This window comes from Paenarthrobacter sp. (genome assembly GCF_031180005.1).
In the GTDB taxonomy this organism is placed as follows: domain Bacteria; phylum Actinomycetota; class Actinomycetes; order Actinomycetales; family Micrococcaceae; genus Arthrobacter.
In genome coordinates, this window is record NZ_JAPSHI010000010.1 from 1 (window position 1) to 114,345 (window position 114,345).

General features: G+C 62.7%; 110 protein-coding genes and 1 tRNA gene (1 of these 111 only partly in view). 43 read left to right on the forward strand and 68 right to left on the reverse strand.

Annotation, left to right across the window (positions count from 1 at the left end; all coding sequences use genetic code 11):
- The 3 genes from RIF72_RS09205 to RIF72_RS09215 all read left to right on the forward strand — a co-directional run.
- Positions 1 to 500: lyase family protein (locus RIF72_RS09205; RefSeq protein WP_309074517.1), on the forward strand; the 500-nt coding region annotated here is incomplete at its 5' end.
- Positions 501 to 630: 130 nt separating this feature from the next.
- Positions 631 to 1,317, forward strand: coding sequence for a TetR/AcrR family transcriptional regulator (locus RIF72_RS09210; RefSeq protein WP_309074518.1), 687 nt, complete (start codon positions 631 to 633; stop codon positions 1,315 to 1,317).
- The gene (locus RIF72_RS09215) at positions 1,314 to 2,990 is read left to right on the forward strand and encodes an MDR family MFS transporter (RefSeq protein ID WP_309074519.1); all 1,677 of its coding nucleotides are present in this window, start codon (positions 1,314 to 1,316) and stop codon (positions 2,988 to 2,990) included. Before RIF72_RS09210 ends, RIF72_RS09215 begins: the two co-directional genes overlap by 4 nt.
- Before the next feature lie 2 nt (positions 2,991 to 2,992).
- Here RIF72_RS09215 and RIF72_RS09220 read toward each other — a convergent pair whose 3' ends face one another.
- From RIF72_RS09220 to RIF72_RS09230, 3 genes are all read right to left on the reverse strand, one after another.
- Positions 2,993 to 3,469 (reverse strand): NUDIX domain-containing protein, encoded by a 477-nt coding sequence (locus tag RIF72_RS09220; protein ID WP_178997886.1) that lies wholly within the window; start codon positions 3,467 to 3,469, stop codon positions 2,993 to 2,995.
- Positions 3,470 to 3,473: 4 nt separating this feature from the next.
- Positions 3,474 to 4,031 carry an META domain-containing protein gene (locus tag RIF72_RS09225; protein ID WP_309074520.1) on the reverse strand — a complete coding sequence of 186 codons (558 nt, stop codon included), beginning with the start codon at positions 4,029 to 4,031 and terminating at the stop codon, positions 3,474 to 3,476.
- Between the two features lie 133 nt (positions 4,032 to 4,164).
- On the reverse strand, positions 4,165 to 4,716 hold the full coding sequence (locus tag RIF72_RS09230) for an A24 family peptidase (RefSeq protein ID WP_309074521.1): 552 nt from the start codon (positions 4,714 to 4,716) through the stop codon (positions 4,165 to 4,167).
- A gap of 59 nt (positions 4,717 to 4,775) precedes the next feature.
- On the opposite strand from RIF72_RS09230, the gene RIF72_RS09235 reads away from it, so the two are divergent.
- Together RIF72_RS09235 and RIF72_RS09240 are read left to right on the forward strand one after the other, a co-directional pair.
- On the forward strand, positions 4,776 to 5,537 hold the full coding sequence (locus RIF72_RS09235) for a hypothetical protein (RefSeq protein WP_309074522.1): 762 nt from the start codon (positions 4,776 to 4,778) through the stop codon (positions 5,535 to 5,537).
- 32 nt (positions 5,538 to 5,569) lie between these two features.
- Positions 5,570 to 6,214: a GNAT family protein gene (locus tag RIF72_RS09240; protein ID WP_309074523.1), complete on the forward strand. Its 645-nt coding sequence runs from the start codon at positions 5,570 to 5,572 to the stop codon at positions 6,212 to 6,214.
- A gap of 161 nt (positions 6,215 to 6,375) precedes the next feature.
- On the opposite strand, the gene RIF72_RS09245 is transcribed toward RIF72_RS09240, so the two are convergent.
- Positions 6,376 to 7,770, reverse strand: coding sequence for a PhoH family protein (locus RIF72_RS09245; protein ID WP_375164210.1), 1,395 nt, complete (start codon positions 7,768 to 7,770; stop codon positions 6,376 to 6,378).
- 237 nt (positions 7,771 to 8,007) lie between these two features.
- Entirely contained in the window at positions 8,008 to 8,814 is an 807-nt protein-coding gene (locus tag RIF72_RS09250; RefSeq protein ID WP_309074525.1) for an isoprenyl transferase, read from the reverse strand.
- 107 nt (positions 8,815 to 8,921) lie between these two features.
- Here RIF72_RS09250 and RIF72_RS09255 point away from each other — a divergent pair, with 107 nt between their 5' ends.
- Positions 8,922 to 9,563 carry a hemolysin III family protein gene (locus RIF72_RS09255; RefSeq protein WP_309074526.1) on the forward strand — a complete coding sequence of 214 codons (642 nt, stop codon included), beginning with the start codon at positions 8,922 to 8,924 and terminating at the stop codon, positions 9,561 to 9,563.
- A 16-nt stretch (positions 9,564 to 9,579) separates the two neighbouring features.
- On the opposite strand, the gene RIF72_RS09260 is transcribed toward RIF72_RS09255, so the two are convergent.
- The 3 genes from RIF72_RS09260 to mca form a co-directional block, all read right to left on the reverse strand.
- Positions 9,580 to 11,796, reverse strand: coding sequence for a thioredoxin domain-containing protein (locus RIF72_RS09260; protein ID WP_309074527.1), 2,217 nt, complete (start codon positions 11,794 to 11,796; stop codon positions 9,580 to 9,582).
- Entirely contained in the window at positions 11,768 to 12,079 is a 312-nt protein-coding gene (locus tag RIF72_RS09265) for a hypothetical protein (protein ID WP_309074528.1), read from the reverse strand. Before RIF72_RS09265 ends, RIF72_RS09260 begins: the two co-directional genes overlap by 29 nt.
- 106 nt (positions 12,080 to 12,185) lie before the next feature.
- Positions 12,186 to 13,091, reverse strand: a complete 906-nt coding sequence (gene mca / locus RIF72_RS09270; RefSeq protein WP_309074529.1) for a mycothiol conjugate amidase Mca — start codon at positions 13,089 to 13,091, stop codon at positions 12,186 to 12,188.
- A gap of 76 nt (positions 13,092 to 13,167) precedes the next feature.
- On the opposite strand from mca, the gene RIF72_RS09275 reads away from it, so the two are divergent.
- Together RIF72_RS09275 and greA are read left to right on the forward strand one after the other, a co-directional pair.
- The gene (locus RIF72_RS09275; RefSeq protein WP_309074530.1) at positions 13,168 to 13,626 is read left to right on the forward strand and encodes a DUF4307 domain-containing protein; all 459 of its coding nucleotides are present in this window, start codon (positions 13,168 to 13,170) and stop codon (positions 13,624 to 13,626) included.
- A 152-nt stretch (positions 13,627 to 13,778) separates the two neighbouring features.
- On the forward strand, positions 13,779 to 14,273 hold the full coding sequence (greA, locus tag RIF72_RS09280; RefSeq protein ID WP_309074531.1) for a transcription elongation factor GreA: 495 nt from the start codon (positions 13,779 to 13,781) through the stop codon (positions 14,271 to 14,273).
- A gap of 143 nt (positions 14,274 to 14,416) precedes the next feature.
- Here the strand turns inward: greA and RIF72_RS09285 are convergent, their stop codons facing one another.
- From RIF72_RS09285 to RIF72_RS09300, 4 genes are all read right to left on the reverse strand, one after another.
- Positions 14,417 to 15,031, reverse strand: a complete 615-nt coding sequence (locus RIF72_RS09285; protein ID WP_309074532.1) for a rhomboid family intramembrane serine protease — start codon at positions 15,029 to 15,031, stop codon at positions 14,417 to 14,419.
- Positions 15,032 to 15,045: 14 nt separating this feature from the next.
- Positions 15,046 to 16,284, reverse strand: a complete 1,239-nt coding sequence (ilvA, locus tag RIF72_RS09290) for a threonine ammonia-lyase (protein WP_089594164.1) — start codon at positions 16,282 to 16,284, stop codon at positions 15,046 to 15,048.
- Positions 16,285 to 16,287: 3 nt separating this feature from the next.
- Positions 16,288 to 17,568: an AI-2E family transporter gene (locus tag RIF72_RS09295; protein WP_309074533.1), complete on the reverse strand. Its 1,281-nt coding sequence runs from the start codon at positions 17,566 to 17,568 to the stop codon at positions 16,288 to 16,290.
- 116 nt (positions 17,569 to 17,684) lie between these two features.
- Positions 17,685 to 18,653, reverse strand: a complete 969-nt coding sequence (locus RIF72_RS09300) for an aldose 1-epimerase family protein (RefSeq protein ID WP_309074534.1) — start codon at positions 18,651 to 18,653, stop codon at positions 17,685 to 17,687.
- A gap of 80 nt (positions 18,654 to 18,733) precedes the next feature.
- On the opposite strand from RIF72_RS09300, the gene galT reads away from it, so the two are divergent.
- From galT to RIF72_RS09315, 3 genes are all read left to right on the forward strand, one after another.
- Positions 18,734 to 19,882 carry a galactose-1-phosphate uridylyltransferase gene (galT, locus tag RIF72_RS09305; protein WP_309074535.1) on the forward strand — a complete coding sequence of 383 codons (1,149 nt, stop codon included), beginning with the start codon at positions 18,734 to 18,736 and terminating at the stop codon, positions 19,880 to 19,882.
- Positions 19,879 to 21,039 (forward strand): galactokinase, encoded by a 1,161-nt coding sequence (galK, locus tag RIF72_RS09310; RefSeq protein ID WP_309074536.1) that lies wholly within the window; start codon positions 19,879 to 19,881, stop codon positions 21,037 to 21,039. Before galT ends, galK begins: the two co-directional genes overlap by 4 nt.
- Positions 21,040 to 21,102: 63 nt before the next feature.
- Entirely contained in the window at positions 21,103 to 22,341 is a 1,239-nt protein-coding gene (locus RIF72_RS09315; protein ID WP_309074537.1) for an acetyl-CoA C-acetyltransferase, read from the forward strand.
- A gap of 79 nt (positions 22,342 to 22,420) precedes the next feature.
- Here RIF72_RS09315 and RIF72_RS09320 read toward each other — a convergent pair whose 3' ends face one another.
- The gene (locus tag RIF72_RS09320) at positions 22,421 to 23,332 is read right to left on the reverse strand and encodes a Bax inhibitor-1/YccA family protein (protein ID WP_309074538.1); all 912 of its coding nucleotides are present in this window, start codon (positions 23,330 to 23,332) and stop codon (positions 22,421 to 22,423) included.
- Between the two features lie 462 nt (positions 23,333 to 23,794).
- Here RIF72_RS09320 and RIF72_RS09325 point away from each other — a divergent pair, with 462 nt between their 5' ends.
- Genes RIF72_RS09325 through RIF72_RS09340 form a run of 4 tightly spaced genes read left to right on the forward strand, consistent with a single transcriptional unit; the run spans position 23,795 to position 27,806 of the window.
- Positions 23,795 to 25,072 carry a branched-chain amino acid ABC transporter permease gene (locus RIF72_RS09325; protein WP_309074634.1) on the forward strand — a complete coding sequence of 426 codons (1,278 nt, stop codon included), beginning with the start codon at positions 23,795 to 23,797 and terminating at the stop codon, positions 25,070 to 25,072.
- Between the two features lie 9 nt (positions 25,073 to 25,081).
- Complete coding sequence (locus RIF72_RS09330) at positions 25,082 to 26,050, forward strand: branched-chain amino acid ABC transporter permease (protein ID WP_309074539.1); 969 nt, start codon at positions 25,082 to 25,084, stop codon at positions 26,048 to 26,050.
- Positions 26,047 to 27,039 (forward strand): ABC transporter ATP-binding protein, encoded by a 993-nt coding sequence (locus RIF72_RS09335; protein ID WP_178997853.1) that lies wholly within the window; start codon positions 26,047 to 26,049, stop codon positions 27,037 to 27,039. The genes RIF72_RS09330 and RIF72_RS09335 overlap by 4 nt, the downstream gene beginning before the upstream one ends.
- Positions 27,036 to 27,806, forward strand: a complete 771-nt coding sequence (locus RIF72_RS09340; RefSeq protein ID WP_309074540.1) for an ABC transporter ATP-binding protein — start codon at positions 27,036 to 27,038, stop codon at positions 27,804 to 27,806. The genes RIF72_RS09335 and RIF72_RS09340 overlap by 4 nt, the downstream gene beginning before the upstream one ends.
- 505 nt (positions 27,807 to 28,311) lie before the next feature.
- Here RIF72_RS09340 and RIF72_RS09345 read toward each other — a convergent pair.
- The 24 genes from RIF72_RS09345 to RIF72_RS09460 form a co-directional block, all read right to left on the reverse strand.
- A complete protein-coding gene (locus RIF72_RS09345; RefSeq protein WP_309074541.1) occupies positions 28,312 to 29,667 on the reverse strand; it encodes an ABC transporter substrate-binding protein in 1,356 nt (451 codons plus the stop codon).
- Between the two features lie 222 nt (positions 29,668 to 29,889).
- A tRNA-Leu gene (locus tag RIF72_RS09350) sits at positions 29,890 to 29,963 on the reverse strand.
- A gap of 21 nt (positions 29,964 to 29,984) precedes the next feature.
- Positions 29,985 to 30,905, reverse strand: a complete 921-nt coding sequence (locus RIF72_RS09355; RefSeq protein ID WP_309074542.1) for an N-acetyltransferase — start codon at positions 30,903 to 30,905, stop codon at positions 29,985 to 29,987.
- 101 nt (positions 30,906 to 31,006) lie between these two features.
- Positions 31,007 to 32,461 carry an FAD-dependent oxidoreductase gene (locus RIF72_RS09360; RefSeq protein WP_309074543.1) on the reverse strand — a complete coding sequence of 485 codons (1,455 nt, stop codon included), beginning with the start codon at positions 32,459 to 32,461 and terminating at the stop codon, positions 31,007 to 31,009.
- 38 nt (positions 32,462 to 32,499) lie between these two features.
- On the reverse strand, positions 32,500 to 33,912 hold the full coding sequence (locus RIF72_RS09365; RefSeq protein ID WP_309074544.1) for a S8 family serine peptidase: 1,413 nt from the start codon (positions 33,910 to 33,912) through the stop codon (positions 32,500 to 32,502).
- A complete protein-coding gene (locus RIF72_RS09370; RefSeq protein WP_309074545.1) occupies positions 33,909 to 34,871 on the reverse strand; it encodes a Ppx/GppA phosphatase family protein in 963 nt (320 codons plus the stop codon). Before RIF72_RS09370 ends, RIF72_RS09365 begins: the two co-directional genes overlap by 4 nt.
- Entirely contained in the window at positions 34,868 to 35,551 is a 684-nt protein-coding gene (locus RIF72_RS09375) for a DUF501 domain-containing protein (RefSeq protein ID WP_309074635.1), read from the reverse strand. Before RIF72_RS09375 ends, RIF72_RS09370 begins: the two co-directional genes overlap by 4 nt.
- A gap of 68 nt (positions 35,552 to 35,619) precedes the next feature.
- On the reverse strand, positions 35,620 to 36,348 hold the full coding sequence (locus RIF72_RS09380; protein ID WP_309074546.1) for a septum formation initiator family protein: 729 nt from the start codon (positions 36,346 to 36,348) through the stop codon (positions 35,620 to 35,622).
- A 148-nt stretch (positions 36,349 to 36,496) separates the two neighbouring features.
- A complete protein-coding gene (gene eno / locus RIF72_RS09385; RefSeq protein ID WP_309074547.1) occupies positions 36,497 to 37,777 on the reverse strand; it encodes a phosphopyruvate hydratase in 1,281 nt (426 codons plus the stop codon).
- Between the two features lie 116 nt (positions 37,778 to 37,893).
- On the reverse strand, positions 37,894 to 38,493 hold the full coding sequence (locus RIF72_RS09390; RefSeq protein ID WP_309074548.1) for a MazG nucleotide pyrophosphohydrolase domain-containing protein: 600 nt from the start codon (positions 38,491 to 38,493) through the stop codon (positions 37,894 to 37,896).
- 115 nt (positions 38,494 to 38,608) lie between these two features.
- Entirely contained in the window at positions 38,609 to 39,751 is a 1,143-nt protein-coding gene (locus RIF72_RS09395) for an adenosine deaminase (RefSeq protein ID WP_309074549.1), read from the reverse strand.
- 39 nt (positions 39,752 to 39,790) lie between these two features.
- The gene (locus tag RIF72_RS09400) at positions 39,791 to 40,480 is read right to left on the reverse strand and encodes a DedA family protein (protein ID WP_309074636.1); all 690 of its coding nucleotides are present in this window, start codon (positions 40,478 to 40,480) and stop codon (positions 39,791 to 39,793) included.
- 192 nt (positions 40,481 to 40,672) lie between these two features.
- Complete coding sequence (locus RIF72_RS09405; RefSeq protein ID WP_309074550.1) at positions 40,673 to 41,323, reverse strand: DedA family protein; 651 nt, start codon at positions 41,321 to 41,323, stop codon at positions 40,673 to 40,675.
- A gap of 84 nt (positions 41,324 to 41,407) precedes the next feature.
- Entirely contained in the window at positions 41,408 to 42,718 is a 1,311-nt protein-coding gene (locus tag RIF72_RS09410) for a thymidine phosphorylase (protein WP_309074551.1), read from the reverse strand.
- Complete coding sequence (locus RIF72_RS09415) at positions 42,715 to 43,119, reverse strand: cytidine deaminase (RefSeq protein WP_309074552.1); 405 nt, start codon at positions 43,117 to 43,119, stop codon at positions 42,715 to 42,717. Before RIF72_RS09415 ends, RIF72_RS09410 begins: the two co-directional genes overlap by 4 nt.
- A gap of 2 nt (positions 43,120 to 43,121) precedes the next feature.
- Positions 43,122 to 44,411: an ABC transporter permease gene (locus RIF72_RS09420; protein WP_178997834.1), complete on the reverse strand. Its 1,290-nt coding sequence runs from the start codon at positions 44,409 to 44,411 to the stop codon at positions 43,122 to 43,124.
- Entirely contained in the window at positions 44,408 to 45,754 is a 1,347-nt protein-coding gene (locus RIF72_RS09425; protein WP_309074553.1) for an ABC transporter permease, read from the reverse strand. The genes RIF72_RS09420 and RIF72_RS09425 overlap by 4 nt, the downstream gene beginning before the upstream one ends.
- Entirely contained in the window at positions 45,744 to 47,264 is a 1,521-nt protein-coding gene (locus RIF72_RS09430) for an ABC transporter ATP-binding protein (RefSeq protein WP_309074554.1), read from the reverse strand. The genes RIF72_RS09425 and RIF72_RS09430 overlap by 11 nt, the downstream gene beginning before the upstream one ends.
- Positions 47,265 to 47,399: 135 nt before the next feature.
- Complete coding sequence (locus RIF72_RS09435; RefSeq protein ID WP_309074555.1) at positions 47,400 to 48,638, reverse strand: BMP family ABC transporter substrate-binding protein; 1,239 nt, start codon at positions 48,636 to 48,638, stop codon at positions 47,400 to 47,402.
- 114 nt (positions 48,639 to 48,752) lie between these two features.
- Entirely contained in the window at positions 48,753 to 49,766 is a 1,014-nt protein-coding gene (locus RIF72_RS09440) for an NADP-dependent oxidoreductase (protein ID WP_309074556.1), read from the reverse strand.
- Positions 49,763 to 50,194, reverse strand: a complete 432-nt coding sequence (locus RIF72_RS09445; protein ID WP_309074557.1) for an organic hydroperoxide resistance protein — start codon at positions 50,192 to 50,194, stop codon at positions 49,763 to 49,765. Before RIF72_RS09445 ends, RIF72_RS09440 begins: the two co-directional genes overlap by 4 nt.
- A 51-nt stretch (positions 50,195 to 50,245) precedes the next feature.
- Positions 50,246 to 50,680, reverse strand: coding sequence for a MarR family transcriptional regulator (locus RIF72_RS09450; RefSeq protein ID WP_309074558.1), 435 nt, complete (start codon positions 50,678 to 50,680; stop codon positions 50,246 to 50,248).
- A 121-nt stretch (positions 50,681 to 50,801) separates the two neighbouring features.
- Complete coding sequence (locus RIF72_RS09455) at positions 50,802 to 52,007, reverse strand: amidohydrolase (RefSeq protein ID WP_309074559.1); 1,206 nt, start codon at positions 52,005 to 52,007, stop codon at positions 50,802 to 50,804.
- A 110-nt stretch (positions 52,008 to 52,117) separates the two neighbouring features.
- Complete coding sequence (locus RIF72_RS09460) at positions 52,118 to 53,251, reverse strand: mannose-1-phosphate guanylyltransferase (protein ID WP_309074560.1); 1,134 nt, start codon at positions 53,249 to 53,251, stop codon at positions 52,118 to 52,120.
- Between the two features lie 255 nt (positions 53,252 to 53,506).
- Between RIF72_RS09460 and sdhC the strand changes: the two genes are divergently transcribed.
- From sdhC to RIF72_RS09485, 5 genes are all read left to right on the forward strand, one after another.
- The gene (gene sdhC / locus RIF72_RS09465; protein WP_011773978.1) at positions 53,507 to 53,887 is read left to right on the forward strand and encodes a succinate dehydrogenase, cytochrome b556 subunit; all 381 of its coding nucleotides are present in this window, start codon (positions 53,507 to 53,509) and stop codon (positions 53,885 to 53,887) included.
- Between the two features lie 3 nt (positions 53,888 to 53,890).
- Positions 53,891 to 54,367, forward strand: coding sequence for a succinate dehydrogenase hydrophobic membrane anchor subunit (locus tag RIF72_RS09470; protein ID WP_309074561.1), 477 nt, complete (start codon positions 53,891 to 53,893; stop codon positions 54,365 to 54,367).
- Between the two features lie 98 nt (positions 54,368 to 54,465).
- Complete coding sequence (sdhA, locus tag RIF72_RS09475) at positions 54,466 to 56,265, forward strand: succinate dehydrogenase flavoprotein subunit (protein WP_309074562.1); 1,800 nt, start codon at positions 54,466 to 54,468, stop codon at positions 56,263 to 56,265.
- Complete coding sequence (locus tag RIF72_RS09480) at positions 56,265 to 57,047, forward strand: succinate dehydrogenase iron-sulfur subunit (RefSeq protein WP_011773975.1); 783 nt, start codon at positions 56,265 to 56,267, stop codon at positions 57,045 to 57,047. The genes sdhA and RIF72_RS09480 overlap by 1 nt, the downstream gene beginning before the upstream one ends.
- Before the next feature lie 131 nt (positions 57,048 to 57,178).
- Positions 57,179 to 57,955, forward strand: a complete 777-nt coding sequence (locus tag RIF72_RS09485; RefSeq protein WP_309074563.1) for an alpha/beta fold hydrolase — start codon at positions 57,179 to 57,181, stop codon at positions 57,953 to 57,955.
- Between the two features lie 129 nt (positions 57,956 to 58,084).
- Here the strand turns inward: RIF72_RS09485 and RIF72_RS09490 are convergent, their stop codons facing one another.
- From RIF72_RS09490 to glyA, 11 genes are all read right to left on the reverse strand, one after another.
- Positions 58,085 to 58,237 carry a hypothetical protein gene (locus RIF72_RS09490; RefSeq protein ID WP_309074564.1) on the reverse strand — a complete coding sequence of 51 codons (153 nt, stop codon included), beginning with the start codon at positions 58,235 to 58,237 and terminating at the stop codon, positions 58,085 to 58,087.
- 20 nt (positions 58,238 to 58,257) lie between these two features.
- Positions 58,258 to 59,343, reverse strand: coding sequence for a YihY/virulence factor BrkB family protein (locus RIF72_RS09495; protein ID WP_309074637.1), 1,086 nt, complete (start codon positions 59,341 to 59,343; stop codon positions 58,258 to 58,260).
- Positions 59,270 to 59,947: a 2'-5' RNA ligase family protein gene (locus RIF72_RS09500; protein ID WP_309074565.1), complete on the reverse strand. Its 678-nt coding sequence runs from the start codon at positions 59,945 to 59,947 to the stop codon at positions 59,270 to 59,272. The genes RIF72_RS09495 and RIF72_RS09500 overlap by 74 nt, the downstream gene beginning before the upstream one ends.
- 4 nt (positions 59,948 to 59,951) lie before the next feature.
- Positions 59,952 to 61,076 carry a tryptophan--tRNA ligase gene (gene trpS, locus RIF72_RS09505; RefSeq protein WP_309074566.1) on the reverse strand — a complete coding sequence of 375 codons (1,125 nt, stop codon included), beginning with the start codon at positions 61,074 to 61,076 and terminating at the stop codon, positions 59,952 to 59,954.
- A gap of 20 nt (positions 61,077 to 61,096) precedes the next feature.
- Positions 61,097 to 61,930, reverse strand: coding sequence for an exodeoxyribonuclease III (locus tag RIF72_RS09510; protein WP_309074567.1), 834 nt, complete (start codon positions 61,928 to 61,930; stop codon positions 61,097 to 61,099).
- A gap of 10 nt (positions 61,931 to 61,940) precedes the next feature.
- Positions 61,941 to 62,507: a hypothetical protein gene (locus tag RIF72_RS09515; RefSeq protein WP_309074568.1), complete on the reverse strand. Its 567-nt coding sequence runs from the start codon at positions 62,505 to 62,507 to the stop codon at positions 61,941 to 61,943.
- 63 nt (positions 62,508 to 62,570) lie between these two features.
- Entirely contained in the window at positions 62,571 to 63,404 is an 834-nt protein-coding gene (locus RIF72_RS09520; RefSeq protein ID WP_309074569.1) for an ABC transporter permease, read from the reverse strand.
- The gene (locus RIF72_RS09525; RefSeq protein ID WP_309074570.1) at positions 63,401 to 64,252 is read right to left on the reverse strand and encodes an ABC transporter permease; all 852 of its coding nucleotides are present in this window, start codon (positions 64,250 to 64,252) and stop codon (positions 63,401 to 63,403) included. The genes RIF72_RS09520 and RIF72_RS09525 overlap by 4 nt, the downstream gene beginning before the upstream one ends.
- A 4-nt stretch (positions 64,253 to 64,256) precedes the next feature.
- On the reverse strand, positions 64,257 to 65,186 hold the full coding sequence (locus RIF72_RS09530) for an ABC transporter ATP-binding protein (protein WP_309074638.1): 930 nt from the start codon (positions 65,184 to 65,186) through the stop codon (positions 64,257 to 64,259).
- 189 nt (positions 65,187 to 65,375) lie between these two features.
- A complete protein-coding gene (locus RIF72_RS09535; RefSeq protein ID WP_309074571.1) occupies positions 65,376 to 66,269 on the reverse strand; it encodes a bifunctional methylenetetrahydrofolate dehydrogenase/methenyltetrahydrofolate cyclohydrolase in 894 nt (297 codons plus the stop codon).
- 131 nt (positions 66,270 to 66,400) lie between these two features.
- Positions 66,401 to 67,696: a serine hydroxymethyltransferase gene (glyA, locus tag RIF72_RS09540; protein WP_309074572.1), complete on the reverse strand. Its 1,296-nt coding sequence runs from the start codon at positions 67,694 to 67,696 to the stop codon at positions 66,401 to 66,403.
- A 236-nt stretch (positions 67,697 to 67,932) separates the two neighbouring features.
- Between glyA and purU the strand changes: the two genes are divergently transcribed.
- From purU to RIF72_RS09555, 3 genes are all read left to right on the forward strand, one after another.
- The gene (purU, locus tag RIF72_RS09545) at positions 67,933 to 68,784 is read left to right on the forward strand and encodes a formyltetrahydrofolate deformylase (RefSeq protein WP_309074573.1); all 852 of its coding nucleotides are present in this window, start codon (positions 67,933 to 67,935) and stop codon (positions 68,782 to 68,784) included.
- A 21-nt stretch (positions 68,785 to 68,805) separates the two neighbouring features.
- Positions 68,806 to 69,471 carry a class I SAM-dependent methyltransferase gene (locus RIF72_RS09550; RefSeq protein WP_309074574.1) on the forward strand — a complete coding sequence of 222 codons (666 nt, stop codon included), beginning with the start codon at positions 68,806 to 68,808 and terminating at the stop codon, positions 69,469 to 69,471.
- 72 nt (positions 69,472 to 69,543) lie between these two features.
- On the forward strand, positions 69,544 to 70,062 hold the full coding sequence (locus tag RIF72_RS09555) for a gamma carbonic anhydrase family protein (protein ID WP_309074575.1): 519 nt from the start codon (positions 69,544 to 69,546) through the stop codon (positions 70,060 to 70,062).
- A gap of 17 nt (positions 70,063 to 70,079) precedes the next feature.
- Here RIF72_RS09555 and RIF72_RS09560 read toward each other — a convergent pair whose 3' ends face one another.
- A complete protein-coding gene (locus RIF72_RS09560; RefSeq protein WP_309074576.1) occupies positions 70,080 to 71,786 on the reverse strand; it encodes an FAD-dependent oxidoreductase in 1,707 nt (568 codons plus the stop codon).
- Positions 71,783 to 73,213, reverse strand: coding sequence for an amino acid permease (locus tag RIF72_RS09565; protein WP_309074639.1), 1,431 nt, complete (start codon positions 73,211 to 73,213; stop codon positions 71,783 to 71,785). Before RIF72_RS09565 ends, RIF72_RS09560 begins: the two co-directional genes overlap by 4 nt.
- 194 nt (positions 73,214 to 73,407) lie before the next feature.
- On the opposite strand from RIF72_RS09565, the gene alr reads away from it, so the two are divergent.
- A complete protein-coding gene (alr, locus tag RIF72_RS09570; protein ID WP_309074577.1) occupies positions 73,408 to 74,655 on the forward strand; it encodes an alanine racemase in 1,248 nt (415 codons plus the stop codon).
- The gene (locus tag RIF72_RS09575; protein ID WP_309074578.1) at positions 74,645 to 76,258 is read left to right on the forward strand and encodes a PucR family transcriptional regulator ligand-binding domain-containing protein; all 1,614 of its coding nucleotides are present in this window, start codon (positions 74,645 to 74,647) and stop codon (positions 76,256 to 76,258) included. The genes alr and RIF72_RS09575 overlap by 11 nt, the downstream gene beginning before the upstream one ends.
- Here the strand turns inward: RIF72_RS09575 and RIF72_RS09580 are convergent.
- Positions 76,255 to 77,058 (reverse strand): carbon-nitrogen hydrolase family protein, encoded by an 804-nt coding sequence (locus RIF72_RS09580; protein WP_309074579.1) that lies wholly within the window; start codon positions 77,056 to 77,058, stop codon positions 76,255 to 76,257. The genes RIF72_RS09575 and RIF72_RS09580 overlap by 4 nt on opposite strands.
- Before the next feature lie 310 nt (positions 77,059 to 77,368).
- On the opposite strand from RIF72_RS09580, the gene RIF72_RS09585 reads away from it, so the two are divergent.
- From RIF72_RS09585 to RIF72_RS09610, 6 genes are all read left to right on the forward strand, one after another.
- The gene (locus tag RIF72_RS09585; RefSeq protein ID WP_309074580.1) at positions 77,369 to 78,559 is read left to right on the forward strand and encodes an ROK family transcriptional regulator; all 1,191 of its coding nucleotides are present in this window, start codon (positions 77,369 to 77,371) and stop codon (positions 78,557 to 78,559) included.
- Positions 78,560 to 78,689: 130 nt separating this feature from the next.
- The gene (gene mmsA / locus RIF72_RS09590) at positions 78,690 to 80,246 is read left to right on the forward strand and encodes a multiple monosaccharide ABC transporter ATP-binding protein (protein ID WP_309074581.1); all 1,557 of its coding nucleotides are present in this window, start codon (positions 78,690 to 78,692) and stop codon (positions 80,244 to 80,246) included.
- Between the two features lie 45 nt (positions 80,247 to 80,291).
- Positions 80,292 to 81,560, forward strand: a complete 1,269-nt coding sequence (gene mmsB, locus RIF72_RS09595) for a multiple monosaccharide ABC transporter permease (protein ID WP_309074582.1) — start codon at positions 80,292 to 80,294, stop codon at positions 81,558 to 81,560.
- A 53-nt stretch (positions 81,561 to 81,613) separates the two neighbouring features.
- Positions 81,614 to 82,711, forward strand: coding sequence for a substrate-binding domain-containing protein (locus RIF72_RS09600; protein WP_309074583.1), 1,098 nt, complete (start codon positions 81,614 to 81,616; stop codon positions 82,709 to 82,711).
- A gap of 176 nt (positions 82,712 to 82,887) precedes the next feature.
- Entirely contained in the window at positions 82,888 to 84,354 is a 1,467-nt protein-coding gene (locus tag RIF72_RS09605; protein WP_309074584.1) for an FtsX-like permease family protein, read from the forward strand.
- Positions 84,355 to 84,356: 2 nt separating this feature from the next.
- On the forward strand, positions 84,357 to 85,049 hold the full coding sequence (locus tag RIF72_RS09610) for an ABC transporter ATP-binding protein (protein ID WP_309074585.1): 693 nt from the start codon (positions 84,357 to 84,359) through the stop codon (positions 85,047 to 85,049).
- Here RIF72_RS09610 and RIF72_RS09615 read toward each other — a convergent pair.
- From RIF72_RS09615 to RIF72_RS09625, 3 genes are read right to left on the reverse strand one after another with little or no spacing between them, the layout of a single operon-like run.
- Positions 85,027 to 86,208, reverse strand: coding sequence for an FtsX-like permease family protein (locus RIF72_RS09615; protein WP_309074586.1), 1,182 nt, complete (start codon positions 86,206 to 86,208; stop codon positions 85,027 to 85,029). The two genes, RIF72_RS09610 and RIF72_RS09615, sit on opposite strands and share 23 nt — an antisense overlap.
- A complete protein-coding gene (locus tag RIF72_RS09620) occupies positions 86,205 to 86,933 on the reverse strand; it encodes an ABC transporter ATP-binding protein (RefSeq protein WP_309074587.1) in 729 nt (242 codons plus the stop codon). The genes RIF72_RS09615 and RIF72_RS09620 overlap by 4 nt, the downstream gene beginning before the upstream one ends.
- 14 nt (positions 86,934 to 86,947) lie before the next feature.
- On the reverse strand, positions 86,948 to 88,042 hold the full coding sequence (locus tag RIF72_RS09625; RefSeq protein ID WP_309074588.1) for an efflux RND transporter periplasmic adaptor subunit: 1,095 nt from the start codon (positions 88,040 to 88,042) through the stop codon (positions 86,948 to 86,950).
- Between the two features lie 201 nt (positions 88,043 to 88,243).
- Here RIF72_RS09625 and RIF72_RS09630 point away from each other — a divergent pair, with 201 nt between their 5' ends.
- On the forward strand, positions 88,244 to 89,239 hold the full coding sequence (locus RIF72_RS09630) for a hypothetical protein (RefSeq protein ID WP_309074589.1): 996 nt from the start codon (positions 88,244 to 88,246) through the stop codon (positions 89,237 to 89,239).
- 45 nt (positions 89,240 to 89,284) lie between these two features.
- On the forward strand, positions 89,285 to 90,355 hold the full coding sequence (locus RIF72_RS09635) for a Gfo/Idh/MocA family oxidoreductase (RefSeq protein WP_309074590.1): 1,071 nt from the start codon (positions 89,285 to 89,287) through the stop codon (positions 90,353 to 90,355).
- Positions 90,356 to 90,402: 47 nt separating this feature from the next.
- On the opposite strand, the gene RIF72_RS09640 is transcribed toward RIF72_RS09635, so the two are convergent.
- The 3 genes from RIF72_RS09640 to RIF72_RS09650 all read right to left on the reverse strand — a co-directional run bounded on the left by RIF72_RS09640 (position 90,403) and on the right by RIF72_RS09650 (position 92,342).
- Positions 90,403 to 90,843: a DoxX family protein gene (locus tag RIF72_RS09640; RefSeq protein ID WP_309074591.1), complete on the reverse strand. Its 441-nt coding sequence runs from the start codon at positions 90,841 to 90,843 to the stop codon at positions 90,403 to 90,405.
- Positions 90,844 to 90,906: 63 nt separating this feature from the next.
- Entirely contained in the window at positions 90,907 to 91,578 is a 672-nt protein-coding gene (locus tag RIF72_RS09645) for a phosphonatase-like hydrolase (RefSeq protein ID WP_309074592.1), read from the reverse strand.
- On the reverse strand, positions 91,575 to 92,342 hold the full coding sequence (locus RIF72_RS09650) for a GntR family transcriptional regulator (protein ID WP_309074593.1): 768 nt from the start codon (positions 92,340 to 92,342) through the stop codon (positions 91,575 to 91,577). Before RIF72_RS09650 ends, RIF72_RS09645 begins: the two co-directional genes overlap by 4 nt.
- Positions 92,343 to 92,469: 127 nt before the next feature.
- On the opposite strand from RIF72_RS09650, the gene RIF72_RS09655 reads away from it, so the two are divergent.
- From RIF72_RS09655 to RIF72_RS09675, 5 genes are all read left to right on the forward strand, one after another.
- Entirely contained in the window at positions 92,470 to 93,723 is a 1,254-nt protein-coding gene (locus tag RIF72_RS09655) for a TIGR03364 family FAD-dependent oxidoreductase (protein WP_375164211.1), read from the forward strand.
- A 53-nt stretch (positions 93,724 to 93,776) separates the two neighbouring features.
- Positions 93,777 to 94,691 carry a phosphate/phosphite/phosphonate ABC transporter substrate-binding protein gene (locus RIF72_RS09660; RefSeq protein WP_309074594.1) on the forward strand — a complete coding sequence of 305 codons (915 nt, stop codon included), beginning with the start codon at positions 93,777 to 93,779 and terminating at the stop codon, positions 94,689 to 94,691.
- The gene (locus RIF72_RS09665) at positions 94,691 to 95,464 is read left to right on the forward strand and encodes a phosphonate ABC transporter ATP-binding protein (RefSeq protein ID WP_309074595.1); all 774 of its coding nucleotides are present in this window, start codon (positions 94,691 to 94,693) and stop codon (positions 95,462 to 95,464) included. Before RIF72_RS09660 ends, RIF72_RS09665 begins: the two co-directional genes overlap by 1 nt.
- Positions 95,461 to 96,315: a phosphonate ABC transporter, permease protein PhnE gene (gene phnE / locus RIF72_RS09670; RefSeq protein ID WP_309074596.1), complete on the forward strand. Its 855-nt coding sequence runs from the start codon at positions 95,461 to 95,463 to the stop codon at positions 96,313 to 96,315. Before RIF72_RS09665 ends, phnE begins: the two co-directional genes overlap by 4 nt.
- A 155-nt stretch (positions 96,316 to 96,470) precedes the next feature.
- Positions 96,471 to 97,580 carry an FAD-dependent oxidoreductase gene (locus RIF72_RS09675; RefSeq protein ID WP_309074597.1) on the forward strand — a complete coding sequence of 370 codons (1,110 nt, stop codon included), beginning with the start codon at positions 96,471 to 96,473 and terminating at the stop codon, positions 97,578 to 97,580.
- A 63-nt stretch (positions 97,581 to 97,643) separates the two neighbouring features.
- Here the strand turns inward: RIF72_RS09675 and RIF72_RS09680 are convergent, their stop codons facing one another.
- The 3 genes from RIF72_RS09680 to RIF72_RS09690 form a co-directional block, all read right to left on the reverse strand.
- Positions 97,644 to 99,863 (reverse strand): NADP-dependent isocitrate dehydrogenase, encoded by a 2,220-nt coding sequence (locus RIF72_RS09680; RefSeq protein WP_309074598.1) that lies wholly within the window; start codon positions 99,861 to 99,863, stop codon positions 97,644 to 97,646.
- A gap of 114 nt (positions 99,864 to 99,977) precedes the next feature.
- Positions 99,978 to 100,817 carry a cytochrome c oxidase assembly protein gene (locus tag RIF72_RS09685; protein ID WP_309074599.1) on the reverse strand — a complete coding sequence of 280 codons (840 nt, stop codon included), beginning with the start codon at positions 100,815 to 100,817 and terminating at the stop codon, positions 99,978 to 99,980.
- 3 nt (positions 100,818 to 100,820) lie between these two features.
- The gene (locus RIF72_RS09690; RefSeq protein ID WP_309074600.1) at positions 100,821 to 101,387 is read right to left on the reverse strand and encodes a DUF2243 domain-containing protein; all 567 of its coding nucleotides are present in this window, start codon (positions 101,385 to 101,387) and stop codon (positions 100,821 to 100,823) included.
- A gap of 129 nt (positions 101,388 to 101,516) precedes the next feature.
- Here RIF72_RS09690 and RIF72_RS09695 point away from each other — a divergent pair, with 129 nt between their 5' ends.
- Positions 101,517 to 102,626 (forward strand): trypsin-like serine peptidase, encoded by a 1,110-nt coding sequence (locus RIF72_RS09695; protein ID WP_375164212.1) that lies wholly within the window; start codon positions 101,517 to 101,519, stop codon positions 102,624 to 102,626.
- Between the two features lie 141 nt (positions 102,627 to 102,767).
- On the opposite strand, the gene purH is transcribed toward RIF72_RS09695, so the two are convergent.
- Both purH and RIF72_RS09705 read right to left on the reverse strand, forming a co-directional pair.
- Positions 102,768 to 104,438, reverse strand: coding sequence for a bifunctional phosphoribosylaminoimidazolecarboxamide formyltransferase/IMP cyclohydrolase (gene purH, locus RIF72_RS09700; RefSeq protein WP_309074602.1), 1,671 nt, complete (start codon positions 104,436 to 104,438; stop codon positions 102,768 to 102,770).
- Between the two features lie 402 nt (positions 104,439 to 104,840).
- Positions 104,841 to 105,770, reverse strand: a complete 930-nt coding sequence (locus RIF72_RS09705; protein WP_309074603.1) for a hypothetical protein — start codon at positions 105,768 to 105,770, stop codon at positions 104,841 to 104,843.
- A gap of 236 nt (positions 105,771 to 106,006) precedes the next feature.
- On the opposite strand from RIF72_RS09705, the gene RIF72_RS09710 reads away from it, so the two are divergent.
- From RIF72_RS09710 to RIF72_RS09720, 3 genes are read left to right on the forward strand one after another with little or no spacing between them, the layout of a single operon-like run.
- Positions 106,007 to 106,954 (forward strand): BadF/BadG/BcrA/BcrD ATPase family protein, encoded by a 948-nt coding sequence (locus RIF72_RS09710; protein ID WP_309074604.1) that lies wholly within the window; start codon positions 106,007 to 106,009, stop codon positions 106,952 to 106,954.
- Positions 106,929 to 107,879, forward strand: a complete 951-nt coding sequence (gene murQ, locus RIF72_RS09715; protein ID WP_309074605.1) for an N-acetylmuramic acid 6-phosphate etherase — start codon at positions 106,929 to 106,931, stop codon at positions 107,877 to 107,879. The genes RIF72_RS09710 and murQ overlap by 26 nt, the downstream gene beginning before the upstream one ends.
- Before the next feature lie 50 nt (positions 107,880 to 107,929).
- On the forward strand, positions 107,930 to 109,282 hold the full coding sequence (locus RIF72_RS09720; RefSeq protein WP_309074606.1) for an MFS transporter: 1,353 nt from the start codon (positions 107,930 to 107,932) through the stop codon (positions 109,280 to 109,282).
- Between the two features lie 71 nt (positions 109,283 to 109,353).
- Here the strand turns inward: RIF72_RS09720 and RIF72_RS09725 are convergent, their stop codons facing one another.
- Together RIF72_RS09725 and purN are read right to left on the reverse strand one after the other, a co-directional pair.
- Complete coding sequence (locus tag RIF72_RS09725; RefSeq protein ID WP_309074607.1) at positions 109,354 to 110,289, reverse strand: hypothetical protein; 936 nt, start codon at positions 110,287 to 110,289, stop codon at positions 109,354 to 109,356.
- Positions 110,290 to 110,408: 119 nt separating this feature from the next.
- The gene (purN, locus tag RIF72_RS09730) at positions 110,409 to 110,990 is read right to left on the reverse strand and encodes a phosphoribosylglycinamide formyltransferase (protein WP_309074608.1); all 582 of its coding nucleotides are present in this window, start codon (positions 110,988 to 110,990) and stop codon (positions 110,409 to 110,411) included.
- 11 nt (positions 110,991 to 111,001) lie between these two features.
- Here purN and RIF72_RS09735 point away from each other — a divergent pair, with 11 nt between their 5' ends.
- Positions 111,002 to 111,451, forward strand: coding sequence for a hypothetical protein (locus tag RIF72_RS09735; RefSeq protein ID WP_309074609.1), 450 nt, complete (start codon positions 111,002 to 111,004; stop codon positions 111,449 to 111,451).
- A gap of 41 nt (positions 111,452 to 111,492) precedes the next feature.
- Here the strand turns inward: RIF72_RS09735 and RIF72_RS09740 are convergent, their stop codons facing one another.
- From RIF72_RS09740 to RIF72_RS09755, 4 genes are all read right to left on the reverse strand, one after another.
- The gene (locus RIF72_RS09740; RefSeq protein ID WP_309074610.1) at positions 111,493 to 112,824 is read right to left on the reverse strand and encodes a DUF6350 family protein; all 1,332 of its coding nucleotides are present in this window, start codon (positions 112,822 to 112,824) and stop codon (positions 111,493 to 111,495) included.
- Positions 112,825 to 113,285: 461 nt separating this feature from the next.
- A complete protein-coding gene (locus RIF72_RS09745) occupies positions 113,286 to 113,663 on the reverse strand; it encodes a hypothetical protein (RefSeq protein ID WP_309074611.1) in 378 nt (125 codons plus the stop codon).
- Complete coding sequence (locus RIF72_RS09750; RefSeq protein ID WP_309074612.1) at positions 113,660 to 114,094, reverse strand: J domain-containing protein; 435 nt, start codon at positions 114,092 to 114,094, stop codon at positions 113,660 to 113,662. The genes RIF72_RS09745 and RIF72_RS09750 overlap by 4 nt, the downstream gene beginning before the upstream one ends.
- Positions 114,095 to 114,321: 227 nt before the next feature.
- Positions 114,322 to 114,345, reverse strand: the 3' portion of a protein-coding gene (locus tag RIF72_RS09755; protein WP_309074613.1) for an HSP20 family small heat-shock protein. The gene runs 399 nt beyond the window's last position; only the last 24 of its 423 coding nucleotides appear in the window; the start codon falls outside the window, past its right edge; its stop codon occupies positions 114,322 to 114,324.

The following is a 114,345-nucleotide window of genomic DNA, read 5'->3' on the forward strand; positions in this document are numbered from 1 at the left end:
AAATCGCCATTCCGGACCTTCAGCCGGGCTCCTCGATCATGCCGGGCAAGGTCAACCCGGTCATCTGCGAAGCGTCCATCATGGTCTGCGCCCAGGTCATCGGCAACGACACCGCCATCGCCTGGTCCGGCACCAACGGCGCCTTCGAACTCAACGTCGGCATCCCCGTGATGGCCGCCAACCTGCTCGAGTCCATCCGCCTGCTGGCCAACACCAGCCGCGTTATGGCCGACAAGATGATCGACGGCATCACCGCCAACGTTGAGCGTGCGCGCTTCCTTGCAGAGGCTTCCCCGTCCATCGTGACCCCGCTGAACAAGTTCATTGGTTACGAGAACGCTGCCAAGATCGCCAAGATCGCTGTGAAGGAGGGCCTGACCATCCGCCAGGCCACCGAGAAGCTTGGCTTCGTTGGCGAGGGCGAAGGCAAAGTCACCGAGGCAGAGCTCGACAAGGCCCTCGACGTCACCACCATGACGTCCCCTGCTCACAAGAACTAATACTCAAAGCACGACGACGGCCGGTACCTTTCGCACGAAAGGTACCGGCCGTCGTCGTTCCCGGACGTATGGGTAAAGCCATACCCCAAACTTTTTGCACTTTTAGTGCTTGAGTGCAAAACTTTACATTGTGATCAATAGTGCAAATACTGATGGTGGCCTCCGTGAGCGCAAGCGGGCTGCCACACGGACGGCGATCACCGCCGTCGCGCGTTCCATGACCGCATCGCGCGGCCTTAGCGGTTTTACGGTTGAGGAAGTCTGCGAGGAGGCGGGGATTTCACGGCGGACCTTCTTCAACTACTTCCACTCCAAGGAAGACGCCGTGGTCGGCTCGTTCTCGGATGAGTTGCCCGAGGACGCCTTGGAAGCGTTCAACCAGAACCCGTCCCGCACACCGGACAGCATCTCCGGGACTCTCCTGGCAGCCCTGCACGTGCTCACCGTGACCCTGATGGAGCGTTCATCCATCAGCCGTGCCGAGGTCCAACAGTTCATCGCTGCCATCACGGCCGAACCACAACTCCTGGCACGCCTCACCCTTGAAGGGGAGGCCCGCGAACGGCAATTCGCCGCGCTGGTGGCCGCCCGCGAAGGGCTGGCTCCCGAGCACCCGGAAGTCGTTACGGCAACCGCGTTGTTCGGGGCGGTGTCCAAGAAGACGGCACAGCAATTCTTCTCGGAGGAAAATTCGCGTCCCTACCGCGGGATCCTCGAACAGAACCTCAACGCCGCACGGAAACTTTTCGCCCAGCCGCTGGCTACGAACCAACAGCTGGGCCCCAACCCCCTTGAAACCTCAAAGGATCCCGCATGAGTACATTGTCCAAAGCCGCCGAACCGCTGCTGCTGACCCAGAAACGCATCTGGATCATCTTCTCGGCACTGATCGCAGGCATGCTGTTGTCCAGCCTCGACCAGACGATCGTTTCCACCGCCATGCCTACCATCGTGGGCAAGCTGGGCGGCGTGGAGCACCAAGCCTGGATCACCACCGCGTACCTCCTTGCCACCACCATCGTGATGCCCATCTACGGCAAGTTCGGTGACATCCTTGGGCGTCGCAACCTGTTCCTCGTGGCAATCGCCCTGTTTACCCTCGCATCCGTTGGCTGCGCGTTTGCCACCGACTTCTGGGGGTTCGTGATCTTCCGCGCCATTCAAGGCCTGGGCGGCGGCGGCCTCATGATCCTTTCGCAGGCGATCATCGCCGACATCGTTCCTGCCAAGGAGCGCGGCAAGTACATGGGTCCGCTGGGCGCAATCTTCGGCCTGTCCGCTGTAGCCGGACCGCTGCTGGGTGGCTTCTTCGTTGATCACCTCACCTGGGAATGGGCTTTCTACATCAACATCCCCATCGGCATCGCTGCGTTCATCACCGCCTGGTTCACTTTGACCCTGCCGAATAAGAAGGCAGAGAAGAAGATCGACATCCTGGGTGTCCTGTTCCTCTCCGCAGCCACCACCTGCCTCATCTTCTTCACCGACTTCGGCGGCAAGAAGGACGAAGGCTGGGACTCGCCGCTGACGTGGGCGTTCGGGGCCGGCATGGTCCTGGCCGCCTTTGCCTTCGTGATGGTTGAACGCCGCGCCGAGGACCCCATCATTCCGCTGAGCCTGTTCAAGAACCCCATCTTCATCAACGCCACGGCCATCGGCTTTACGTTGGGCCTGGGTATGTTCGCCGCCATCGCTTTCGTTCCCACGTTCCTGCAGATGTCCTCCGGAACGTCGGCCGCTGAGTCCGGCCTGCTGATGCTGCCCATGATGGTAGGCCTCATGGGCACCTCCATCTACTCCGGTATCCGCATTTCCAAGACCGGCAAGTACAAGATGTATCCCATCCTGGGTGCGGCGTTGACTATCGCGGCCATGTTGTGGCTGACCACGCTCACGGCAGAAACCGCCATCTGGGTCATTTGCATCCAGCTGTTCATTTTCGGTGCGGGTTTGGGCCTCATCATGCAGGTCATTGTCCTGGTGGTGCAGAACTCTGTTCCGGCTGACCAAATCGGCACGGCCACCAGCACCAACAACTATTTCCGCGAGGTAGGGGCGTCGCTGGGTGTCGCCGTCTTTGGAGCGATCTTCACCAACCGCTTGGCTGAATCCCTGACCGAGGCCTTCACCGGTGCCGGTGCATCTGCAGACCAAGCTGCGCAATCCACCAGCACCCTAGATCCGCAGGCGCTGGCCCAGATGCCTGAGCAACTCCGCGATGCGGTGGTGAACGCCTACGCAGATTCCCTGGCACCGGTGTTCTGGTACTTGGTGCCGTTCATCGCCATCGCCTTGGTGCTGGCCATCACGCTGAAGCAGATTCCACTCTCAGACACCGCCGGCATGGTGGCGCGCGGGGAGGCTGTGGGTGGCGAAGAGGCGGACCGGCTTGAGGCCGAGCGACTGGAGACTGCGCGACTGGAAGCGGAGTTGGCTGCCTCGGATGGCATCGAAAAGGATCGTCCGACGGCAGATGCGGCCAGACGGTAACGCTAGTCCTCCACTTGGTACGCCACGGGGCCTTCGGGCTCCGTGGCAAGCCTGATGGCCTCAAGGTTCCCGGCACTCATCTCCGGAAGCTCATCCAGCGCAAACCACCCGACGGCCAGAGATTCGTCGTCATTGACCCGGGCTTCTCCAGAGACGTATCGGCAGCGGAACGTGATGTCCAGGAAATCGCACACGTCGCCGTTGGGGAACGTCACAGGCCCCACAACTCCGACGCCGATGATGCGCTCCGTCTCGGCCACAACGGCTGTTTCCTCCAAGATTTCGCGGATCAAACCAGGCGCGGGGTGCTCCCCCGGTTCCAACATTCCGGTGATAAGTGTCCAGTGGCCGTTGTCGGCACGCTGGCCTAAAAGGACCCTGCCTTCGTCGTCAAACACCACTCCCCGCACGGCCGGCAGCCAGAGCGGGTCGTTGCCGATCTTTTCCCGCAGTTTGATCACGAATTCCGGTGCACCCATGGTGTCAGCTTTCCTTCAATTCGATGGTCGCATGTGAGTTCTTCAAGGTGAGGGTGTCGCCGTCGAGCTTCCACTGAACAGGCTGTTCAAAGAGCTCCTCTGTCCACGCCTGGTAGTTGTCCGTTGGCTCCACGCAGCCGTGGTCGGTGACCATCATCCAAAGCTGAGTAAAGACATCATCCTGCACTGAAACTGCCACCTGGAGATAATTGCACGGTGTGTGGACGAAGAGGGTCCACTCTCCGTTGGCATGCCTCGAGCTCACTCTCAGCGGGTCCGTTCCGAGCCATGCCACATCTCCCGTGGCGTCGGTTCCCCGCACGGACGTGAACTCGGAACAGCCCAGCGGACCACCTTCACAGGGGGTCTCCGGGCTGCGTGTGGGATCCGGCGGTTGAGTAATGCCCGGCTGCTGCGTATTCCCCGACTGAATACCAATCCCCGGCTGGATGCCGGGTCCCGTGGATACAAGAGGTTCGTTGACTGTCTGCCCGCATCCGGTCAGCAGTACTGCGCAGGCAATGGACGCGCCCAGCAGGAACCTCAACCTGATTCGCCGCACTGCAAACCTCCTGCCGCCCTCATACACGTCCGAACACTCGCTGGGCTAAGCATGACCCAGCCCGGTAAACGCCGAGAATACGGGGAGCGTTGCAATTTGGCCGCAGTTGCTATGGGACGAGTGGTTTGCGGCTTCACGCGGGCAGGACCACCATGGCGGCCGTCGCCCCGGCCAGCATGAAGGGGCCGAACGGGATGGCCGAGCGCAGCGTGCCTCGCCGGGCCACCAGGATGCCCAGGCTCCACAGCCCTCCCAAGAGGAAGGCAGCGAACGTTCCCGCAAAGATGTGGCTCCATCCCAAGTAGCCCAGATACAAGCCCAGCACCCCGGCCAGCTTGACGTCCCCAAAGCCCATTCCGGGTGGATGGACGAGCCTGAGTATGAAGTAGAACAGCCAGAGCAAGGCACCGCCGGCGATGACGCCCAGGCCGGGCACACCAAAGACGACAGCCGCCGGTGCGCCCACCGGGGTTGAATCAGCGAAGTACACCACCAGTGCCGCAGCCAGCAGCAGCACTCCAGCCACTGCGTAGGACGGAAACACGATCCGGTTTGGCAACAGGTGGCTCCGGATGTCTATCACTGTGAGTCGGACGGCCATCACCACGAAGTACAGGCATGACGCCATCACGAGCCAGAAGCCCAGCGGATTGGCATCCCAGAGGTCGGAGAGTCGTCGGATCACCTTCGGATGCTATCCCGGTGGCCGCCATTCCCGCTTGAACCCGTAGGTAAACTGTGGATATGGGGCGCTACAGTGCAGCTGGACCGGGTTTTGACTTGTCCTCCACATTCCGCAATCTTTGCCGTTCTTCGCCTTGGAGGTGGACCAGCCTCCGCTTTGAGTACCTCGAACGCCCCGCCTCCGACGCCGCCATGGTCCGGGCGTGGCTCAGGCGCCCGGGTGCCCTCCGCCTCGAGACGCCGGACGGCCTGCTTTTGCACAGCACCACGGGCATTAACGACTCCAGGGACGATCTTTACGTCAGTGCCACTCGCCGTTCGTGGCTACTTCCGGCTCACCTCGTGACCCCGGTTTACGACGACGCCGGCCTGGTCCGCCGTCGACCCGAAGCCGCGTACGGTGAGCCCTCTTTTGGCAATGGTCGCCTTGCCGCCGCTCTCGATCCCGTGGAGCTGGTCGGCAACGCGCCAGTCCCCTTGGAGTTTCCGGACACCAACCGGGTCTTCCTTGAGCAACCCCGCGAGGTGGACCATGAGGGCCGCCTCGCCTTGGAAACCTTCGTTACCCCCAGCCGGACGTATGTTCCTTCGGACCCCGCTGAACCTTTGGCGCACCCCGGCCGGACAATGATCAGGATTGACACCGGCACAGGCGTTTGCGTGGCCAGCCAGAGCATGGACGGCGACTCCGCAGGCAAGGGCCACTGGCTCAAGATCCTGGCAGTGGACGAGTACATGCTGGACGACCTCTTCATGGCAGAATCGATGAACCTCACGGACGTCCGGCGCCACATCTCGTGGGACATCGGCCCTGCCGCCTGAGCGGCAGCTCTCTTCGGGGCTAAGCTACGGCGATGACATCGCTGGCAGAAATATGGCCCCCGTTCGGGCTCACGCTCACCACTCCGAGGCTGACCATCCGTCCCGTCCTCGACGAAGACATCCCTTTCGCCGTAGCCGCGGCCCGTTCCGGTGTCCACGAGCCCGGCAAGAGCCCGTTCAGCGTGCCGTGGACCGAACTCCCTGAGGACGAACTCGCTCCCAACATGGCCCAGTGGTACTGGCGCTGCCGCGCCAACTTCACAAAGGACTCTTGGACCCTCCTCCTCGGCGTCTGGCATGACGACGAACTCCTTGGTGTCCAGGACGTCGGCGCCAAGAGCTTCAAAACCCTGAAAACAGTGAGCACCGGCTCGTGGCTCAAGCAGTCCGCGCAGGGCCAGGGTTTCGGCAAGGAGATGCGTGCCGCCGTCGTGGGCTTCGCCTTCGACCACTTGGGCGCCGAAGTAGCCGAGTCAGAAGCTGCGAGCTGGAACCAGCGATCCCTGGGCGTCTCCACCAGCCTCGGCTACGAACTAAACGGCACCTTCCGCGACGGCTGGGGCGAAAAAGTGGAGGAAGTCCAAAGAGTCCGCCTCACCCCCACCACATTCACCCGCCCCCACTGGACCCTAAAAGTCCAAGGCCACGAAGAACTAAAAACCTATCTCACGCTCTAACCGCGCTGATCGCCAGCCGAGCTGCGGTCCTTCGCAGAGGAGCGCATCGCGACCCATCGGACCCCGAAGGTCGCCCAGCGACCGTAAGGGTCCCTATGGGTCGTGTCTAAGCGACGGCGAAGGGCCGTGGCCCGGCGAACCGAACCACGGCCACACATCAGTTAGATCTCAGCCCCTTCGAGCAACTCGGTAACAAGTGCAGCGATCGGCGACCGTTCAGACCGCGTTAGCGTGATGTGTCCGAACAGCGGATGGCCCTTGAGCGTCTCCACTACGGCAGCCACCCCGTCGTGCCGCCCCACGCGGAGGTTGTCGCGCTGGGCGACGTCGTGGGTGAGGACGATTTTGGAGTTTTGTCCGATGCGGCTCATGACGGTGAGGAGCACGTTTTTCTCGAGTGACTGTGCTTCGTCCACGATCACGAAGGCGTCGTGCAGGGAGCGCCCGCGGATGTGGGTCAGTGGCAGGACTTCGAGCATGCCCCGGTCCATGACTTCTTCCACGACTTCCTGGCTGACGAGCGCCCCGAGGGTGTCGAACACTGCCTGCGCCCAGGGGTTCATTTTTTCGGATTCGGAGCCGGGGAGGTAGCCGAGCTCCTGGCCGCCCACTGCGTAGAGGGGGCGGAAGACCACTACTTTGCGGTGTTCCCGGCGTTCCAGGACGGCTTCCAGGCCCGCGCAGAGGGCGAGTGCGGATTTGCCTGTGCCTGCGCGGCCACCTATGGAGACGATCCCGACTGCGGGGTCCATGAGGAGGTCGATGGCGAGTCGTTGTTCTGCTGAGCGGCCGTGGAGTCCGAAGACGTCGCGGTCGCCTTTGACGAGCCGGACTTGTTTATCTGCTCCGACCCGGCCGAGGGCGGAGCCGCGGTTGGAGAGTAGAACGAGTCCCGTGTTGACGGGAAGTTCTGCGGCGGCCGGGATGAAGGCGGGCTCGTGGCCGTAGAGGGTGGTGATTTCTTCTTCGGTTGCGTCCACTTCGGCCATGCCGGTCCAGCCGGAGTCTTTGACCAGTTCGTTGCGGTATTCGTCGGCGTGGAGCCCCATGGCGGAGGCTTTGACGCGCATGGGGAGGTCTTTGGAGACGACTGTGACGTTGTGGCCTTCGTTGGCCAGGTTTTTGGCGACGGCAAGGATGCGGCTGTCGTTGTCGCCTCCGCGGAATCCTGCGGGCAGCACTTCCGGGGAGATGTGGTTCATTTCCACCCTGAGGAGGCCGCCGTCTTTGCCTATTGGAATGGCGTGGTCCAGTCCGCCGTGTTCGATTCGGAGGTCGTCCAGGAGCCTTAGGGCTTTTCGGGCGAAGTAGCCTAGTTCGGGATCGTGGCGTTTTCCTTCCAGTTCACTGATGACCACGATGGGGACGATGACTTCGTGTTCGGCGAAGCGCAACAGTGCGTGTGGATCGGATAGCAGGACGGACGTATCGATCACGTAGCTGCGGCCTGTGGCGGACGGCGCGGTCCGCGCTTTTTGTGAGACCCGCTTGGTGCGAGAGGTAGCTGCACTTTCCCCGTCGGAAACCATTGCGGGCAGTTGCTCAGAAATAGCCACATCGACTCCAGCCCCGGGCAGTTCGCCCGGCCTAATGGTGAAGCGGCTCGGCCGGGAGGCCGGGCGTGGCCTCCCCTGTAACTGGTGCGATAGTCCGCTCCATATACTGGCCTCCCCGATCAGCGGGCGGTTTTGCCTGCTGATGGGATTAACGTAATCCCACTCACAGAAAATTCCGAAACCTGCGTCGGCAAGTCGCATTGCCAGCTGATTAATTCCTGGTTAACCGCGGTAGGGTCAGGTTCCGAATCGCCGCTGGCGCCCGGCATAGTCCCTGAGCGCACGCAGGAAATCGACCTTGCGGAAGGCGGGCCAGAGGGCTTCGCAGAAGTAGAACTCGCTGTAGGCGCTTTGCCACATGAGGAAACCTGAGAGCCGCTGCTCACCGGAAGTGCGAATGACGAGGTCCGGGTCGGGTTGGCCGCGGGTGTAGAGGAACCTTGAGATGTCGTCCACCGAAAGTTCATCTGCGACGTCGGACATCTTGCGTCCCTTTGCGTCGGCATCGTGGAGGAGTTCCCGTACGGCGTCGACGATTTCGCGGCGCCCGCCGTAGCCCACTGCCACGTTCACGTGGATCTTTTCGTGGACCGGGGTGCGGGCGGTCAGTTTGTTGAGGCGTTCGGCCAAGTAGTCCGGGAGGAGTTCCGGTGCGCCCATTGCGTGGACGGAGACGTTTTCGTCTTCATCCAGCCGGTCCATGGTGTTCGCGATGATGCCCATGAGAAGGTCCAGTTCTTCACCGGAGCGGTTCATGTTGTCCGTGGAGAGCATGTAGAGGGTTACTACTTTGACGCCAAGTTCCTGGCACCAGCCGAGGAATTCGTGGATTTTGTCCGCGCCCGCTTGGTGCCCTTGGCTGGTGGGTGCGTTGAACTGGCGCGCCCATCGCCTGTTTCCATCCACCATCACGCCGATATGCCGCGGGATTCTGTCTTGCTTGAGGGAACGCAGCAATTTGCGCTCGTAGAAGCCATAGAGGAAACCGGGCAGCTCCACCGGACTCTCACCTGACTTCCTTGCTTGTACGACGACGGCGCACATCCAAGGCTACCGTCCCGAGCTGCCGGGCCGGTGCAGTAGCCGGTCAAATTCGCCCCGAGACTTGTTACCAGTGGGTAACTTACTGAAACGTAAGTTATTCTTGACCCATGGCTGAGCTCCTCGAAACCAAGCCCCTTTGGCGTGGGTGGATCCACGCCGTCGCCGCTCCGTTTGCACTCGCGGCAGGGATCGTCCTGGTGACCGTCGCCCCTACACCCGATCGCAAGATCACCTCCGCCATCTACGCGTTGACGGGCTTCCTGCTGTTTGGCGTCAGTGCTGTCTACCATCGCGGTAATTGGTCGCCCAAGGTCCGGATGCTGCTCAAACGTCTGGACCACACCAACATCATGCTGGTGATCGCCGGCAGCTACACGCCCCTGGCATGGTCCTTGCTGGAGCGCTCACAAGCCGTGACGTTGCTTTGGCTCGTGTGGTCCGGTGCAATAGTTGGGGTCCTCTTCCGAATTTTGTGGACGCACGCTCCACGCTGGTTGTACGTGCCGGTTTACATCGCGCTGGGCTGCGGAGCATTGTTCTACCTCCCCCAGTTCTTCACCGCCAATGCCCCGGCAGCAATACTTATCTGCGTCGGTGGAGCGCTGTATATCGCCGGAGCGATGTTCTACGCCATCAAAAAACCGAATTTCAGCGTCCAGCACTTCGGATTCCATGAACTCTTCCACGCCTTCACGGTGCTGGCGTTCGCAGCGCACTTTGCGGCCATCATCATGGCAGTGCTCAGCTAGGCCTGCTGAATTCGGCTCAGTCGCCTGACGCCATTTCTTCCAGGCGGGACTGAACCGCAGCCACACCACTCAGCGGACTGTCGCACACCATGTCGCGGCACAAGTAAACCAGCGGAGAACCATCCGCCGCAGCCGACCTGTGGAGCAGCAGGGGAACTTCTGCCTCCCCTGCCGGGGACGCGGCGTCGTAAGTTTTCGCAGCGACAACCAGCCCGGGGCTGGGAGACTTCAACAGCGCCCGGTGCAACTCCCGCAGCAGCGGCGAGTCCGGACCTACGACGGCGGCCTCTACCGGGCCGGCAACTGCAGCCTGGGCAATAGCCAGCAGCCAACCGGCAACACGCGGTGCACGCGTGGCGAGGGGTGGCAAGAGGCCTAGGATACTGCCGGCCATCAGGCGATGCTCGTGGGAACCGGAGTACGCGGCGTAAGACAACAAGGCGCCGGCAAAACCGGCGGCACCGCTGGGCGTGGCGTTGTCGAACGGGTCCAGCGCAGCTTTCTGGCCTTGGGCGTTGAAAATTTGCGAGGGCTCCCCCTCAGAGTCGGCCAATCGACCGTTCTCTACAAAACGCGAGCACGCAGCCAGGACGAGCTCCTCCGCAAAGCCATACCAGCGCCTGTTTCCCGTCACGGCGTACAGGGCCAGGAGGCCATCTGCGCAGAAGGCGTAGTCCTCAAGCAGTCCTCCAATGCCTCGCGCTTCCGAGTCATGTGAAACCCGGACCAGCACCTGTGACGCGCTGTCCCAGTGAACCTCCGCGAGGTACTCCGCCATGGCTTCGGCCGCGGCAACCAAATCAGCGCGGCCCAGGATAGCCCCTGCTTCCGCGAGAGCTCCTACGGCAAGACCATTCCACCCGGCCACCACTTTGTCGTCTCTAGCCGGCTGGCTCCTAAGGGTGCGGGAGGCCAGCAGCACCGGCCGGGCGCGCTCCCAGAGCCTGCTCTCTGCATCTGTCAACGCCCGGCCTGGGTGTAGCAGCGAACCCAGCTCAGAGACAGTCCCGTGTGTACCGACCCTCATCATGGTCGCCACGGTCTCGGCGTCACGCGGGTCAAGGGCGTCCACAAGTGATTCGGGAGTCCACAAATATGTGGCGCCCTCATGATGCACGCCGTTAACCACGGTGTCAGCGTCCAAGGAGGAGGCCAACGCGCCGCTGGGCAGCTTAAGGGAACCCAACAGCCAATCGGCGCACCTCGACGCCACGGATGCTGCTTCGGCCACCGGGAAGACCTCATTGCCCCCAAGCCGAACCCAGTGTGCGTAGACCCTCAACAGCTGCGCATTGTCGTACAGCATTTTCTCAAAGTGCGGCACGGACCAGTCCGCCGTCACCGAGTAGCGGGCGAATCCGCCGTCGAGCTGGTCGCACAACGCGGATCGTGCCATGCCGGCAAGGGCCCTGGCTGCCATGTCGCGGGCTGCCCGGGCAGTATCCGACGGTACGGCAGCGTGCCGGATGAGGAACTCAAGAACCGCCGACGGCGGGAACTTGGGAGCGCTGCCGAACCCACCGGCGTCGGGGTCTTCAGAACGGGCCAGTAGCGCTACGGCCTCCGGGAGGAGGCTTGCGTCCAACATTTCAGGTGGCTCGTCGAGCCGGACCGTCCCGGCCAACTGCGCATCCGCCATGTTCGCTGCCAGCCCCCTGGCATTCTGCTCCACGGCATCGCGTCGCTCCACCCACGCCTCATGGACCGCCTCCAGGACATTGCGGAACGAGGGACGGCCGGGTAAGGGAATAGGCGGGAAGTACGTCCCAGCGTGGAAGGCAAGCCCGTCCGGGGTGAGGAAGACGGACATCGGCCACCCACCTTCGCCACTGATGGCCTGCGTAGCCGCCATGTACACGGAGTCGACGTCGGGTCGCTCCTCCCGATCAACCTTCACCGGGACAAAATGGGCGTTCAGGTAGTCGGCAGTTACCTGGTCTTCAAAGGATTCGCGGGCCATGACGTGGCACCAGTGGCATGCCGCGTAGCCGATTGAGAGGAACACGGGGACATCACGCTCTTCAGCAAAGGCAAAAGCCTCATCACCGAACGGACGCCAGAACACGGGATTGTTCGCGTGTTGCCGCAAATAAGCGGAAGGTTCCGAACCCAGGGCATTACTTGCCCCGGGCCAGCTGGGTCCGCCGGCTTCGGCGAATCGACCCGACTCAGCGGGCCGTTCCGACTCGGCGGGCCGACCCGGTTCAGCGGGTCCTGGGGCCGCCATCGCCATTCTCGTCAGTGGAGCTACCTGCTTCAGCAGCGCTTTCGCTTCCGCCCTCCGCGTTCCCCGCCTCTGCTGCCAAGCGCGCTTCTTCCACTTGGGCTCGGTAGCGGACGCGGCGAATCCTGCGAACCATGTCCACGATCAGGAACGTCGTGAGGATCACGATGAAGGCCGTGAGGACAAAGCCCCAAGTGCCGGGCGTCACCTGATCCTCGGACAGGCCGGGCCGCAGCGTGCCCGTGGGATCGGGCGACGGAGTGACGGTCAGGGCAAGAATCAAGTGATGCACTTTCAAACCTTCTATGGGAGCTGGTGCGTGCCGGCTGGCAGCGCGCAGCCGGGAAACTGGCTGGCCATGCGGTAACTTCTACAAGCGATAGAAACTACCGGCATTCCTATCTTATCCCCGCGAAGAGGTCCTTCTCCGGCAGCTCGGAAGGGACCCTGGACTTGATCAGGGTGTAGTCCTCCCACGGCCAGGCGGTCCTTTGCAGGTCCGGGGATACCGCGAAGAAGAAGCCGACGGGATCGATCTGGGTCCGGTGGGCCCGCAGGGCGTCGTCCCTTGCCTCGAAGAAGTCGCCACAATCAACTTGCGTGGTGGTCTGATGCCCGGTCACCGGAGCAGTGTGGCCTTCCGCGTCGGCTTCCAACCATGCCGCAAGCCGCTCGGCATACGGGGATTGCAGCCCGGCTTCTTCCAAGGCGAAGTGCAGCGCGCGGAATCGTTCGGGGCTGAAGGCGCGGTCGTAGTAGAGCTTGCTGGGCGTCCATGGTTCTCCCATGCCTGGATAGCGCTCGGGATCGCCTGCGGCTTCAAAAGCTTCCACCGCAACCTTGTGGGCCATGATGTGGTCCGGGTGCGGGTAGCCACCGTTTTCGTCGTAGCTAAGAATGACGTGGGGCTTGAAGCTCCGGACCAGCCGGACCAAGGGCGCCGTGGCACGTTCCAAGGGCTGCAGGGCAAAGCAACCCGGAGGCAAGGGCGGGAGTGGATCGCCTTCGGGAAGGCCCGAGTCCACAAAGCCGAGCCAGCGCTGCTGGATTCCCAGCACCGCTGCCGCGTTGGCCATCTCAAGGCGTCGGGCGCCGGCCATGTCCCGCTTGGGATGGGGGGCGTCCTCCATGGCGGGGTTCTGAATGTCGCCGCGCGAACCGTCCGTGCACGTGGCAACCATGACGTCCACTCCAGCCGCGGCGTACATCGCCATGGTTGCTGCGCCCTTGCTGGACTCATCATCCGGATGGGCGTGGACGGCGAGCAGACGCAGAGGCTGCTCGGAACTGCTGGACGCTGTCACGTGACGGCTCCTCTTTCATGGATCGTGCTTTTTGTGGGCGGTGATGGGACGCCGGGATCGGCACTAAACTGGATGGGTGACTTCAGAGGACCTATCGGCCACCCAAGTACCGGCAAGCACCAGCCTAGCCAATCGTTACGGCGGTCAAAAGCGCGCCATGACCCGCAAAACCAAGCGGAACATTGTCATCGCCGCATTGGTCCTCGGAATTGGGTTCGCCGCCTACGTGGCAACGGGCTCGGCCCAGGCCCCGGTCACGTTCAAGGACATTGGTTACAGCACCGTGGACGACACCCAGGCTGAGGTGGACTATCAGGTGACAAAGTACCCCGGAGCCACGGCCAAATGTGCCATCAAGGCCCTGGATTCGAAGTTCGCAGTGGTCGGCTGGAAGGTCGTGGAGATCGGGCCCAACGATCCACGGGACGATCCCGACGGCGGCAGCACCACCATGCAGCGAACAGTCCTGAGGACCGAGTCCCCGGCAGTCTCCGGAATCGTGGACAACTGCTGGATCGTGGACAGCGGAAAATAACAATCGTGTGACCCACGACTCAACCGGTTTGGGTTCGTCCAGAGGATTTACTACAATGGATGAAACCTTCACCCCGTTAAGTTGGTTACTGAGATTCACGAGTGGCCAACTCGGCGGGGTCTTTTGCATTGTCAGATCTAGAGGAGAAATCCGTGTCTACCACCAATAGCGCCACTGCGGCTTGGCTCACCCAGGAAGCTTTCGACCGCTTGCAGGCTGAGCTGGACCACCTTTCCGGCGCTGGCCGGGCGGAAATCGTCCAGAAGATCGAAGCTGCACGCCAGGAAGGCGACCTCAAGGAAAACGGCGGTTACCACGCTGCCAAGGAGGAGCAGGGCAAGATCGAGGCCCGCATCCGCCAGCTCACTGCGCTCCTGCGCGATGCCCAGGTGGGCGAAGCCCCGGCAGACGACGGAATCGTCGAGCCGGGCATGCTGGTTGTTGCCCGCATCGCCGGCGACGAAGAAAAGTTCCTGCTGGGCTCCCGCGAAATCGCCGGGGACTCCGACCTTGACGTCTTCAGCGAAAAGTCGCCCTTGGGTGCCGCCATCATCGGCCACAAGGAAGGCGACAGCCTGAGCTACGTCGCCCCTAACGGCAAAGAAATCCCGGTGGAGATCGTTTCCGCCAAGCCCTACGTCGCCTAGGCAGCGGCTAAACCGTCCTGAAATACACGACGCCGGTCCACCCTTCACGGGGAGGGCCGGCGTCTTTCGTGTGCGCACCCAAGTAAGTCGCAGTTGAGGTCGTTATGAGCGCTGAGAACGACCTGATCTGCGACTTACTTGGGTCAGGAGGTGAGCTTGGCCTTGGGACGCAGCAGGATGGCCGCCACGACGCCTCCTACGGCCCCACCGAGATGCGCCTGCCAGGAGATGTAGCCCAGCACCGTGGGTAGAACGCCGAAGAGGATGCTGCCGTACGCCATGAACAGGACCACTGAGAGCAGGATCTGCCACCAGCTGCGGTTGAAGAATCCCCGCACCAGCAGGAAGGCGAAGAAGCCGAACACCAGGCCGGAAGCGCCGACTGTAACCCCTCCCCCGCCAATCAGCCACACCGCAAGCCCCGATCCGAGCCAACTGAAGGCCAACGCTGTGATGAACACCCGGATTCCGGACAGGAACACCAGAAAGCCGAAGATAATCAGCGGCAACGTGTTGGACAGCAGATGGTTCAGGTTCGCGTGCAGCAAGGGAAACGTCAGGATGTCCAGCACGCCGTCCACGGAACGGGGCCGCAAACCAAAGGTTGAGTTGAGTCCGTGGCGCATCAAGGTGTTGAGGATCTCGATGACGTAGAGCAGAATGACGAATCCGCCCATGAAGAGCAGTCCACCCTTCGCCCGACCAGCGAGCGACTCTTTGGCCGCTTCCTTTGAGCCCTCAGGCATTCCTAGCACCATGGGCGCCCCTTCTGTCAGTGCACCACGATCGGTTGGAAGCCCTCGGCCCGCAGTGCACCGAGGACCTGTTCGCCGTGTTCGTGGCCCTTGGTTTCCAGGTTGATAGTGATGGAGACGTCGCCCATGCTGATGGAACCACCCAACCGGGTGTGGTCCAGGCCGGTGACGTTGGCGTCATTTTCAGCGATGATGCGGGCGATGGTGGCCAATGAACCCGGCCGGTCGTCCAGCATCATCCGAACCGTCATGAAGCGGCCGGCGGCCGAAAGACCGCGCTGGATGACTTTGAGCATCAGCATGGGATCGATGTTGCCGCCCGAAAGCACGACGGCGGTGTTCCCCGGGTTTTCGATTTTGCCGTCCATCAGCGCGGCTACTCCAACCGCCCCGGCCGGCTCAACCACCATCTTGGCGCGCTCGAGCAGGAAGATCAGGGCTCGCGCGAGGGAGTCCTCGCTCACGGTCACGACGTCGTCCACAAGCTCACGGATGATGCTGAAAGGAAGCTGCCCGGGACGGCCAACCGCGATGCCGTCGGCCATGGTGGTGACCTTCTTCAGCGGAACCAATGCATCAGCAGCCAGTGATGGCGGGTAAGCGGCGGCGTTCTCTGCCTGCACGCCAATGACCCTGATCTCACGCCCGAGTTCTTTGGCCCTGGCCTTGATGGCCACAGCCACACCGGCCAACAGCCCACCGCCGCCGACTCCCATGAGAATGGTGTCCACGTTGGGGATCTGGTCCAGGATTTCAAGGCCGATGGTGCCCTGCCCGGCAACAACGTCCACGTTGTCGAAGGGGTGGACAAATACCGCGCCTGTTTCGTTGGCGTAACGCTGCGCTTCCGCCAGTGCTTCATCCACATTGTGGCCGTGTAGGATCACTTCGGCACCGTGGCTGCGGGTGGCTGCCAGCTTGGGCAGGGCCACGCCGAGGGGCATGTAGATGCGGGCATTGATACCCAGGCTCTTCGCAGCCACTGCCACACCTTGGGCGTGGTTGCCAGCCGAGGCCGCCACCACACCGCGCTTCTTTTCGTCCTCTGTCAGCCGGGCCATGCGCACGTAGGCGCCGCGGACCTTGAAGGAGCCTGCACGCTGCAGGTTCTCACACTTGAAAAAGACGTTGCCGCCCACGAGGCTGCCCAGCGCACGGGACGACTCCACAGGAGTCTTGGTAATAATGCCCTCGAGCAGCTCCTGCGCCTTGAGGACATCGTCCAGCGTGACGGGCAGGGTTTCGAGGGTATTCACTGACTATTCTCCTTTGTTGGTGTCGGCGTGGGGCTCCTCAACAGAGGTGCTTCCCGAAGCCTTGGTCATGCCGGTGACGCCTTTTCCGAGGCGGGATTCGGACCGTGGGAGGTGGACCTCCTTGAAGTTGGCGTCGCCGTTTGGCCCCGCCGAAGCGGCTGCCGGCTGGAGTTCCACACCGCCCAGTCCTTCATCATGTTCCCACGTCCGGCCCGCAATGTAGCGAACTGCCGTGTTTACTACGGCGAGCAACGGGACCGCGAACAGCGCCCCGGGGATGCCTGCGAGGTAGGAACCGGCGGCAACCGAGAGGATCACGGCCACTGGATGCAGCGCCACTGCCTTGCCCATGACCAGCGGCTGCAGGATATGGCTTTCCAACTGCTGTACTACGAGAACGATCGCCAGCATGATCAGCGCATTGATTGGTCCGTTGGCCACAAGGGCGAGCAGCACCGCGATGGCACCCGTAACCAAGGCACCGACTACCGGAATGAACGAGCCGATGAATACCAGGACGGCCAAGGGAAGAGCCAACGGGACCTGGATGATGGCTGCGCCAACACCAATACCCACAGCGTCTACGAACGCGACGAACATCTGGATCCGCACATAGCTGACCATTGATGTCCAGCCACGACGCCCTGCGCCGTCGGTTGCCCTCCGTGCGGTCTTGGGCAGGAGACGGACCAGGAAGGCCCAGATCCGCGGCCCCTCGAGCAGGAAGAAGATGAGGATAAACAGAGCCAGGATAAGACCTGCCGCAAAGTGTCCGGCGGTGCTGCCGAAGGACAGGGCACCACTGAGGATGCTGCTGCTGTTGTTCTGGAGCGCATCTGCGCCGTCGGAGATGTACTGGTCTATCTGGTCCGCGGTCAGGTGCAGAGGGCCATCTGCCAGCCAGGTCTGAATCTGCTGGATGCCTGCCAGTGCCTCCTGCCAGAGAGCACCGAATCCCGTAACGAGCTGCCTGCCCACCAGCGCTAGGGCACCGCCGATCACGCCGATGAAACCCAGCACGGTAATGGCGACTGCTCCCCCGTTGGGAACCTTGCGATTGCGCAACCACGCCACGACCGGATGCAGCAGGCCGGCCAGCAGCGCAGCAACCATCACCGGAATTATGAGGAAGCTGACTTTGCCCAGCAGCCAGACGAGGGCGCCGATCATGAGCAGGATCAGGCCTGCCCGCCAGGACCAAGCTGCAGCAATGCGCACCCCGTAGGGGATGTCTTCGGCAATTTGGCGGTCAGAGCGTGTTTTGGCGTCCGGTGTTGGCGTCATGAACCCATAATTCCGTAGCCCGGGCCGTTATGGGAAACCGGCTCTCACTTCCGAGGCAATCCGAGACGTTCCGGGGCATTTCCCAGACGTTCCGGGGCATTTCCCAGACGGAGGGCCTATAGGGACGCGGTGATTCCCCATCGCATGGTGAATTCCTCGCCAGGTGCCAGCCAGCGAAGCCCATCGCCGCTATTGAACGCGTTGGCCGGGCCGGTCATTGGTTCGATAGCCACTGCTTTGGAGCGGCCAGGGAACGTGTCAGTGACGAAAACGTGGACATAGCCGCAGCTCTCGTCCTGCTCGAGGCTTACGCTGCGGCCATCCGGCGCGGTGAGCGTGTGGCGTGCCGTCCCGCCGTCGAACGCCAAGTCCGTCAGCGCAACATCCACCAACAAGGTGCCCACGGCGGCGCCACCGGAGAAGTCATACTCGCCGTCCACAGGAGCGGTGCTGCGCGGGATGAGGCGCTCGTCCACCACCAGTCGGGTGCCTGCATGGACCGTCAGGATCAGATCCTCGGGGGCAACATCTCCGACGCGCAGGTAAGGGTGCGCGCCCAAGACGAAGGGCGCCGCGGCTCGGGAATCGTTGATCAGGGTCTGCGAGACCCGGAGGTCAAGGTTCTGGTCGAGCTCGTAGCGCACCCGGTGCCGCAGCAGGAACGGGTAGCCGTGTTGCGGGAAGACGGTGGCTTCGAGCGTCACGGAAAATTCGGATTCGTCCACCAGGGTGTACCCGGTGTTGCGCAGCAGACCGTGGCTGGCATTGTTGCGTGAGGCTTCGGTGATGTCTAGTTGCTGCTTCTTGCCGTCCAAGTACCAGACCCCGTCTTCTACCCGGTTGGCCCACGGCGCCAAGGTGATGCCGGTAGCACCGGGCGAAATTTCGTCGTCGCCGTAACTTTCAGTCAACTGGATTCCAGCACGGGAGTAGAGCCGAAGGCCCGCGGCGAGCTCGGTGATGACGGCGAGCGCATCGTCCCTGCGGAGCTCGAATTGACGACCCGTAGCAAAGCGGCGGGACTCGGACTGTTGGATGCTATCGGCGCGCGATGGGGAGGCAGGCATGGCAACACCGTACTGCATGAGTGGACGCCTCCCCATCCACGAATGTTTGCTTTTGTTAGAAACTATGCGTTTTTGGTTGCTTGTGGAATGATGGATATATGAGCCGCATCACCAGCACCCTCCTCGCAGACAGCCGAGAGCTGATCTACTTCGACGACCCCGGGACTCCTGAACGAACACCGGACTCGCTGGTGGACCACCGCGAACTTCCGGCCCGCGGCGAGCCGGGCGAGGTCCGCTATGACGCCTTGTCCGGTGACTGGGTGGCCGTGGCTGCCCACCGACAGACGCGTACGCACCTTCCCCCTGCTGACCAGTGCCCCATCTGCCCCACCACAGCTGCGAACCCCTCCGAAATTCCGGCGTCGGATTACGACGTCGTGGTGTTCGAGAATCGTTTCCCGTCCCTCGGCCCGGCCTTGGGCGACGTTCCCCCGATTCCTGCCCCTGGACACTCCGGCCACAACGTCAAGGGATCGGCGCACGGCCGCTGTGAGGTGGTTGCCTTCACGCCACAGCACACCGGCTCCTTCGCCGAACTGGGTGAAACGCGTGCCCGCACGGTCATTGAAGCGTGGGCCCAGCGGACCGAATCGTTGAGCGCCCTGCCCGGCATCAAGCAGGTGTTCCCGTTCGAAAACCGCGGCGCCGACATCGGGGTCACCCTGCACCACCCACACGGCCAGATCTACGCGTACCCCTATGTAACTCCCCGCGCCGCCCAGCTCGGTGCGGTGGCACGGAAGTACTACGACGACGTCGACGCGAAGGAAACGCTCGGGGCTTCACTCCTCAACGCCGAACGCGAGGACGGCAGCCGCATGGTCCTGGAAGCCAGGCATTTCAGCGCCTACGTACCTTTCGCAGCCCGCTGGCCCCTGGAAGTCCACCTCGTTCCGCACCGCAGCGTCCCCGATCTTGCGGCTCTCACAGGTGAAGAACGCGATGAACTCTCGCACGTCTACTTGGACCTGTTGAAACGGCTCGACGCCCTCTACCCCACCCCCATGCCGTACATCTCGGCGTGGCACCAGGCTCCGCTGGACCCTGTTCTTCGTCCTGCGGGCCAGTTGCACCTGCAGCTGACCTCGCCTCGCCGCGCTGCCGATAAGCTCAAGTATCTGGCCGGCTCCGAGGCCGCCATGGGGGCGTTCATCAACGACACCACCCCCGAAGCGGTGGCGGAGCGGCTTCGCAGCGTCGCTCTGACACCGTCGAACAAGACCCTGGAAGGCACACGAGCATGACCACCACCACCGAGACCGGCGTCCTCGCCGCCCGCTTCCAGGAAACGTTCGGCGCAGCGGCCGACGGCGTGTGGCAGGCACCGGGACGCGTCAACCTGATCGGCGAGCACACGGACTACAACGAGGGCTTTGTGCTTCCCTTCGCCATCGACAAGACGGCGAAGGTGGCTTTGCGCGTCCGCGACGACTCAAAAGTGCGTATGCTGTCCACTTTTGGGGGTCACGGCGTGGTGGAAGCTGACTTGGAGGACTCTGAGCCGGGATCGGGTGAAGGATGGTCCCGCTACCCGCTCGGCGTCGCCTGGGCGCTTAAGGAACGCGGCATCGAGGTTCCTGGCTTTGACCTCCTGCTTGATTCCGATGTTCCCTCCGGAGCTGGCCTCTCTTCATCACATGCGATCGAGTGCGCCGTCATTTCGGCCCTCAACGAATTGACCGGTGCAGGTTTCGCTGCCGAGGATCTGGTGCTCGCAACCCAGCGCGCCGAAAACGTGTTCGTGGGGGCACCCACCGGAATCATGGACCAGTCAGCATCCCTGCGCGGCGCCAAGGGACACGCTGTGTTCCTGGACTGCCGTGACCAGCATGTGGAGCTGGTCCCGTTCGACGCTGAGGCGTCCGGCCTGGTCCTGTTGGTGATCGACACCAAGGTGTCGCATTCGCATGCCGACGGCGGATACGCCTCCCGCCGTGCGTCCTGCGAGCTGGGTGCCGAGATTCTTGGCGTCAAAGCACTGCGCGACGTCGGCGTGGAGCGTTTGGAGGAAGCGTCAGGCCTGCTGGACGAAACTACCATTCGGCGGGTCCGCCACGTGGTCACGGAAAACGATCGGGTCCTCCAGACGGTGGAAGTCCTGGGAACCCATGGCCCTGCCGCCATCGGATCATTGCTGGATGCCAGCCACGTTTCGATGCGCGACGATTTTGAGATCTCCTGCCCGGAACTCGACCTTGCCGTGGATACTTCCCGGGCCAACGGCGCTATCGGCGCCCGCATGACGGGCGGCGGTTTTGGCGGCTCTGCCATCGCACTGACTCCGGTTGGCAAGGAGCAACAGGTGCGCGACGCCGTCGTGCGTTCCTTCGCCGAGGCGGGCTTTACCGCCCCGGACATCTTCACCGTTACCCCCGCCGCTGGAGCCCTTCGCTTGGCCTGACGCGCTCGGTTTCTTCCTGCGAGCGCCCGGCGTCCCAGCGGATGCCGGGCGTAAGCTAAGGCCATGACTGAGGCTGTCATCGTAGCAACTGCAAGAAGCCCTATAGGCAGGGCCTTCAAAGGGTCCCTCATAGACGAACGTCCGGATGACCTGGCAACCGCCATGGTGCAGGCCGCGCTGGCGAAAGTTCCGGGCTTCGATCCCGGAGCGGAGGACGGGCAGGGCTTGGACGACATCCTGCTGGGCTGCGCTGAACCCAGCGGCGAGGCCGGTTCCAACATGGCGCGGGTGGTTGCTGTCCTTGCCGGGCTGGACCGAGTACCCGCAGCCACCATCAACCGCTTTTGTGCCTCGAGCCTGCAGACCCTGCGAATGGCCTTCCACGCCATCAAATCCGGGGAGGCCCACGCGATTGTCTCCGCTGGCGTGGAGAGTGTTTCCAGATACCAGAACTGGGCAGGTGCCGGCGAAACGGATTCGTCCAACCACAACCCGCTGTTCGAGGCGGCAGCCCAACGTACGGCATCCCGCGCGGCGTCCAACATCCCTTGGACCGACCCCCGGCTCGGCGGCCGCTTGCCGGACATCTACATCTCCATGGGCCAGACGGCGGAGAACGTTGCCACCAGCTATGGCATTAGCCGGGCGGAGCAGGACGAGTGGGGCGTCCTGAGCCAGAATCGGGCCGAAGCCGCTATCGCCTCAGGGTTTTACGCCCGGGACATCACGCCCTACACGCGCAAGGACGGCTTTGTGGTGGACAGGGATGACTCTCCACGGGCAGGAGTCACCCTTGATGCGGTGTCCACGTTGCAGCCCGTCTTCCGTCCTGAGGGGACCGTTACAGCCGGCAACGCATGCCCCCTCAACGACGGCGCCGCCGCGGTAGTAGTGATGAGTGACTCACGCGCGCGCGAACTGGGCCTGCAGCCTCTCGCGCGGGTGGTTTCAACCGCCGTCAGCGCCCTCTCCCCCGAGCTCATGGGCATGGGGCCCGTGGAGTCCACGCGACGGGCCCTCGCGCTGGCCGGCCTAACGATAGACGACATTGATCTGGTGGAGCTCAACGAGGCCTTCGCCGTGCAGGTGGTGGCGAGCGCCCGTGAACTTGGGATCGACCCTGCAAAGCTCAACATCCACGGCGGGGCCATTGCCCTGGGCCATCCCTTCGGCATGACCGGCGCCCGGATGACAAGCACGCTCCTCAACGGCCTCAAGGAACGAGACGGAACCCTGGGACTTGCCACATTGTGTGTAGGTGGCGGCCAGGGCATGGCGGTTGTTTTCGAACGATTGAGCTAGCCAGCCCGCAAACTAAGCCAGGACGCAAAAATGCCCCCGAAGTCTCTTCGGGGGCATTTCGCGTTGGAGCTGTTTGTAGCTAGTCGTCGCCTCGCAGGATTGCCAGCAGGCGGATGATTTCCACGTAGAGCCAAACCAGGGTGACCGTCAGGCCGAATGCAGCAACCCAGGAGTAACGCTCCGGGGCGCCTGCGCGGACGCCTTCTTCGATGCTGGTGAAGTCCATGATCAGCGAGAACGCTGCCAGGCCGATGGCCAGGATGCCGATGAAGACACCCAACGGGATGCCGAAGATCTCAACGCTTGTGCGGAGGCCGAAGGGCTCCTGCACAGCGCCGGTCCACACCATAGCCATGTTGATCAGCGCGAAGACCGCGTAACCAATGGTGGCGATCAGGAAGAAGCGCATCATCTTCGGGGTGGCGCGGACCTTGCCGCTCTTGAAGAGCGCCAGAGTGACGCCGAAGACTGCCAGCGTACCGATGACGGCCTGGAGGCCGACGCCGGGGTACATGCCATCGAGGATGCGGGTGAGGCCACCGAGGAACAGGCCCTCAAGGCCGGCGTAGGCAAGGATCAGGGCCGGTGAAGGCTGCTTCTTGAAAGTGTTGACCAATGCCAGGACGAATCCGCCCAAGGCACCAACGATCATGAGCATGGTGGAGAGCGCGGGCGCCACGAAGAGCGTGACGCCGGCGCCGAGGATGAGAACCACGAGGCAGGCGACAGTCTTCATGATGACGTCGTCATAGGTCATGCGGCCGGTGTCGGCCGGGCCTGCAGCGGGCTGGTTGTACATCTGCTGCAGCTGCTCATTGGTCATGTTCTGCTGCTGGGCAGACCATGCTGCGTGGCCGTCCATGACCTGGCTCGGTGCACGGCCGGGCGCCTGGTTGAACTGCTGGCCGTACGGGTTCTGCGGTACAGGCGGGGCCTGCTTTGCTCCACGGAAATTCTTTCCGTTGAAGACTGGGTTTCCGCCAAGTGCCATTGCGGGTGTCCTCCTGAAAAAGGGCTAGTGATAGTTCACGGTACCAATTACTACGCGCGCGTGGCAGGGAAAGTTCCCTTGTTCACGGAGACGAAACTCAACCGTGACAAGAAATCGGCAGACTGTAACCCTCCAAACGTTTAGTAGCACCCTTAAACAACAAAGGTTTACTTAAGGGTTGCTACATCACTAGTTGCCTATAGCTTCACAGTTGTTATCCGATCGCGATCTTCCCACCCCCGAACGGGGCATTTATTATCTCCACCGGACGGTAACATAGGCCACACATGGGTGACTTAGATCACAAACGAGGCAGCTAGGCAAGAACTGTTCACAAGCCCCATGACCGTTCGCACCGGCTGCAAAGGCGCAGCCGGGACCACCCCCACTGTGGAGGTTTCCATTTTGAGAAGCACACTGCGCGACCCGTCCATGAGACGGTCCAAGGGACTGCAGAGAGTCATGGGGGCGCTGTTCGCAGCCCTCATCACTGCTCTGTTGATCGCCGCCCCTTCGGCACAGGCAACCACCCCCTCGCCTTCGCCGTCACCGACGACTTTCCAGAACAACATCAGCGGGTTCCTCCGCGATGATGCCCGGGCCCCCATACCCGGCGTCAAGATCAAAGCCACGGGCAACGGGTTTGAAGGTGAAGCCACCTCCGGAGCCAACGGAGCCTGGACCATCGGCGTTCCTGTCCAAGGCACTTACACCATCGAGCTGGACACCTCCACCTTGCCGGAGGGCATCGCCCTGGCCGAGGGCCAGGACAATCCCCGCGATGTCACGTTCAGCCAGACATCCAACCTGTCGGTGATCTTTGCCTTCGGCGAGGGCATCGTGGTCCAGCAACAGGACTTCGGCCAAAACCTCCTCAATCGCCTCGTTGCGGGTCTGAGCTTTGGCCTCCTCCTGGCACTCGCCTCAGTTGGCCTCTCCCTGATCTTCGGAACCACCGGACTGACCAACTTCGCCCACGGTGAGATGGTGACGCTGGGTGCAGTCCTGGTGTTCATGTTCAACGCCTTCGGACTCCCCTTCTGGCTGGCCATCCTGCTTGCCTTGGTCGGCGGAGGTCTCTTCGGCTACGTCCAGGACACAGGTCTGTGGCGGCCGTTGAGGAAGCGTGGCTCCGGCCTGGTCCCCATGATGATCGTCAGCATCGGTCTGGCATTGGCCATCCGCTACGTCATCCAGTTCTTCTTCGGCGGTGCAACACAGCAGCTGCCCGGCGCTCAAAGTGCTGAAATCCAAATCGGCCCTGTTTCGATCTCCCCGAACAACCTGTGGTCGCTGATCATCAGTGCAGTAGTCATCGCCCTGATCGGCATCGTCCTGCTGAAGACCCGTCTCGGCAAAGCAACCCGTGCAGTAGCCGACAACCCCGCACTGGCAGCCGCCTCCGGCATCGACGTCGACTCCGTTATCCGCATTGTGTGGATCGTTGGCGGCGTCCTCGCCTCCCTGGGTGGCATCCTTTGGGCGTACTACCGTCCGGGCGTCACCTTCGACATGGGTTCGCAGATCCTGCTGCTCATCTTCGCCGGCGTGACGCTGGGTGGTTTGGGAACCGTGTTCGGTGCCCTGATCGGTTCGATCGTCGTCGGCATCTTCGTGGAACTGACTACAGTGTTCGGCCTCCCGGCCGACCTCAAGTACGTCGGTGCCCTGTTCATCATGATTGTTGTCCTTCTGTTCCGACCGCAGGGTATCCTCGGCCGGCGTGAGCGTGTGGGTTAGGAGCGGGCCATGGACTTCGGATTCATTTTCTCCAGCGCCCTTGGCGAATTATTCAGCCCAACGACGGCGGCTTACGCACTTGCCGCTTTGGGCCTCGCGGTGCACTTCGGCTACTCAGGCCTGTTGAACTTCGGCCAGGCCGGTTTCATGGCGGTTGGTGCCTACGGTTTCGCCATCTCCACCCTGACTTTCGACGCCCCGTTCTTCCTGGCACTGATCATCTCTATTCTCTGTTCGGTGATCTTCGCTTTCATCCTGGGTATTCCTACGCTGCGGCTCCGGGCGGACTACCTGGCAATCGTCACCATCGCCGCCGCTGAAATTGTGAGGTACGTGGTCACCACCAACCAACTCACAAGCGTCACAGGCTCCGCCAACGGCTTGGCAGCGTTTGAGAACACCTTCTATGCCATGAACCCTTTCCCTGAGGGGTCCTACATGGGCATGAACAATCGGGACTTCTTTATCCGCGTCATCGGTTGGGGCCTGGTCATCGTGTGCTGCCTCCTGGTGTGGCTCCTGATGCGCAGCCCCTGGGGTCGCGTCCTGAAGGGCATCCGGGAAGACGAGAACGCTGTTCGCTCACTCGGCAAGAACGTTTACGCCTACAAGATGCAGGCCCTGATCATTGGTGGCGTGCTTGGCGCCTTGGCGGGCATGATTTTCACCCTCCCCCGCGGCGCCGTCCAGCCATCCAACTACGGCACAGAACTCACGTTCTTCCTGTGGACCTGCCTCCTTCTCGGCGGCATGGCCACGGTCCTGGGGCCGGTCATTGGCGCAATGATTTTCTGGGTGGTGCTCTCGCTGACCCAGAGCCTGCTCTACGGCCTCATCGAATCAGGGGCAGTCACCTGGCTGACCACAGTCCAGGCCGGCCAACTGCGCTACATCCTGGTGGGCGTTGCGCTGATGCTCCTGATGATCTTCCGCCCGCAAGGCGTCTTCGGCAATAAGAAGGAGCTTGCTTTCGCATGAGTGAGACCAACGAACGCAACACCGAAAATATCGACTACATGACCGATTCGCGGCCCATCGCCGTCGGGGAAAACACCCCCGGCTGCAAGAAACGCGACCCCATTGTGGTGGCAGAGGACGTCACGCGTTCCTTTGGCGGTATCAACGCAGTGGACGTGGAATACCTCGAGATCCCCCGCCATAAGATCACCGCCTTGATCGGCCCCAACGGAGCCGGCAAGACCACTTTGTTCAACCTGCTCACGGGCTTTGACACTCCCAATACGGGCAAGTGGCAGTTTGAAGGCAACAGCCTGGCTGGCGTCTCCTCTTACAAGGTTGCCCGTATGGGCATGGTTCGCACGTTCCAGCTGACCAAAGTAATGGGCAAGCTGACCGTCATGGAAAACATGCGCCTTGGTGCTGCGGACCAACCCGGAGAACGGCTGTCCAAAGCCCTGTTCAAAGGCATCTGGGGAGGTCGCGAAAAGGAAATCACGGCCCAAGCCAACGTGCTGTTGGAGAAGTTCAAGCTGGATACCAAGAAGGACGACTATGCAGCGTCACTTTCCGGTGGTCAGCGGAAGCTCCTGGAGATGGCACGCTCCTTGATGGTCAAACCCAAGCTGGTGATGCTGGATGAGCCCATGGCCGGTGTGAATCCCGCATTGACGCAGTCGCTGCTGGACCACATCAAGAACCTCAAAGCCGAGGGCATGACCGTGCTCTTCGTGGAGCACGACATGAACATGGTCCGCCACATTGCTGACTGGGTTGTGGTCATGGCCGAAGGCAAAGTTGTTGCCGAAGGACCTCCGGGCGAGGTCATGAAGAACCCCGCCGTGATTGATGCCTACCTTGGTGCCCACCACGATGTTGACCTTGGCGACGCTGAAGGCATCAAGGTGCTTGAGGCAGAACTCGAAGCTGACGAAGAGTCGGTAGTGGGAACCGAAGACGCCGGCATCCTGTCCGAGATCGAAGAAACCAAGAAGGAGGACGGGAAATGAGCAGCACCAGCGCAATGCCCGCCTCGGCGGCCGCCCCGGCCGGCGATTCCGTGGTCAAGGTCACCAACCTCGTGGCAGGCTACATTCCTGGCGTCAACATCCTTAACGGCTGCAGCATAGAGGCCCGCAAAGGTGAGTTGATTGGCATCATCGGCCCTAACGGCGCCGGTAAGTCCACGCTCCTGAAGGCCATGTTCGGCCTGGTGAAGGTCCACTCCGGCACAGTGGTGGTTCGTGGGCAGGACCTCACAGGGTTGAAGGCCAACAAGTTGGTCACCCAGGGTGTGGGCTTCGTCCCGCAGACCAACAACGTCTTCGCCACGCTGACCATTGAAGAGAATCTCCAAATGGGCATGTTCCAGCGGCCCAAGGACTTCTCCGAACGCTTCGACTTTGTCACCGGTCTCTTCCCCGAGTTGGGAAAGCGGCGTGCCCAGCGTGCAGGTTCCCTGTCCGGCGGTGAACGCCAGATGGTGGCCATGGGCAGGGCACTCATGATGGACCCGGCTGTGTTGCTGCTCGACGAGCCGTCGGCTGGCCTGTCCCCCGTCAAGCAGGACGAGACCTTCCTCCGTGTCCATGAGATCAACCGCGCCGGAGTCTCGGTGATCATGGTGGAACAGAACGCCCGCCGTTGCCTGCAGATCTGCGACCGCGGCTACGTTCTGGACCAGGGCAAGGATGCGTACACCGGCACCGGCCGTGAGCTTATGAAGGACCCCAAGGTCATCCAGCTCTACCTGGGTACTTTGGCCGACGAGGTTTAATCGCCTCACACCTAAGGTACGGGCAAAGGAGGGCTCCGGAATACCCCGGGGCCCTCCTTTCGTTTGTGACGGCTCCGGACTACCGACTCGTTGCGGGGCCCACTCTGCGCCCCAAACACACCCCCAAGCCCGCACACCAGGCCCCACAACGCACGGCCCGCGCGTTGCGAGGCCCACTCTGCGCCCCAAACACACCCCCAAACCCGCACACCAGGCCCCACAACGCACCACCAACTCGGTGCGGTTATCACCTCCTTTGAACGGCCACACATAGTGACACGCCGCGGAATGCGGCGCGTCGGACGGGCTGCAGAGTCAAAGTGGGTGGATGCCGCACGGCCCGCTCGTTGCGAGGCCTACTCTGCGCCCCAAACACACCCCTTAAGCACGCAGAGCAGGCCCCACAACACACCTGACAGGCCCAGGAGCACGGTTAAAGCGGAACGGGTCCCCTTCCTTGGAGGAAGGGGACCCGTTTCTAACTGCGGTCTAGCCGGAGTTCAGTTTAGAGCTTGCCGAATTCTTCGCGGACCGGCTTGTAGGTGTTGTCGTCCTGGTATTCGTAGATACCGATGTATGCCTCGGTGGGGTCACCAGCATCGGAGAATGTTACCGGACCGGACTGGCCGTCGTAGTCGATGTCCTTACCCTCGCGGAGCAGCGTGACGCAGGACGGGAAGTCGGTGCACTTCTCGCCACCTTCAGAGACTTCCTTGAGCTTGGCAGCAATGTCCGTGCCCTTGGTGCTCTGGGCTGCCTCAGCTGCCAGCGCGATCAGGTTCACGGCGTCGTAGGACTCGCCTGCGTAGCTGTAATCCTTCAGGGCGGGATCGATCGCGAGGAGCTTCTGCTTGAAGGCGTCCTTCGCGAACGTACCGGGGATGGTTCCCTGCGCGCCCTTCATGGTGCCTGCCTGGAAGTCCTTGCTGTAGTCCGAGGTATTACCGTCAACCATGAACAGCTGCGTGGGCTTGACACCCTTGCCGGTCATCAGCGGGACGATGCTCTTTGCCTGGTCGAAGGTGATCAGTGCGATCGCATCCGGCTTGGCTGCGAGGACCTTGTCCACCTGGCTGCTGAACTGAGAATCACCCTCATTGAAGAGCTCTTCAGCAACAACCTTGCCGCCGGCTGCTTCGAAGGCTTCCTTGACGTTCTTCTGCAGGCCGGTTCCGTAGGCGTCGTTGAGAACGATCATGCCAACGGTCTGGGCGCCACAGGTAGCCATGTAGTTGCCGAGGACCTTGCCCTGCAGGACGTCGGACGGTGCGGTGCGCCAGTAGAGGCCCTTGTCGTCCCACGTGGTGAAGTCAGGTGAGGTGTTCGCCGGGGAGAAGTGGATGACGCCAGCGCCGGTGATCTGGTTGATGACCGTCTTGGAAACGCCGGACGAGGCCGCACCGATAACCGCGCTCACCCCCTGGCCCAGCAGGGCTGTGGTGGACTGCGTGGCGATGTCGGTCTTGGTGTCGCCGGAGTCGCGGTGGGTCACTTCCACCGGGGCACCCAAAACGCCACCGGCGTCGTTGACTTCCTTGACGCCAAGGTTGACACCGGCAATTTCGGGCGGGCCGAGGAACGCCAGCGACCCCGTTGTCGGCAGGAGCGATCCAAGCTTAAGCGGCGTAGCCGTGGTGGTGGTCGAGGGAGGTACAGGTCCCGTGTTGGTGGCAGCCTGGCTGTTGCCGGCTCCCGCCCCGCCGCTAGGTGCCGGGCAGGCGATACCTGCTGCGGCGGCGGATTCGGACCCAGTCTGGGTAGGTGTCGAAGACCCACCGCAAGCTGTGGCCAAGAGAGCGACCCCAATGCCAAGCGCTGTTAGCTTGGCGGCTCGGGGCGCCGCTGGGGAAAGATCAAACATTCGTTGTCTCCTCGATCGAAAGGTGCGAACTGCCTTTGATGCGATTACTCAGGTGTTCCTGATTAAGACTCAAACTAGTGCAATTGCCACGGGAACATAAGTGATTCAGGTCACATCCCTATAACACTCGTTGCCTGTGGGGAATCTACGAGCTTGCTGGGAAAAGCCCGGAAGGAAAGAACTGTGCACTGGAAGGGAGAAAGAGCTCTCACCTTGCCTCTGTGCCCCAGGTGGGACTCGAACCCACAACACGCGGATTTTAAGTCCGCTGCCTCTGCCAATTGGGCTACTGGGGCGCCCGGACCATGGTATCCCAGCTAGAGCCGATTGAATGGCGCGGCGTAGCGAAAGGTGCCGTGGACGTCGTCGGGCCATCCCGGGAGGGGCAGGAGCTGGAAGTGCTCGCCCCACCTCGCCTCGGGCGGTTCAACGCCCAACGACGCGGCCGGGACGTAGCCGAAGCGTGGGTAGTAGAGAGGGCTGCCGAGCAAGGCGATTCCCGGTTCTCCGAGTGCGGTGGCACGGGCCGTCGTCTCGCGCATCAACGCCGAACCAATCCCGCGCCGCTGGAATGGTGGAAGCACGCCTATGGGTCCCAGGCCAAGCAGTTTCAGCTCTCCCACCCAGCCCCTCGTGCTGATGGCGTGACCCACAATCTCCCCGCCCATCTCCGCCACGATGCTGAGCTCTGGAACGTACTCGCTGCAATCAAAAAGCTCCCGCAAGAGCCCCACTTCGATCGGTGTACCTGCAACGGGTTCACCGGTCACCGGCGAGACGGAGAACGCCCGGGCAGTGAGTTCCAGGATCTCGGCCCGGTCCTCGGGCCGTTCGGAGCGAAGGACCACGCCTCGTGCCAGAAGCCGCAACACGTCCATGGCCCGGCCTGCGTCTGCTGACGGCACCAGGAGGTGATCGTGATGGAACCCAGCCAGAACGTTGCAACTGATCCCCGCGTGAGTCAGCGCAGCACTGACAGCAGCTGTGAGACCCACGGCTTCCAAAGCCGAATGAACTTGGAGTGTGATCCACGTAGCCACGAAATCGTAGCTAAGGCCCAAAGAATCGGCTTCGTCGCGGTTAAGGACTACAGTCAGGCCTTCGGCCTCGCGAACGGCCGCTTCGATGCCACCTTCCAGAGGCCGACCGTGCGGCCAGAGGGCGTACACGTAGTCGCCGTCACGGGCAACGGGATGAAGGGATTCCAGGAGCGTCTTCAGATCAGTTTCACCGGACATGGCAACAGTCTAGGGGCGTAGACCGCGCCACTGCTGAGCGGCGGCGTTAAACGCCGACGGCGACCATCCCCCTCAGGGGGACGGCCGCCGTCGTGCGTGTACTACTTGGCGTCAGCAGTTACCGGAGTCTTGACTTCCTCGGCAACCGGCTTGGCTTCCACCGGCGCCGGAGCGGCAGCAGGCTTGGGAGCCGGGGTCGCTGCCGCCACGAAGGCGCCGCGCGGGTTGTCCAGGTCCATCAGCGGCGTGGTGTCGCGGCCGGCGAAGAAGGCCAGGATCCAGCCGAGGATCACGCGGAACTTACGCTCCACCGTGGGCATCGCCATGCCGTGGTAACCACGGTGGGCCAGCCAGGCGAGGCCGCCCTTGAGGCCGATGCGGCCGAGCAGGTTGATGTTGGCCACACCCTTCCACTCGCCGAAACCGGCTACAGCGCCGAGGTTCTTGTGCTTGTAGTCGTGCAGCGGCTTGTCCCAGCGGGAGGCCCAGAGGTTCTTGGCGAGCTTCTTGGCCTGGCGCAGGGCATGCTGGGCGTTGGGGACGCAGGTACCGTCCGGCAGGCCCTTGCCCGTGAGGTCGGGAACAGCGGCGATGTCGCCGGCGGCCCAGGCGTTCTCCACGATGCCTTCGTCGCCTGCGATGCGCAGGTCAGGCAGGACGCGAACGCGGCCACGCGGTTCCAGCGGGAAGTCGGTGGAGCGGATCATCGGGTTGGCCTGCACGCCGGCAGCCCAGACAAGGGTGTCTGCTTCAACTTCACCGGCGGAGGTCTTGTCCGGGAGGTTGATCAGCTTGAGGTTGCCCTCCGCGCTGTCAAGGGAGGTGTTCAGGAGTACTTCGATGCCGCGGCTACGGAGGTGCTCCACAACCCACTCGGCCTGCGAGGCGGTGACCTCGGGCATGATGCGGCCCATGGCTTCAACCAGGATGAAGCGGACTTCTTCCTGGCGGATGCGCGGGTTGTTGCGCACAGCGGCGCGGGCGAGGTCTTCCATTTCGGTGAGGCATTCGATGCCGGCAAAGCCGCCACCCACCACAACGAAGGTCAGCGCCTTGGCGCGCTCTGCGGGATCAGTCATGGTGGAAGCGGCTTCGATGCGCTCCAGCACCTTGTTGCGCAGCGCTACGGCTTCCTCGATGGTCTTCAGGCCGATGCCCTTGTCCGCGAGGCCCTTGATGGGGAACGTGCGAGTGATGGCGCCGGCTGCGATCACGACGTCGAAGTACGGGATTTCGAAGTTCTCGCCGCCATCGGATGGCGCGATAACGGCGGTCCGGTTGGCGTGGTCGATGCTGGTGACGCGGCCCTGGATGAGCTCAGTCTGCTTGAGGTGCTGACGGTGGGAGACGACGGCGTGGCGTGCCTCGATGTTGCCACCGGCTACTTCGGGGAGGAAGGGCTGGTAGGTCATGTACGGCAGTGGATCAACGACGGTGACGATGCCGCCTGCGTTCGCGATCTTCTTCTGCAGTTTGAGTGCTACGTACAGGCCGACGTAGCCGCCGCCGACGACGAGAACCCGGGGACGGTCAATGAGCTCTGGGGTGGTTGCCATAAGTCCAGAGTACAGCACTTTGTGAAAATCTTCACTAACTACTGCCTGGAGGGTGGATCGACCTTCAAAAGGGCGCCAGTTTCCACCTCTTCGGGCACCGCTGGCGGGTTCTTTAGCACTCTCCGCAGCTGGATGGCTGCACCTGCCACGAGGGCAATAAACAACGCGCCAAAACCAAGTACGACGGCGGCAGGAAGGGCGTCGTCCACGGTGGCCGGCGTCTTCGCAACAGGGACAGTCGGATCGGCAAGCGTGGGAGCGGCGCTGGTAGGACTCGCCACGGGCGCTTGCGAAGGTTCGCTAAAGACGCCGCGGCGATGGACGCGGATCCAGTCCGCAATGGAACCCAGCGGGTTGGTGCTGGTGGTGGGTACGTCATTCTTCAACGCGGCCTCAGCATCCAGGATGCCGTAGCCATAAAGAGGGTCCTTGCCTGGGGCGCCGGCATCCTTCGCGGTGCTGACGATCCTGTTAATGACCTGGGTGGCGCTCATTTCCGGCCATTTGGAACGTATGAGTGCTGCCACGCCTGACACGATGGGTGCCGCTCCGGACGTTCCTGCCCACTCGGCGTACGAGCCTCCGGGAAGGCCGCCCACCAGCTTCTCTGCCGGGGCTGCTACTCCAATGCTGATGCCCTGCGAAGACGAGTCCACGCTGGCGCGTCCCTCGCCGTCCAATCCGGCTACCGTGAGGACTCCGGGAATGGTGGCCGGGGCGCCGACCTGGATGTTTCCACCCACCCGGTTTCCCGCTGCGGCAACAATCACCACGTCCTTTTGCTCCGCGTACAGGAACGCTGCGTCCCAGCTCTGCGGCCAATCCGGCGAAGTACTGCCAAGGGAAATGTTGATGACCTTGGCGCCGTTGTCCACCGCCCAGCGCACGGCCTCAGGTATTTGCTCCTGATCGGTCTTGCCACCCGGGTTGGGTGAACCGAGCCACGTTGAGATGGCCAGGATCTCCGCTTCAGGCGCAACTCCTGTAATTCCGTCCGGTCCCCCGGCAGGCGGAGTGGTCGGGGGCGGTGGCGGTGGCTTTGGTGCTGCTGAGCCTGAGGCCGACGGCGACGGCGAGGCCGACGGGGTGGGCGTGGCGTGGCCGCGCCCGGCGAGCATCGTTGCAACAAGGGTGCCGTGTTCGGGCTTGGCGCCGATGCTCTTCTGTCCGTTCGGAGCCCCGGCCCCGGAGACATCTGTCCCTCCCACCACAACGCCCTTAAGATCAGGGTGGCTTCCGTCAACACCGCTATCGATGATCGCGACCTTGACGCCGGCACCCTTGGACACCTGCCAAGCGTTGGTGACGCCCGATTCCTTGAGCCAGTACTCCTTGTCACGCCACGCGTCCGCGTTGGCTGCCGGAGCCGACAACAGCGCCCCTGCAAGCGCCCCGCCGGCCAACGTGGTGGCAAGCGCAGCGGACAGGGTGCGTCGGTGCCGCAACGTCATTCGCCGTCCCGGATACTCAGGGCGATGCCGTCAAGAATGTCATGTTCGCTGGAAACAGCCGCGCGAATGGTCCCGTTGCTGACCGTTGCCATCCGGGCCAAAATACGGCGCCACACCAAAGCTCCCGCTCCGATCACGTCCACGCGTCCCGGGTGCATGTAGGGAAGGGCCGCACGTTCTTCGCGCGTCATTTCCAGCAGGCTCGTGCATGCATCGGTGATGGTTTCGAGATCCAGCGAAGCACCGTGGATCCGGCCCGGCTCATATTCGCTCAAGCCCAGCGCGTGCGCGGTGATGGTGGTGATGGAACCGGCCACGCCAACAACCGCTGTGGCGCGGTCAAGGGGCACGGTCTGCGCGGCAAGATCAAGTGCGGCATCGACGTCGACCTCTGCTGCGGTGATTTGCGCAGCCGTGGGCGGATCGCTGCGAAGGTGACGTTCAGTCAGCCGCACGCAGCCAATGTCCACAGAGCGCGCCGCGATAACGCCACTGGAGTCGCCCAGCACAAATTCGGTACTCCCACCGCCAAGGTCCACCACCAGGATGGCGTCCTCCCCCGTGGCCGGCAGGACACTGCTGGCTCCTGCGAAGGACAACGCAGCTTCCTCGTCACCGGAAATGACCTCCGGCTGCACGCCCAGGAGATCCCGGATGCCGTCCACGAAGACCTGGCGGTTACTGGCATCACGAGAGGCCGAAGTGGCAACGAAACGGATTCCCCCGGCGTCGTGTTCCTTAATCAGCCCGGCGTAGTCCCGCGTAGCAGCGAACGTGCGCTCCAAGGCCTCCGGAGCCAGCTCTCCCGCGGCATCGACGCCCTGGCCCAGCCGCACCACGCGCATTTCACGCACGACGTCGGTCAGCGGGCCTTGCGCATCCGGTTGTCCATTTGAGACATCAGCGATAAGAAGCCGGATGGAGTTGGTTCCGCAGTCAATGGCAGCCACTCGGCTCATGCGGTTCCCTCCTGCTCGTCTTGGGATTCGATCTTCGACTTCCGCACCGGCGCGGGACGCCCCACGATGTCCGGCAGCCCTTGCGGACCATGGCGGCTCAAGTCCCGCGAAGGTGCCTCGCCGGCTGTGTCCCAGGCTCCGTCGCAATAGCAGCGGTCCTTGGTCCACCACTCAGTGATTGCGTCCAGGGCCTCGTCCCCCAGCGGATTGACACCCGGGCCAGCAGCCAACGAATGCCCCACCAGGACATGCAGGCACTTCACGCGCGTGGGCATACCGCCGGCAGAGATACCGTCGATCTCGGGCACTGCTCCGGTACCGGAGCGATCAGCGATCTGGTTGCGGGCCTGAAGGTAGGCATCGTGGGCGCCATGGTAGGTAGAGGCCAACTCCTGGTCGGCGGTCAGTCGCTCGTTCATCTCGTTCATGAGCCCGCCCGCTTCAAGTCGCGACACCGCGGAAGTGATGACCGGGTGGGTCAGGTAGAAAGTGGTGGGAAACGGTGTTCCGTTGCTGAGTCGGGGAGCTGTCGCTGCCACCAAGGGGTTGCCGCAAACGCACCTGGCCGGGATCTCGACTACATCCCGGACGGGCCTGCCCAGCTGTCGGCTGAGGACCTCGAGATCGTGTGCTGATGGCTGGCGGGATTCCTGCGGCACGGCTGCCGTGTTCTCTTCCACTTGCGCTGCCAACCTTCCTGCCCCTTTTGTCGTGTCCCATGCGGACACGACGGCGGCGGGCACCGCGTCTAGTCAGTTGCCGATCGTCTGATTGACTCCCAGAGAGCATCCACCCAGGGCAGATTCTCCGGGTTGGCCGATGATCCGGAGCCGGAACGGCCACCCGGTGTGCCGGCGGCTTCTTCTCCCCCAAACACCCAGTAACCTGTTTCACCCGGCATAACCATGTTAATGCGGTCGCGGGCCTGCTGTTTCACGTAGTTAGGATCCTGCCACCGGGAGAGTTGCTTGTTCAGCTCAGTTTGCTCCGCTTTCCTACTGGCGATTTCTGCTTCCAACGCGGAAATTTCGGCGCGTTTCTCCAAGAAAATCTTCACGGTTGGGGCCAGCAGGATAGTGATGGCAATCATCACCACTGCCAGTGCGAGCATCCTTCCGGAGAACGCCTTCGCCGGTACGGGATCCAGCTCCCGGTCCTCCGTCGCCCCGGGCCGTGGTTTTTCCGTGCCGTTGTCCGTTGCCTTCGGTGGAGTCCCTGCCGGTTTGCCGTGGCTCTTCTTCGCGCCGGAGGGAGTCTTGCTGTTGGCCGGAGCTTTGGCCGTCGCTGTCTTTGAGGAAGCCCGCGGCCCGCCGAACTCGGCTTTAATGACGTCGGCGCCCTCAGCACCCGCGCCTTCAGAATCCTTGCCGGTGGCGCCAGTTGCGCTGACCGGACTGGTACCACTTGACGGACGCGCACCACTTGACGGACGACCAAGGGCGTCGGCCCTGGGTACCTTTGGACGACGGGTGGCCATGACACTCCTGTAATGCCCGGTGCTTGCCTGGCGGGTTGCTGCGCTTGCTGTTGCTGACCTGGCCTGTGGTGAACAGAACCGGAGTTAAACAGAACCGGCGGCCATGGTCTTTCCACCATAGCCACCGGTTACGTGTTTTCGCTGAAGGCTAGCCCTTGAAACGCGGGAACGCGCTGCGGCCGGCGTAGCGTGCGGCGTCGTCGAGTTCTTCTTCGATGCGCAGCAGCTGGTTGTACTTGGCAACGCGCTCGGAGCGGGCAGGGGCACCGGTCTTGATCTGGCCCGCGTTGGTGGCAACGGCGATGTCAGCAATGGTGGTGTCCTCGGTTTCGCCGGAGCGGTGCGAGGTGATGGTGGTGTAACCGGAGCGCTGAGCCAGGGAAACAGCGTCGAGCGTCTCGGTCAGGGAACCAATCTGGTTGACCTTGACCAGCAGGGAGTTGGCAGTCGCGGCGTCAATGCCCTGCTGCAGGCGGACCGGGTTGGTGACAAAGAGGTCGTCGCCCACCAGCTGGACCTTGTCACCGATGGTGTCGGTGAGGGTCTTCCAGCCTTCCCAGTCGTTCTCGTCCAGCGGGTCTTCGATGGAAACCAGCGGGTAGTCGGCAACGAGCTCAGCGTAGTAGGCGCTCATCTCGGTGGCAGAAAGTGCCTTGCCTTCGAACTGGTAAGCACCTTCCTTGTAGAACTCGGAAGAAGCGACGTCCAGGGCGAGGGCGATGTCCGTGCCCGGGGTGTAGCCGGCGTTCTTGATGGCTTCCTGGATCAGGTCCAGTGCAGCGCGGTTGGACGGCAGGTTGGGGGCAAAGCCACCCTCGTCGCCAAGGCCGGTGGAGAGGCCCTTTTCCTGCAGGACAGCCTTGAGGTTGTGGTAGACCTCAACGCCCCAGCGCAGGCCTTCGGAGAAGGTCTCGGCACCGATCGGGGCGATCATGAATTCCTGGATATCAACATCGGAGTCAGCGTGCGAGCCACCGTTGAGGATGTTCATCAGCGGAACGGGCAGCACGTGGGCGTTCGGGCCGCCCAGGTACTTGTACAGCGGCAGGTCAGCAGAAGCTGCAGCTGCGTTGGCCACGGCCAGGGAAACACCCAGGATGGCGTTGGCGCCGAGCTTGCCCTTGTTGGGCGTACCGTCCAGGTCGATCATGGCCTGATCGATGCTGCGCTGGTCAGTGGCGTCGAAACCAATCAGGGCCGGGGAGATCTCGTCGATGACGGCGTCAACGGCCTTCTGGACACCCTTGCCGAGGTAACGGCCCTTGTCGCCGTCGCGAAGCTCAACGGCCTCGTGCTCACCGGTGGAGGCACCGGACGGAACTGCTGCGCGGCCGATCTGGCCGTCGGAGAGCAGGACCTCAACTTCTACGGTCGGGTTTCCGCGGGAATCAAGGATCTCGCGGGCGTGGATGGCATCGATAAGCGCCATGGATGTGCTCCTTATGGGCGAATTACAGGAATGTGGAGGGAAATTCTCAACGTCCTCGTCGCTACTAGCGTAGTCGAGAGTGGCTTACGTTACGGCACAGCTTCCAACAGCTCACGTCATGAAGGCTGCGCCTGGTTGTTCTGAAACGATCGAACTGCGGCACGGAGGGCCCGTTCGGCGTCGAGTCCTTGCTCCCGGGCACCCGCGACGACGGCGAGCAGCAGCTCCCCCAGCGCCTCTTCCGTGGCCGGAATGGCAGGAAGTCCGACGGCGGCCAGTCGGCTTTGGGCGTCAACGTCCAACCCTGCGCGGACGGCCCGGTCCATGGACTTCTGCGCTCCCGCCAAAGCCGGCAGATGGGGCGGAATCCCCTCGAAGGGATCATTCCGCTCCGGTTTCTCCGCGCGTTTGGCGGCGTCCCACTTGACGATGATTTCCTCGACGCTGGCCGGGAAGCTCTCCTGCAGGGAACCGTCGGCTTTGAAGACGTGCTGGTTTCGCCGGACCATCTTGGCATTGATGCTGCGAGCCACGTCCCCGAAATCGAAGCTGCCGCGCTCCTCGGCGAGCCGGGCATGAAGCACCACCTGAAGCAGCACATCGCCCAGCTCACCGCGAAGTTCATCATCAACAGCCCCGGCTTCGATCGAATCGACCACTTCGTAGGCTTCCTCGATCAGGTATTCCACCAGCGACTCGTGGGTCAGGGCGCCCATCCAAGGGCAGTGCTCCCGGAGGGCGGCTATTGTCCCCAGCAGCTCCCCGACCTCGCAAGCTCGGCCAGGAACCCCAGCTGCTGTGGGCCCATGCAGCTCCGGGAGGCTGGAATTGCTAGCCGAGGTTGGCGTAGGCATCGTTGATGTACTCAACCAAGGCTTCACGCTCGTCCAGCGGCAGGAACGCCGCCTCGGCCGCGTTGAGCGTCAGTTCGAGCAGATCATCGAGGTCGTAGTCGAAGGTCTCCACCAGGAGTTCGAACTCGTCGGTGAGGGTGACGCCGCTCATGAGGCGGTTGTCGGTGTTGATGGTGACGTTGAAGCCGAGCTGGAAGAGCATGTCCACCGGGTGGCTCTCGATGCCCTCGCCAAAGCCGGAAATGGCACCGGTCTGAAGGTTGGAGGAGGGGCAGATTTCCAGGGCGATTCCGCGGTCGCGGACCCAGGCTGCCACACTGCCGATGGTCACCATTCCGATGGTGTCTTCGCCGTCGTCGTCGGAGTTGTCCTCAAACTCCACCGAGATGTCCTCGGCGATCCGTACGCCATGGCCAAGACGCAAGGCACGGCCGTCCACCAATGCGGACTGGATGCTCTCCAGGCCCGCAGCCTCGCCGGCGTGGACCGTTGCGGGGAAGTTGTTCTCGGCCAGGTAGGTGAAGGCATCCTTGAAACGGGACGGGAGGAAGCCGTCTTCAGCGCCGGCAATGTCGAAGCCGACGGCGCCGTTGGCGCGGTGGCGGACAGCAAGTTCTGCAATTTCCTGACCTCGGTCAGCATGGCGCATGGCAGTGATGAGCTGCCCCACCTGAATTTGTTGACCGCGTTCTTCGGTGGAATCCATACCGGCCTCGAGCCCGGTCTGGACCGCTTCAACAACCTCGTCCAGGGTCAAGCCCTGCTGCAGGTGCTGTTCAGGAGCCCATCGAACTTCGCCGTAAACGACGCCGTCCTCGGCCAGGTCCTCCACGAATTCCTTCGCGACCCGGAACAAGCCTTCTTTCGTCTGCATGACTGCGACGGTGTGGTCAAACGTTTCGAGGTAGCGGACCAGCGAACCGGAGTCGGCGGATTCACGGAACCATTCACCCAGCGCCACCGGATCGGTGGAGGGCAGGGTGTGGCCGGCGGCCTCAGCCAGCTCGATGATGGTGGCCGGGCGGAGTCCTCCGTCCAGGTGGTCGTGGAGGGAAACCTTGGGGAGGCTCTTCAGATCGAAGTCGAGGGCAGGGGCAGCGTCAAGAATGGGCTCAGTCACGTACTAAGACTAGTCCCCAGCGCGGGCTTGGACAGGTCCTTAGCCGGCAGGGTTGGAGAGGTCGGCCCCGGCAACTGCTTTTCGCGACAGATCCGTCTCGGCTACGGGTGCTGTAGTCCTTGCAGCCGCTTCACGTGCCAGGTCCTTTTTCTCAAGGTACTTGTGCCACCAGCGCAAGGCGTGATCCACCACGATTCCGAGGACCACAGCGAAGGCCACTGCAATTCCTACGCCCAGGAGCGGGTTGTGGTGCACCCACTGACCTGCTAGCAAGCCAATGCCGATTGAGTAACCCACCCACGTGATGCAGGCGAAGGCGTCCAGCCAGAAGAAGGTGCGATGGCGGAATCCTGTCTGGCCGGCGACGTAATTCACCGCTACCCGGCCCCACGGAATATAGCGGGCCGTGAAGATGAGGACCGCACCGCGCTTGTCCAGCTCGTACTGCGCCCACGCGAACATTTTCTGGACCTTGGGACGCCGCATCCACTTCCAACGCGTAAGGCCGATCTTGCGGCCCAGCATGTAAGCCATATTGTCACCGGCCATGGCACCCACCAGGGCAGTTGTTCCCAGGATCCACAGGTTGGGTTCTCCGCTGTGAAGGGACAGCGCCGAGAGGCCCACGATGGCTGTTTCGCTGGGCAGAATGGTGGCGAACCCGTCAATAAAAAAGAACACCAAAAGTACCGGATATATCCAGGGCTGCCCGGCTGCATGCTCGAGCATTTCATTCAAAAACTCCACGCGGGGGTAGCTCCTAGACGAATGTGACTTGACGATGTGACGGAAGTCGCTCTAGTGTCCCACGGCCGGGACGTCGTTCGCTACGTCCCAGCCTTGGGATCACGCGTTTAACGCTATCGGTTTGAAGATCCTGACGTCGTCAACCGGCGGGCTGATATTTCGGGGCAGCGATCGTCATACCGTGGGTGGAGCCGAGGCGTCTTCCTCAGGAATGTTCTTGCCATCCAGGGGCACTGATCCCCGGACTTTGCTGATAATGCGATCAATGATGATCCCGAGGATCACGGCCACCACGATCGCTATGACGGCACCCAGGAGGTGGTTGTCCTCGAACCAGACACCGAAGAAGTAGCCGAGGATCACCGAATACGTTGCCCACAGGACGGCCGACATGCCGGTAAGGGCTACGAATTTGCGGTGGTGGAAGTGCGTGGCGCCGGCCGTCAGATTGACGGCCACCCTGCCGATAGGGATGAACCGGGCCACCATGATGAGCGAGGCTGACCGGCGTCGGAGTTCCTTGCCCGCCCAACGAAAGGCGCCCTGCATCCGCTGGGTGCGCATCCACCGCCAGCGTCGGATTCCGATCCGACGCCCAATGATGTAGGCGATGTTATCCCCGGAGAACGCGCCGATGGCTGCCATCACGCCCAGCAGCCACACGTTGGGTGAGCCGCTGCTGCCGGAAACAGCGCTCAAGCCCACCACCACGGATTCGCTGGGGATGGGGGGGAAGAAACCATCGATCACGCAGCACGCCAGCACCAGGACCAACACCCACGGCTGTTCCGCCGCGGCGAGGATGAAATCATTGATGCCCTGCACGGTTTCCTTACGGTAGACGGCCCCACGGGCGCCGGATGGCTAATGTTCCGGGCTGTTCCTGGAAACAGCCCGGAACACTTAAGCCTAGGCGATGCGGTCGATGATCAGCTGACGTGCCGGGCGTGACCCCTCAGGCGCGATCACTACAGCGTCCTGAAGCGCTTCCTTGGCCCGTTCGAACTTCTCCGGAGTGTCGGTGAGGAGCGTCATGAGGGGCTCGCCGGCACGGACCAGGGCGCCGGGCTTGGCGTGCAGGCGGACACCGGCCCCGGCTTGGACTTGGTCTTCCTTGCGGGCACGGCCAGCACCCAGGCGCCAGGCGGCAACACCCACGGACAGCGCGTCCAGTTCCACCAGGACGCCGTCCGCCGGCGCGTAGACAACCTCGGATTCCCTGGCCACGGGCAGCGCGGCCCGGGGATCTCCGCCCTGGGCTTCAATCATCCGGTTCCAGACGTCCATGGCTCGTCCGTCCTTCAGGGCGGCTGCGGGATCGGCGTCGTGGATTCCGGCACCGGCGAGCATCTCCTCGGCCAGACGGACGGTCAGTTCGACGACGTCTTCCGGACCGCCGCCGGCAAGGACCTCCACAGATTCCTCAACCTCGATGGCGTTACCCGCGGTCAACCCTAGTGGCGTGGACATGTCCGTGATCAGCGCGACGGTGTGCACGCCTGCATCCTTGCCCAAAGCCACCATGGTCTCTGCAAGCTCCCGGGCCCGTGCTTCGTCTTTCATGAAGGCACCGGAACCCACTTTGACGTCCAGCACCAAGGAGCCGGTTCCTTCGGCAATCTTCTTGCTCATGATCGAGGAGGCAATCAACGGAATGGCTTCCACCGTTCCAGTGACGTCACGCAAGGCATAGAGCTTCTTGTCCGCGGGGGCGAGCCCTGAACCTGCGGCACAGATGACTGCGCCTACGTCCTGAAGCTGGGCCATGATTTCGTCGTTGCTCAGGTTGGCACGCCACCCGGGAATGGCCTCCAGCTTGTCAAGCGTCCCGCCGGTGTGGCCGAGGCCGCGACCCGAAAGCTGCGGAACAGCCACGCCGAAAACTGCCACCAGCGGCGCCAGCGGCAACGTGATCTTGTCCCCCACCCCACCGGTAGAGTGCTTGTCGCTGGTAGCTTTCATGCCGCCGTCGGGCCTTGTCAGGGACGAAAAGTCCATCCGCTCGCCCGAGGCGATCATGGCGGAAGTCCACCGCGAGATCTCAGAACGGTCCATGCCGTTGAGCAGGATGGCCATATTCAGTGCCGCCATCTGTTCCTCGGCAATCACGCCGCGGGTGTAGGCGTCGATGGTCCAGTCGATCTGCTCGGGAGTGAGCGTGCCTTTGTCCCGTTTAATCGAGATGATCTGGACGGCGTCGAACGCTTCTGTGCTGGTCACGTGGTTTCCTCCAGATGTTCGGGACCGAAGGCGTCAGGCAGCACCTGGTCCATGGATTTGATTCCCTGAGTTGTCATGAGCTGCATTCCGGGCGCCCTGAATTCGTAGAGCAGTTGGCGGCAACGCCCGCACGGCATAAGGATGTTGCCCTGGCCATCCACGCAGTAGAACGCGGCGATTTTTCCGCCCCCTGTCATGTGGAGCTGCCCTACAAGGGCACACTCGGCACAGAGGGTCAGCCCGTAACTGGCGTTCTCTACGTTGCAGCCGCTGACAATCCGCCCGTCGTCGGTGAGCGCCGCAGCCCCCACCGGGAACTTGGAATACGGAGCATAGGCCCGTTGCATGGCCTGCTTGGCCGCATCTTCCAAGGCGGGCCAGTCGATATCTTCCGCTGGCATCGTCAACCCTTCACGTACGGTATGCCGCTTGCGGCCGGTGGCCGCGACTTACCCACTAGACCGGCGACGGCGAAGATGGTCACCAGGTACGGCAGCATGGCCATGAACTGGCTCGGTACCGGGGTACCGATGATGCCCAGGATGGACTGCAGGTTGTAGGCGAAGCCGAACAGCAGCGAGGCCAGGAAGGCGCCGATCGGGTTCCACCGGCCAAAGATCAGGGCAGCCAAGGCAATGAAGCCGCGACCACCGGAGATGTCCTTGGTAAAGGAGTCAATGGTCACCAACGTGAACACGGCACCACCGATGCCCGCGATCGCACCACCCAACGTGACATTCCAGAAACGGGTTGCGTTGACGTTGATACCCAACGTGTCGGCGGCTTGCGGGTGTTCGCCGACGGCACGGACCCGCAAGCCCCAGCGGGTCTTGAACAAGCCGAACCACACCACGGCCACCGCAATGTACATGAGGTAGCCCGCGATGGACTGCTCGAAGAGGATGGGCCCAATGATAGGGATGTCCGAAAGCAGCGGGATCGGCAGGATGTCCAAGCGGCCCGGAGTGTTGAACTGCTCCTTGTTGGGCACCATCAGCGTGCCGTAGAGGAAGCCCGTGAGGCCTGACACCAAGACGTTCAGGACCACACCTACGATTATTTGGTTGACCAGGTATTTGATGCTGAACACGGCCAAAACCATTGACACAGCAGCACCAGCCGCAGCGGCTGCAATCAGGCCGATGTACGGACTGCCCGTCATGGTGGCCACCAGGGCGGCAGTGAAGGCTCCGCCGAGGAGCTGCCCCTCGATGGCGATGTTCACAACACCCACACGCTCACAGAGCACGCCGGAGAGCGAGCCGAAAACCAGTGGGACTGCAAGTGTCACCGAGCCGGCGACGAGGCCTGCCAGTGAGATGGAGGGCTGGCGGGCGCCTGCCACGATCCATACAAGCAAGGCGAAGACGAACACCACGGCGAAGGCGATGGGCAGCCACTTGGGTGATCTCTCCCCTTGCGTCCAGAGGTAAATCGAGTAGGCGGCCATGGCGAGCAGCAGGATGCCTAGGACAATGCCGCCCACCTGCCCCGGAATCATCAACGCAGGAACGGCAACGGCGTCGCCCGCGTCGCTGATCTTCATCTCGGCAGTCTGGTCCGGGCCAAGGAACCCGAAGAAAACCAACGCAATGAGCGCCAGGATGCCGAGCGAAAGCGGAACTTTCATGGAAGGCCGGAATGCCGGCAAAGCCGTGGATCCCGACTTTGGAGCGGTGGTTGTCGCGCTCACTTGGCACCTCCGGTGGCGTTGGCAAGGGCAGCTTTCCGGGCCGCCTTCGGTGTCTTGTTCTTGTTCTTCTTTTTGGGCTCAAGCCGGAAGATCGACCTGATGAGGGGTGGAGCAGCGATGAAGAGCACAATCAGCGATTGCACCACCAGCACAATGTCGATAGGCGTTCCGGTCTGGATCTGCATCTGCACTGCCCCTGCACGGAAAGCTCCGAACAGCAGTCCCGCAAAGAACGTTCCCCATGGTGTACTGCGCCCCAACAGGGCAACAGTGATCGCGTCGAAGCCGATCTGGGCAGCGACGCCGCCTGTCAGCACCTTTTCGGTACCGGCCACTTGGGCAATACCACCGAACGCGGCGAGGGCGCCGGCCATGGCCATCACCAGGATGGTGGCGCGGGATACTTTGACGCCGGCGGTCCGCGCTGCGACGGGGTTGGCACCCACGGCACGGAACTCGAAGCCGATGGTGGATCGGTTCAGCAGCCACCACACGCCGTAGGTCAGCGCGATTGCTACCAGGAAGCCCACGTGGAGTCGGGATCCCGGGATGAGGACAGGGTAGGTTGCCGATTCGTCGAGGCGGGGCGAAATGGGGCTGTTGTCCCCCGGACGCCGGAACGCAGCAGTGTTCAGCAGGAAGTCGAGCAAGAACAAGGCCACGTAGTTCAGCATGATGGTGACAATGACCTCATGCGCGCCGGTCCGGGCTTTAAGGATGCCCACAATGGCACCCCACAGAGCACCGCCCAAGACGCCCATGACGATGACTACCAGCAGGTGGAGGCCGAACGGCAAGTGCCAGGCGAACCCTACGTAGGCAGCGAGCGTAGCGCTGATGATGATCTGCCCTTGGGCGCCGATGTTGAACAGGCCGGCGCGGAACGCCAGTGCGACACCAAGGCCGGCACAGATCAGCGGGGTTGCCACGGTCATGGTTTCAAGCACGGGCTTGAAGCCTTCACGTGGATTGAACACGGCGCCTTGGAAGAGTGCAACATAGCTCTCGGTCATGGCTGTCCACAACGCGCTCAGGAAGTCCGTGGGGCGTGCGAACAAGTAGCCGGCTGTTTTGGCCACCTGGGCGTCCGTGCTGGCGATCAACAGGCCGCCGAGGAACAGCGCCACAACGACCGCCAGGATGGAGACAAAGCCGTTGCCCATCACGATACGGCGCATGAGGCCGCCTTGCTGGTGTCCGGGGTCCCCGCTTTGGGAGGAAACAGGCACTATGGAAGGTTCCAGGGTCCCTCCGGCGGTGTCCAATGCGACGTCTGCCGCCCGCACTTCGGAGGTGGATTCTTCGGGTGTTTGGTCCTTGCCTGACTCGTCTTTAGTTGTCATCGGAGCCTCCTTCAGGGCCGACGCCGGCCATCATCAAGCCAAGGGTGTCGCGCGGTGTTCCAGCAGGGACAATGCCCACGAGCTTGCCTTTGTAAAGCACGGCAATCCGGTCGGCGAGCTCAATGACCTCATCAAGTTCAGTGGAAACGATCATGACCGGCGTTCCGACGTCGCGCTCGGCAACAATGCGCTTGTGCAGGAACTCGATGGAGCCGACGTCCACGCCGCGCGTGGGCTGGCTCGCGATAAACAACCGCAAGGGCCGGGACAGTTCCCTGGCCATGACCACTTTTTGCTGGTTGCCGCCGGACAACGTTCCGGCGGCCGATGCCGCGGAAGGAGTCCGGATATCGAATTCCTCAATCTTGGAGTTCGCGTGCTCCACAACCTTTGCAGGCTTCATGCTGATGCCGCTGGCAAACGGGGCTTGGTCGTAAAGGTCGAGGACCAGGTTCTCTGCCACGGAGAACGGACCAACCAGTCCGTCCACCGAGCGGTCCTCTGGAACAAACCCAACGCCGGAACGCAGGACATCCTTGACGGGAAGGCCCAGCAGTTGCTTGCCGTCCAGTGTCACGGAACCGGTCACGTGTTCCTGAATACCCAGGATTGCCTCGGTCAGTTCCGTCTGGCCATTACCCTGGACACCGGCGACGGCGAGGATCTCACCTTGGGCGATGTCGAAGCTGATCCCGTCCACCACGTTGGTGCCGTTGGCCGCGCGCACCGTCAGGTTTTCCACGACGAACGTGGTTTCCTTAGGCTGGGCTGGAGCTTTGTTCAGGCTCAGGCTCACCGGGCGGCCCACCATCATGGAGGCCAGTTCCGTGGCTGATGCCGTGGGAGGCGCGTCCCCCACAACTTTGCCGCGGCGGATCACCGTGATGACATCAGAGACGGCCTTCACTTCGCGAAGCTTGTGTGAGATGAAGACGATGGACGTGCCTCCAGCTTTGAGCTGCCTCATGATGTCCAGGAGTTCATCGGTTTCCTGAGGCGTCAACACGGCGGTGGGCTCGTCCAAAATAAGGACTTTCGCCTCACGCACCAGCGCCTTGATAATCTCGACTCGCTGCTGGACGCCCACGGGCAGGTCCTCCACCAAGGCGTCGGGATCGACGTCGAAACCGTACTTGTCCGAAATCTCCCGGATCTTCTTGCGGGTTTCTTCGATGCCGAGGACACCTCCGAACGTGGTCGGCTCAGCGCCGAGGGCCACGTTCTCAGCAACAGTGAAAACGGGAACCAGCATGAAGTGCTGGTGCACCATGCCAATTCCGGCAGCCATGGCATCCCCGGGTCCGCGGAAATTGACCGGTTGGTCATCCACCAGGATCTGGCCGGCTGTGGGCTCGTACAGCCCGTACAGCACGTTCATGAGGGTTGATTTGCCGGCACCATTTTCGCCGAGGAGGCAATGGATCTGGCCGGATTCGACCACGAGGTCGATGTCTTGGTTGGCGTAGAAGGTCCCGAAGGCTTTCGAGATCCCCTTCAATTCGAGTTTCACAACTCCCACCGTTCTGTGAGTCCGAGGGACGGCTGTACTGCTCCAAAGCCACTGGCTTTGAGGCCCAGCGTAGTCAGGGCAAAAACGCGCCGCCAGTACCGGGGCTCGGTACTGGCGGCGCGTCCAGGAATTGATTTACTTCTTGGGGCTCGCTGCCGATTCGACAACCAGCTTGCCGGAGACGATGTCAGCCTTCAGGGCATCGAGCTCGGACTTGGTTTCAGCGGGGACGGCGGAGTCGAGATCGTGGAACGGAGCGATGGCAACACCATCGTTTTCCAACGTGCCGACGTAGGCTTCGTTGTTGAACTTGCCCTCCGTGTCGTCCTTCACCACGGCTTCAACGGCTTCGCCCATCTGCTTGACCACGGAGGTCAGCATCAGGTCCTTGTACTCGGGAGCGGTGAGGTAGCCATCGGAGTCAACCCAGATGAGCTTGACGTCCTTGCCGGCAGCCTTGGCTTCCTTCAACGCAGCACCGGCGCCCTTACCAACCGGTCCGGCTACGGGCATGATGATGTCCGCGCCCTGATCCAGCAGGTTGATGGTGACCTGCTTGCCCGTGTCCTGCTTCTCGAAGTCGCCCGTGAACGAACCGTCCTGGGTGTTCTTGTCCCAGCCAACAACCTGGACGCTCTTGCCCTTGGCCGTGTTGTAGGCCTGCACACCGTCGTAGAAGCCGTCCATGAAGATGGTTACCGTGGGGATCTTGATGCCGCCGAAGGTACCCACCTTGCCGGTCTTGGACGTTGCGGCAGCTGCGTAGCCTGCCAAGTATGCCGCCTGTGCCGTGTCATAGACGATCGGCTTGACGTTGGCGATCGGAGTCTCGTATGTGTAGTCGACGATCGCAAAGTGCTTGTCGGTGTTCTTTTCTGCGGCGGCCTTCGTGGCATCGCCCAAGAGGAAGCCAACGGTGACAGTGAGGTTACAGCCGGCGGAAATCATGCCGTTGAGGTTGGTCTCGAAGTCGCTGTTGGCCTTGGATTCGGCCGACTTCACCGTGATGCCCAAATCAGTCTCTGCCTTCTTGAGGCCTTCGAACGAGGACTGGTTGAAGGACTGGTCATCAAATCCGCCGGAGTCCGACACGATGCAGCCCGTAAAGTCACTCTTGGTCGCCGCACCGGATCCGGCGTCGGGAGCTTGGCCGCAGCTGGTCAGCAGGAGCGCTGCTGCACCGAGGGTGGCAACACCGGCCATTGAACCGCGCTTCAGGGTGGCACGCAGTGGTTTCTTCAATTTTCCTCCAGGAAGAAAGTGATTGGCGCTACGACGGATGGTCAATGAGTGTCCGTTTCCTATACCCGAGGCAGAAATTCTGTTTTCACTGATGCTCGCAGCTGCGCCGAAGCGCATTGATGAAACCAACACTAGTGGCCTGCAACACACCCAGCTACCACAAATGATCACTGCAGGTCAGATTGTTGACCTTTTGTTACCAAGCAGTAGCCGGGTGCGCAAGTCACACGCGTTTTTACGTATGGGCTAGAGGCGAACCAGCATCTTCCCCGTGTTCGCGCCGTCCAACAGGTCCATGAATGCCTGCGGAGCATTTTCCAGTCCATCCACGATTGTTTCGTCGTAGCTGACAGACCCATCGGCGAGCCAACCGGCCATCTTCTGCGCGAATTCGGCGGCGTGCTGTCGCTGCCCGCCCACCAGGAATCCGCGCAGGGTGAGCTGCTTCCCGATAGCAACCGCCAGGTTCCTCGGAGCCACCGGAGGCTCCGTAGAGTTGTACTGGGCAATGGCGCCACACATTGCTACCCGCCCGCCAACCGTGAGCGTTGCCAGGGCTGCTTCGAGATGCTCGCCGCCCACGTTATCGAAGTAGACGTCAATGCCGCGCTCCCCTGCTGCTTCCGTCAGCTGGTCCAGCACGGGAGCATCATTGTAGTTGAAGGCAGCATCGAAGCCGAGCTCCAACAAGCGGGCCACCTTCTCCGGCGATCCGGCACTGCCGATGACCTTGGCAGCGCCCATGGCCTTGGCGATCTGGCCAACCATCGAACCGACGGCACCTGCCGCTCCGGACACGAAGACCACATCGCCCTCTTTGAACTCGGCAACTTTCAGCAAACCAGCGTAGGCAGTCAGGCCGGTCATTCCCAAAGCACCAAGAAACGCTGATGTTGGGGCAAGGCCACTGGGGACCGGCGTAGTCGCCGCGGCGTCCACCACCGCGTGCTCGCGCCAGCCAAGTTGATGCACGACGACGTCACCCACCTTGTGCGCGTCCGAACGGGACGCGATCACCTCACCTACCGCACCGCCGTCGAGCGCTGCATCCAGGCGGAAGGGCGCCGAGTACGACTTGACGTCGTTCATGCGGCCACGCATGTACGGATCCACGGACATGAACTGGTTCTTCACCAGGAGCTGGCCCTCCGCGAGCTCGGGAAGGGGCGCTGTTGCCAGCCGGAAGTTCTCCGGAGCAGGGCGGCCGACCGGGCGGGAGGCAAGCTGGATTTCGCGGGTTTCGGTTGTCACGGCGCTCATGCTGCGAACTCCACGAGCTTGAGGTCTACGGCCATGTTGCCGCGCGTTGCGTTGGAGTAGGGGCAGATCTGGTGCGCCTTGGCCATCAACTGCTCCGCAGTACCGCGGTCCAGGGCGGGCAGCGCGATTTCGAGTTCGGCGGCCAGTCCATATCCTTCGCTGTCCGTCAGTGCACCGAAGTGAATTTTGGCTGCAACGGCCGAGTCGCTGAGGTCGACGCGTTCCTTACGGCCCACCAGGCGCAAAGCCGAGTGGAAGCACGCTGCGTAGCCAGCTGCGAACAACTGCTCGGGGTTGGTTCCTTCCCCGTTGCCTCCGAGCTCCACGGGGCTGGCGAGGGCGACGTCCAATTTTCCGTCGTTGGTGCGGGCGTTGCCGTCGCGGCCTTCGCCGGATGCCAATGCCTCGGCGGTGTAAAGAGTCTTCATGGTGTTTCCGTTCTCTTTGGGAATGGATGTCCCGGGATTTTCGGGAGTCTGTCAGAGTGAGCTATTCAGTGCTGCCGTGAGCTTGCCGAGTGTGGCATGTAGCTGCTCGATCTCTTCGGGCGATAGGCCGGCGGCGTCGGCGAGACGCTTGGGCACAGCCTGTGCCCGGGCACTCAAGGCGGTGCCGGCGTCGGTAAGGACCACGTCCACCCGGCGTTCATCCTCTGCCGAGCGATGGCGTTCCACCAGCCCCATGGCCTCCAGGCGCTTGAGCAGGGGCGATAGGGTGCCGGAGTCGAGGCCCAGTTCCGCACCGAGGTCGCGGACACTGCGCGGTTCCTGCTCCCAGAGGACCAGCATCACCAAGTACTGCGGGTACGTCAGGCCGAGGTCTTCCAATACCGGGCGGTAGACCGCCGTCGCTGCCTTGGACGCTGAGTACAGCGCAAAGCAGACCTGATGGCGGAGGCGTGGTGCATCACTCATGGATAAAACGATAGTGCACAATTCAATTGTGCACAACCGAAGTATGCCGTGCTTACCCAACTGGGTCGCAGTTCAGGTCGTTCTCAGCGCTGAGAACGACCTGAACTGCGACTCAGCTGGGTTACGGTTCGAGGTCGCGGATGGTGCGCAGGGCAGCTGCTGTCAGGACGCGGATGGCGTAGCCGAGAGCACGCTCGTCAACGATGAAGTCGCCACGGTGGAGGTCGTATTCTTCGCCGCCGGGGGTGTGCGTGCCCAGCCGCATCATGGCCCCTGGCAGGTCGGCCAAGAACCAGGCAAAGTCCTCGCCACCCATGGACTGCGGCGTGAGGACCACCGCATTTTCGCCAAGTTCCGCGCGGGCTGAGGCTTCGATGAGGGCCGTTTCGTGCTCAGAGTTCACTACAGGCGGTACGCCACGGGTGTGCTCCAAGTGGACGTCCACGCCGTAGGGCGCGGCGACCTGCCTCACGACGTCGTCCAGCAGCTCCCCCGCACTGTGCCAGGCATCGCGATCGAGGCAACGCATGGTGCCCGCCATGTAGCCGGTGCCCGGGATGGCGTTCGGTGCGGAGCCCGCTGAAATCTGGCCCCACACCACCGATACGCCGCTGCGGACATCCACCCGGCGGGAAAGGACAGCCGGCACGTTGACCGCTATTTGCGCCAACGCGAAGACAAGGTCCTCGGTCAGGTGCGGCCGCGACGTGTGTCCGCCTCGGCCGGAGAGCTCAATTTTAATGGTGTCCGAGGCGGAGGTGATGGCACCGATGCGGGTGCCGATCTGGCCCACGTTGATCCGGGGATCGCAGTGCAGCGCCAGGATACGCGGCACACCTTCAAGCACTCCCTGCTCAATGCAGGACAGTGCACCGCCGGGCATGGTCTCCTCGGCAGGCTGGAAGATGATCCGGACCGTCCCGCCCAGCGGATTGTTCTTGTGCATCCGTTGCAGCGTCAAGGCAATGCCGAGCATCGCAGTGGTGTGGACGTCGTGGCCGCAAGCGTGGGTAACGCCATGGTTCTTCGACGCGAACGGCAGGCCGGTTTCCTCAATGATCGGCAGTGCGTCGATGTCCCCGCGAAGGGCCGTAGCAATGGGGCCCTCGCCCACGTCCACCGTCAGTCCGGTCTCCTCCAGGCGCCGCGGCTTCAATCCGGCTGCTTCAAGCCGCTCCACCAGTTTGTCGGTGGTGCGGAATTCCTTGAAGGAAAGCTCGGGGTGCGCATGGAGGTCACGCCGGAAGTCGATGAGTCCGGGAAGCAGTTCATCAACCCAAGGACTCACAACGGGAGCGGGCTCGGTTTCAGTCGTGTAATTGCGCACGTCACAACTCTAGCCATGCGGGGGACCCGAAGAACGAAAGCCACCTCTTGGTTACGCTGCGTTCAGACGCAGGACAACCAAAGAGGTGGCTCACGGTATAAGCGGATGCCTTAGAGCACGTCCGTGTCGCCACTGGCTTTGAGGGCGTCAACAGTGCCCTTGACCAGTTGCGCGTGTTCCTTGGTTGTAACAAGGAGCGCGTCCGGCGTGTCCACAATGACCACGTCCTTGATGCCGATCAACGCGATGACGCGCTTGGTATCGGAAACCACCACGCCACTGGCATTCTCCGCGAACACACGTGCACCTTCACCAAGCACCGTCACTTCATCAACATCGCCGGCATTGTTGAGGCGGCCGATCGCGGCGAAGTCGCCGACGTCGTCCCAACGGAAAGTACCAGGCACGACGGCGACGTCGCCAGCTTCCGCTGCGGGCTCAGCCACGGCGTAATCGATGGCGATTTTCGGCAACGTGGGCCACACGCGCGACGTCACTTCCGAGCGCTCCGGCGTGTCCCACGCCTCGGCGATTTCCTGGAGGCCCTTGAACAACTCCGGCTGGTTGGCTTCCAGGTGCTTGAGCATGAGCGCCACCGGAGCGACAAACATGCCCGCATTCCAGACGTAGTCCCCCGCTTCGACGTATTTGTTAGCCACTTCCTGGCTGGGCTTCTCCACGAACTCAGCAACAGCAAGTGCGTTCGGGGCACCGTCAACATTCAACGCCGCACCGGAGCGGATGTATCCAAATCCGACAGATGGATGAGTGGGCTTGATGCCGATGGTGACGATCTTCCCTGTAGCCGCGGTGTAGATGGCCTCGCGCACAGTCTCTTGAAACAGGTTGTCCGGGCTGATGACATGGTCCGCCGCAAACGAACCCATGATGGTGTCCGGATCGCGACGGTAAAGGATGGCTGCGGCGAGCCCGATGGCGGCACCGGAGTCCTTGGGCTCACTTTCCAGCACCAACTCGTCGTCCCCGACTTCGGGGAGTTGGCGGCATACGGCTGCGCGGTGCGCTTCGCCGGTAACAACAAGGACCCGTTCACCGGCCAGCGGTTCCAGGCGGTCATAGGTAGCCCTCAACAACGTGCTGCCCGAACCGGTCAGATCGTGGAGGAACTTGGGCGCAGCGGCACGCGAGAGTGGCCATAGCCGGGTCCCCACACCGCCCGCCGGAATAACCGCATGGAAGCGGTTCAATGGCGATTCCGGGTATTTCGCGTCTTCTGTACTCACCGCAACACTTTATCCTGTGCCGGGCGACAAGCCCCCGCAGCGGGACACACGTGTGGCGTTCGTCTCAGGCACTGCCGAAAATCGCCTGAATATCGGCAGGAAACATGGAATTAACAAGCAGAGAAGCCCGTCCTAAATTGAATATGCTGTTAGCGAAGCCTAGATTTAGGCGTGAGCTACGAGTGCTCTCGCAGCAGGCGTTCCCCCCGCGTGGATCCCATGCCAGCGCCGCTGTGTTGCAGGAAGGTTTAATCAGTGCCGACAAAACCAGCTGGCACCTTGTACCGCGGCCGTGAAGGCATGTGGTCCTGGGTTGGACACCGCATTACAGGTGTAGTGATCTTTTTCTTCTTGTTGGTCCATGTGCTGGACACCTCATTGGTGCGCGTGTCCCCTGAGGCCTACACCGCCGTCATTGGCGCATACAAGAACCCCCTCATGGCCCTGGGTGAAACGGGCCTGGTCGCCGCGATCATTTTCCACGCCTTCAACGGCCTGCGTGTGATCGCCATCGACTTCTGGAAGAAGGGCGCGAAGTACCAGCGCCAGTTGCTGTGGGTCGTGCTTGCGCTGTGGCTTGTCACGTTCGCAGGCTTCGCCATCCGCCACCTTTCCCTCGCGCTGGGAGGCCACTAAGCCATGACAACCATCGAATCCCCACGCAGTGGAAAAATCGGCTCCGGCAAGATCGCTCCGAAGTACAACCGCACCGGCTCCAGCCGTGGCAACTTCGAAATGATCGCCTGGCTCTTCATGCGCCTCTCCGGCATCGTCCTGGTGGTGCTGATCTTCGGCCACCTGTTCGTGAACCTGCTGGTGGGCGAGGGCATCCACGCCATCGACTTCGGCTTCGTTGCCGGCAAGTGGGCCGATCCGTTCTGGCAGTTCTGGGACCTTGCCATGTTGTGGCTTGCCATGCTGCACGGAACCAATGGCGTCCGCACCATCATCAACGACTACGCCGAGAAGGATTCCACGCGCTTCTGGCTCAAGATGGTCCTCTACGCGGCCACCCTGGTCATCATCATCCTCGGCACACTGGTGATCTTCACCTTCGACCCGTGCCCCGTCGTCGACGGCGTCCAGTTGCCTGGCGGTTTCTGCCCGGCCCCGTAGCGGCGCCCTCCGGTTACTCCTTTGAGTGAACCGGTTCGCCTGACGTAGCGGAGCAGCCTCCGCCGACCATCTGAATTTTGAAAGAGAGAGCATCTGGTATGCAGGTCCATAAGTACGACGTCGTCATTGTCGGTGCAGGTGGCGCCGGCATGCGCGCCGCGATCGAATCCGGTCAGCGAGCACGCACCGCGGTACTGACCAAGCTCTACCCCACCCGCTCGCACACCGGTGCGGCCCAGGGTGGAATGTGCGCAGCACTGGCCAACGTCGAAGAAGACAACTGGGAATGGCACACCTTTGACACCATCAAGGGCGGCGACTACCTGGTTGACCAGGACGCAGCCGAGGTCATGGCGAAGGAAGCCATCGACGCCGTGCTGGACCTGGAAAAGATGGGTCTGCCCTTCAACCGCACGCCCGAGGGCCGGATTGACCAGCGCCGCTTCGGTGGCCACACCCGTGACCACGGCAAGGCACCCGTCCGCCGCGCTTGCTATGCAGCCGACCGTACGGGCCACATGATCCTGCAGACGCTGTACCAAAACTGCGTCAAGCACAACGTTGAGTTCTACAACGAGTACTACGTCCTGGACCTGCTGATCGTCGAAGAAGACGCAGTACGCGAAGACGGAACCCCCTACAAGCAGAAGCGTGTCGCCGGCGTGGTCTCCTACGACCTCGCCTCCGGCGAACTGCACGTGTTCCAGGCCAAGTCCGTGGTGTTCGCCTCCGGCGGCGCCGGCAAGGTCTTCAAAACCACCTCCAACGCACACACCCTCACCGGTGATGGCATGGGCATCGCGTTCCGTCGCGGCATCCCCTTGGAAGACATGGAGTTCTTCCAGTTCCACCCGACCGGCCTCGCCGGCCTGGGCATCCTCCTTACCGAGGGCGCACGTGGTGAAGGTGCCATCCTGCGTAACTCGGAGGGTGAGCGCTTCATGGAGCGTTACGCCCCTACCATCAAGGACCTCGCACCCCGCGACATCGTGGCCCGCGCCATGGCCAACGAAGTGCGCGAAGGCCGCGGCTGCGGCCCCAACAAGGACTACGTCCTCCTGGACCTGACCCACCTTGAGCCTGCACACATCGAGGCCAAGCTTCCGGACATCACGGAGTTCGCCCGCACCTACCTGGGTGTGGAGCCGTTCACCGACCCTGTCCCCGTCTTCCCCACGGCGCACTACGCTATGGGCGGCATCCCCACCAACATCACCACCGAAGTGCTGCAGGACAACGACACCATTGTGCCGGGCCTCTACGCAGCCGGTGAAGTTGCTTGCGTTTCCGTGCACGGTTCGAATCGTCTCGGCACCAACTCGCTACTGGACATCAACGTGTTCGGTAAGCGCGCCGGTATTGCCGCTGCGGAGTACTCGAAGACCGCTGAGTTCGTCGAGCTTCCCGAGGACCCTGAGGCAATGACCCGCGGCATCCTGGACGGCCTGCTGACGGGCAATGGCACCGAGCGTGTTGCCCAAATCCGCAAGGAACTGCAGGACACCATGGACGCCAACATGCAGGTGTTCCGCACCAAGGAATCGCTGGAGCAGGTCCTTCGCGACATCGCCTCGTTCGAAGAGCGCTACAAGCACGTCACTGTGCAGGACAAGGGCAAGCGCTTCAACCTTGACCTCCTGGAGGCCGTGGAGCTTGGCTTCCTGCTGGACATGGCCAAGGTCATGACCGTTGGTGCCCTCCACCGTGAAGAATCCCGCGGTGGTCACTACCGCGAGGACTTCCCGGACCGCAACGACGAAAAGTTCATGAAGCACTCCATGGCTTACCTGGACACGTCCGTCACCGTCGACTCCTCGGCGGAATCCGTCGCGGGCATCCGTCTTGAGACCAAGCCCGTCATCTTCACCCGTTACGAGCCGATGGAGCGTAAGTACTAATGACGACCGAAATGGCAGAGCCCGCTTCCAAGATCGAGCTTCCGGCAAGTGTTGCCGGCGACGGTGAAATTCCCACGTTCCATATCACGCTGCGCGTGCGCCGCTACGATCCCGAAATCTCGGACGAAGCACGCTGGGACGACTACAAACTGACCATGTACGGCACGGACCGCGTGTTGGATGCCCTCCACAAGGTCAAGTGGGAAATCGACGGCTCCGTATCGTTCCGCCGTTCCTGCGCCCACGGTGTTTGTGGTTCTGATGCCATGCGCATCAACGGCCGCAACCGCCTGGCCTGCAAGACTCTCCTGAAGGACCTGGACACCACCAAGCCCATCACCGTGGAGCCCATCAAGGGCCTTCCCGTGGAGAAGGACCTGATTGTGGACATGGAACCCTTCTTCCAGTCCTTCCGCGAAGTCATGCCGTTCCTGATCAACAAGGGCCACGAGCCCACCAAGGAACGCCTGCAGTCCGTTGAGGACCGTGAGCGCTTTGACGACACCACCAAGTGCATCCTGTGCGCTGCGTGCACGTCCTCCTGCCCGGTCTTCTGGACCGATGGCCAGTACTTTGGCCCGGCAGCGATCGTCAACGCACACCGCTTCATCTTCGATTCCCGTGATGACGCCGGAGACATGCGCCTTGAGATCCTGAACGACAAAGAAGGCGTGTGGCGCTGCCGCACCACCTTCAACTGCTCGGAAGCATGCCCCCGTGGCATCCAGGTGACCCAAGCAATCGCCGAGGTCAAGCAGGCCATTCTGGCCCGCAAGATCTAGTTTTGCCGGTCTCCTAAGGAACCAAACGACGACGGCGCCGCTCACCACTGATGGTGAGCGGCGCCGTCGTCGTTAATCCAGTGTCGTAGCCTGTCATCACCGCAACCCTCATCCAACGCAAGGAGATCAGCGTGTCACGCTCTGAGAAGATCAGCTTCACGGGAAGTACTGGCGACACCCTGGCCGGCATCGTGGACGTGCCCGAAGGACCCGTCCGGGGTTGGGGGCTGTACTCGCACGGCCTGACGCTCGGCAAGGACAGCCCCGCCGCATCCCGGATCTGCAAAGGACTCGCCGAGCAGGGTGTGGGGATGCTGCGCTTCGACAACCTCGGCTTGGGCAACTCCGCAGGTGAATGGTCTGCGGGGTCGTTCAGCGTCAAAGTAGCCGACACCATCCTGGCTGCGGACTTCATGCGGGAGGAAGGCCGGGGAATCTCACTCTTGGTGGGCCACTCGTTCGGAGGTGCAGCGGTTCTCGCCGCAGCCCGCGACATCCCCGGCCTCAACGCCGTGGTGACGGTTGGTGCACCCTACGAACCCAAACACGTTGAGCACATGTTCGACACGGAAATCGACTCCATCCTGCGGGACGGCAGCGCTGTGGTTGACCTTGGGGGACGGCCCATGGAGGTCCGGCGCCACTTTGTGGAGGATGTGGAACGCGCCGATCTGCGCGACTGCATCCGCACCCTCCACAAGCCGCTGATGGTGATGCACTCCCCCACCGACAACACTGTGGGGATCGATAACGCCAGCGAAATTTTCCGCACCGCCCGCCACCCCCGGAGTTTTATCTCCCTGGAGGGCAGCGAACATCTCCTCACCGGGAAGGGTCAGGCAGCACGGGTTGCACGGATCATCAGCGCTTGGGCGGACCCCTACCTCGAGGTCAGCGACGCTGGATAACCCGCCCCCACCCAAGTAAGTAACAGATCAGGTCGTTCTGAGCACTCATAACGGCCTGATCTGCGACCTACATGGGTACTTACTTGCCGATGGCCGCCTTGGGATATTATCGCAACAGGACCTCGCCTGCTAACCCCGGCGGGGTCCCAAAGCGGCGCCCACCAAGGCACCAAGGCCAACGCCAATGAGGATGCCCAGAAAGGGCGAATTGAAGATCAGCTGGCCAACGACGAGTCCGGCTGCAGCCCCAAGCAGGCAGGCGATCCACAGTTGGTTGTTCATGCGGCCTCCAGCTAAAACTTTCAGGTGCGGGGCGCCACGCGCCGCGAACCCAGGACTTTCTTGCGCGGCGACTCCCCCGACGCCGTGTCAGCCTCGCGAATAGCAGACCACGACGCCGAGACGAGGTACACCTGGCTCACAAGATTGAACCAGATGAGCAGGCCGATGATAATGGCAAACGATGCCAGAACCGGATTGTTGCCTGACCGGGCCAAAAGTTCGGTGCTGAAGAATTGCAGGACCGTTGTCCCCACGCCTGCCAGCACCACGCCCTCCAGGAATGAGCGGCGCCCCAGCTTCAGCCCACCTGCAATGCGGAACAGCACTGCCGCCGTCGCGCAGTTCAGGAGGAGCGGGACGACGATCTTGACCGTGGCTGCTACGGGCTCGGCAACGCCTTCGTCCAATTTGAGCAAAGCTATGAGCCAGCCCGCTGCGGTGCCAAAGACGAGCGAGACACCTGCGCTGATCACAAGGATGACGCCGAGGAGCAGCAGGGTGCCGGCGTCGATGAGCTTTTGAAGGATCGGATTGCGCACCAGGGGATCAGCTTTCATGATCCCCCGAAGACCTTCCCTGATGCTGGCAATCCAGCCAAGGGAAACAAAAACTGTGACAACCGCTGCGATGAGGGCCGTCCACCCGAGCCCCGACGGGTTAAGCAAGGATTGTGGATCCACCAGCCCTTCGCCGCCATCCACCTGAAGGAGCCCCGGGGCAGCCGCTGCCACACTCTCGATTACGGCATCCTGCAGTGCGGGATTACCGCCCAGAACTATTCCTGCAATGGCGAAGCCAGTAGTGAGCAGACCGGTCACGGAGAAAAACATGTTGAAGCCGATACCGGCGCTCAACAATGGCCCGTGCTGCCGGGTGTAGTGCTGAAAGGAACGCATGGCCCGGTTGGTGTTCAGCCTCGCGAGAAAGAGTGCAAAGAAGGCACCAACCTTCTTCGGCAAGCCCTCGCCTGCGCGCTTCGCATGGCCCCATTCCTGCCTTTTGCGGAGAAGTTGGAGTTTGAGTTTCGCCAGCTCAGTTGGCAGCGGAGGAACGTCCGCCTCTGCGGCTTGGATCCGCTTGCTGTGCTTCGTCAGTATCGCCGCCAAAGTCGAGCTCTTCCCGTAGCTGCCAAATTCCATTGGTGTCGTGCTCGTAAAGTCCCATGCTAACCACAGGGAACGTCGCCCGGTAATCCCTGAGGACCGTTTCGGCCTCGTCAAGGTTTTCCTGGGCGACATCGTGCGCTACGGTCACGTGCGGGTGGTACGGGAAGGGCAACCTCCGCTCGAGTGGGCCTGTTTGAAGTTTCTCGTGCAACTGCACGCACTCCTCAAAGCCTTCCTCGACGTTCACGAACACCACCGGCGAGATGGGACGGAAAGATCCCGTGCCTGAAATGGTGATTTCGAAAGGTTCCTGGGTCCTTGCGACTTCCCTGACGTGCTCCCGGGTGGCGGCCCAGTCCTGGGTGGGTGTGGTGGTGATCAGGGTGATGTGGGCAGGAATGACCTCAGCCATCGGATCACCGAAGGAGGCCCTCCATTCCTGGAGTTCACGGGCGATCTCCGGTGGGAAGCCAAGGATCACGCCGACGCACATGGTGTCTCCAGCGCCGCAATCGGTGCCGGAAACAGCGGGCTGGCGGGAGTCGTCCGGACCGGCACCCTCTCGGGTGCCGGTCTTGACGTTGAGCTGGCCAGCTGAGCACATGGACTTAGCGGACTCCCTGGTTCCCGCGGGATTCATCGCCGCGGTAGGGCAGGAAACCAACCTTGGAGTAGACATCCGCGAGGGTCGCGGCCGCAATGTCACGTGCCTTGTCCGCGCCGAGGGCCAGTAGCCTGTCGAGTTCTGCGGGGTCGGCCAGGAGTTCGTTGGCACGTTCCCGGATGGGTGCCAAGTGTCCGGAAACGAGTTCGGCCAAGTCAACCTTCAAATGGCCGTACATCTTCCCTTGATAGTCAGCCACGATCTTGTCCACCGGCGTACCGCTGATGGCCGAGTAGATGGTCAGCAGGTTGGATACGCCCGGCTTATTCTCGCGATCGTAGCGGATCTCGGTTTCGGTGTCCGTTACAGCTGATTTAATCCGCTTGGCCACAGTCTTTGGGTCATCCAGCAGGTTGATCAGGCCGGCTGGTGATTCCGCGGACTTGGACATCTTGGCGGTGGGGTTCTGGAGATCGTAAATCTTGGCTGATTCCTTCTGGATGAAGGCCTCAGGCACTTGGAACGTCTCGCCGAACCGGCTGTTGAAGCGGTTGGCGAGGTCACGGCTCAATTCCACGTGCTGGCGCTGGTCTTCACCCACCGGCACGCCGTGCGGCTGGTACAGCAGGATGTCAGCGGCCTGCAGGATGGGGTACGTGAACAGGCCGACGCTGGCGTGGTCCGAACCCTGCTTCTGTGCCTTGTCCTTGAACTGGGTCATGCGGGCGGCTTCGCCCATGCCCGTGATGCAGTTCAGGACCCACGCCAACTGGGCATGCTCAGGAACCTGGGACTGGACGAAGAGGGTGCACTTATTCACGTCCACGCCGCCGGCGATGTACTGCGCCGCCGTAACCCTGGTGCGCCGGGCGAGCTCGGCCGGATCTTGGGGCACTGTGATGGCGTGCAGGTCAGGAATGAAGTACACGGCGTCGTACTCGTCCTGCATCCGGACCCAGTTGACCAGGGCGCCGAGGTAGTTGCCAAGATGCAGGGAATCGGCGGAGGGCTGCATGCCGGACAGGACCCGGTGCTTGGCGCCGACGGCAAGCTTGGTGGACGTCACGGGCTTGGGGTCGGTCGCAGCATCAGGCGATGCGCCGGTTTCAGTCGTGGTGGAACTAGTCATGTCGCAATACCTTAGGAAGCTTAGAGCCGGTAGTCGACTACCAGCGGTGCATGGTCAGAGAAGCGGGTGTCCCACGAGGGTGCCCGGTCCACCACAGCCGAGAAAGCGGCTGCTGCGAGGTCCGGAGTGGCCAAGTGGTAGTCGATGCGCCAGCCTGTGTCCGTGTCAAAGGCCTTACCGCGCTGGGACCACCAGGTGTAGGGGCCGGCGACATTACCTGCCAGGCCCCTGTGCACATCCCTCCATCCGATTTCGTCGCCGAGGAAGCGGTCAAAGTATGCCCGCTCCTCCGGGAGGAAGCCGGCACGCTTGACGTTGCCCTTCCAGTTCTTGATGTCGAGTTCAGTGTGTCCTACGTTAAGGTCGCCAACCACCAAAGCATGGTCGCTGTGTTTCGCGAGCTCAGGCAGGCGGACAGTCATGGCATCGAGGAAACGGAACTTATCATCCTGCTTGGGGGTTCCCACTTCTCCGGAGTGCACATAGGCACTGACAACGGTGAGGGTGGTGGGGTCGCCGGCTGTGTTCCTGACGGTGAAGTCCGCTTCGACCCAGCGCCCGGACGTATCGAAGTAGTCGTCGCCGACACCAACGCGGGTGGCTGTGGGCTCCTCGCGGGAAGCAATGGCCACACCGGCACGGCCCTTGGCCTCAGCCTCACTGTGAAGGATGTGCCAGCCTTCGCCGATCAGCTTCCTGACGATGTCGTCAGGGGCACGGACTTCCTGCAAGCAGAGGATGTCTACCTCGCGAGGCTCCAGCCATTCCGCCATGCCGTTCTTGTAGGCAGCCCGCAGGCCATTGACGTTAACTGATGCGATGCGAAGGAAGTCCTTCTTCAATGCCGTACTCACCCGCTCTACTCTAGTCGATGATGGTGCCGGCAACGGGCTCGTCCGAGCCACCCGAAGACTTGATCATGTCCCGTGCATTTGTTGCTGTAATAGCGATGGTTTCCAGCGCCCGATTGATGGTGTCCTGGTTGGCCGTCGCCCCCTTGGCTCGTTCCTCGTCCACCACGCGGACCTGCACCTGGACAATCTTGAATGAGTGGTCCAGCTTGAGGTCACGGACTTCATCGGCTTTGCTGCGCTCGGCAACTACGCGCGTGCCACCGTTGTCAGCGGCGGACGACGACGGCGCGCGGCCAGCTGCGGCGTTGAAGGCATTTTGCGCTTCGGTCAGCTTGGCGCCGGCCCGCTGCGCGGCCTTGCGGATGCTCAGCACCACGAACGTTGCAAGGGCAAGCCACCCGAAAGCAACCACAGCCACAACCCAGCCCACAACATCGTTCTGGTTGGCCGCAAAGATGACGGCTACCAGGAAAGCGATGATGACGACTGTCATCCCCAGGCCGCCGATGCGGAAGCCCTTGAACATGCCTTTACCGGCGGGGGACGTGGACGGGTGCGGGTCACCGAGAGATTGCATGAACCCATTCTCTCAAATGCGGAAAGGTGCCCCGTCCGCTTCCACGGACGGCGAACACAGGAGTCATTTCAGGAACAGCTGGCGCAGCCTCGCGGTGGTCAGCATGATCCCTAGCGCGATCATCACCAGGTAGTAACCCACGTGGATGGCAGTGGCCGGGCTGAACGAGCCCACGCTGATTTGGCGCAGAAGTTCCACCCCGTGCCACAACGGCATGGCCTGGATGAACCACTGGATGACCTGCGGGTAGACACTGAGCGGGTAGAACGTGGCACTGAACAGGAACATGGGCAGCAGGAAGAAGTTGATCCAGTCCATCTGCTGGAACGTCTTCATGAAGCTGGTGATGCCCATCCCGAAGCTCGCGAAACCGAACGCGATCAGCACTGATGCGGGAATAACCAGGATGGCCCACCAACTGGTGAGCAGGCCCATCACCCCCATGACGGCGGTGAATCCCGTGGCGTACAGCAGGCCCCGAAGGAGAGCCAGGAAGATTTCGCCGATCGCAACGTCCAGCGGCCCCAGGGATGTGTAGAGCATCCCTTGGTACAGCTTGGCGAAGTTCATCTTGAAGAAAACGTTCCAGGTGGAGTCATAGATGGCTCCATTCATGGCCGAAACGGCAAGTAGCGCCGGGGCAATGTACGCCGCGTAGCTGATTTCCTCGCCGCCTGGACCTTGGACCGTACCCACGATGGAGCCCATGCCCACGCCCATGGCCAGTAGGAACAGCACAGGTTCAAAGAACCCGGACACCATCACCAGCCACGTGCTGCTCTTGGCAGCCGTCAGCCCGCGGCCCACCACGGCTTTTGCGTTGCGGGAGTAGAGCGAACCGAACTTACGCTCACGGGCAAGATCCGTGGCGCTGTGGCCACCGGTCAGGACGCTCATGAGCCCATCCTCTTCACAAATTGGCGGCGGACCAGCACCCAACCAACAGTGGCGGTCACCAGCAGGAACACCACGTGCGTGATGGTCAGCAGCGGGTTGTGGTCCATGCCGTAGGTGAACACCCGGCCCAACTCTGTTCCGTGCCACACGGGCGAGATCCAACCGATCCAACGAACTGCGATCGGCAACGTATCAAGCGGGAAGAAGGTCCCGGAGAACAGGAAGAGGGGCATGACGATGAACCGTTGTACCAACGCGAACTGCCCCTTGTCCTGCTTGATGCTGGCCGCGTACGCCATCAACGGCAGGCCGAAGGACAGGGCTGCCACTGTGGCCACGATCGCGGACACCCAACCCCACGGGCTCGGCGAAGCACCAAACATGGCCACCACCACGAAATAGACCACCGACTGCAACAGGAAGCGCAGGGAACTGGCCATGATGTGGCCACTGGCAATCTGCTCCGGAATCAGCGGCGAGGCATGCGGGCCATAGAACACCCGGCGCCATTTGAACCCGTCCATGACGGGGTAGGAGAATTCCCCCGACGCCGTCATCACCGCCGCAGAAACCAGCAGCGCAGGCGCCACGAACTCGAGGTAGCTGACACCTCCGAACGCCGCTGCGCTGTTGGCGTCCACCAAGCTGGCGAGCCCCACTCCCATGGCAAAGAGATACGCCACGGGCTGCCCCACGCTGTACAGGATCACGGACCAGCCGTAGTTACGCATGACGCGGAGCACTTGCTCTGCATAGAAAAAGGAACCCCAGCGTCGCGCCCGGGCGGCCGAAACCTCAGGTGAGTGGGCACGCAACGGCAGCTCCGCCGTCGTGCGTGGTTTGTTCACCGACTCAGTCAACGAGGCTCCTACCGGTAAGCCGCAGAAACACGTCTTCCAGCGACGAGCGACGCACCAAGGAAGTCAAGGGGTGCAGCCCGCGGGCAGTGACCTGCTCCAAGGCGGCCTCGCCGTCGTGTGCGTAGACGAGTACGCGGTCGGGCAGCGTCTCCAGCCGCTCACCGATGCCTTGAAGCTCGACGCCGATGGTGGCGTTCCGCTCGGACCCGAACCTGAGCTCGAGTACTTCGCGCGAGGAATGCTCACGAATCAGGGCGGCCGGCGATCCCTCGGCCATGATCCTGCCCTTGTCCACCACGATTAGGCGGTCGCAGAGTTGCTCAGCCTCGTCCATGTAGTGCGTGGTGAGGATGAGCGTGACCCCGCTTTCCTTGAGCCGGAACAGCCGGTCCCAGAGGATGTGGCGTGCCTGCGGATCCAGGCCCGTGGTGGGTTCGTCGAGGAGAAGAATGCGGGGCTCGTTAATAAGCGACCGGGCTATTGTGAGCCGTCGCTTCATGCCCCCGGAGAGCGCGTCCACCTTGGAATTGGCCTTGTCCGTCAGCTGCGCGAATTCCAGCAGCTCGTCAGCTTTCGGGCGCAAATAGCTCAAAGGCAGGCCGAAATAGCGTCCATAGACGATCAGGTTCTCGCGAACCTTGAGCTCTTCATCCAGGTTGTCCTGTTGTGGGACCACACCCAGATGCGCCCGGACTTCCGGACCGTGAGACTCAGGATCCAAGCCCATAATGTTGAGTGTGCCCGAGGTGCGTTGGGAGACGCCGCCGATCATTTTCATCGTGGTGGATTTGCCGGCACCGTTGGGGCCCAGCAGCCCGAAGGACTCCCCCGCCGGTACGTCGAAGGAGATGTTGTCCACGGCGGTGAGATCACCATAGGCCTTGGTGAGGTTCCGCGCGCTGATGACGAGTGGTCGGTTCATGTCGAAGCCGGATTGGGGCGATTCAGTGGGAGTTGCGGAGCGGATTGCTTCATTGTGCACCCTCAGCAGACTAGTAGCGCCCACCGACTTATGCGAGGCCATTTCGAGGGTTCCCTGCCGAAGATGCCGTGCGAACGGCATCTTCGGCAGCTTAGCCCCGTAATGGGCCTTGCTGTGGTTCGCGGAAACCTACGCGATGCCCGCCTGGCGCTCCGCACTCTCCACGACGTTCGCGAGCAGCATGGCACGGGTCATCGGGCCCACGCCGCCGGGGTTCGGGGACAGCCAGGCGGCGACGTCGGCAGCTGCCGGGTCCACATCTCCGGTGACAACAGCCTTACCGTTGCCGTCGTCCACACGGCTGACGCCGACGTCGAGCACAATGGCACCCGGCTTGAGGTCTCCGGCCTTGATCATGTGCGGCACGCCGGCAGCGGCAATCACGACGTCGGCCTGCTTGAGTTCCGCGGGCAGGTCCACCGTTCCGGTGTGGGCGAGGATGACCGTGGCGTTGACTTCCTTGCGGGTCAGCAGCAGGCCGATGGGGCGGCCGATCGTTACGCCGCGGCCAACCACCAGGACACGCTTGCCCTTGAGCTCAATGTTGTGACGGCGGAGCAACTCCACACAGCCCTTGGGCGTGCAGGGCAGCGGCGACTTCATTTCGCCGTTGACGTTGGCCACCAGGCGGCCAAGGTTCATGGGGTGCAGGCCGTCGGCGTCCTTGTCAGGGTCCATGGCTTCCAGGATGACGTCCTGGTCGATGTGCTTGGGCAGCGGCAGCTGGACGATGTAGCCGGTGCATTCCGGGTTGTCGTTGAGCTCGCGGACCACCTTCAGGAGGTCTTCCTGGCTGATGTCTTCGGGGAGGTCGCGGCGGATGGACTGGATACCAACCTCGGCGCAGTCCTTGTGCTTGCCGCCGACATACCAGGTGCTGCCTGGGTCGGAACCCACCAGGATGGTGCCCAGGCCCGGGACGATTCCCTTGGCGGCCAGGACGGAAACGCGAGTGGTCAGTTCTGCCTTGATGGCTGCGGCGGTGGCCTTGCCGTCAAGGATCTGTGCGGTGGACTGTGTCATTCCATCTGCTCTTTCTGGTGGGTGACCTAATGGCTCATGCCAACGGGATCCGCCGCCGTAGGTGTGGCGGCGGATCCCGTAGGCTCCGGTTCAAGGCCCGGGTGGTGCTTATTTATCCGCGGAAAAGCGGATTACCACTGCTCGTGCTGCGGGTACAGCGGGAAGTCAGCGGCCAGTTTGTCGACGCGGGCCTGGAGGCTTTCGACGTCGGCGGCGGAGCCTGCCTTGAGCGCGGTGGCGATGATCTCGGCAACCTCGGTGAACTCGGTTGCACCGAATCCGCGGGTAGCCAGGGCAGGTGTACCGATGCGGAGGCCGGAGGTGACCATCGGCGGGCGGGGGTCGAACGGAACAGCGTTGCGGTTCACGGTGATACCCACGGAGTGCAGGAGGTCTTCGGCCTGCTGGCCGTCCAGCTGCGAGTTACGGAGGTCAACGAGGACCAGGTGAACGTCGGTGCCGCCGGTGAGGACCGAGACGCCCGCTTCGGCGACGTCGGACTGGTTCAGGCGGTCAGCGATGATCCTGGCACCTTCGAGGACGCGCTCCTGGCGCTCCTTGAACTCTTCGCTGCCGGCGATCTTGAAGGCAACAGCCTTGGCGGCGATGACGTGCATGAGCGGTCCACCCTGCTGGCCCGGGAAGACGTTGGAGTTGAGCTTCTTGGCCCACTCCTGCTTGGCCAGGATCACACCGGAACGCGGACCTGCGAGGGTCTTGTGAACCGTGGAGGTGACGACGTCGGAGTACGGGACCGGGCTCGGGTGCAGGCCTGCTGCAACCAGGCCGGCGAAGTGTGCCATGTCCGTCCAGAGGAGGGCGCCAACTTCGTCCGCGATGGAGCGGAAGGCAGCGAAGTCAAGGTGGCGCGGGTACGCGGACCAGCCGGCGATGATGACCTGCGGCTTCTCGGCGATGGCCTGCTCGCGCAGCTTGTCCATGTCGATGCGGAAGTTGTCTTCCTCAACCTGGTAAGCAGCGACGTTGTAGAGCTTGCCGGAGAAGTTAAGCTTCATGCCGTGGGTCAGGTGGCCGCCGTGTGCCAGCGAGAGGCCCAGGATCTTATCGCCCGGAGTGATCATGGCGGACAGTGCTGCAGCGTTGGCCTGGGCACCGGAGTGCGGCTGGACGTTGGCGTACTCGGCGCCGAAGAGTTCCTTGACGCGGTCGATCGCAAGCTGCTCGGCGACGTCGACGTATTCGCAACCGCCGTAGTAGCGGCGGCCCGGGTAGCCCTCGGCGTACTTGTTGGTCAGGACGGAGCCCTGGGCTTCCATGACGGCGCGGGGGGCGAAGTTTTCGGACGCAATCATTTCCAGGGTGCCGCGCTGGCGGCCGAGTTCCTGGTTGAGGACTGCTGCGATCTCGGGATCGAGATCGGCGAGCGACTGGTTGCTGACAGACGCGGAAGTGGTTGTGGTAGTCACGGAGATCTCCTGGCTAGGCAACGGGTGGTGCTACAGGTCAGGCTACCGGCAGCAGCATTCCCGCGTCCCCTTGGTTGCTGAGGGATCGGTCACTTGCGTGCAGCGGTAAGACATGACCCTCGGCCCAGGCGTACGATCCGTGGTCTTCATGATTGCCGCTCCCTGGTGGTAGTCCACCCAACGCCAGTTGCGACCCGTTAACAGTACAACAACGCGGCACAGGTAGGCTTGATCGTGTGACTGATTCCACCGCTTTCGTTGTAACACTTTCCTGCCCCGACCGCCCCGGCATCGTCCACGCCGTAGCCGGAGCCCTCCTCGACGCCGGCTGCAACATCGCCGACTCCCAGCAGTACGGAAGCCCCAGCACAGGCAACTTCTTCATGCGCGTGGAGGCAACGACGTCGTCCTCCCAGGAAGAACTGGCCACTGCCCTCCGGCCGGTGGCCGAATCCTTCGGCATGACCTGGCAGATCAACCCTGTTGGCGAAAAGGTCCGCACGATCATCCTGTGCTCCAAGGACGCGCACTGCCTCAACGACCTCCTGTTCCAGCAGCGCACAGGCACCTTGCCCATTGACGTTCCGGCCATCGTGTCCAACCACCGGGACTTGGAGTCGTTGGCGGAGTTCTATGGCATCCCGTTCCACCACATCCCGGTGACGCCGGAAACCAAGCCCCAGGCCGAGGCGCAGTTGCTGAAACTGATTGCCGAGCACGACGTGGAACTCACTGTCCTGGCCCGATACATGCAAGTCCTCTCCAACGATCTCTGCACGGAGTTGAACGGCAAGGCCATCAACATCCACCACTCGTTCCTCCCCTCCTTCAAGGGCGCCAAGCCGTACCACCAGGCACACGCCCGCGGCGTGAAGATCATCGGTGCCACTGCCCACTACGTGACGGCGGACCTCGACGAGGGTCCGATCATCGAGCAGGAAGTCATCCGCGTTGACCACGCGCGCACGGCTGCCCAGTTCGTCCAGATGGGCCGCGACGTCGAAGGCCGCACGCTGGCTCAGGCAGTCCAGTGGCACGCCGAACACCGTGTGCTCCTGGATGGGACTCGCACCGTGGTGTTCAACTGACGCCACTCCTATGCTGGGGGTATGCGGGGCATCCCTGACGCCGACCATGAGGCTGACCTGGCTGTCTTCTACGACCGCCAAGCACCGGCGAGGAACACCCGCGCGCTGACGCCGCATCGGGTTGAATGCCGGGAGTGGTTCATCCGGCTGCTGAAGTCCGAACATCGTCTTTCGTTGTTTGAGCTGGGTTGCGGCACTGGGGTTGAGGGCGTGGAGTTTGTCCGCGCCGGCTTGCACTACACCGGCGTGGATCTGTCCTCGGAGAGCGTTCATTTGGCGCGCTCGGCCAGGCTTGAGGCCACTGTTGCCAGCGGCCGCAGCCTGCCGTTTCCGGATGCCGTCTTTTCAGCTGCCTGGACCATGAGCACTCTTCTGCACGTCCCCAACAGCGGGATTCACGACGTCGTCCGCGAACTTGTGCGGGTCACCGCACCTGGTGCGCCAATCGCCGTCGGGCTCTGGTCAGGTGAGGACGACGAAGTACTGAACCCGGAAGACCTTGAGGAACCGCGGCGATTCTTTAGCCGCCGCAGCGACGATACAGTCCAGCGGATTTTTGGTGAGCACGGCGCGGTGGAGCACTTCCGGACGTGGCCGGAGGGCCTGGGCGTGGAGTCCGGCCCGGGCGCAGGAAACTGGTCCCAGCACTACCAGTTCCTGGTCCTCCGCACCCCCGCACCCAAGTAGGTCGCAGATCAGGTCGTTCCCAGCGCTGAGAACGACCTGATCTGCGACCCAGTTGGGAACTAAGCTGGCTCCATGGCTCCCTCTTACACTTTCGCCGGGGACACCCCGGCCATCCACGAAACCGCCTTCGTGGCGCCCACAGCTTCCATTATTGGCAAGGCCACGTTGGCCGAAGGCTCAAGTGCATTCTACGGTGTCTCCGTCCGCGCCGATACAGCCGCGATCAGCGTGGGCGCGGGCTCCAACCTCCAGGACAACGTAGTGCTCCACGCCGACCCCGGCTTCCCCTGCACGGTAGGCGAGCGCGTCTCCGTTGGGCACAGCGCGGTGGTCCATGGATGCACTGTGGAGGACGACTGCCTCATCGGCATGAGCGCCACCATCCTCAACGGCGCGGTGATCGGCACAGGCTCGCTCATCGCTGCCGGGGCGGTGGTGTTGGAAGGTACCGTCGTTCCCCCGCGCTCACTGGTTGCCGGTGTACCCGCCAAGGTCCGCCGTGAACTCACCGACGAAGAGTTCGAGGGCGTCAAGCACAACGCCGCGCATTACAAGGAACTCGCTGCGGCGCACAGGGAAATGCACGCCTAACCACGAATGCGGGGAGATTAGTCCAGGGAGATCGGGCCGAGCTCGTCAAGGAGGTCACCCGGTCCGGGGTTTCCGGCAGCCGACGAACCGCCCAGGTGATTCACCACTCCCCATACGGCGTTCAGGCCCGTGGTCACAGCACCCTCAGCCCAGCCGGCGGTGAAGGACACGTCGTCACCGGCCAGGAAAATACCGCGCTGGTGCTCTGGCAGCTGGTCCTGCTTGAAGTGGGTGAACAAGCGTTGCTGGTACCGGTAGTGGCCGGGCAGGTTGGCTTTGAACGCACCCATGAAGTTAGGGTCCGCTTCCCAAGACACCGTGATCGGCTGCCCGACGATGTGGCTCGCAATGTCCACGCCCGGGTAGATCTGTTCCAAGGAGTGCAGCATCAGCTTCACTCGCTCGTCCGCGGTCAGGGCCAGCCATTTCAGGGCGTCGTCGTTCCATGTGTAAGACAGGAGCATGACAGCGGGCTTGTCCGGGCCGTCGTCGAGCAGGTACGTGGCCCGGTTGAGGCGGTCGGTGAGGGTCATGGAAAGGACTTCGCGTCCGGTCTCAGGATCGATGTCCTTCCAGAACGGGCGATCCACCATCACAAAAGTCTTTGAAGACTGCATGTAATGCGAGCGCTCGATCGCGGTCCACAGTTCGGCCGGGAACAGCGCTTCCTCAGTGTGGATGCGGGTGGACAGCAACCAGGACTGGCAGGTGGTCACCACGGCCTGATAGGTAGCTTCGCGGCCCCAGTTCTCGCGGACCAGGAGGTCGCCGTTCTCAACCCGGCGGATGTTGTCCACGGCTCCGCGGGGCGAGCCGGAGTGAAGGGATGCGAGCGAGGTGCCCTCGGGCCAGTACGTAAGGCCCGACGGCGCGTGGTTCCAGAGTGCCTCAGGGAGCCTTTGCGCTCCTCCCGCAATGGAGCGGTGCTGGTCGTCGGCGTCGGTGTAGACCACGCGGAGGATTTCGAGGATGGAGTTGGGGAAATCGGTGTCCCAACCGCCAGTACCGAAGCCCACCTGGCCGAAGGCCTCGCGATGCGCAAAACCAGCCTCTTTGAAGGATTTGCTGGCGGCGATGAAGCCGTAAAAGGTTTGCTCGTCCAGTTCCGGGAGGAGCGCATTCCAGAGTTCCTTGATCCGCTTGGTGTCGCGGGCCTTGATGGCTTCCTGCATCTCCGCAAAGGCGGCGCCATCGTTGACTGCTGCTTTCCAGGCGTCGGCTACTTCGAGAAAGAACTCCGGTAGCTCATCTGCAGTGGTGGCGTAGTGCTTTTTGCCCGCAAGCTCGATCACCGTAGAAGAGGTTGCCGGCGCCATGGGGTTTGGGAACTCGTTGGTATCCAGGCCAAGCAGGTCCACGTAGTGGTAGAAGGCCTTGCCCGAAACCGGGAAGCGCATGCCGCCCAGGTCCGCCACAACGCCGGGAGCCGAGGGGAAGCTCGCGGTCCTGAGGCGTCCACCAATCTGGTCGGCCTCGTAGATGACCGGCTTGAGACCAAGCTTCATCAGCTCGTAGGCCGTGACCAGCCCGGACAGGCCTGCCCCGATGATGGCTACTTCCGTGCCGTAGAGCTCTTCCGGGATTGAGCCGAGTCCGTCGGAGTGCGCCAAGTAGTGGTCGTAGCTGAACGGGAAGTCCGGGTTCAGCATGGTGATCGGTGCTCCGGCGGCCGCGTCGGGCGCGCCTGGTTCCTCGATGAGGGGGAGTTCTGTGGCGATGGTCATGAGTTGTCTGCTTTCACAGGTTCCGGGCTCACGGCCCTGGTGGTTAGTTCACGGTAGTCCTGCTCGCTGAGCGTGGCTACCTTGGAGTTCCGGCGTCCGTAGCCGAAGTAGATGGCGATGCCCACCAGCATCCAAATACCGAAGGTGATCCAGGTATCGGCTCCGAGGTTTAGCATCAGGAAGGCGCACATCAGGGTCCCGAGGACGGGAGTCAGCGGGTACAGCGGAACGCGGAAGCTCCGTTCAAGGTCCGGTCGGTTCCGCCGCAGGTAGATCACAGCAACGTTGACCAATGCGAAGGCAAACAACGTGCCGATGCTGGTGGCGTCCGCCAACGTTCCCAGGGGAACCAAACCGGCGGTGACAGCAACGGCGATACCCACTATCAGCGTTCCGGCCACCGGAGTGCCGGTGCGGCGGGACACTCGGCCGAAGACCTTGGGCACCATTCCGTCGCGGGACATGGAGAGCAGGATGCGTGTCTGTCCGTAAAGAACGGTCAGCACGATGCTGGCAATGGCGAGCACAGCACCGGCGGAGAATGCCAGGGCTATCCAGGGTTGGCCGGTGATCTCATGCAAAATCTGCACCAAGCCGGCTTCAGTACCCTCGAACCAGCCCCATGGCCGCGCGCCAATTGCGGCCACGGCTACTAACACATAGATGCTGGTGACGATGACCATGGAGAGCATGATGGCCCGCGGCAGGTCGCGCTTGGGGTTCCTGGCTTCCTCGCCGGCAGTGGAGGCGGCATCAAAGCCGATGTAGGAGAAGAAGACACTCGAGGCGGCAGCGGACACCCCGGCTGCACCCATGGGCAGGAGTGGCTCGAAGTTGCCGGCGCTGAATGCAGTGAAGGCCACGGCGCAGAAGAAGAGCAGGATGCCCACCTTGATGGCCACGATCGCTGTATTGACCCACGCGCTCTCACGGGCGCCCCGGACCAGCAGCACCATGGCGAGCAGCACAATCACCATGGCCGAAACATTCACCACGCCGCCCTCTCCGGGTGGCTGGCTGATGGCATCCGGGAGGAACACTCCGAAAGCGGCCAACGTTTCGTTGACATACTGGCCCGCGCCCACGGACACGGCCGCTACGGAGACTGCATATTCCAGGACCAGGCACCAGCCACAAATCCAGGCCATGCCCTCGCCCATGGTGGCGTAAGAGTAGGAATAGCTGGAACCGGCCACCGGGACCAGACCCGCCATCTCAGCGTAGGACACAGCGGAAAGGAGTGCAGCCAGCCCGGCGATCACGAACGAGATCCAGATGGCCGGACCGGCCAGCGGCACGGATTCGCCAAGGATGACCAGGATGCCGGTGCCGAGCGTGGCGCCGACGCTGATCATGGTCAGCTGAAGGACGCCAAAGCTGCGGACCAGCGGCGTTCCGCCTTCGCCGCTTCCGGCTTCGCTGACCATCTGGCCAATTGGCTTGCGGCGCAGCAGTTGCGCGCCGAGGCTCGGCCTGGCGACGCTTGCCGCGGCCGGGTTTTTGGTGTTCACAGGCACAGTCACCCTTGACGTCCCTTCAAAGTAGTTTCGATTTCCCCTCCACAAGACTGGCATGTGAGCCACCTCTCACCGCGGTGCAAAATGACCTATAGTGTTCAACCATGAGACGTAATGCACACTATCAAGAGGCTGCCCCTGCGGCCCTTTCCGGGCAGGTCAACGTGGACCTGTCCGCCATTTCAGACAATGTCAAAGCCCTGAAAATGCGCACCCAAGCTCCGCATTTCATGGCCGTAGTCAAGGGCAACGCCTACGGCCATGGGCTGGTTGAAGTCGCCCGCACGGCAGTGGATGCCGGGGCGGACTGGCTTGGCACAGCCCAGCTCAGTGAAGCTATCGCACTCCGCCAAGCAGGCATCACTGTCCCCATCCTTTCCTGGCTGTATCTGGCATCCCAGACAAGTGCCACCATCCTTGAGGCACTGAAATACGACATTGATGTTTCCCTCGGAAGCATCAGCCAACTGGAGGTGCTCGCAGGGATCGCGACACGCCTTGGCCGTCCCGCCGTCGTGCATTTGGAACTCGATAGCGGCCTCAGCCGCGGAGGCGCCCGCAAGGAAGACTGGGCTGAACTTGTGGCACAGGCACGGCAAGCCGAAATCGATGGGACCCTGCGGGTACGAGGCCTATGGACCCATCTCGCCTGGGCCGATGTCCCAGCCCACCCCGGTAACGTCACCGCCGTCGCGGAGTTCGAAGACGCAGTTCGGCAAGCACGGGAGGCAGGACTGGCCCCGGAGCTCAGGCACGTTTCCAGTTCGGCGAACATCCTTGACAGGCCCGAATTCCATTTCGACATGGTCCGCGCCGGGCTCGCCATCTACGGACTCGCCCCGGCCGATCACCTGAACCCGGCTGACTTTGGATTGCGTCCGGCACTCAGCGTGACTGCTCCGCTGGTCATGGTCAAGAAGGTTCCCGCAGGCACAGGCGTCAGCTACGAACACCAGGCGATCACCTACGAACCGCGCTACCTCGGGCTCATCCCGCTGGGTTACGCGGACGGTATCCCCAAGGGCATCAGCGGCCGTTCCGTTGTGAACGTGGCCGGACGCGCGGTGCCGGTGATCGGCAAGGTCTGCATGGACCAGTTCATGGTGGACCTCGGACCGGACGCTTCGGGAATCGACGTCGGGGACACCGCAGTGTTGTTCGGTGACCCGGCCTGCGGGGCGGCGAGCGCCGACGACTGGGGTGCCGCGATCGGAAGCCACGGCGACGAGATCATCAACAGGATTGCACCGCGCCTGCCACGCGCCTACTCAAGCAGTGCCAACCAGGATACCGCGTACGAGTGCCCCGACTACCAGGAGCCGGCCGCCGCCGGGCAGGGCAATGTCGCCTGAGCCCGCAACCGCCCGCCTGAGTTTCGTCACGCTCGAACAGTTCCTGGAGCAGTTGCCGCCGGAGTTGAAAATGCTTCACGACGGCGGCAGTGGCGCCTCGCTGCTGCGGTGGGTGGAACCGAGTGAGCTCGAAGACCCCACGCCGTACCTGCCGGAGGGCGAGTTCCTCCTCACCGCCGGGCTGCCTTTCCTTGGGAAGGGTGGCTCGGCGGCCAAGGTGGATGCCTACGTGCGGCGGCTAGTGGGTGCAAAAGTTGCGGCGCTCGGTTTCGGGATCAGACCCTATTTCGACGCCGTCCCGGACGTCCTGCTGGACGCTTGCCGCAAGCACAACCTCACCTTGTTCGAGGTACCGGAGTCTGTGCCTTTCGCGGCGATCGGCTTGGAGTTCTCGCAGCTCCTGGAGACTGACAACGCGAGGGTCTTCCGGCAACTGGCCGAGACAAACCGCCAACTCATGCGGGCGGTCCTGTCCCCCCGGCCGGAACATGAACTTTTGGCGGCCCTGGTCCAGAGGGTGCCCGTATGGGCTGTTCTCGTGGGCGCTGACGGACGAGTCCGTGCCCGGGGGCACAACGCCGGCGGCAGCAGCGGCGTCGAGCATTCCTTGTTGGGTCCTCTGCTGGAGCGGTTGCTGTCCGGCAGCGGTCCGCGGGTGGAGATGGACGGTTTCGAACAGCCAGGTTCGGCGCTGGTGTTCGGGCACCCGTTGCGTAGCACCAAGGACGCCAACCTTGGCGCCTTGATTCTCGGCTCGGATGCGCCGCTGACGCCTGCGCAGAACAATGTGGTGCAGTCGGCCGTGGGCTTGCTGGAGTTGTTGGTGAGGCAGCGGACCAGTGGCTCGTTGGCACCGAGCCAGCTGGCTACGGCTGTACTGTTGCACCCGGATTCGCTTGCGTCGGGTGGCACTAAACACGTCAACGGGCTCAAAGACCTGCTGGCACAGAGCTTGTCCTCCACCCGTTCGGCACAGCTGCGGGTGGTGCAGGGCATCAGGGTGAACGGCGCGGCAGACGATGGGCCGGTCCGTGAGCTGCTGCAGTGGCGGAGGCTTTTCGACACCAAGCTGGTGGAGCTCACAGACTACGGCTTCGCTGCCATTACCCGGCTGAAGGTGGATGACTCGCTGCTCTCCGATGTGGAGAAGCTGGGCTGGCGGCTGGTGATTGGCGAGCCGACGGAACTCCTGGGGCTCCAGGCCGCCTACCAACGGGCGAACTCCCTGCGTAGCCGCGTGGTGACCACCGGGAAGAGTGCTCGCGTTGACGAAGTCACGTGGTCTGTCACAGGACTGTTGGGACGCGAAGCCGGGACCATGCTGGCCGAACGATTCCTTGCCCCCGTGCTCGCGCTTGAACCGGACCGCCGGGACCCGCTCCTTGCCGTTTTGCACGGTTGGCTCAGCGAAAATGGCAGCTGGGACGGCTCGGCCAAGCTACTGGGGCTGCACCGCAACAGCGTTCGGCGGCAGATCGGCGTGCTCGGCGAGCTGCTGGACATGGACCTCAACCAGGCACAGGTTCGGGCCGAGTTGTGGTTTGCTTTGCAGTACGTGGATGAGCTGGTCGCCGGCCTTTCCGGTGATTCGACGGGCGACTAGCTGTCCCACTCCTCGTAGAGCTCCGGCCGGCGTTCGCGCAGGTACGGGACTTCTTCGCGTGCCGCTTTTACTGTGTCCGTGCCGACCTCTGCGAACAACAGCGTGGCGGACTCCCCCGCAGCGGCAAGCAACGATCCGTCTGGTCCGGCAACAACGCTACCGCCCAGGAAGTTGTAGATGTCCTCGTGCCCACTGTGGTTGGCGTAGGCCACGTTGAGTTGGCTCTCCAATGCGCGGGCACGGATCAGGACCTGCGGCACGTTGTCGAAACCGGCGGAAAGGGCAGTTGGCACCAGCAGGAGTTCGGCACCTCTTGTGGCAGCGGCACGCACGGCTTCCGGGAACTCGACGTCGTAGCAAATCAGCATCGATGTGCGGATCCCGTTGAAATCCACGACGGCGGGAGGTTCTTGGGCGCCGACGAACGCTTTGTGCTCCTCCGGACCGAAGAGGTGCACCTTGGCGTAGTTGAGGACCTCGTTGCCTTCGGCGTCGAGGAGGGTGGCGGTGATGTGCCAGCTTCCTTCGCTTCCCGCTGCCGGCGCCGGAAGGCTGTACACCAAGCCAATGCCGTTGGTCCGGGCGATCCCGGCCAGCCGTTCACGGATGCCGGGGAGCGTGGACGGGTCCAGTTCGACGTGGAGGCGCAAGGGTGCGTAGCCCACAGGGAACAGCTCCGGAGTGAGGAGCAGCCCGGCCCCGGCTTGGGCGGCGCGCTGCGCGGCGTCGTCTATTGTGCGCAGGTTCGCCTCAACGTCCATGACGGAAGCGTTCGCCTGTAGGACTGAGAGCAGCATCATTACCACCTTCGTTTCTCCTGTTGCCGAGGGCCTCGTACACGGGCCCGGGACGTTTCTTGCTTCCAGCCTAGGTGCGGCACCCACGCATCGGGTGAGGCAATTGGACCCGGGGGCCTCCGGATCGGGACGCAATGCACACACCCCTGCGTTGCGGGGCCCGCTCTGCAGGCAAACATGGGTTCATAGAGCGCAGAGTGGGCCCCACAGGGGGTACGTAGCCCTTGTTCTTGCGTTGGAGTATGTCGGGCAGCGTTGACTCGTTGCGTTCACTTCTTGACTACAACAAGGCTTGTGGGGCAATCTTCTTGTCATGCCCGCTACGCAGCGCTCAACGAAGAGCCATCCAAGAAAGCCCGGCTCGCAGTCCGCGCTCCGCCACCTCAACCAGCAGCGCATCATCGAATGTTTGCTGAGCGGGCCGTCCACGCAAGCGGAGCTTTCCCGGCAGACCGGACTTTCCACCGCCACCATCTCCAACATCGTGAAAATCATGCAGGACGCCGGACTGGTTTCCACCGAGCCGACCACCAGTTCCGGGCGCCGGGCAACCAACGTGAGGCTGAACAGCAACGGTGCTGTCGCCGTCGGAATCGACTTCGGGCGCCGGCACCTGAGGGTGGTGTTGGCATCGCTCGGCTACCACGTGATCGCCGAGGATTACATAGAGCTGCCCCTGGGTCACCAAGCGGAAGAGGGGATCGCCGCCGCAGTACCCCTCCTTGACCGGCTCCTGAGCGAAAACGACATCGATCGCACCGCAGTAGTGGGAGCAGGTGCCGGTATTCCGGGGCCAATCGACCGCCGCACAGGCACGGTCGCCCAAGGCGCCATCCTCCCGGAGTGGGTGGGAATCGACATACTTCATCGCTTGGAGGAAGCGCTCAACTGTCCCGTCTTTGTTGACAACGACGCCAATCTCGGCGCCTTGTCCGAGGTAACGTGGGGACCGCATAGCGGGGTCTCGAACCTCATGTTTCTCAAGATCGGCTCGGGCATCGGTGCAGGGCTGATCCTTAATGGACTTCCCTACTACGGGAACGTGGGCATCACCGGTGAAATCGGCCATGCAACCATCCATGAACATGGACTGGTATGCCGCTGTGGCAACCGCGGATGCCTGGAAACCATTGCCTCAACCACCACCATGATTGAGCTGCTGGGTCGCGGGCAGGAGAGGCTGCTGACTCCGCAGGACATTGTCCGCAACTGCTTGGCCGGAGACTCCGCGACCCAGCGCGTGGTTGACGATGCAGGCTTGGCAGTGGGCCGCGCCTTGGGCAACGTTTCCAACTTGATCAACCCTGAAGTGATCGTTGTCGGAGGACCCCTTGCGGGACTAGGCGACCTGCTGCTGGACCCCATCCGTCGAGGCCTGGTGCGGCATGCCGTGCCCGTGGTGGGTGAAACGACGCACCTCGCCATGTCCTCGTTGGGGGCGCGGGCAGAGGCTCTTGGCGCAGCGGCCCTCGTGTTCCAACACGCTGGAATTACCGGCAGGTAACGAAATTGTTAGCAGGGTCTTGCGTTCAAGTCTTGACGACAAGGCCCGTGATCCAGTTTACTTTCTCATCAGACAGCTCCGACGTTTGCGGAGCCGACAACGAAGTCATGCATTGGAGGCGTAAGGGCTGATGACAACCCTCGGCACGCAAGGTGAACCCATCCTTTTGGAGATGCGTTCCATCACCAAGGAATTCCCTGGAGTGAAGGCCTTGTCGAATGTGAGCCTGCGCGTAAAGGCCGGCGAAATCCACGCTATTTGCGGTGAGAACGGCGCTGGGAAATCCACCTTGATGAAGGTTCTTTCCGGCGTTTATCCCTACGGCAGCTACACGGGTGACATCGTGTACCAAGCCGAAACCCAGCAGTTCAAGGACATCCGGGCCAGTGAAGCGGCCGGGATCGTGATCATTCACCAGGAACTGGCGCTGATCCCGGAACTGTCCATCATGGAGAACATCTTCCTCGGTAACGAACCCACCAAGTGGGGCGTCATCGACTGGGCCGAAGCCCGCAAGCGCTCAACCGAGCTGCTGGCCCGAGTGGGGCTTCGTGAAGACCCTGATACCCCTATCAAGGAAATCGGCGTTGGCAAGCAGCAATTGGTGGAGATCGCCAAGGCCCTGAACAAGTCCGTGAAGCTCCTGATCCTGGATGAGCCCACGGCCGCGCTGAATGAATCGGACTCCCAGCACTTGCTGGACCTGATCCTTGGCCTCAAGGGCCGCGGGATAACGTCCATCATCATTTCCCACAAGCTCAATGAGATCGAACAGATCGCTGACGAGATCACCATCATCCGTGACGGTAAGTCAATCGAAACGCTGAACGTCAAGCGTGACGGCGTGGATGAGGACCGCATCATCAAGGGCATGGTGGGCAGGACGCTCGAGTCCCGCTTCCCGGATCACGAACCCAAGATTGGCGAGGTCTTCTTCGAGGTGAAGGACTGGACCGTTGGGCACCCGCAGATCCAGGACCGCCTGATCTGCAAAGGCTCCAATTTCTTCGTACGCCGCGGTGAAATCGTCGGGTTCGCCGGGCTCATGGGGGCAGGCCGCACGGAACTGGCCCGCTCGCTGTTTGGGCATTCCTACGGCCGGTTCATCAAGGGCCAGGTCTACAAGGACGGCAAGCCAGTCAACCTGCGCACCGTTCGCCAAGCGATCGACGCCGGACTCGGCTATGTCACCGAGGACCGCAAGTCGCTTGGGCTCAACCTCCTGGATGACATCAAGACCACCACGGTGGCGGCAAACCTCCGAGCCATCAGCAACTACACGGTGGTGGACACCCGCAAGGAGTTCACGGTTGCAGAGGAGTATCGGAAGTCGCTGCGGACCAAGACCCCTTCCGTTGAAGAAGGCGTTGCCAAGCTTTCCGGCGGCAACCAGCAGAAGGTGGTCCTGGCCAAATGGATGTTCACAGATCCGGATCTCCTGATCCTGGACGAACCCACACGTGGCATTGACGTCGGCGCCAAGTACGAGATCTACGGCATCATCCAGAAGCTGGCGAACCAAGGCAAGGGAGTGATTGTCATTTCCTCGGAGCTTCCTGAGCTTCTGGGCCTGTCCGACCGCATCTACACCATCTTTGAAGGCGCCATCACAGGCGTCCTGGACAAGAACGAAGCGAGCCAGGAAAGCCTGATGAAGCTTATGACGTCCGCCCGCAAAGCAGCCTGACCCTTTGGCCCCGCCCCGCCCCTTCCTGACACAAGGACCAAAACAATGAACGCGCTCAAGAAGCTATTTGGTGGCAATACCCGCCAGTTCGGCATGATCTTCGCCCTGGTGGCACTTATCGTCTTCTTCCAGATCTTCACGGACGGTCGCACCCTGACGCCCGGCAACGTGATCAACCTGTTCAACGGCAACTCCTACATCCTGATCCTCGCGATCGGCATGGTCCTGGTCATCATTGCCGGCCATATCGACCTGTCCGTGGGTTCCGTCGCAGCGTTCGTGGGAGTTTCAGTAGCTCTCGCCATGCGGGACTGGGGCCTCCCCTGGTACATGGGTGTCCTGTTCGGCCTGCTCTTGGGCGCGGTGATCGGTGCCTGGCAAGGGCTATGGACAGCGTATGTGGGTATCCCTGCCTTCATCGTGACGCTGGCGGGCATGCTCCTCTTCCGTGGGTTCAACCAGTTCGTGGGTAAGTCCAACACGATCCCGGTGCCCGCCGACTTCCAGTTCCTCGGCTCAGGCTACCTTCCGGAAATAGGACCGGACACGGGCTTCAACAACCTAACGCTGCTTATCGGCCTGGTAGCTGCCGCACTGGTAGTCATCATGTCCCTCCGTGCCCGGGCCTCCAGCAAAGCACTGGGTGCCGACGTTCCCGAGCTTTGGGTTGAGGTCACCAAGCTGGTCCTGATCTGCGGTGCCATCCTCTACGCGACGTACCTGTTCGCTACAGGCCGCCCCGGAACTTCCTTCCCCATTCCCGGCCTGATCCTGGCCGTGCTGGTCCTCATTTACGGATTCGTCGCCGACAAGACGGTCTTGGGCCGTCACGTCTACGCCGTGGGTGGCAACCGCCACGCAGCCGAACTCTCCGGCGTGCAGTCCAAGAAGGTCAACTTTCTGGTCATGATGAACATGTCCATCCTGGCCGGCCTGGCCGGCATGATCTTCGTTGGCCGTTCTACAGCCTCCGGCCCGTTCGATGGTGTCGGTTGGGAGCTTGACGCGATCGCAGCTGTCTTCATCGGTGGCGCCGCCGTCACCGGTGGTGTTGGTACCGTCATCGGCTCGATCGTCGGTGGCCTGGTGATGGCCGTCCTCAACAACGGTCTCCAGCTCCTCGGTGTTGGCGCCGACCTTACCCAGATCATCAAGGGCCTGGTTCTCCTGGCCGCAGTGGCCTTCGATGTCTACAACAAGTCCCAGGGCAAGAGGTCCATCACCGGCCTGCTGATGCAGAACTTCCAGCGCAACAGTGACATCAAGCCCGATGAAACCACCTCCACCAAAGAGGTCATCTCCAAGGAATCCTGACCGGTTTCCAACAGACTCGCTCCACCCCACCCACACAGAAAGTGAACCAAGATATGCGAATGTTTGGTAAAGCAGGAAAGGCAGCAGCAGTCGCTGCCATCGCGGCACTGGCGCTGACAGCCTGCGGCCGCACTGACAGCGGCTCAAGCAGCAGCACAGCAGGCGGGGAAGCGTTCCCCAAGGACTCAATGATCGGCGTCGCACTTCCGCAGAAGACCAGTGAAAACTGGGTCCTCGCGGAGAAGCTGTTCAACGATGGCCTCAGCAGCGCCGGGTTCAAGCCCGACGTCCAGTTCGCCAACGGCGGCGTGTCCGAGCAGCAGAACCAGATCAGCGCCATGGTCACCAAGGGTGCCAAGGTGATCATCGTGGGAGCCATCGACGGCGCCCAGCTGGGTACGCAGCTCAAGCAGGCCAAGGACTCCGGCGCCACAGTCATTGCCTACGACCGCCTGCTTCTCAACACCGAGAACGTGGATTACTACGTGGCGTACGACAACTTCAAGGTTGGTGAGCTCCAGGGCCAGGCGCTGTTGGACGGCATGATGGCCAAGAAGCCGTCCGGCCCGTACAACATCGAGCTCTTTGCCGGTTCTCCCGATGATGCCAACGCGAAGGTCTTCTTTGACGGCGCCATGAGCGTCCTAAAGCCGAAGATCGACGACGGCACCCTCAAGGTTGTCTCCGGCCAGACCTCGTTCGAGCAGGCTGTTACCCAGGGTTGGAAGGCAGAGAACGCCCAGCGCCGTGCTGACACGCTCCTCACCGGCAGCTACGGCAGCGCTTCGCTGGACGGCGTCCTGTCCCCGAACGACACCCTGGCCCGTGCAGTGCTGACGTCCGTCAAGGCCGCCGGCAAGCCGCTCCCCGTGGTGACCGGCCAGGACTCCGAGGTTGAGTCCGTCAAGTCGATCATGGCCGGCGAGCAGTACTCCACCATCAACAAGGACACCCGCAAGCTCGTTGAGCACGCCATCACCATGGTGAAGGACCTCCAGGCCGGCAAGGAACTGGAGATCAACGACAAGGACTCCTACAACAACGGCGTCAAGACCGTCCCGGCTTACCTCCTTGAGCCACAGATCGTCACCGTGGAGAACGTCAAGACCGCTTACGTCGACGATCCGGTACTCGGCCCGATCACCAAGTAAGCACCAAATAACACCGCTTCACAGCAAGCCCCGGTCCGCCACTGGCGGGCCGGGGCTTTTGCTTTCACAGCCCACGCATAGCTTCGGCAGGCTTCCCGCACAGCAGCCTTCACGAGTGTTGGATCTGCAGCCCATGTCGAGTGGGAACAACGAATTTGCAGGTCAAGAGGAGAAACGTGAGCGTCCTTGCCCGAAGTGTAGGCAATGCCTTCCGCAACAAAATCAGAACGGCGGCGGTTGTCGCCGTTCTGGCCCTAGCCATCGGCCTGGCACTGGCCATGCTCGTGGCCAACCAGGCAGTGGGCGCCAAGATCCAGGAGCTCAACGCCTCCGTTGGTACCACCTTGACGGTAAATCCGGCAGGCGGCCAAGGTTTCGAAGGTGGCGGCGAACCCCTCACGACGGCGGAGGCTGAGACTGCGGCGTCGGTCGCCAACGTGACGTCAGTAGTTGGCACAAAGGCACTGCGCGTGCAGACAGCGACCACCGCCACCAGCAACAGCGATTCAGCCACCGGAGCCACCCAGCAGACAGGCCCGGGCGGCGGCTTCGGTCCGGCCGGGCAGCAGGCGACGGTCACAACCAACCTGACGGCCGCCGTCGACGCCGGCACGCTGGGAAACCGAAACAACGCGAGCGGAAACACCGGCTCTCAAGCGACCCGCACCCTGCCGATCACCGCTACGGGCATTGGCGCCGAAGTGGACAGCACCGGCAAGGCCCTGGAGATCACCAACGGAACAGGCTTGGGCGACTACACGGCATCCGAGGCGAAGGCCCTGATGGGCACGTCCCTGGCTGAGAAGAACGGCCTGACCGTAGGCTCCACGTTCACCATCCAGGACAAGACCTTCACCGTGGCAGGCATCTTCGACGCCGGCACCACCTTCGGAAACAACGCCGTGTACGTGACGCTCCCTGAAGCGCAGACGCTGGCGGAGACCCCGGACGAGCTGTCCACCATGATCGTCACGGTCAACAGCATGGAGAACGTGGACAGCACCAAAACTGCGGTCCAGGATGCACTCGGCACGGACAAGGCAGACGTCACGCAAGGCCAGCGCAACCTCGAGACCGCCGTCAATTCACTGGACAGCGTCAAGAACATCTCGATGATCGCCTTCATTGCGGCTCTAGCCACCGCCGGAATCATCATCCTCCTCATCATGGTGATGCTGGTCCGCGAGCGCCGCCGCGAAATCGGCGTCTTGAAGGCCATTGGTGCCCGGAACCGCACTATCGGCCTGCAGTTCGTCCTCGAGTCGCTGGTTTTGGTTGCCCTCGGCAGTGTTGTTGGCGCGGTGATCGCTTCACTGGCCAGCGGCGGTATCGCGTCGGCACTCGTAAGTTCGAACACCACCACGACGGCGGCCACCACCCAGCGCGGCGGCGGGCTTGCGGGGACCACGCCCAACGGCACAGTCCCTGGTGGCGGGATGCCCGGCGGCGGCCTCTCAGGCGACGGCCAAGGCGGCCCCTTCGGTGGCGCGTCGCAGCTGCTCACCTCCGTCACGGCGAACGTCTCCCCCGGCGTCCTCGCTGCAGGCATCGCCGCAGTCTTCACGGTAGCCATCATCGGCGCGCTGGTCCCGGCGTTGCTGACCGCCCGAATCCGTCCTATCGAAGTACTCCGAGGAGAATAGCCGTGATCGTAGTCAAGGACCTGGTTCGTCAGTTCAAGTCCGGTGACCGGACCATCAAGCCGGTAAACGGGGTCAGCTTTGAGCTCGACAAGGGCTCGCTGGCGTCCATCGTCGGCAAGAGCGGCAGCGGCAAAAGCACTCTGTTGTCCCTCCTGGGTGCGCTGGACAAGCCCACCTCCGGTGACGTCGTCGTGGACGGCGTCAGCCTCGCGGGACTGCCGGACGGCAAACTGACGGAGTACCGTCGCCGGGACATCGGCTTCGTGTTCCAGCAGTTCAACCTGATTCCCAACCTCAGCGCCGTGGACAACGTCATGCTGCCCATGGAGTTCTCAGGCATCCGCAAAGCAGCGCGACTGCAGCGGGCCAAGGAGCTGCTGGAGCAGGTGCAGTTGGACCCGGAGAAGCATTCGCGACGCACCAACCGCTTGTCCGGTGGTGAGCAGCAGCGCGTCGCAATTGCCCGTGCTTTGGCCAACGAGCCCAAGCTGATCCTCGCCGATGAGCCAACGGGAAACCTGGATGAGCAAACCGGCGGGCACATCATCGAGCTGCTGAGTTCCCTGAGCCGCGATCACAACACCACCATCCTGGTGGTCACGCATGATCGCAGCCTGGCGCAGAAAACCCAGCGCTGCTTCCGTCTTCAGCAGGGCAGGCTCACCGAGGAGGTCAGAACCGGATCGCGTCGATGACTTTGACGCGCACCGCCACGAGCGCCGGGATGGCTCCGGCGAGTGCGCCCACCAGGACTGCCGCGCCAAAGCCCATCAACGCGGCGTCGATGGGGAAGGCCGGATATTCGGTAAGCCCCGGCGCTACCTTGGATTCGATCCACGGGTGTTTCACCACTGCCACCGCCAGCATGACGCCCGCCAGGCCGGCAACTGCCGTGGCCACCACGGATTCCATCATGACGCCCACGAAAATCCGTCCGGATGTTGCTCCGAAGCTTCGCCGGATGCCGATCTCGCGGACCCGGTAGCGCACGGTCACCATGGAAATGTTGAGCATTCCCACGGCTCCGAGCAGGAGCACCAGTCCGGCCACGCCGCCCACCACCAGCTGAACGGGGGCAAGGGGATCTCCCCATGTTGCATAGTCCATACGGTTGGCGTGGGCGTAATAGCCGGGGAACTGGCCTTGGAGATCGGCCGTGATTGCAGCCGTGAGGGCTCCGGCCTGTGCCTCGCCAACCCACATTTTGAACTCCGACATCTGCGGCTTGATCCCGGTCATGACCGCGCCCTCGGTAAGGATGAACGCGGAAGGCGGCGAGTCCGGGTAGGAATCAGGCACGACCCCGATAATCACCGCCGTTGCCGGCTGATCTCCGGGGATGCTCACCGTGGGGTGGGTGGTGAGGTTGGGCCTGCCCGCTTGGTTATAGAAGGATTCAGAGACGACGACGGCGGGTGCGAGCCTTTTGCCGTCGTCGGCAGCGAACCAGCTTCCTTGCTGAAGCGGGACCCGGTGGATGACGCCGTAGCCGACATCCACAATGGTCACGTTCACGGTTGTCACTCCACGGGGAAACTGAAAACCGGCTTGGCTCTGGCCAACGTGTGTGGAGGTGGTGATGCCGTAGCGCTGTTGAATACCTTGGTAGGCCTTCTCAAGCTTCACCGGGTCCGGCATGGTTGGACCTTGGACGTTCAAGGACAGCGTGGCCACCCGGCCGCCGTTACGTTCGGACTGAACTTTCATTCCTTCCCGGGCCAAACTGCCTACGCCCACCACCGAGGTCAGCGCGGCAACGGACAAGGCAACACCCAGCAGGGCCAGGAGAATGCGAACCTTGTTGATGCGGAGTTCCTGCCACGCTTCGACGAGCGTGGAAATGAAGCCGGTCATGTACCGACTCCTGCCGGAGCCGGCGCCGGCAGGGGGCTGAGCACCCCGGAATCCAAGCGGTAGCAGGCCCGAGCCAAGGCTGCCACGTTGGTGTCGTGCGTGATGGTTACTAACGCAGCTGCCGTTTCCGTGGCCACGGTATCCAACAGGGCCATCACGGACTGCCCCGTTTCCACGTCCAGCGCACCGGTTGGTTCGTCGGCGAGGATCAGCCTCGGCCTGCGGACCAGGGCACGGGCGATGGCCACGCGCTGCTGCTCGCCACCGGAAAGCATGTTGGGCATGGTCGTGGCGCGGGAGGCCAGGCCAACCCGGTCCAGCATGTCCATGGCAATCTCGCGACGCCTCCAGAATTCCTTGCCTTTAGCGTAAAAGAGCGGCGTAATAACGTTGTCCAGCGCACTGCGTCCGGGCAACAGGTTGAATTGTTGAAACACGAAGCCCACCGTGGAGCCCCGTAGCCGGGCTCGGGCGTTGTTGCCGAGCCGGTCCGCGGGCTGGCCAAGGAAATCCAGCTCGCCCGACGTCGGGATGTCCAAAAGGCCAAGCAGATTCAGCAGTGTTGACTTGCCGCAACCGGAACGGCCAACAATGGCGGTGTGGTCTCCACTGTGGACCTCGAGGTCGATGCCCCTGAGGATATTCAGTTGCTGGTCATCGGGGAGCCTGACGGATCGGGTGACTGACCTGAGGCTGACGAGGGTTTCTTTGGTTGTTTCGTCCATGCTGTTAGTTGCCCTTAGCCCATCGGGCCGTAGACGGCCTGGCCCGGACCCATCATGGGATCTTGAACGGCCGGTGCCCCGGGAACGAACTCGAGGACTTGTTCGCCTTCGGTCAGGCCGGAGGTAACTTCCACCACGGAACCGTCGTTGAGCCCCAGCTGGACAGTGCGCTGCTCGGGAGCAGCCCCCGTTCCTCCCGGGCCGGCAATCCACACGATCCCGTCCTTCACGCTGCCCTTCACGGATGTCAGCGGAACAGTCACCACGTCAGGTGCAACACCCGCGCTGACTGTCATGGTGGCTCCAAGTCCTGCGAAGACCTGTTGGCCTGAGGGAATCGGGCAGCTCAGCGTTCCCGTAGGAGTGCCGCCCTCTTCCGGTTGGTTGCCTCCTCCGGGACCCGCAATCGCTGCGCCGACGCCCATTCCGGCACCGCCGCCTGTGGCGGCCAGCCCGCCCGAGGCGGCTCCGCCGTCGTCGGACGCATTGTTCTTGAGCGTCACGTCGGCGCACTGGAACGGCGCCGGTCCACCTACCAAAGCGATTTCCGCAGGACCGGGTTTGCCCAGCAGGCGGTACTGCTGCGCGGCGGTGACGGATCCCGCAACGGTGTACGTTCCGGGATCGATCTTGCCCACGGACTCGCCCACGGTGACCTGCTGGTCAATGAGGGTTGTCAGCTGCTGCAGGGTCCCGGCGCTCGGAGCGAGGATATCGAAGTAGTCGTAGACCGGCTTGGGGGCCGTTTGCGGCCCCTCCTGTGAGGTCTGCGTGGGGGTAACCGCGCGCTCAGCCTTGACCTGGAAAAGGACCTCGCCCTTGGCGACGGTGGTGCCTTGCTCCACGAACACCTGGACCACTTTTCCCGCTGAGGTGCTGCGGACGGTCTCGGCGGCGTCGCTCTGTACGGTGCCCTTGATTTCCACGGTGTTGGTAACGGTAGCTCGAGTGGCCGGGACTACCGGGATATCCACCTGCGCCAAAGGGGCGGGCTCGGCGGCGGCCGATTCCAGTCCATCCACAAAAGCAATCTTGACCAAGGCCACCGCAATAATCGCGAAAACCAACAACCAGGCAACCGGCAAAATGACGCGCCGAAAAGTACCCATCCCTGCTCCATTTCGGTAACTCCCCACAGAACCTCTGCGAGGGATGATTGCCTAAGCCTAAGCGAGGAAAGTTCCATGTCCGGACATCCGTGTGACTTGACAGCGCGCGACACGGAAGTGTCGCGCATAATCCACTGCTGCGCAGGGTTGACGCTGTTCCGGCGCAGGAGCAATCTGTGAGCAGGGGCAGGAGGTGGCGGCATGGCTACACCTAAGAACACGGATCAATCGACGCGAACAAAAAAGAAAAGGAAAAAGAAAAAGAAGACACCGTTGTCTCGGCGTGCCAAGACACTGATCATCACCGCGGGGGCCGTGGCGGCAGCGCTTATCAGCATCATCGCCCTATGGGACCGGATCATTCCCCCGAATACCGAGGACGTTGCCACCATCGAATCGCTCACCCTCGTCAAGCAAACATCCCTCGCGGCCTTCGCGCCGGCAGACTTGGGCAAGGACTTGGCCCTTCAACCGGCTGCGGCTGCCCTTGAACCGTCTTCCGTAAATCTCGCGGCATCCGTAAATCTGACGGCGTCCAACGGGACGACAACGCCGGAACCCACCACGATCCCACCCACCACCCCTCCCCCGACGACGTCCACGGCAACCATCACACCCACGCCTTCGACGCCTCCGGCCACGCCTGTGGCAACATCTCCCACACAAAGCACTTCCTCCGGCAACCCCACCATCGCGAACAAGATCGCGACTCCTCCGCCGCCGGAATATCGCTCCGCCGTTTCGGACCAGAAAGAGTTGGAAGGCTACGTTTCCGGAGCCCTTGTAATCCTCCCGGCCCTCCTTCCGCCCGTAACTGTCAACGAGGATGGCGAACTGCTTCCCCCTGCGCAAGTGGCAGCAGAACTGGTGGAGGCGCTGGAGGAAGTCATGGTCATCGAAAGCAGCCAGGGCAAAGACCCCTTGGGGTGGACCGTCGCCGTGAGGATCGATCTTGAGGGACTGGCCCACGTCCCCATGCTCCTGACCTGGTCCTTGGATGGCCTCGATGTATCCGAGAGTTGGAAAGCCGAAAACCTCGCGTACAGGATCGTGGCAACCACGCCCCACGATGCCGGTGTCGCGGAGATTTGGATCCCCGATCTCGGAAGGCCTGGTGCCTACAACGTCAACGTCAGGCTGACCTTTGAATCCACAGGCGCTATGGCCGACTTGGAGCAGTTGCAGCTAGCCGGTTGACCCCAGCATTCCGGTCATTGCGGGCGGAATGAGAGGATAAACGGCATGACACTTCCTATCGCCGTGCCGTGGCTTTCCACCCAAACCAACCAGGATCCCCGGGCGGCCACAGGCCGGTCCCTCCGGTGGGGAGTAGTGTCCACAGGAAACATCGCCAACAGCGTTTCCCAGGACCTGGCGTTGCTTGAAGATGCGGAGCTGTACGCCGTGAGTTCCCGCACCCAGTCTGCTGCGGATGCGTTCGCCCATACGCTTGGCTTTACCAAGGGCTACGGGGACGACGACGGCGTACCCGGCTACCAGCGCTTGTTCGACGATCCCGCCGTGGACGTGGTCTACGTTGCCACGCCGCATGCCCAGCACTTCCAGATCGCAGCCGCCGCTCTGCGGGCCGGTAAGCATGTTCTGTGCGAGAAAGCCCTCACCATCAACGCCCGGGAAGCCAGCGAGCTGGTGAGACTTGCCCGGGAGCAGAAGGTGTTCTTCATGGAAGCCGTTTGGAGCCGTTTCCTGCCCAGCATGCAGAGGGCATTTTCCATTGCGGCCTCCGGGGAGCTCGGCCAGATCCAATGGGTCAGCGCCGACCTCGGCTTCCCGGCACCCTTCGATCCCGCCGCCCGAATTTGGGCCCTCAACGACGGCGGTGGAGCGCTCCTGGACATCACCGTCTACCCACTGCTCTGGGCCTTGGGAACGTTGGGCTTTCCGCAGTCGGTCACCGCGATCGGCACCCTCAACGACGACGGTGTGGACAGCCAGAACGCCTTGACCCTCGGCTACGATACCGGCGCACAGGCGCAGCTGACATCGTCGCTGATGGCGCATGGACCCCGGACCGCAACGGTGGCCGGCGGGCTCGGTTTCCTGCAAACCGTGGGCTCCGTCAACAACCCCCGCGAGCTGATGATCCGAATTGGTTGGGACGAGCCGCGTCGCGAGCACTTTGACGTGGTGGGCATCGGCTACACGTATGAACTCCGGGAAGTGACCCGCTGCATCCAACAAGGCCTCACCGAAAGCCCGGTCATGCCGTTGGAAGACTCTATTAACGTCATGCGCCTTTTTGACGGCGTGCGCTCCCAGCTGGGGATCCGGTATCCGAACGACGCACGGTGACCCGCCCCGGCCGGTGAGTGCCGCCGTCGTGAGTTAACTCAACTGTACTAACGCCCTTGGCGTGCTGGTTGCCTAGCCAGCTTGCGGTCCAAGGACAGCGCGCCGGGCCCGAGGAAGACGAACGCTATGGAGATGGCGACGTAAATAATCAGGAGCTCGGCCGTGACGCCGGACTTGCCGGTGAGCAGGGGTTTGCCCGCCTCCGTCACGAACCAGATCCCCGCGAACATGATCGCCGCCAGGAATCCAGCCACTCGGGTCAGGGCGCCCAGTACCAGGAGCAGGCCAAGGCCCAGTTCACCGGCGATCACAAGCCACGCCACAATCTCCGGCTTCTGCACGCCCATGGCAGCAACCGACGCGGCGAATGCAGCATGCCCTGCCATGAACTTCTGGAAGCCGTGCACCATGAGGAGCGCACCGAACACCACTCGCAGGATGGTGACGCCGCGGGCAGAGGACTTGGGAGACGGGTGAAGGAATTTCACGGATTCCAATCTTCCATGCCTGCGTGCCTGCCGCCAACACGGCTTGCGCCAACACGGCTGGTTCTACGACAGCAGCGCAGGAATGTCCTTCACACCATCCAGGATGTGGTGGTGCGGGTGCGCGGCCAAGGCGTCGCGGTCCAGCTTGCCGGTGAGGACACCCACTGCGGTGACGCCCGCGTTATTGGCAGCGGCGAGGTCGTTGACGGTATCGCCAGCGGCAATGACTGCGCGGACATCCTGCACACCGGTCAGTTCCATGGCCCTGTGGATCATGTGCGGTGCAGGGCGGCCAGCGGCTACTTCGTCGGAGCAAACGACGGCGTCCAGCAGGTTGTCGTCTTCCACGCCCCAGCCCAGCCGCTCAAGGATCGGTTCGGCGACGTCGCGTGAGAAGCCGGTAGTCAAGGCCACCTTGATGCCTTGGCGGCGGAGTTCGCGGAACGCGTCTTCTACGCCTTCGAGCGCAACCGGCGGGTTGGCGTCGTAGAACTCCACGAGCAATTCCTTGAAGCGCTTGAAGGCGGCAGCCACTACTTCCGGCGTGGCCGCTCCTCCCCCGGCTTCAATGAGCGCCGTGATGGCCTCAACTTTGTCCGCGCCCATCCATTCCTGCACAGCCTCTGCTGTGGTGGTCACGCCGGTTTCTTCAACGCAGCGGGCAAGGGCTACGTATACGTCGCCGTGTTCGTCAATGGTGGTTCCGGCCATATCGCAGGCAACGAGCTGGATCATGGGGTGGCTCCTTCAGTATGGATGCGGACCAGGGCGGCCCGGCGGTCCACGGTGTTGTCGATGGTGAAGTTGGTCAATGCCGGCAGGTAGCGGTCCTCGGAGTATTCGAGGGGTTGCCCGTCGGCGGATCGGGTAATGCGGCGTTCACGCAGGAGCGGAATGCCTTCGGGCTGCTCCAACAGTTCGGCGTCCTCGTCACTGGCAGCGACAGCGTCGATGGTGTGGCGGGCACTGTGCAGGTCTACGCCTTGTTCCTTGAGGAACGCGAAAATGGACCCGGAATCGGTATCGAAGTCGAACAGCTTCCGGCCCACATCCAGGATGAACGTGGTGCGCTCGATCATGGCGGGAACCTCATCCAGGTAGCGGACGCGCAGGACCTCCACCACTGTGGTCCCGGGCAGGAGGGCCAGTGCCTCGGCCGCTTCCGGACTGGCTTCGCGCCGCGCCACTTCCAGGGTCCGCTGGCCGGGCTTTTTTCCGATCCCGCTGGCCCATTCGGTGAACGAGTTGAAGGTGGAGAACGATTGCGACGGCACGGACGAACGAACCATGGGTGGTCGCCCGCGTCCGCCTGTCACGGCTCCTTCCGAACGAAGAAATGCGAGCGCTTGGCGGATCGGACCACGCGATGTTCCGAACTCGCGGCACAGTTCCGCCTCACTGGGCAGCTGGAAGCCCGGAGGCCAGTCGCCGTCAGTGATCCGGCGCATGAATTCCTCGCTAAGACGGACATGAAGGGGTGCGTTCTGCTGCGTGCTCACGAGTTGATCATACAAGTCTGCGCGGCTTCCCGAGGCTCAATTGAGGCATTCCAGATGAACTCGTCGTGAACTCGGGTAAACAAATGTTAAATTCAGATTAACTTGTATATACAAGTCCGGATCTGGCTTGATTCCCCTTCCCGGAACGGCCAATGTCAGTGGTGTGAACAACCCGAGCACCTCTCCCAAAGCCGCCAACAGCAGCCCCAGCCAGCCTGCCGACGTCGTCATTGTCGGCGCTGGAATTGTGGGACTGGCCCACGCCGCCCACGCTGTTGCCAACGGCCTGACCGTCACCGTCATCGAGCGCGACCACCACGCAGCCGGCGCTTCCGTGCGCAACTTCGGCCACTGCTGCATCACGGCCCAATCCGGCGAACTGTATGAACTCGCGCAGACCTCCCGGAAGTACTGGCTCGAGTTTGCCAAGCGCGCCGGATTCTGGGCTGCCGAAGCGGGAGCCGTGGTCCTTGCCCGATCTGAAGCCGAAATGAATGTCCTTCGCGAGCTCTCCGCGGTGCGGGAACCGGGACAGGTCGAGCTGCTCTCCCCCGCCACTACGCGGGCCCTGTTGGGTGCTTCTGCGTCCACCGCAGAAGAAGCGCACGACGACGGCGGTACTTCGGGCGGCGAATGGCCCGGCGTGGTGGGCGGTGCTTTCCTCCGGGACGACCTCCGGGTAGATCCCCGTACAACAGTCGCAAAGTTGGCCGAGTGGCTAAGCCAGCAACCCGGCGTCGAACTTCACTGGAACACGGCCGCACTGGGCTTCAACCAGAATCCGGACGGTGTCACCGTCCAGACGTCGCGCGGCGAGCTCCGCGCGCAGCAGGTCTTCGTGTGCGTCGGCCACGACGTCGACTACCTCTTCCCGGACCTGGCCGAGGAACACCGGATTCAACGATGCGCCCTGCAGATGTCGCTGGCGGCCAAGCCGTCCGGCATCGAGTTCGCGCCAGCGGTTCTCACTGCGACATCGATGCTGCGGTACCCGGCTTTCACGGAAATGCCCGCCGCCGCGGCCCTGTACTCCGAAGTATTGGCGAAGCAGCCGGAACTGCTGGAGATCGGCGCCAACGTCATGTTCACCCAACGCCCCGACGGGACCATCATCCTGGGCGACTCGCACCACTACCACCGCACGGCCGATCCGTTCCTGGACGAATCCGTGACCGACACACTCAACACTGAAATCACCGGCCGAATCGGAGCACCACTGGAAATCGTCCAGCGCTGGCAGGGCATCTACGCGTCCTCCGACGTAGCGCCGATCCTGGTCCGCGAAGTCCAGCCCGGCGTCACGGTGGTGTCCGTGACCTCCGGCGTCGGCATGACCCTGTCCTTCGGCCTGGCACACCGCAACGTATCGCGCCTGCGCTGATTCATCTTTGGCATCCGTTCTCCCCCTTCAATCCCCTTCGCATAAGGATTCCCATGAAAACCACGCTCCTCACCGGTTCCGCGCTTGCCCTCGCCACCGTCCTGGCGCTCACTGCCTGCGGCGGCCCGGCACAGTCCTCCCCCGAGACCACAACGGCTACCTGCCCGAACGGCGAGATCAAGTTCGGCATCGAGCCCTACGAAGACCCAGCCAAGCTCAAGCCGGCCTACGATGTCCTGGCTGCAGCCCTGTCCAAGAAGCTTGAATGCCCGGTCAGCGTCCAAGTGGTTGAAGACTATGCGGCCGAGGTCCTGGCCATGCGCAACGGCAAGCTGGACCTGGGCCAGTTCGGTCCCTTGGGCTACGTGTTCGCTGACGCCAAAGCGGGTGCTGAGCCGCTGGTTTCGTTCGGCACTGCGGAGAAGGAACTCAGCACCTACACCGCGGGGATTTGGGTCCCCAAGGACAGCTCCATCCAGGCGATTGGTGATTTGAATGGCAAGTCCCTCGCCTTGGGCAGTGTTGGTTCGACCTCAGGCGATGTCCTGCCCCGTTTCGGCCTCCGGGAAGCCGGAATCGCCGATGCCGACATCAAGATGGACTACACCGGCGGTCATCCTGAAGCCTTGCTGGCATTGACCAACGGCAAGGTGGATGCAGCGCAAATCAACTCGCAGACGCTTGCTACGGCGATTGCCGCTGGCACCTTCACTCCGGGTGACTTCCGTCAGGTGTGGACGTCCAACCCCATCCCCAACGACCCCATCACCGTCCGCGGCGATGCCGATCCCGCATTCAAGGCGGCCGTGAAGGATGCGTTCCTGAGCCTTGATCCTGCGGACATTGCCAAAGTGGGCGAGTTCCTTGATGTCACCCCTCCGGGACCTTTACTGGAGGTCACCAAGGACAACTACACGCCCTTGTTTGAGCTTGCCGAGACCATGGGCCTCACCGAGAAGGACCTGTAATGCTTCTTTCTGTCCAAGGCTTGCGTAAGTCCTTCAACGGGCGGAACGTCCTGGAGGGTGTCGACTTCTCCGTTGCAGCCGGCGAGCTGGTGGCCTTCCTGGGCGCCAACGGCTCCGGCAAGTCCACCACGTTGCGCTGCGTCATGGGTATCACTTCGCCGGATTCGGGCAGCATCAGGATCGACGGAGCTGCGCTGGATTCCTTGCAAGGCCGTGAACTCCAGCAGACCAGGCAACGGATGGCCATGATCTTCCAGAAGATCCATTTGGTCCCCCGTCGCACGGCCTTGGACAACGTCTGCGCAGGAGCCCTGTCGCGGATCCCGACCGTCCGCTCACTCACTCCCTTGCTGTTCCCGGCCGACGTTCAGCAGGAAGCCCTCGACTGCTTGGACCGGGTAGGCCTGGCGGACCGTGCCTTCGACCGCGTGGGTCGGCTTTCCGGGGGACAGCAGCAGCGCGTGGCCGTAGCCCGGGCACTTTGCCAACGGGCCGACGTCGTACTCGCCGACGAGCCGGTGTCCGCATTGGATCCGCACGCCGCCGAACAAGTCATGGCGCTGCTGCGGGAACTCGCGCATTCGGAAGGACTGGCCGTAGCCGCCGTGCTGCACCAGCCCGACCTCGCACTCAGGTACGCGGACAGGTCCATCGGGCTCCTCCAAGGCTCCATGACTTTCGACCTCCCCTCCACAGAGATCACGGCCGAGCACCTCGACACCTTGTACGCCCCGGACAGGAACCCTTCCGTAGACAGGACACAGGCAGCATGACTCCCCACACCTTGACCCCGGCCGTCGTGCGACGTGGCTCTTCTGCCCAAACCCGGGTGGCACTGATCCGCCCGAAGAAGCCGTTGCGGTGGATCACGACGGCGGCAGTGGCGGCTGCCGTCGTCGGACTTCACGCCGTGGCCATCGAAGGGACCGACTTCAAACCGGAGCTTTTGGTTGATGGCTGGAAGGGCATGGCCGCGTTCATTGGCGACGCCTTCCCGCCGGACCTCAGCTGGGAGAAGACGCTCAAGCCCGGCCTCGAAGCAACCCTTGTTACCCTGTGGATCGGGCTGCTGGGAACTACGTTGTCCGTGCCGTTCGCGCTGCTGCTCGCAGCTCTGGCTGCTGAGAACACCAGCCCTCACCGGCTCGTCTACCAAGCTGCGCGCGCCGTCCTGTCCTTCTTCCGCGCCGTGCCGGACATCGTGTTCGCGCTCATCTTCGTCACCGCCGTCGGCCTTGGACCGTTTGCGGGCGTGCTCGCGCTGATCTGCCACAACACCGGGGTGATGGGCAAGCTGTGGGCGGAATCGATGGAGGAGATCGACGCTGGCCCCCAGGAAGCTCTGCGGACCGCCGGTGCCAACCGGATCCAACAGGTAGCCAACGCGACGCTGCCCATGGTGGTTCCGCAGTTCGTGGGCCTGCTGCTGTACCGCTTCGACGTCAACGTACGGTCGTCGCTGGTCCTTGGCTTGGTGGGTGCCGGTGGTATTGGGCTCCTGATCAACCAGTCCATCAAGTCTTTCCAGTTCGACTCCATGCTCACGCACATCTTGATCGTGCTGGTGCTGATCATCGTGGTGGACCAGTTCTCCGCGTGGATCCGCAGGCGACTAGCTGCGTAACGTGCCTGCCGACCCAACTAGGTAGCACTTCAGGTCGTTCTCAGCGCTGAAAACGACCTGATCTGCTACCTAGTTGGGTGAGGAGGGGCAGAATGGGAGGTGGCCCTCTTCGGGGGGTCGCGTTTTCGAGAGGGCCGACGGTGGATGGAGCAGGCATGCAGATTGACGTTGTAGTTGTTGGCGGAGGAGCCATGGGATCGGCTGCCGCGTGGCAACTCGCCCGGGCGGGTCGCTCAGTGGTTCTGTTGGAGCAGTTCGAGGCCGGTCACCACATCGGCGCATCTCACGGCGCCACGCGCAACTTCAACACCGCGTACGCAGAAGCCGACTACCTGGACCTGCTCGCCGAGTCAAAGATCCTCTGGGACGAGCTCGCGGCAGAGCACGGCGCACCGCTCCTGGACATGGTGGGGCTCGTGAACCACGGAAACGTCCCCCTCCTGCAGCAGGTTCGGGAGGCCCACCAGGCCCGTGGCATCGAAAGCTACTTCATCTCCCCCGACGAAGCCGCTAACCGCTGGCTGGGGATGAACTTCGCCACCGACGTGCTCTTCGTGCCAGGCTCGGGCCGGATCCGCTCCGCTGACGCTTTGCTCGCGCTGCGGAAATCAGCTGAGGCCCACGGTGCCGTTTTCAAGTACTCGACGCCGGTCAAGGACATCCGTGTAACTGGCGGCGAGTCCGCGGTGGTGGTGACGGAAGAGACGGAGTACACGGCCAGCCGCGTGGTGGTTACGGCCGGTGCCTGGACTCCGAAGCTCATCGGCAAGCTCACGGATCTGCCGGCATTGGTGGTAACCCAGGAGCAGCCAGCCCACTTCACGCCCAGGGATAACACGCTGGTGTGGCCGAGCTTCAACCACAGCCCGGACCCCGATCCGAACAACGAAGCCTACGAATACTGGTACAGCCCCGTCTATGGAATGCTCACCCCCGGCGAAGGCGTGAAGGCCGGCTGGCACGGAGTCGGCCCGGTCATGGATCCGGACGAGCGCACGTTCGAGCCCATCCCCCACCAAATGGAAGCGTTGGTGCGGTACGCAGAAGAGTGGCTCCCCGGCGTCGACCCTTCCACCGCGGTTCCCATCAGCTGCACTTACACCACCACGCCCAACGAGGACTTCGTGCTGGACCATTTCGGTCCGCTGGTGGTGGGCGCTGGTTTCTCGGGTCATGGTTTCAAGTTCACGCCGGCTATTGGCCGGGTTTTGAAGGACATCGTCGACGGCGGTGTGGCACCAGAGCGGTTCCACGCGGACCGCTGAATCCACACTTAAAAGCAACCGGCCCGCAGGCATTGCCTGCGGGCCGGTTCCGTTATGCCGGGACTACTTCAGGGTCGCGAGGACCTTGTTGAACGTAGCCGACGGGCGCATGATCTCAGCGGCCTTGGCAGCGTCCGGACGGTAGTAACCGCCGAGGTCGACGCCGGGACCCTGCACTGCGGCAAGCTCGCCGACGATTGCCTCTTCGTTGGAGGTCAGGGCTTCAGCGATTGCCGCGAAGTCCTTGGCCAACTCCGCGTCTTCGGTCTGCTTGGCCAGTTCCTGGGCCCAGTACGTGGCCAGGTAGAAGTGGCTGCCGCGGTTGTCCAGCTCGCCAACGCTGCGGCGCGGGGACTTGTTTTCCAGCAGGAACGTACCCGTGGCGCGGTCCAACGTGTCAGCCAGGACCTGTGCGCGGGCGTTACCCGTTGTGGTGGCAAGGTGCTCGAAGCTCACGGCCAAGGCGAGGAACTCGCCCAGGCTGTCCCAGCGAAGGTGGTTTTCCTTGACCAACTGCTGGACGTGCTTGGGAGCGGAGCCACCGGCACCGGTCTCGAACAGGCCGCCACCGTTGATCAGCGGAACGATGGACAGCATCTTGGCGCTGGTGCCGAGCTCGAGGATCGGGAACAGGTCCGTGAGGTAGTCGCGAAGGACGTTACCCGTAACGGAGATGGTGTCCTCGCCCTTGCGGATGCGCTCCAGGGTGAAGGCCGTGGCCTCAACCGGGGACAGGATCTTGATTTCAAGGCCCTCGGTGTCGTGGTCCTTGAGGTACTCGTTGACCTTGGCGATGAGGTTGGCGTCGTGGGCGCGGGCCTCGTCCAGCCAGAACACAGCAGGGGTCTGGGAAGCGCGGGCGCGGGTGACGGCCAGCTTGACCCAGTCGCGGACCGGGACATCCTTGGTCTGGCAGGCGCGCCAGATGTCACCGGGGAAGACCTGGTGCTCGGTGAGGACGTTGCCCTTGCTGTCCACGAGCTGGACGGTGCCGGCTGCCTGGATCTCGAAGGTCTTGTCGTGGCTACCGTATTCTTCGGCCGCCTGCGCCATGAGGCCCACGTTGGGAACCGTACCCATGGTGGTGGGATCGAATGCACCGTTGGCACGGCAGTCGTCCAGCACAACCTGGTAGATACCGGCGTAGGAGCTGTCCGGGATAACAGCCAGGGTGTCTGCTTCCTTGCCGTCCGGGCCCCACATGTGGCCTGAGGAACGGATCATGGCCGGCATGGAGGCGTCAACGATGATGTCCGACGGAACGTGCAGGCTGGTGATGCCCTTGTCCGAATCGACCATGGCCAGCGCGGGACCGTCGTCGAGGCCCTTGGTGATGGCTGCCTTGACGCCTTCGCGGACGTCCTCGGGCAGGTCTTCCAAGCCGCTGAGGATGGCAGCGAGGCCGTTGTTGGGGCTGATGCCTGCGGCTGCGAGCTGCTTGCCGTAGGTGTCGAACAGCTCGGAGAAGTAAGCCTTGACCACGTGGCCGAAGATGATGGGGTCCGAGACCTTCATCATGGTGGCCTTCAGGTGAGCGGAGAAGAGGATGCCCTCTTCCTTGGCGCGGGCAACCTGTGCCTTGAGGAACTCATCAAGTGCCTCGGCGCGCAGGACGGTAGCGTCCACAACTTCGCCGGCCAGGACGGGGAAATCCTTCTTCAGAACCTTGGTGGTGCCGTCTTCGCGCACCAACTGGATGGTCAGGGAGTCGTCGGCCTTCAGGACAACGGACTTCTCGTTGGAACGGAAATCGTTCTCGCCCATGGTGGCAACGTTGGTCTTGGAGTCAGCGGTCCAAGCACCCATGGAGTGCGGGTTCTGGCGGGCGTAGTTCTTCACCGACAGGGGTGCGCGGCGGTCCGAGTTGCCTTCACGCAGCACCGGGTTCACAGCAGAGCCCTTGATCTTGTCGTAACGCGAACGGATGTCCGTCTCGGTGTCCGAGGAGGGGTTGTCCGGGTAGTCCGGGAGGGCGTAGCCCTGCGCCTGGAGCTCGGCGATGGCAGCTTTGAGCTGCGGGACGGAGGCGCTGATGTTGGGCAGCTTGATGATGTTGGCTTCCGGCTGCTTTGCCAGTTCACCAAGTTCAGCAAGGGCGTTGCCCGTGCGCTGTTCTTCTGTCAGGAAATCACCGAAGACGGCGATGATGCGGCCGGCCAGCGAAATATCGCGGGTCTCAACCTCCACTCCTGCGGTCGAGGCATACGCTTCAACAATCGGCAGGAATGAGTAAGTTGCCAGCATCGGCGCTTCGTCTGTGTGGGTATAGATAATCTTGGCCATTGGCGGGGTTCTCCCTGAAAGTCTGCAGATTTCAACATCTCTAACTTACCCGAGTAGACCGTTTTGACGGCCCTTCGTGTCCGGGATCACGTGTTCGTTACCACTCTCCGGTGATTAACGCCCGACGGCGGCCTGACCGCCGTTGCTGCCCACCGTCGTCGAGCGCTGGCTGCTTTCCGTTCCGGCCTGCCTCCCCCTCCCGTTGCCACGTGCGGGTCGCCATGATGAAACGAGGGCGAACGCTAACAACAGTTCGGCGATGTCGCCGGCGTAGTACATGAGCTCCCCCGCTTGCCTTCGTTCCACGGCGGATCCGGCCACCTGGACGAAGAGGCCCGCGTAGAGCAATTGGGAAATGATCGCGTGGCCGGCGATTGCCACGCCCAACACCATCAGCCGGGCGGGGACGGAGGGCCTGTGTGGAGCAGAATCCGGTCCGGCAATTGCCCAGGCAAAGAGGATTCCGGCTGCGATGAAGTGGACGTGGATGAGCATGTGCAGGGTGGGATTGTGCGTTGCCGCCTCGTACAGCGGGGTGAAGTACAGGACTGCGAGGCCGCCAACGTTGAGGACCAACGCAGTGACGGGGTGCGCTATGACGTGCAAGGGTCTGGAGCGAAGGACCCGCCCCAGCCTTCGGCCCTGCTTCCGTGGAATAGTCCGGAGCAGCAGCGTCACGGGCGCCCCGAGAACCAGGCCAATCGGCGCATACATGCCGATCAGGAGGTGCTGGAACATGTGGGCAGGCAGGCTCCCGTGCGGGTAGGGCGAGAGCTGCGGGGTCAGGCCGAATCCGAGGACTGCCAGCCCTGAGAGGAAGAGTGCCGTTCGCCAGCGCGGCCAGCCCTTGGGTTGCTTGTTTTGCTTGGCGGCTATGACAAAGTACACGGCTGCCAGCGCAACGAGGGCGATCAGGATGCCTGGCGGGCCGGTCTCGGCGTGGTGCGGGTGCATGCCTCAGCGATCCTGTTCAGTGGTTCCGCGTTCAGTGGTTCCGCGCTGCGCGGGTTCCGCGCTGCGCTGAAGCAGCCAACCGCCCACCATCAACAGCGCCCCGAACACCAGGAACAGGACGTCGGCCAGGACTTGGAACTCGCCGGTGATGACGTGATGGATGCCCAGGATCTGGTGGTCGACGAGGCCCTCCACCACGTTGAACAAACCCCAGCCGAACAACATCCAGCCCCACAACAATCGCGAGGCCCAGACCCTGTTCCGGGAGCGCGTGTTGTTCAGCCGCGAGTAGAGCATCCCGAGACCAATCAACACCGCCAGCCAGGTCACCGTGTGGAACAACCCGTCCCATAACGTGTTCATTTGAAGACCGTGAACGGTGGTCACCGGGTAGGCGCCGACGTCGATATTTGCCGTCTCCGAACTGGACAGCATGTGGTGCCATTGGAGAATCTGGTGGAGCAGGATTCCGTCCACGAACCCACCCAGGCCGATCCCCAGAATGATTCCCGGTAGGCCGATATCCCCCAGCCTGCGGCCAGGTTTCCTGTCCGATGAGGTTTGGGCCATGTCAGTTCCCATCCGCACTAGCCAGATACGCAGTACCCTTAGTAACTCATGCAATCCCCGGCCCTTGCAACCGCACGCCAAAAGGACCTCGCCACTTAACAAGGAAGTGACAGCAAATTATCACAAACTATGAAACATCTCTTTACAAACTTGTCATACGTTCGATACCTTCAGTTTCGTCAGTCGGCGGTCGCCATCACTGACCGCCTCACTCCCTCGATAGGTAGGAACAACGTGACAAAAACCAAGACCCTGGCCACAAGCCTGCTGAGTCTGTCCGCTGCCGCAATCCTGGCGCTGGTTGGAACCACCAGTGCCAACGCGGCCCCGGCCAAGAATTCAGACTCCAGCGGCGCTGCGGTCAGCAGCCATGTAGTGTCGGACGCCGGCGCTGCAGACTACTGGACGCCGGAACGCATGAAGAATGCTCAATCCGGCGAAATTCTTGCCGCCAAAGCACTGGAACGCGGCAAGCTCCTCAACCTCGGCAAAGCCCCGGTCACTGAAGCCCCGGGCGCCATCAGCAGCATCGCAGGACAGCCTGCAGCAACCGACTCCAAGACCATTGACCGGAAGGTGAACCAGAGCGAAACGCCGGTCAAGCACATCGGCAAGGTCTTCTTCACCCTGGGCGGCTCCAACTACGTCTGCTCAGGCAACTCCGTCACCGCAGCCAACAAGAGCACCGTGTCCACCGCAGGACACTGCCTCAACGAAGGCCCGGGCGCTTACGCCACCAACTTCGTCTTCGTTCCCGCCTACCTCAACGGTTCAGCACCCTACGGGAAGTGGACGGCAAAGGCGCTGTACGCCCCCACCCAGTGGGCTTCCAACGGCAACATGCAGTACGACACCGCGTTCGCCGTCATGAACACCCTCAACGGCAAGCGCCTCGCCGACGTCGTAGGTTCCTCCGGCGTCCAGTTCAACGCAGCCCGCGGCCTGAGCTACAAGGCCTTCGGCTACCCGGCAGGCTCGCCCTTCAACGGCGAATCGCTCAAGAGCTGCTCCGGCAAGGCCACCAACGATCCCTACAACCCGCAGTTCAACAGCCAGGGAATCCCCTGCAACATGACCGGCGGGTCCTCGGGCGGTCCGTGGTTCATTGGCACCAGCTCCACCGGCTACCAGAACTCCGTGAACAGCTACGGTTACGGCAGCAACTCCACCACCATGTACGGCCCGTACTGGGGCACCGTGATCCAGTCCACGTACAACACTGCAGCGGCGGCTTCGTAGCGCTTCTGATGTATCTGGCACGTCCCTGTTAAGTACGTGTTAAGCACGACGGCGGCCGTCCCCTTGCGGGGGCGGCCGCCGTTGCGTTGTGCTGCTTTGTGCCGCTTTGCGCCGCTTTGTGCCGTGCGGCTGGGCCTTCTTCTAGTGGAAGAAGTGACGTGCTCCCGTGAAGTACATGGTGATGCCGGCAGCGTTGGCCGCGGCGATGACTTCCTCGTCGCGGACGGAACCGCCCGGCTGGACGACGGCGCGGACACCGGCGTCGATCAGGATCTGCAGCCCATCAGCGAACGGGAAGAACGCGTCCGAGGATGCAACTGCACCGCGTGCGCGCTCAGGTGCGTCGCCAGCGCTGGCGTTCGACGCACCGCCGGCACCTTCGACGTCGGACTCCACCTTCACGCCCAGCGTGTTGGCGCGCTCCACGGCAAGGCGGCAGGAGTCCAGGCGGTTGACCTGGCCCATGCCGATGCCCACAGCTGCACCGTGGTTGGCGATCAGGATGGCGTTGGACTTGGCGGCGCGGCAGGCAGTCCAGGCGAAGGCGAGGTCGGCGAGCGTTGCTTCGTCGGCGGCTTCACCGGCTGCGAGGGTCCAGTTGGCGGGGTTGTCGCCGTCGGCGTCCACCTTGTCGCTCATCTGGACCAGGACGCCACCGGAGACCTGGCGCATCTCGGAGGGGTAGCGGCCGTAGCCCTCGGGCAGGGCGAGGAGGCGGATGTTCTTCTTCTTGGAGAGGATCTCCACGGCTTCTGGCTCGAAGTCCGGGGCGATGACAACCTCGGTGAAGATGTTCGCAACAGTGCGGGCCATGCCTGCGGTGACCGTACGGTTCGCAGCAATGACGCCACCGAAAGCCGAGACGGGGTCGCAGGCGTGGGCCTTGGCGTGGGCGTCAGCGATCGGATCCGCAGCGTCGGCGGAACCAACAGCTACGCCGCACGGGTTGGCGTGCTTGATGATCGCAACGGCGGGCTCTGCGAAGTCGAAGGCAGCGCGAAGGGCGGCATCGGCGTCGACGAAGTTGTTGTAGCTCATGGCCTTGCCGTGCAGCTGATCAGCCTGGGCGATGCCGGCCGGGGCAGCCTTGTCCGCGTAAAGTGCGGCCTGCTGGTGCGGGTTTTCGCCGTAACGGAGGACCTCGGAGCGTTCCAAGGACAGACCTGCATAAGCGGGCCAGTCGATGATGCCGTCGCCGTCTTCGTCCAGGAACTGGCTGGCGGTCCAGCTGGCCACAGCGTTGTCGTAGCTGGCCGTGTGGGCGAAGGCCTTGGCAGCCAGGCGGCGACGGGTGTTCAGGTCGAAGCCGCCGTGTGCTGCGGCGTCGACTACTGCGCCGTAGAAGTTCGGGTCCGTGACAATGGCGACCGCTGCGTGGTTCTTCGCGGCCGAACGCACCATGGCGGGGCCTCCGATGTCGATCTGCTCAACAACATCGTCCTGTGCCGCGCCGGACTTCACGGTCTCGACGAACGGGTAGAGGTTCACCACAACGAGGTCGAAAGTCTCGATCTCCATGCCCGCGAGGGTGTCCATGTGCGCCGGGACGCGACGGTCAGCCAGGATGCCGCCGTGCACGCGTGGGTGCAGGGTCTTGACGCGGCCGTCCAGCATTTCCGGGGAGCCGGTGACTTCTTCGACTTCCTTGACCGGGATGCCTGCGGCGGCGATCTTCTTGGCGGTGGAGCCGGTGGAAACAATGGCGACGCCAGCTGCATGCAGGCCCTTCGCGAGCTCCTCCAGTCCCGTCTTGTCGTAAACCGAGATCAGTGCACGGCGGATGGGAACACGGTCAAGCTGCGTCAAGCTCACAAAAGTCTCCGTCTTAGTTCGCGTAAATGTCGCGGGTGGTGTCGCGGGTGTGGGATACGGAGAGTTTATCGCGTTTCGTGATTGGTCCCGTTTTGCGTCTCGATACCCCCTGCGTTGCGAGGCCCACTCAGCGCCCTCAGCGTGCCCCATACCCTGCACACCAGGCCCCACAAGTTACCCTCCTGCGTTGCGAGGCCCACTCAGCACCCATAGCGTGCCCCATACCCTGCACACCAGGCCCCACAAATTACCCCCCTGCGTTGCGAGGCCCACTCAGCACCCATAGCGTGCCCCATACCCTGCACACCAGGCCCCACAAACCCACCCCCTGCGTTGCGAGGCCCGATCTGCGCCCTCAGCGTGCCCCATACCGCGCACACCAGGCCCCACAAACCCCGCTCCTTACGACGCCGGCCCTCGCCACCCGCGCGACACCAACGCATCGCGCACCTTACGTTCGGCGTTGGCCCATCCGCCTTTCATCTGAACATCCGAGAACTTCAGCACGATCCACCCCATTGCTCGAAGCCGGTCGTCGCGTTCGATGTCCTTACCCCACTGCACTGGGTCGGATCGATGATGATCCCCCTCATACTCCATGGCAATTTTGTATTCCTTGTATTGGAGGTCCGGCGTGGATACATACCTGCCTTGTTCATCGAAGACCGGCTGCGTGACCGCTGGCTCCGGCAGCCCGGCGTCGACGATTTTCAACCGCAGCCGGGATTCCTGAGGAGAGTCCACCCCGACGCGCAGTAACGGCAGTATCTCCCGGGCCATCCTGATTCCCTTGACCTTCGGCCGCCGGTCAATGACTTCCTGGATTGCCTCGATCGAAGACAGCGGATTCTCCCGAGCCAACAGAAAGTCGCCGGCCGCCACGAGCGAAGACCGCCCCATGTGCCTGGCCAAATCCATCCAGGTCCACTCGGGCGACGTCAGTTGCACCCCGTTCACAGCACGAACGTCTCGGGCCAGCAACGGTGCTCGATGCCCGACCACGCCGCGACGTTTGACCCGCCCGATCTCGTGTCGTCGCGTCACGTGAATAACGCCGTTGTTGCCCTCCTCCTCGAGATATATCGGAAGGGGGATCGACCAGAGGAGCGCAGCGGTCACATGGCTGACCGCACAACGGGGAGTGACGGCCGTGTGCAGCCGTGCAAGTAGCGCCACGTTGGGGCTATCGCTCCGGTCAAGCCGGATTCCCCGGCTGGGTGTGATGAGGCCTGCCGATTGAAGCCTCCCGCGTGGCACGCCGGCCGCGTAGGCGTCTCTGACAAGGAAGCCTTCCGGGTTGATCTCCGACGGCAAAGGAATAGGTTTCCGCATTGGACCATGCTTGCCGGAAACGGCCAGTAGCGTTGCGTTATCCACAGATTTGGCCCCTGAAGGACGCTGCGACTATTCCTCCACAGAAGTTGCGAGGCCCGCTCTACACGCAAAGCACACCCAATACCCAGCAGAACTGGCCTCACAACGCAGGGTCCACCCGTTGCGAGGCCCGCTCTTCGCCCCATTTCGCGGGTTTGCCACGCAGATCAGGCCCCGCAACATAGGGTTGATCCATGGAAGCCACCGAGGTCGTTCTTGTTGCCGATGTAGGAAAGAGCCGTTGCCGCGTTGAGTTGCGCAGCGGGCCGGACTTGCTGGGCGCCGCCGACCAGCATGGCTTCCCCGGCGTACACGTGGACAACGGGCCCACCCTCGCGTTCGAGCTCCTCCTCGAGACGTTCAGCCTCTTGCCGCCAAGCCTCCCCTTAGCTGGGGTTACCAGCGTTGGCGCCGCAGTTGCCGGCGTCGAAGCGTCCGCGGAGAAGTCCCAGGAACTGGCCACCATGTTGTCCCGAAGGTTCTCGGTTCCTGCAGCGGTCCTCTCAGATGCGACGGCCGCCCAACTCGGCGCTCTCCAAGGCGCCCCCGGCACCACGCTCATCGTGGGCACGGGTGCCGTGGCCTTCCGCTTCGATGAAGCCGGCGTCCTGCACCGGGCCGACGGCTGGGGGCCCTATCTGGGCGATCGCGGCAGCGGACGATGGATCGGCCAGCAAGGACTGCAGGCAGTTCTTGAAGCGCACGACGGCGGCCCGGCCACGTCGTTGTCGGCCGCAGCCGGCGCCCTGGTGGAGTCACCGGAGATGCTTCCAGGCTGGCTCGCCTCCAACGAGAACCCTTACCGGGCTATGGCCCGTTTCGCGCCGCTGGTTCTGCACGCAGCGGAGGCGGGTGACGCCGTCGCACATGGCATCATCGACGAGTCGTGCCGCATCCTGACCCATACCGTGGGGCTCGCCGCTGGCGGCGACAACGGCAGCACACCCCGCGTGGCGATGCTGGGCGGAGTGGTGGAATCGGACTTCTTCGCCGCGCTCTTGCGGAAGTCCCTCGCTTCGGCTGGGATTGAGGTGGTTGCACCGCTCGGCGATGGCTTGGACGGCGCTGCCCTCGCTGCGACGCGCCGCGGGCTCATCCAGGAAAGGTACATCCACCGTGACGGAACAAACTGGCCCGACTAACGCCGACAAACTAGCGGGCCTGCGCACGGAACTCGCCGGATTGGCGACTGAGGCCACGGCCGAGGGCCTGGAGAATCTGGACATCCTGGGCACCGAAGAACTGGTTGCGGCAATGCTTGCCCACAGTGCAGGAGTACACGCCGCCGTGGAAGCTGCGAGTCCCGCCATCGTTCAAACCGTCGACGCCGTCGCGGAGCGGCTCCAGCGCGGTGGCCGCCTTTTGTATGTGGGAGCCGGAACGGCCGGACGACTGGGTGTGCTCGACGCAAGCGAATGCCCGCCTACGTTCGGCACCCCGCCGGGACTCGTCGTCGGACTTATTGCGGGCGGAGTCCAAGCAATCCAGAAACCGGTTGAGTATGCCGAGGACAACGCGACTGCCGGCGCGCGCGACCTTCACCACATCAACGTGACCGAAGCCGATGCCGTCGTGGGTATTACGGCCTCGGGCCGGACGCCCTACGTGATCGGTGCCCTGGAAGAGGCCCGGAAGCGGGGTGCGTTTACGGCGTCGCTGGCCTGCAACAAGGGCTCGGCCGTCAGCCATCTGGCGGATGCCGCGATCGAGGTTGTTGTGGGTCCGGAGTTCATCGCGGGTTCCACCAGGCTGAACTCGGGCACGGCGCAGAAACTTGTCCTCAACATGATCAGCACGTTGGTGATGGTGAAGCTGGGTAAGACCTACGGGAACCTCATGGTGGATCTGCGCGCCACGAACGAGAAGCTGTTGGCCCGCTCGCAACGAACGGTCCAGCACGCAACCGGCGTGTCCGCCCAAGAAGCTGCTGATGCTTTGGACGCTGTAGGTGGCTCTGTGAAGGCGGCCATTTTGGTGCTCCTGACGGGCATCGAGGCTGGCCAGGCCAAGGGTGCTTTGGAAGAAGCCAGCGGTTTCCTGCGAAGGGCCATCGAGAACCAGAAGTAACTGGACGGCGGTGTTGGCCCCAGCGCATAAAGTTGCATGCAGGAGGGCAAATGAATACATATACAGCCGTGCCCAGCGGCGAACAAGTTGTGCAGGAACTGCCATGGCGGTGGAAAGTCCAAGGACGGATTTTCCTCATCGGCGGGCTCGGGTTCATGTTCGACGCGTGGGACGTCACGCTCAACGGCATCCTGATTCCGCTGCTCTCCAAGCACTGGTCGCTGCAACCGGCTGACGCCGCATGGATCGGCACTGCCAACCTGATCGGCATGGCCGTGGGTGCGTTCGCGTGGGGCACCATTGCCGACACCATCGGCCGCAAAAAAGCGTTCACCGCCACCCTCCTCATTTTCAGCATCTTCACGGTCCTGGGCGCTTTCTCCCCTGACATCGTGTGGTTCTGCGTCTTCCGCTTCATGGCCGGCTTCGGCTTGGGCGGCTGCATCCCCGTGGACTATGCATTGGTGGGTGAGTTCACGCCCCGCAAGCAAAGGGGCAAGGTGCTCACGGCCATGGATGGTTGGTGGCCGATCGGCGCTGCGCTCTGCGGTTTTGTCTCGGCCGGCCTGGTTGCGGCGTTTGGCGACTGGCGGTTCACCATGCTGATCATGGTGCTGCCCGCGCTGCTCGTTTTCTGGGTTCGGCGTTCTGTTCCCGAGTCGCCGTTGTTCCTGATTCGTGCGGGCCGGCGGGCTGAGGCGGCCGCGGTGATTGATGGTTTGGTCAAGGCAACTGGCGCAGAGCCGCGCGCTTACAGCCTGCCCGAACCCCAGGCCGCGCCGCGTCTCTCCCCCGGCAGCGCGTGGACGCAGCTCCGGCGGATCTGGCAGTTCAACTGGAAAATCACGACGGCGGCCTGGGCTTTGTTCTTCAGCGTCCTGTTGGTCTATTACTTGTCGCTGACTTGGATGCCCCGGATTCTCATCGGAGCCGGATTTGAGGAGTACAAGGCGTTCGTCACGACGGCAAGCATGGCCGCCGTCGGACTCTTGGGCGTGGTGGTCGCGGCGTTGCTGGTGGAGCGTGTGGGCCGCAAGTGGATCCTCGCCGTTACCGGTCCATTGTCCGCGCTGACGCTGGTGATCGTGGCCATTGTGGTGGACGTTCCTTCGGCGGCAGTGTTCTGGCTGCTGGTGTTCGGCTTCGTGGTGCAAGTGGCTATTCCTGTGCTCTATGCGTATGTGTCCGAGCTGTATCCCACCGAGCTTCGCGGATCGGGCTTCGGCTGGGCGTCGACGTTCTCGCGCATCGGCGCAGGCTTCGGTCCCTTGGTGTTTGCTTCGTTCTTCTGGCCGGAGTTCGGATTGGCGCAGTCGTTCGCGATGGCTGGTGGCCTGGTGCTGCTGTCCGTGTTGTGGATGGCGTTCTTCGCTCCGGAGACAAAGCAGCGCGTCCTCGAGTAGCCGCACTCCGTGTACCCAACTGAGTAGCAGTTCAGGTCGTTCCCAGCGCTGAGAACGACCTGATCTGCGACCTACTTGGGTGCCCAGCCACGTTGTTCGAGCGCGCGCCTCACCTTGGCAACTGCGGTTGTCGCACCCGTAGACATGTGACGCTTGGAGATTCGCACGAGGATCCATCCGGCACGGCTGAAATCCTCCTCACGGGCAATGTCCCTCACGATCTGCTCCGGATCCGAATGCCCTTCACCTTCGTATTCAACGGCAACGCGCTGCACCCGGTACGTGAGGTCCGGTTGACGTACGACGCCGGGACTTAGCTCGGTGCGTACGTTGACTTCCGCTGTGGGCAGGCCAGCCCACTTTAGCGCCAGCCTGAGCCTGGTTTCGGGTGCGGAGTCGGCACCAACGCACGCCTGTTCCAAAGCTAGTCGGGCTTTGCGAATACCCGGTGTCCCCCAGTGTCGGTCGAGCATTTCTTCGAGCTCATCCATGGTGCAGTACGGCTCACTTCGTCCTTCGAATTCCGGCCTGGGTATACGCAGCAAATGATCGGCCACGACAGTAATCTCGTCGATGTCCATCTTCCGGGTACAGTCCAGCCATGTTCGAGCCCGGCTGGTGATGAGCAGGCCATTGAACGCAGTGATTTCATCCTCGAAGAACTGTCCCCGATGTCCCACTACTCCGGCGCGGCGGGGAATCGCCATGGTGTCTGGACGGGAGATGTGGATACCGGGTCTGTTACTCCCCGGCAGGAAACCCGGAAACCCCCACAGCGAAAAGGCAGTAGCATGCGAGGCGGCGGAGAACGATGTGACATGGGTCAGCGGACGAACGCCATGGATCATGTCCATCTCGACATCCTGCTGCGATACCCGGATTCCCCGGCTTGGCGAGACAAGGCTCGGGTGCCGCAGCCGCCGTCGTGAAACACCGGCGTCGAGCGCCTGCTGCAAGGTAAAGGACGTTGTTGTCAGTGTCTCGGGCAGTGCGCGGGGATACTTCATGCCCCATGCTGACAAAATCAGCGCTCGCGTGGAGCGTTATCCACAGCCTTCGACGCCGGAGCGCAATCTGTGTAGCAGATCAGGTCGTTCCCAGCGCTGAGAACGACCTGATCTGCGACTCAGTTGGGTGAGGGTGTGGGGGCGGCGGCGAGGTCTGCCAAAGTCTGGACCAGCAGGCGGCGCTCCACTACCTTGATGCGCTCGTGCAGGGATTCTTCGGAGTCCTCGGGGAGGACAGCAACAGCTTCCTGCGCTATGATCGGGCCGGTATCCACGCCGGCGTCGGCCCAATGGACTGTGCAACCCGTGACTTTTACGCCATATGCGATGGCGTCGCGCACACCGTGGGCGCCCGGGAAGGACGGCAGCAACGCGGGATGCGTGTTGACGTACTTGCCGCCGAAAGCGTCGATGAAGTCGGCGCTCACGATCCTCATGAAACCGGAGGAAACCACCACATCGGGCTTGTAGGACAGGACTTTGTCGCGCAAGGCGGAATCCCATTCGGCACGGGTTTCAAACGAGTTGAAATTGACCACGAACGTCTCGATGCCAGCCTCGTCAGAGCGTTCCACGCCGTACGTGTCGGGCCGGTCGGCGCCCACTGCGGCGATCTCGACATCCAGTTCACCCGACTTCACGGCATCGATGACAGCCTGAAGATTTGAACCGGTTCCGGAGACGAGGACAACAATGCGCATTGCACTAGCTTATGGGCGGCTCGCGTAGGCTGGAAAACATGAATCCCGACGTCGGTTCCAAGCCGAGCCAACAACCCCGCTCCGAGGCCGAAAAGTCCGCCCTCGGCGTGAGCCAGAACCTCTTCCGCGCTTTCCTTTTGGCGGCCTTGGGCGCGTTCTTCGTGTTCTCCCTGAACGTGAACTACGTATGGTTGAGCGCCATCCTCACGCTCGCAGCCTTGGTGTTGGGCATCGTCGTCCTGGTGCGGACGCTAAAGCACAAGCACCCGAAGCTCATGCTGTTCGGGACAATTTCCGGCCTGGTTGTCACGGCGGTCATGTGCTTGCTGATCCTGACATCCGCGCTCTTCTTCAACCAGGTCAGTACTTACCAGGACTGCTCACGCGGTGCGCTGACGGAATCCGCCAAGACACAGTGCCTGACGCAGCTCGAGGACTCAATGCCGGGGCCGCTGCGCTAAAACCCGCTCCGGCATCCCTGCGGTAATTTGAGCGAACCCGCTCAGGCGTGTTCGTCGTCGTACGCTACTTCGTCGAGATTGGCCTCGCGCAGCTTCTGGCGGCGTTCCAGCCACGGCCCCACCGCGTAGCCAATCACGACGCCGATGCCCACTTCGGCGGCCAGCCAGACTGCCGTCCACATCGGGTGGGGTCCGATTTCCGTGAGCCGGCCAATACCGGCCGAACCCCGAGCGATCCACGCCAGAGCACCGCCGAGAAGCCCTGCAACGATGCCAATAAAAGCCCCCAGGAACAGGGTGGAGGCGGCGGCAGTGAACCAGCGGGCTTTGATCTTGATGGAGAGCCACTCGTCGAAATGGTTCTCGCCTTCACGCAGGAACCACCAACCCGCCAGGATGCCGGCGACGACGGGAAGCGCCAAAGCCATGGCACCGGCGTCGAGCTGTCCCGCGGGAAGTGCCCCAAGAACCGGAACCGCCGGAAGCGGTCCGACGGCGGTACCCAGCGGACCCGCTGTTGAGCCGACGCCGAGTGAGAAACCAGCACCGGTGGACCAGGACAGGGCGAAAATGACGAGGTTTGGCAGGAAACCGAGCTGCGCGATGGTGAGCACTGCCCCGCCCATAGCGCCGGCCTGCAGACCCTCGTAGACGGCGATAATGTCCGTCCAATGCCACACGATGGTCACAGCCAGCAGCAGTGCTGCCAAAGAAACGGAAGCCATCGTCGCTACGAAACCGGCCTTCAACGCCGAGCCCACATATGAGCCGGCCCAGCGGGAATGCTGACTGGTTTTGGCAAGCCAGGCGACGGCGTCGACGCCGATCAGTCGGCTCCACGAGCCCGCTTCGCGTCGGGCGCCCACGATCATGCCGAGGCCGAAGGAGATCAGCGGGATGGTCATGGCGAACCAAAGATTGATGACAACTTCGGAGGTGCGGCAGACGAATCCCGTGGCCGTCCCGAATGCCGCGTACACCACGAACGCGCCAAGGAACGCCTGCCACAGTTGGTCGGTGTACGACGCCCGGGCGAGTCGACGGCCCGCACGCCAAGCGAGCAGGAACGGAATCAGTGTCAGGCCCAGCGGGATGAGGGACAGTAGCCCTGAGCCTGGTTGGGCCGCGGTGCCAAGGTTGACGTGCGCCAGTTCCAACGGGACACCGTGGATCAGCAGCCAGGCTTGGCCGGCGAGGCGCGCAAGGGCGTCCACGTTCCGGTTCTGGAATCCGTCAGTAGCCCACACTCCCACCAGCGGAAGAATCACGACAATGGCTGAAATGAACGCTGCCTGAGCCGCTTCCAAACCACCCTGTAGCCAAAGGGGCATCGGGAGGCCACGGTTTCCGGTCTGATCAGCGCGCAGTTTCATCGTGATCTATCGTGCCACGGCAGGCAGCGCTCCCCCGGCAGGCACCCCTGAAATACAGTGAATTCCAGCGCTTTTTCCCCTAGGCCGCCGTAAAATGGGAGGTGTTCTCCCGGGGACGGAGCCCTCTCAATGACCACCTCAGCTTCGCCCCGCCCTGCACAGGATTTTGAAAGGCCCGGAAACAATCGAAGCCGGGAACTAGGAGCGGCCAATGGATAGGTGTCACAACTCATAACAGAAAGTCGTACTAGCAGCTGGTGCAGCCGCCTTGGGATTCTTTCCAGAGGCTGCACCAGCCTTCTTTTTGGGGTCCTGCGCCGCCCAAACCGACCTGCGCCATGCAAATTCACTGCCGCTGCTCACATCCAGGTGGCGCGGATGGACATCGACGGCCCTCAGGAATTTGGGTGTCAGGAATGGTGGACAACGGGGCGCCAAGTACGTGCCAACCCCGCCGGACATTAGGGCTGGAGTCCGTAGATGAACTCCTTGGCGTGGTTGACGGCCTTCTTGAACGCGTCGTTGCGGAGTGTCACCTGTTCCCTGCTGGCGCCGCCGCTGGGTTCCAGGAACGCCGTTGGCCCTGGGCGGAGCATCCAGATGTCTCCGGCCGGTGGGAGGTAGAAGACGCCGAAGGACCGGTGCTCGGGGTCGTCAGTCCAGATGGGGACCACGGCGACGGCAGCCCCGGTGTCCGGATTGATCCATTGAGCGCGCGGCAAGGGTTGTTCGTGGACTTCGGGGTCCAGGAACGGGGCCGTCCCTCTCCCCCAGCGTTTCTCGAACCGCTCGTAGAACGCTGGAATGATGTGACCGTCGTACGGACGCCAAGCACTCATGGATTACTCCTCGGTGATCTCAGATTGCGGGGTGAAGGTTCCCAACGGGGTGGTCCAAACGCGAGCGGCGACTGGTCCCGGTCGCGGCCGGCAGAGTCCCGGCCCGTGGTTGTTTCGCGCCGATGGAACCGGACCTTCACCGGCGTTCCGCCCGTTCCGCCCAATCCGCCCGCTCCGCCATCAGCGCCCGGACTCAGCCGCGCATGATCGTATGCCGCCCGCTTCCCTGGGTCCGACAAAACGACGTACGCCTGCATGATGGCGTGCAGTTCCTGGAGGTCGGCCGCGGAGGTGGTGTCGCCGTCGTCGACCCTTTGGCGCGTGTCCGGGTGGTGGGTCCGAAGCAGCGTGCGGTAGGCGCGGCTGATCTCACGGGTCGTCGCGTCCGGCGACACGTGAAGAGTGGCGTAGTGGTCAGGTTGCGTGCTCACTGCTTGCTCCGGTTCCTGCTGCGGATTTGGAGATGGCCCCCGGCTGAGCCGGGGGCCATCAATCGGGAGACGACGGGCGGGGGCCGCTTTCATGTGCGCTAAAAAACGCTGTGACGTGGCGCGAAGCCTGCGCCCAACTATTCCGATGCAGCCGCCTCCGTTGTTCCCGGCTGGCGCCCTGCCGCGGTTGGCCACCCCGGGTGAGCCTTCCGGCAGGGCGGACGGGATTAGGCGTTGATTTCCTGCCTCTG

Coding starts and splice junctions, on each gene's coding strand:
- RIF72_RS09215 (WP_309074519.1), top strand. CDS start 1,314: ATGAGTACATTGTCCAAAGCCGCCGAACCGCTGCTGCTGACCCAGAAA.
- RIF72_RS09220 (WP_178997886.1), bottom strand. CDS start 3,469: ATGGGTGCACCGGAATTCGTGATCAAACTGCGGGAAAAGATCGGCAAC.
- RIF72_RS09235 (WP_309074522.1), top strand. CDS start 4,776: ATGGGGCGCTACAGTGCAGCTGGACCGGGTTTTGACTTGTCCTCCACA.
- RIF72_RS09240 (WP_309074523.1), top strand. CDS start 5,570: ATGACATCGCTGGCAGAAATATGGCCCCCGTTCGGGCTCACGCTCACC.
- RIF72_RS09250 (WP_309074525.1), bottom strand. CDS start 8,814: ATGTGCGCCGTCGTCGTACAAGCAAGGAAGTCAGGTGAGAGTCCGGTG.
- RIF72_RS09255 (WP_309074526.1), top strand. CDS start 8,922: ATGGCTGAGCTCCTCGAAACCAAGCCCCTTTGGCGTGGGTGGATCCAC.
- RIF72_RS09260 (WP_309074527.1), bottom strand. CDS start 11,796: ATGGCGATGGCGGCCCCAGGACCCGCTGAACCGGGTCGGCCCGCCGAG.
- RIF72_RS09285 (WP_309074532.1), bottom strand. CDS start 15,031: ATGGTGCTAGGAATGCCTGAGGGCTCAAAGGAAGCGGCCAAAGAGTCG.
- RIF72_RS09295 (WP_309074533.1), bottom strand. CDS start 17,568: ATGACGCCAACACCGGACGCCAAAACACGCTCTGACCGCCAAATTGCC.
- RIF72_RS09300 (WP_309074534.1), bottom strand. CDS start 18,653: ATGCAGTACGGTGTTGCCATGCCTGCCTCCCCATCGCGCGCCGATAGC.
- galT (WP_309074535.1), top strand. CDS start 18,734: ATGAGCCGCATCACCAGCACCCTCCTCGCAGACAGCCGAGAGCTGATC.
- galK (WP_309074536.1), top strand. CDS start 19,879: ATGACCACCACCACCGAGACCGGCGTCCTCGCCGCCCGCTTCCAGGAA.
- RIF72_RS09315 (WP_309074537.1), top strand. CDS start 21,103: ATGACTGAGGCTGTCATCGTAGCAACTGCAAGAAGCCCTATAGGCAGG.
- RIF72_RS09320 (WP_309074538.1), bottom strand. CDS start 23,332: ATGGCACTTGGCGGAAACCCAGTCTTCAACGGAAAGAATTTCCGTGGA.
- RIF72_RS09325 (WP_309074634.1), top strand. CDS start 23,795: ATGGGGGCGCTGTTCGCAGCCCTCATCACTGCTCTGTTGATCGCCGCC.
- RIF72_RS09330 (WP_309074539.1), top strand. CDS start 25,082: ATGGACTTCGGATTCATTTTCTCCAGCGCCCTTGGCGAATTATTCAGC.
- RIF72_RS09335 (WP_178997853.1), top strand. CDS start 26,047: ATGAGTGAGACCAACGAACGCAACACCGAAAATATCGACTACATGACC.
- RIF72_RS09340 (WP_309074540.1), top strand. CDS start 27,036: ATGAGCAGCACCAGCGCAATGCCCGCCTCGGCGGCCGCCCCGGCCGGC.
- RIF72_RS09345 (WP_309074541.1), bottom strand. CDS start 29,667: ATGTTTGATCTTTCCCCAGCGGCGCCCCGAGCCGCCAAGCTAACAGCG.
- RIF72_RS09355 (WP_309074542.1), bottom strand. CDS start 30,905: ATGTCCGGTGAAACTGATCTGAAGACGCTCCTGGAATCCCTTCATCCC.
- RIF72_RS09360 (WP_309074543.1), bottom strand. CDS start 32,461: ATGGCAACCACCCCAGAGCTCATTGACCGTCCCCGGGTTCTCGTCGTC.
- RIF72_RS09365 (WP_309074544.1), bottom strand. CDS start 33,912: ATGACGTTGCGGCACCGACGCACCCTGTCCGCTGCGCTTGCCACCACG.
- RIF72_RS09370 (WP_309074545.1), bottom strand. CDS start 34,871: ATGAGCCGAGTGGCTGCCATTGACTGCGGAACCAACTCCATCCGGCTT.
- RIF72_RS09380 (WP_309074546.1), bottom strand. CDS start 36,348: ATGGCCACCCGTCGTCCAAAGGTACCCAGGGCCGACGCCCTTGGTCGT.
- eno (WP_309074547.1), bottom strand. CDS start 37,777: ATGGCGCTTATCGATGCCATCCACGCCCGCGAGATCCTTGATTCCCGC.
- RIF72_RS09390 (WP_309074548.1), bottom strand. CDS start 38,493: ATGGGCGCCCTGACCCACGAGTCGCTGGTGGAATACCTGATCGAGGAA.
- RIF72_RS09400 (WP_309074636.1), bottom strand. CDS start 40,480: ATGCTCGAGCATGCAGCCGGGCAGCCCTGGATATATCCGGTACTTTTG.
- RIF72_RS09415 (WP_309074552.1), bottom strand. CDS start 43,119: ATGCCAGCGGAAGATATCGACTGGCCCGCCTTGGAAGATGCGGCCAAG.
- RIF72_RS09425 (WP_309074553.1), bottom strand. CDS start 45,754: ATGACAACTAAAGACGAGTCAGGCAAGGACCAAACACCCGAAGAATCC.
- RIF72_RS09440 (WP_309074556.1), bottom strand. CDS start 49,766: ATGAGCGCCGTGACAACCGAAACCCGCGAAATCCAGCTTGCCTCCCGC.
- RIF72_RS09445 (WP_309074557.1), bottom strand. CDS start 50,194: ATGAAGACTCTTTACACCGCCGAGGCATTGGCATCCGGCGAAGGCCGC.
- RIF72_RS09450 (WP_309074558.1), bottom strand. CDS start 50,680: ATGAGTGATGCACCACGCCTCCGCCATCAGGTCTGCTTTGCGCTGTAC.
- RIF72_RS09470 (WP_309074561.1), top strand. CDS start 53,891: ATGACAACCATCGAATCCCCACGCAGTGGAAAAATCGGCTCCGGCAAG.
- sdhA (WP_309074562.1), top strand. CDS start 54,466: ATGCAGGTCCATAAGTACGACGTCGTCATTGTCGGTGCAGGTGGCGCC.
- RIF72_RS09480 (WP_011773975.1), top strand. CDS start 56,265: ATGACGACCGAAATGGCAGAGCCCGCTTCCAAGATCGAGCTTCCGGCA.
- RIF72_RS09490 (WP_309074564.1), bottom strand. CDS start 58,237: ATGAACAACCAACTGTGGATCGCCTGCCTGCTTGGGGCTGCAGCCGGA.
- RIF72_RS09500 (WP_309074565.1), bottom strand. CDS start 59,947: ATGTGCTCAGCTGGCCAGCTCAACGTCAAGACCGGCACCCGAGAGGGT.
- trpS (WP_309074566.1), bottom strand. CDS start 61,076: ATGACTAGTTCCACCACGACTGAAACCGGCGCATCGCCTGATGCTGCG.
- RIF72_RS09515 (WP_309074568.1), bottom strand. CDS start 62,507: ATGCAATCTCTCGGTGACCCGCACCCGTCCACGTCCCCCGCCGGTAAA.
- RIF72_RS09520 (WP_309074569.1), bottom strand. CDS start 63,404: ATGAGCGTCCTGACCGGTGGCCACAGCGCCACGGATCTTGCCCGTGAG.
- RIF72_RS09530 (WP_309074638.1), bottom strand. CDS start 65,186: ATGAACCGACCACTCGTCATCAGCGCGCGGAACCTCACCAAGGCCTAT.
- RIF72_RS09535 (WP_309074571.1), bottom strand. CDS start 66,269: ATGACACAGTCCACCGCACAGATCCTTGACGGCAAGGCCACCGCCGCA.
- RIF72_RS09550 (WP_309074574.1), top strand. CDS start 68,806: ATGCGGGGCATCCCTGACGCCGACCATGAGGCTGACCTGGCTGTCTTC.
- RIF72_RS09555 (WP_309074575.1), top strand. CDS start 69,544: ATGGCTCCCTCTTACACTTTCGCCGGGGACACCCCGGCCATCCACGAA.
- RIF72_RS09560 (WP_309074576.1), bottom strand. CDS start 71,786: ATGACCATCGCCACAGAACTCCCCCTCATCGAGGAACCAGGCGCGCCC.
- RIF72_RS09565 (WP_309074639.1), bottom strand. CDS start 73,213: ATGGTCAGCGAAGCCGGAAGCGGCGAAGGCGGAACGCCGCTGGTCCGC.
- alr (WP_309074577.1), top strand. CDS start 73,408: ATGAGACGTAATGCACACTATCAAGAGGCTGCCCCTGCGGCCCTTTCC.
- RIF72_RS09575 (WP_309074578.1), top strand. CDS start 74,645: ATGTCGCCTGAGCCCGCAACCGCCCGCCTGAGTTTCGTCACGCTCGAA.
- RIF72_RS09580 (WP_309074579.1), bottom strand. CDS start 77,058: ATGATGCTGCTCTCAGTCCTACAGGCGAACGCTTCCGTCATGGACGTT.
- RIF72_RS09585 (WP_309074580.1), top strand. CDS start 77,369: ATGCCCGCTACGCAGCGCTCAACGAAGAGCCATCCAAGAAAGCCCGGC.
- mmsA (WP_309074581.1), top strand. CDS start 78,690: ATGACAACCCTCGGCACGCAAGGTGAACCCATCCTTTTGGAGATGCGT.
- mmsB (WP_309074582.1), top strand. CDS start 80,292: ATGAACGCGCTCAAGAAGCTATTTGGTGGCAATACCCGCCAGTTCGGC.
- RIF72_RS09600 (WP_309074583.1), top strand. CDS start 81,614: ATGCGAATGTTTGGTAAAGCAGGAAAGGCAGCAGCAGTCGCTGCCATC.
- RIF72_RS09615 (WP_309074586.1), bottom strand. CDS start 86,208: ATGACCGGCTTCATTTCCACGCTCGTCGAAGCGTGGCAGGAACTCCGC.
- RIF72_RS09620 (WP_309074587.1), bottom strand. CDS start 86,933: ATGGACGAAACAACCAAAGAAACCCTCGTCAGCCTCAGGTCAGTCACC.
- RIF72_RS09625 (WP_309074588.1), bottom strand. CDS start 88,042: ATGGGTACTTTTCGGCGCGTCATTTTGCCGGTTGCCTGGTTGTTGGTT.
- RIF72_RS09630 (WP_309074589.1), top strand. CDS start 88,244: ATGGCTACACCTAAGAACACGGATCAATCGACGCGAACAAAAAAGAAA.
- RIF72_RS09635 (WP_309074590.1), top strand. CDS start 89,285: ATGACACTTCCTATCGCCGTGCCGTGGCTTTCCACCCAAACCAACCAG.
- RIF72_RS09645 (WP_309074592.1), bottom strand. CDS start 91,578: ATGATCCAGCTCGTTGCCTGCGATATGGCCGGAACCACCATTGACGAA.
- RIF72_RS09660 (WP_309074594.1), top strand. CDS start 93,777: ATGAAAACCACGCTCCTCACCGGTTCCGCGCTTGCCCTCGCCACCGTC.
- RIF72_RS09665 (WP_309074595.1), top strand. CDS start 94,691: ATGCTTCTTTCTGTCCAAGGCTTGCGTAAGTCCTTCAACGGGCGGAAC.
- phnE (WP_309074596.1), top strand. CDS start 95,461: ATGACTCCCCACACCTTGACCCCGGCCGTCGTGCGACGTGGCTCTTCT.
- RIF72_RS09675 (WP_309074597.1), top strand. CDS start 96,471: ATGCAGATTGACGTTGTAGTTGTTGGCGGAGGAGCCATGGGATCGGCT.
- RIF72_RS09680 (WP_309074598.1), bottom strand. CDS start 99,863: ATGGCCAAGATTATCTATACCCACACAGACGAAGCGCCGATGCTGGCA.
- RIF72_RS09685 (WP_309074599.1), bottom strand. CDS start 100,817: ATGCACCCGCACCACGCCGAGACCGGCCCGCCAGGCATCCTGATCGCC.
- RIF72_RS09690 (WP_309074600.1), bottom strand. CDS start 101,387: ATGGCCCAAACCTCATCGGACAGGAAACCTGGCCGCAGGCTGGGGGAT.
- RIF72_RS09695 (WP_375164212.1), top strand. CDS start 101,517: ATGAAACATCTCTTTACAAACTTGTCATACGTTCGATACCTTCAGTTT.
- RIF72_RS09705 (WP_309074603.1), bottom strand. CDS start 105,770: ATGCGGAAACCTATTCCTTTGCCGTCGGAGATCAACCCGGAAGGCTTC.
- RIF72_RS09710 (WP_309074604.1), top strand. CDS start 106,007: ATGGAAGCCACCGAGGTCGTTCTTGTTGCCGATGTAGGAAAGAGCCGT.
- RIF72_RS09720 (WP_309074606.1), top strand. CDS start 107,930: ATGAATACATATACAGCCGTGCCCAGCGGCGAACAAGTTGTGCAGGAA.
- RIF72_RS09725 (WP_309074607.1), bottom strand. CDS start 110,289: ATGAAGTATCCCCGCGCACTGCCCGAGACACTGACAACAACGTCCTTT.
- purN (WP_309074608.1), bottom strand. CDS start 110,990: ATGCGCATTGTTGTCCTCGTCTCCGGAACCGGTTCAAATCTTCAGGCT.
- RIF72_RS09735 (WP_309074609.1), top strand. CDS start 111,002: ATGGGCGGCTCGCGTAGGCTGGAAAACATGAATCCCGACGTCGGTTCC.
- RIF72_RS09740 (WP_309074610.1), bottom strand. CDS start 112,824: ATGAAACTGCGCGCTGATCAGACCGGAAACCGTGGCCTCCCGATGCCC.
- RIF72_RS09745 (WP_309074611.1), bottom strand. CDS start 113,663: ATGAGTGCTTGGCGTCCGTACGACGGTCACATCATTCCAGCGTTCTAC.